Source organism: Microtetraspora sp. NBRC 16547 (assembly GCF_030268965.1).
Lineage (GTDB): Bacteria > Actinomycetota > Actinomycetes > Streptosporangiales > Streptosporangiaceae > Microtetraspora.
In genome coordinates this window covers 57,672-171,055 of sequence record NZ_BSSE01000002.1, presented here as the reverse complement: position 1 = coordinate 171,055, position 113,384 = coordinate 57,672, and the positions used below count along the sequence as shown (strand labels likewise).

At 70.3% G+C, this 113,384-nt stretch carries 106 protein-coding genes and 1 other RNA gene (2 of these 107 cut by a window edge); 48 read left to right on the top strand and 59 right to left on the bottom strand.

Annotation, left to right across the window (positions count from 1 at the left end; translation table 11 throughout):
* Both QSK17_RS03505 and QSK17_RS03500 read left to right on the top strand, forming a co-directional pair.
* Positions 1–454: the 3' portion of a neutral zinc metallopeptidase gene (locus tag QSK17_RS03505; protein ID WP_285702905.1), read on the top strand. Its footprint begins 233 nt before the window's first position; only the last 454 of its 687 coding nucleotides appear in the window; its start codon lies off the left edge, out of view; it ends in the stop codon at positions 452–454.
* A 125-nt stretch (positions 455–579) separates the two neighbouring features.
* Positions 580–1,377 carry a neutral zinc metallopeptidase gene (locus QSK17_RS03500; protein ID WP_285702904.1) on the top strand — a complete coding sequence of 266 codons (798 nt, stop codon included), beginning with the start codon at positions 580–582 and terminating at the stop codon, positions 1,375–1,377.
* 10 nt (positions 1,378–1,387) lie between these two features.
* Here QSK17_RS03500 and QSK17_RS03495 read toward each other — a convergent pair whose 3' ends face one another.
* The 5 genes from QSK17_RS03495 to QSK17_RS03475 form a co-directional block, all read right to left on the bottom strand.
* Positions 1,388–2,587, bottom strand: a complete 1,200-nt coding sequence (locus tag QSK17_RS03495) for an ROK family transcriptional regulator (RefSeq protein ID WP_285702903.1) — start codon at positions 2,585–2,587, stop codon at positions 1,388–1,390.
* A gap of 53 nt (positions 2,588–2,640) precedes the next feature.
* Positions 2,641–3,891: a sugar ABC transporter permease gene (locus QSK17_RS03490; RefSeq protein WP_285702902.1), complete on the bottom strand. Its 1,251-nt coding sequence runs from the start codon at positions 3,889–3,891 to the stop codon at positions 2,641–2,643.
* Entirely contained in the window at positions 3,888–4,664 is a 777-nt protein-coding gene (locus QSK17_RS03485) for an ATP-binding cassette domain-containing protein (RefSeq protein WP_285702901.1), read from the bottom strand. Before QSK17_RS03485 ends, QSK17_RS03490 begins: the two co-directional genes overlap by 4 nt.
* 122 nt (positions 4,665–4,786) lie before the next feature.
* Positions 4,787–5,905, bottom strand: coding sequence for a sugar ABC transporter substrate-binding protein (locus QSK17_RS03480; protein ID WP_285702900.1), 1,119 nt, complete (start codon positions 5,903–5,905; stop codon positions 4,787–4,789).
* Between the two features lie 198 nt (positions 5,906–6,103).
* On the bottom strand, positions 6,104–6,838 hold the full coding sequence (locus QSK17_RS03475; RefSeq protein ID WP_285702899.1) for a sulfite exporter TauE/SafE family protein: 735 nt from the start codon (positions 6,836–6,838) through the stop codon (positions 6,104–6,106).
* A 186-nt stretch (positions 6,839–7,024) separates the two neighbouring features.
* Here QSK17_RS03475 and QSK17_RS03470 point away from each other — a divergent pair, with 186 nt between their 5' ends.
* Both QSK17_RS03470 and QSK17_RS03465 read left to right on the top strand, forming a co-directional pair.
* Complete coding sequence (locus QSK17_RS03470) at positions 7,025–7,330, top strand: ribbon-helix-helix protein, CopG family (RefSeq protein ID WP_285702898.1); 306 nt, start codon at positions 7,025–7,027, stop codon at positions 7,328–7,330.
* Complete coding sequence (locus QSK17_RS03465) at positions 7,327–7,662, top strand: type II toxin-antitoxin system PemK/MazF family toxin (RefSeq protein WP_285702897.1); 336 nt, start codon at positions 7,327–7,329, stop codon at positions 7,660–7,662. The genes QSK17_RS03470 and QSK17_RS03465 overlap by 4 nt, the downstream gene beginning before the upstream one ends.
* Before the next feature lie 151 nt (positions 7,663–7,813).
* Here the strand turns inward: QSK17_RS03465 and QSK17_RS03460 are convergent, their stop codons facing one another.
* From QSK17_RS03460 to QSK17_RS03445, 4 genes are all read right to left on the bottom strand, one after another.
* Entirely contained in the window at positions 7,814–10,618 is a 2,805-nt protein-coding gene (locus QSK17_RS03460) for an aconitate hydratase (RefSeq protein ID WP_285702896.1), read from the bottom strand.
* 211 nt (positions 10,619–10,829) lie between these two features.
* Positions 10,830–11,966 carry a linear amide C-N hydrolase gene (locus tag QSK17_RS03455; RefSeq protein ID WP_285702895.1) on the bottom strand — a complete coding sequence of 379 codons (1,137 nt, stop codon included), beginning with the start codon at positions 11,964–11,966 and terminating at the stop codon, positions 10,830–10,832.
* 141 nt (positions 11,967–12,107) lie between these two features.
* On the bottom strand, positions 12,108–12,830 hold the full coding sequence (locus QSK17_RS03450) for a metal-dependent hydrolase (protein WP_285702894.1): 723 nt from the start codon (positions 12,828–12,830) through the stop codon (positions 12,108–12,110).
* A 323-nt stretch (positions 12,831–13,153) separates the two neighbouring features.
* On the bottom strand, positions 13,154–14,518 hold the full coding sequence (locus QSK17_RS03445) for an MFS transporter (RefSeq protein WP_285702893.1): 1,365 nt from the start codon (positions 14,516–14,518) through the stop codon (positions 13,154–13,156).
* 176 nt (positions 14,519–14,694) lie between these two features.
* Between QSK17_RS03445 and QSK17_RS03440 the strand changes: the two genes are divergently transcribed.
* The gene (locus QSK17_RS03440; RefSeq protein WP_285702892.1) at positions 14,695–15,444 is read left to right on the top strand and encodes a PadR family transcriptional regulator; all 750 of its coding nucleotides are present in this window, start codon (positions 14,695–14,697) and stop codon (positions 15,442–15,444) included.
* Between the two features lie 68 nt (positions 15,445–15,512).
* On the top strand, positions 15,513–16,229 hold the full coding sequence (locus tag QSK17_RS03435; RefSeq protein ID WP_285702891.1) for a DUF1707 SHOCT-like domain-containing protein: 717 nt from the start codon (positions 15,513–15,515) through the stop codon (positions 16,227–16,229).
* A gap of 30 nt (positions 16,230–16,259) precedes the next feature.
* Here the strand turns inward: QSK17_RS03435 and QSK17_RS03430 are convergent, their stop codons facing one another.
* From QSK17_RS03430 to QSK17_RS03420, 3 genes are read right to left on the bottom strand one after another with little or no spacing between them, the layout of a single operon-like run.
* Entirely contained in the window at positions 16,260–16,922 is a 663-nt protein-coding gene (locus QSK17_RS03430) for a response regulator (RefSeq protein ID WP_285702890.1), read from the bottom strand.
* Positions 16,919–17,950: a sensor histidine kinase gene (locus QSK17_RS03425; protein WP_285702889.1), complete on the bottom strand. Its 1,032-nt coding sequence runs from the start codon at positions 17,948–17,950 to the stop codon at positions 16,919–16,921. Before QSK17_RS03425 ends, QSK17_RS03430 begins: the two co-directional genes overlap by 4 nt.
* Complete coding sequence (locus tag QSK17_RS03420) at positions 17,947–19,464, bottom strand: serine hydrolase domain-containing protein (protein WP_285702888.1); 1,518 nt, start codon at positions 19,462–19,464, stop codon at positions 17,947–17,949. The genes QSK17_RS03425 and QSK17_RS03420 overlap by 4 nt, the downstream gene beginning before the upstream one ends.
* 354 nt (positions 19,465–19,818) lie before the next feature.
* Between QSK17_RS03420 and QSK17_RS03415 the strand changes: the two genes are divergently transcribed.
* Positions 19,819–20,781, top strand: coding sequence for a DUF5996 family protein (locus QSK17_RS03415; protein WP_285702887.1), 963 nt, complete (start codon positions 19,819–19,821; stop codon positions 20,779–20,781).
* 185 nt (positions 20,782–20,966) lie between these two features.
* Here the strand turns inward: QSK17_RS03415 and QSK17_RS03410 are convergent, their stop codons facing one another.
* On the bottom strand, positions 20,967–21,206 hold the full coding sequence (locus tag QSK17_RS03410) for a hypothetical protein (protein WP_285702886.1): 240 nt from the start codon (positions 21,204–21,206) through the stop codon (positions 20,967–20,969).
* Between the two features lie 150 nt (positions 21,207–21,356).
* Positions 21,357–21,905 (bottom strand): G/U mismatch-specific DNA glycosylase, encoded by a 549-nt coding sequence (gene mug, locus QSK17_RS03405; protein WP_285702885.1) that lies wholly within the window; start codon positions 21,903–21,905, stop codon positions 21,357–21,359.
* Between the two features lie 246 nt (positions 21,906–22,151).
* On the opposite strand from mug, the gene QSK17_RS03400 reads away from it, so the two are divergent.
* The 3 genes from QSK17_RS03400 (at position 22,152) to QSK17_RS03390 (ending at position 25,172) form a co-directional block, all read left to right on the top strand.
* A complete protein-coding gene (locus tag QSK17_RS03400) occupies positions 22,152–22,436 on the top strand; it encodes a hypothetical protein (protein WP_285702884.1) in 285 nt (94 codons plus the stop codon).
* Positions 22,433–23,617, top strand: coding sequence for a trans-sulfuration enzyme family protein (locus tag QSK17_RS03395; RefSeq protein ID WP_285702883.1), 1,185 nt, complete (start codon positions 22,433–22,435; stop codon positions 23,615–23,617). The genes QSK17_RS03400 and QSK17_RS03395 overlap by 4 nt, the downstream gene beginning before the upstream one ends.
* Positions 23,618–24,095: 478 nt before the next feature.
* Positions 24,096–25,172 carry a ParB/Srx family N-terminal domain-containing protein gene (locus tag QSK17_RS03390; protein WP_285702882.1) on the top strand — a complete coding sequence of 359 codons (1,077 nt, stop codon included), beginning with the start codon at positions 24,096–24,098 and terminating at the stop codon, positions 25,170–25,172.
* A 64-nt stretch (positions 25,173–25,236) separates the two neighbouring features.
* On the opposite strand, the gene QSK17_RS03385 is transcribed toward QSK17_RS03390, so the two are convergent.
* From QSK17_RS03385 to QSK17_RS03365, 5 genes are all read right to left on the bottom strand, one after another.
* Positions 25,237–25,995 carry a nucleotidyltransferase domain-containing protein gene (locus QSK17_RS03385; protein WP_285702881.1) on the bottom strand — a complete coding sequence of 253 codons (759 nt, stop codon included), beginning with the start codon at positions 25,993–25,995 and terminating at the stop codon, positions 25,237–25,239.
* Positions 25,992–26,702, bottom strand: a complete 711-nt coding sequence (locus tag QSK17_RS03380) for a nucleotidyltransferase domain-containing protein (protein WP_285702880.1) — start codon at positions 26,700–26,702, stop codon at positions 25,992–25,994. Before QSK17_RS03380 ends, QSK17_RS03385 begins: the two co-directional genes overlap by 4 nt.
* Positions 26,699–29,254: a polynucleotide kinase-phosphatase gene (locus tag QSK17_RS03375; protein WP_285702879.1), complete on the bottom strand. Its 2,556-nt coding sequence runs from the start codon at positions 29,252–29,254 to the stop codon at positions 26,699–26,701. Before QSK17_RS03375 ends, QSK17_RS03380 begins: the two co-directional genes overlap by 4 nt.
* Positions 29,247–30,788: a 3' terminal RNA ribose 2'-O-methyltransferase Hen1 gene (locus tag QSK17_RS03370; protein ID WP_285702878.1), complete on the bottom strand. Its 1,542-nt coding sequence runs from the start codon at positions 30,786–30,788 to the stop codon at positions 29,247–29,249. The genes QSK17_RS03375 and QSK17_RS03370 overlap by 8 nt, the downstream gene beginning before the upstream one ends.
* Positions 30,789–30,915: 127 nt before the next feature.
* Entirely contained in the window at positions 30,916–31,833 is a 918-nt protein-coding gene (locus tag QSK17_RS03365; RefSeq protein ID WP_285702877.1) for an LLM class F420-dependent oxidoreductase, read from the bottom strand.
* A 94-nt stretch (positions 31,834–31,927) separates the two neighbouring features.
* On the opposite strand from QSK17_RS03365, the gene QSK17_RS03360 reads away from it, so the two are divergent.
* Together QSK17_RS03360 and QSK17_RS03355 are read left to right on the top strand one after the other, a co-directional pair.
* Positions 31,928–33,013: a glycoside hydrolase family 18 protein gene (locus QSK17_RS03360; protein ID WP_285702876.1), complete on the top strand. Its 1,086-nt coding sequence runs from the start codon at positions 31,928–31,930 to the stop codon at positions 33,011–33,013.
* A gap of 27 nt (positions 33,014–33,040) precedes the next feature.
* Positions 33,041–33,442: a TIGR03668 family PPOX class F420-dependent oxidoreductase gene (locus tag QSK17_RS03355; protein ID WP_285702875.1), complete on the top strand. Its 402-nt coding sequence runs from the start codon at positions 33,041–33,043 to the stop codon at positions 33,440–33,442.
* A gap of 236 nt (positions 33,443–33,678) precedes the next feature.
* Here the strand turns inward: QSK17_RS03355 and QSK17_RS03350 are convergent, their stop codons facing one another.
* From QSK17_RS03350 to QSK17_RS03340, 3 genes are all read right to left on the bottom strand, one after another.
* Positions 33,679–34,038, bottom strand: a complete 360-nt coding sequence (locus QSK17_RS03350; protein WP_285702874.1) for a four-helix bundle copper-binding protein — start codon at positions 34,036–34,038, stop codon at positions 33,679–33,681.
* 181 nt (positions 34,039–34,219) lie between these two features.
* On the bottom strand, positions 34,220–35,488 hold the full coding sequence (locus QSK17_RS03345; protein ID WP_502889131.1) for a class I SAM-dependent RNA methyltransferase: 1,269 nt from the start codon (positions 35,486–35,488) through the stop codon (positions 34,220–34,222).
* Positions 35,488–37,524: an APC family permease gene (locus tag QSK17_RS03340; protein ID WP_285702872.1), complete on the bottom strand. Its 2,037-nt coding sequence runs from the start codon at positions 37,522–37,524 to the stop codon at positions 35,488–35,490. The genes QSK17_RS03345 and QSK17_RS03340 overlap by 1 nt, the downstream gene beginning before the upstream one ends.
* A 106-nt stretch (positions 37,525–37,630) precedes the next feature.
* Here QSK17_RS03340 and QSK17_RS03335 point away from each other — a divergent pair, with 106 nt between their 5' ends.
* Both QSK17_RS03335 and QSK17_RS03330 read left to right on the top strand, forming a co-directional pair.
* Entirely contained in the window at positions 37,631–38,296 is a 666-nt protein-coding gene (locus tag QSK17_RS03335; RefSeq protein ID WP_285702871.1) for a potassium channel family protein, read from the top strand.
* A complete protein-coding gene (locus tag QSK17_RS03330; protein WP_285702870.1) occupies positions 38,296–38,955 on the top strand; it encodes a potassium channel family protein in 660 nt (219 codons plus the stop codon). The genes QSK17_RS03335 and QSK17_RS03330 overlap by 1 nt, the downstream gene beginning before the upstream one ends.
* Before the next feature lie 108 nt (positions 38,956–39,063).
* Here QSK17_RS03330 and QSK17_RS03325 read toward each other — a convergent pair whose 3' ends face one another.
* The 6 genes from QSK17_RS03325 to valS all read right to left on the bottom strand — a co-directional run bounded on the left by QSK17_RS03325 (position 39,064) and on the right by valS (position 45,403).
* Positions 39,064–39,723 (bottom strand): DUF3159 domain-containing protein, encoded by a 660-nt coding sequence (locus QSK17_RS03325; RefSeq protein WP_285702869.1) that lies wholly within the window; start codon positions 39,721–39,723, stop codon positions 39,064–39,066.
* 96 nt (positions 39,724–39,819) lie between these two features.
* Positions 39,820–40,212 carry an OB-fold nucleic acid binding domain-containing protein gene (locus QSK17_RS03320; RefSeq protein WP_285702868.1) on the bottom strand — a complete coding sequence of 131 codons (393 nt, stop codon included), beginning with the start codon at positions 40,210–40,212 and terminating at the stop codon, positions 39,820–39,822.
* A gap of 161 nt (positions 40,213–40,373) precedes the next feature.
* Positions 40,374–41,051, bottom strand: a complete 678-nt coding sequence (locus tag QSK17_RS03315; RefSeq protein WP_285702867.1) for a DUF3710 domain-containing protein — start codon at positions 41,049–41,051, stop codon at positions 40,374–40,376.
* Positions 41,052–41,079: 28 nt separating this feature from the next.
* A complete protein-coding gene (gene dut / locus QSK17_RS03310; protein WP_285702866.1) occupies positions 41,080–41,517 on the bottom strand; it encodes a dUTP diphosphatase in 438 nt (145 codons plus the stop codon).
* 41 nt (positions 41,518–41,558) lie between these two features.
* Positions 41,559–42,698 (bottom strand): AI-2E family transporter, encoded by a 1,140-nt coding sequence (locus QSK17_RS03305; RefSeq protein WP_285702865.1) that lies wholly within the window; start codon positions 42,696–42,698, stop codon positions 41,559–41,561.
* A gap of 104 nt (positions 42,699–42,802) precedes the next feature.
* Positions 42,803–45,403, bottom strand: a complete 2,601-nt coding sequence (gene valS, locus QSK17_RS03300; protein WP_285702864.1) for a valine--tRNA ligase — start codon at positions 45,401–45,403, stop codon at positions 42,803–42,805.
* A gap of 69 nt (positions 45,404–45,472) precedes the next feature.
* Between valS and QSK17_RS03295 the strand changes: the two genes are divergently transcribed.
* Complete coding sequence (locus tag QSK17_RS03295; RefSeq protein ID WP_285702863.1) at positions 45,473–45,784, top strand: DUF4235 domain-containing protein; 312 nt, start codon at positions 45,473–45,475, stop codon at positions 45,782–45,784.
* A gap of 54 nt (positions 45,785–45,838) precedes the next feature.
* Here QSK17_RS03295 and QSK17_RS03290 read toward each other — a convergent pair whose 3' ends face one another.
* The 5 genes from QSK17_RS03290 to QSK17_RS03270 form a co-directional block, all read right to left on the bottom strand.
* The gene (locus QSK17_RS03290) at positions 45,839–47,215 is read right to left on the bottom strand and encodes an alpha,alpha-trehalose-phosphate synthase (UDP-forming) (RefSeq protein ID WP_285702862.1); all 1,377 of its coding nucleotides are present in this window, start codon (positions 47,213–47,215) and stop codon (positions 45,839–45,841) included.
* A 251-nt stretch (positions 47,216–47,466) separates the two neighbouring features.
* Positions 47,467–48,216 carry a hypothetical protein gene (locus QSK17_RS03285; protein WP_285702861.1) on the bottom strand — a complete coding sequence of 250 codons (750 nt, stop codon included), beginning with the start codon at positions 48,214–48,216 and terminating at the stop codon, positions 47,467–47,469.
* A gap of 20 nt (positions 48,217–48,236) precedes the next feature.
* Complete coding sequence (locus QSK17_RS03280; protein ID WP_030505490.1) at positions 48,237–48,536, bottom strand: DUF4193 domain-containing protein; 300 nt, start codon at positions 48,534–48,536, stop codon at positions 48,237–48,239.
* Positions 48,537–48,793: 257 nt separating this feature from the next.
* Entirely contained in the window at positions 48,794–50,086 is a 1,293-nt protein-coding gene (locus tag QSK17_RS03275; RefSeq protein WP_502889130.1) for a sensor histidine kinase, read from the bottom strand.
* 236 nt (positions 50,087–50,322) lie between these two features.
* Positions 50,323–50,976: a response regulator transcription factor gene (locus QSK17_RS03270; protein WP_285702860.1), complete on the bottom strand. Its 654-nt coding sequence runs from the start codon at positions 50,974–50,976 to the stop codon at positions 50,323–50,325.
* Positions 50,977–51,222: 246 nt separating this feature from the next.
* Here QSK17_RS03270 and QSK17_RS03265 point away from each other — a divergent pair, with 246 nt between their 5' ends.
* Complete coding sequence (locus tag QSK17_RS03265; protein ID WP_285702859.1) at positions 51,223–51,381, top strand: hypothetical protein; 159 nt, start codon at positions 51,223–51,225, stop codon at positions 51,379–51,381.
* Between the two features lie 193 nt (positions 51,382–51,574).
* Here the strand turns inward: QSK17_RS03265 and QSK17_RS03260 are convergent, their stop codons facing one another.
* Both QSK17_RS03260 and QSK17_RS03255 read right to left on the bottom strand, forming a co-directional pair.
* Positions 51,575–52,405, bottom strand: coding sequence for an inositol monophosphatase family protein (locus QSK17_RS03260; RefSeq protein ID WP_285703247.1), 831 nt, complete (start codon positions 52,403–52,405; stop codon positions 51,575–51,577).
* 178 nt (positions 52,406–52,583) lie between these two features.
* Positions 52,584–54,626 carry a S9 family peptidase gene (locus tag QSK17_RS03255; RefSeq protein WP_285702858.1) on the bottom strand — a complete coding sequence of 681 codons (2,043 nt, stop codon included), beginning with the start codon at positions 54,624–54,626 and terminating at the stop codon, positions 52,584–52,586.
* Positions 54,627–54,826: 200 nt separating this feature from the next.
* Between QSK17_RS03255 and QSK17_RS03250 the strand changes: the two genes are divergently transcribed.
* Positions 54,827–55,822 (top strand): ferrochelatase, encoded by a 996-nt coding sequence (locus QSK17_RS03250; RefSeq protein WP_285702857.1) that lies wholly within the window; start codon positions 54,827–54,829, stop codon positions 55,820–55,822.
* A gap of 127 nt (positions 55,823–55,949) precedes the next feature.
* Here the strand turns inward: QSK17_RS03250 and QSK17_RS03245 are convergent, their stop codons facing one another.
* Positions 55,950–57,281 (bottom strand): lytic transglycosylase domain-containing protein, encoded by a 1,332-nt coding sequence (locus QSK17_RS03245; RefSeq protein WP_285702856.1) that lies wholly within the window; start codon positions 57,279–57,281, stop codon positions 55,950–55,952.
* A 225-nt stretch (positions 57,282–57,506) separates the two neighbouring features.
* On the opposite strand from QSK17_RS03245, the gene QSK17_RS03240 reads away from it, so the two are divergent.
* The 3 genes from QSK17_RS03240 to sepH all read left to right on the top strand — a co-directional run bounded on the left by QSK17_RS03240 (position 57,507) and on the right by sepH (position 62,461).
* Entirely contained in the window at positions 57,507–58,709 is a 1,203-nt protein-coding gene (locus tag QSK17_RS03240; RefSeq protein ID WP_285702854.1) for an MFS transporter, read from the top strand.
* 149 nt (positions 58,710–58,858) lie between these two features.
* Complete coding sequence (locus tag QSK17_RS03235) at positions 58,859–60,136, top strand: D-arabinono-1,4-lactone oxidase (RefSeq protein WP_285702852.1); 1,278 nt, start codon at positions 58,859–58,861, stop codon at positions 60,134–60,136.
* Positions 60,137–60,421: 285 nt separating this feature from the next.
* The gene (sepH, locus tag QSK17_RS03230) at positions 60,422–62,461 is read left to right on the top strand and encodes a septation protein SepH (RefSeq protein ID WP_285702851.1); all 2,040 of its coding nucleotides are present in this window, start codon (positions 60,422–60,424) and stop codon (positions 62,459–62,461) included.
* Positions 62,462–62,712: 251 nt separating this feature from the next.
* On the opposite strand, the gene QSK17_RS03225 is transcribed toward sepH, so the two are convergent.
* The gene (locus tag QSK17_RS03225) at positions 62,713–63,246 is read right to left on the bottom strand and encodes a hypothetical protein (protein WP_285702849.1); all 534 of its coding nucleotides are present in this window, start codon (positions 63,244–63,246) and stop codon (positions 62,713–62,715) included.
* A 172-nt stretch (positions 63,247–63,418) separates the two neighbouring features.
* Positions 63,419–64,153: an AfsR/SARP family transcriptional regulator gene (locus tag QSK17_RS03220; protein WP_285702847.1), complete on the bottom strand. Its 735-nt coding sequence runs from the start codon at positions 64,151–64,153 to the stop codon at positions 63,419–63,421.
* Positions 64,154–64,432: 279 nt separating this feature from the next.
* Between QSK17_RS03220 and QSK17_RS03215 the strand changes: the two genes are divergently transcribed.
* A complete protein-coding gene (locus QSK17_RS03215) occupies positions 64,433–65,404 on the top strand; it encodes an ATP-binding cassette domain-containing protein (protein WP_285702845.1) in 972 nt (323 codons plus the stop codon).
* A gap of 102 nt (positions 65,405–65,506) precedes the next feature.
* Here the strand turns inward: QSK17_RS03215 and QSK17_RS03210 are convergent, their stop codons facing one another.
* Entirely contained in the window at positions 65,507–68,752 is a 3,246-nt protein-coding gene (locus tag QSK17_RS03210; RefSeq protein ID WP_285702844.1) for an AfsR/SARP family transcriptional regulator, read from the bottom strand.
* Positions 68,753–68,996: 244 nt separating this feature from the next.
* On the opposite strand from QSK17_RS03210, the gene QSK17_RS03205 reads away from it, so the two are divergent.
* From QSK17_RS03205 to QSK17_RS03175, 7 genes are all read left to right on the top strand, one after another.
* Positions 68,997–69,542 (top strand): YbhB/YbcL family Raf kinase inhibitor-like protein, encoded by a 546-nt coding sequence (locus QSK17_RS03205; protein WP_285702843.1) that lies wholly within the window; start codon positions 68,997–68,999, stop codon positions 69,540–69,542.
* Between the two features lies 1 nt (position 69,543).
* Complete coding sequence (locus QSK17_RS03200; protein WP_285702842.1) at positions 69,544–69,729, top strand: hypothetical protein; 186 nt, start codon at positions 69,544–69,546, stop codon at positions 69,727–69,729.
* On the top strand, positions 69,726–71,420 hold the full coding sequence (locus QSK17_RS03195; protein ID WP_285702840.1) for a hypothetical protein: 1,695 nt from the start codon (positions 69,726–69,728) through the stop codon (positions 71,418–71,420). Before QSK17_RS03200 ends, QSK17_RS03195 begins: the two co-directional genes overlap by 4 nt.
* A gap of 127 nt (positions 71,421–71,547) precedes the next feature.
* Positions 71,548–71,724, top strand: a complete 177-nt coding sequence (locus QSK17_RS03190) for a hypothetical protein (protein WP_285702839.1) — start codon at positions 71,548–71,550, stop codon at positions 71,722–71,724.
* Positions 71,725–71,747: 23 nt separating this feature from the next.
* Positions 71,748–72,722 (top strand): carbonic anhydrase, encoded by a 975-nt coding sequence (locus QSK17_RS03185; protein ID WP_285702838.1) that lies wholly within the window; start codon positions 71,748–71,750, stop codon positions 72,720–72,722.
* A 123-nt stretch (positions 72,723–72,845) separates the two neighbouring features.
* Positions 72,846–73,862, top strand: coding sequence for an NAD-dependent epimerase/dehydratase family protein (locus tag QSK17_RS03180; RefSeq protein WP_285702837.1), 1,017 nt, complete (start codon positions 72,846–72,848; stop codon positions 73,860–73,862).
* Positions 73,863–74,000: 138 nt separating this feature from the next.
* Positions 74,001–74,612, top strand: coding sequence for a type II toxin-antitoxin system PemK/MazF family toxin (locus tag QSK17_RS03175; RefSeq protein WP_285702836.1), 612 nt, complete (start codon positions 74,001–74,003; stop codon positions 74,610–74,612).
* A 208-nt stretch (positions 74,613–74,820) separates the two neighbouring features.
* Here QSK17_RS03175 and QSK17_RS03170 read toward each other — a convergent pair whose 3' ends face one another.
* The gene (locus QSK17_RS03170; RefSeq protein ID WP_285702835.1) at positions 74,821–75,858 is read right to left on the bottom strand and encodes a trypsin-like serine peptidase; all 1,038 of its coding nucleotides are present in this window, start codon (positions 75,856–75,858) and stop codon (positions 74,821–74,823) included.
* Between the two features lie 410 nt (positions 75,859–76,268).
* On the opposite strand from QSK17_RS03170, the gene QSK17_RS03165 reads away from it, so the two are divergent.
* Complete coding sequence (locus tag QSK17_RS03165; RefSeq protein ID WP_285702834.1) at positions 76,269–76,751, top strand: GNAT family N-acetyltransferase; 483 nt, start codon at positions 76,269–76,271, stop codon at positions 76,749–76,751.
* A gap of 294 nt (positions 76,752–77,045) precedes the next feature.
* Here QSK17_RS03165 and QSK17_RS36375 read toward each other — a convergent pair whose 3' ends face one another.
* Positions 77,046–77,693, bottom strand: a complete 648-nt coding sequence (locus QSK17_RS36375; protein ID WP_502889122.1) for a DUF8711 family protein — start codon at positions 77,691–77,693, stop codon at positions 77,046–77,048.
* Here QSK17_RS36375 and QSK17_RS03155 point away from each other — a divergent pair.
* From QSK17_RS03155 to QSK17_RS03140, 4 genes are all read left to right on the top strand, one after another.
* Positions 77,598–78,266 (top strand): YrhB domain-containing protein, encoded by a 669-nt coding sequence (locus QSK17_RS03155; RefSeq protein ID WP_285702832.1) that lies wholly within the window; start codon positions 77,598–77,600, stop codon positions 78,264–78,266. The two genes, QSK17_RS36375 and QSK17_RS03155, sit on opposite strands and share 96 nt — an antisense overlap.
* Before the next feature lie 394 nt (positions 78,267–78,660).
* Positions 78,661–79,287: an NTF2-like N-terminal transpeptidase domain-containing protein gene (locus QSK17_RS03150; protein WP_285702831.1), complete on the top strand. Its 627-nt coding sequence runs from the start codon at positions 78,661–78,663 to the stop codon at positions 79,285–79,287.
* A gap of 84 nt (positions 79,288–79,371) precedes the next feature.
* Positions 79,372–79,812, top strand: coding sequence for a tyrosine-type recombinase/integrase (locus QSK17_RS03145; protein WP_285702829.1), 441 nt, complete (start codon positions 79,372–79,374; stop codon positions 79,810–79,812).
* 266 nt (positions 79,813–80,078) lie between these two features.
* Positions 80,079–80,627 carry an NADPH-dependent F420 reductase gene (locus QSK17_RS03140; RefSeq protein WP_285702828.1) on the top strand — a complete coding sequence of 183 codons (549 nt, stop codon included), beginning with the start codon at positions 80,079–80,081 and terminating at the stop codon, positions 80,625–80,627.
* Positions 80,628–81,020: 393 nt separating this feature from the next.
* On the opposite strand, the gene QSK17_RS03135 is transcribed toward QSK17_RS03140, so the two are convergent.
* Positions 81,021–81,788, bottom strand: a complete 768-nt coding sequence (locus QSK17_RS03135) for a hypothetical protein (protein WP_285702827.1) — start codon at positions 81,786–81,788, stop codon at positions 81,021–81,023.
* Positions 81,740–82,615: an EF-Tu/IF-2/RF-3 family GTPase gene (locus QSK17_RS03130; RefSeq protein ID WP_352231764.1), complete on the bottom strand. Its 876-nt coding sequence runs from the start codon at positions 82,613–82,615 to the stop codon at positions 81,740–81,742. The genes QSK17_RS03135 and QSK17_RS03130 overlap by 49 nt, the downstream gene beginning before the upstream one ends.
* A gap of 411 nt (positions 82,616–83,026) precedes the next feature.
* Between QSK17_RS03130 and QSK17_RS03125 the strand changes: the two genes are divergently transcribed.
* Together QSK17_RS03125 and QSK17_RS03120 are read left to right on the top strand one after the other, a co-directional pair.
* Entirely contained in the window at positions 83,027–83,428 is a 402-nt protein-coding gene (locus tag QSK17_RS03125) for a hypothetical protein (RefSeq protein ID WP_285702824.1), read from the top strand.
* A 156-nt stretch (positions 83,429–83,584) separates the two neighbouring features.
* Positions 83,585–83,872 carry a hypothetical protein gene (locus tag QSK17_RS03120; RefSeq protein ID WP_285702823.1) on the top strand — a complete coding sequence of 96 codons (288 nt, stop codon included), beginning with the start codon at positions 83,585–83,587 and terminating at the stop codon, positions 83,870–83,872.
* A gap of 256 nt (positions 83,873–84,128) precedes the next feature.
* Here QSK17_RS03120 and QSK17_RS03115 read toward each other — a convergent pair whose 3' ends face one another.
* The 10 genes from QSK17_RS03115 to QSK17_RS03070 all read right to left on the bottom strand — a co-directional run bounded on the left by QSK17_RS03115 (position 84,129) and on the right by QSK17_RS03070 (position 91,060).
* Positions 84,129–84,692 carry a hypothetical protein gene (locus tag QSK17_RS03115; protein ID WP_285702822.1) on the bottom strand — a complete coding sequence of 188 codons (564 nt, stop codon included), beginning with the start codon at positions 84,690–84,692 and terminating at the stop codon, positions 84,129–84,131.
* Entirely contained in the window at positions 84,689–85,177 is a 489-nt protein-coding gene (locus tag QSK17_RS03110) for a hypothetical protein (protein WP_285702821.1), read from the bottom strand. Before QSK17_RS03110 ends, QSK17_RS03115 begins: the two co-directional genes overlap by 4 nt.
* 543 nt (positions 85,178–85,720) lie before the next feature.
* A complete protein-coding gene (locus QSK17_RS03105) occupies positions 85,721–86,305 on the bottom strand; it encodes a TlpA family protein disulfide reductase (protein ID WP_285702820.1) in 585 nt (194 codons plus the stop codon).
* Between the two features lie 30 nt (positions 86,306–86,335).
* Positions 86,336–86,869 (bottom strand): hypothetical protein, encoded by a 534-nt coding sequence (locus tag QSK17_RS03100; protein WP_285702819.1) that lies wholly within the window; start codon positions 86,867–86,869, stop codon positions 86,336–86,338.
* 7 nt (positions 86,870–86,876) lie between these two features.
* Entirely contained in the window at positions 86,877–87,308 is a 432-nt protein-coding gene (locus tag QSK17_RS03095) for a hypothetical protein (RefSeq protein WP_285702818.1), read from the bottom strand.
* A gap of 70 nt (positions 87,309–87,378) precedes the next feature.
* A complete protein-coding gene (locus QSK17_RS03090) occupies positions 87,379–87,600 on the bottom strand; it encodes a sigma-70 family RNA polymerase sigma factor family protein (protein WP_285702817.1) in 222 nt (73 codons plus the stop codon).
* 80 nt (positions 87,601–87,680) lie between these two features.
* Positions 87,681–88,082: RNase P RNA component class A (gene rnpB / locus QSK17_RS03085), an RNA gene on the bottom strand.
* Between the two features lie 123 nt (positions 88,083–88,205).
* Positions 88,206–89,477 (bottom strand): bifunctional RNase H/acid phosphatase, encoded by a 1,272-nt coding sequence (locus QSK17_RS03080; protein WP_285702816.1) that lies wholly within the window; start codon positions 89,475–89,477, stop codon positions 88,206–88,208.
* Positions 89,474–90,214, bottom strand: a complete 741-nt coding sequence (locus QSK17_RS03075) for a zinc ribbon domain-containing protein (RefSeq protein WP_285702815.1) — start codon at positions 90,212–90,214, stop codon at positions 89,474–89,476. Before QSK17_RS03075 ends, QSK17_RS03080 begins: the two co-directional genes overlap by 4 nt.
* A 30-nt stretch (positions 90,215–90,244) precedes the next feature.
* Positions 90,245–91,060, bottom strand: coding sequence for a Nif3-like dinuclear metal center hexameric protein (locus QSK17_RS03070; RefSeq protein WP_285702814.1), 816 nt, complete (start codon positions 91,058–91,060; stop codon positions 90,245–90,247).
* Positions 91,061–91,194: 134 nt separating this feature from the next.
* Between QSK17_RS03070 and QSK17_RS03065 the strand changes: the two genes are divergently transcribed.
* The 3 genes from QSK17_RS03065 to QSK17_RS03055 all read left to right on the top strand — a co-directional run bounded on the left by QSK17_RS03065 (position 91,195) and on the right by QSK17_RS03055 (position 94,783).
* A complete protein-coding gene (locus QSK17_RS03065; protein WP_285702812.1) occupies positions 91,195–92,235 on the top strand; it encodes a dipeptidase in 1,041 nt (346 codons plus the stop codon).
* A complete protein-coding gene (locus QSK17_RS03060) occupies positions 92,232–93,347 on the top strand; it encodes a M20/M25/M40 family metallo-hydrolase (RefSeq protein ID WP_285702811.1) in 1,116 nt (371 codons plus the stop codon). Before QSK17_RS03065 ends, QSK17_RS03060 begins: the two co-directional genes overlap by 4 nt.
* A 152-nt stretch (positions 93,348–93,499) precedes the next feature.
* The gene (locus tag QSK17_RS03055; RefSeq protein ID WP_285702810.1) at positions 93,500–94,783 is read left to right on the top strand and encodes a sensor histidine kinase; all 1,284 of its coding nucleotides are present in this window, start codon (positions 93,500–93,502) and stop codon (positions 94,781–94,783) included.
* 90 nt (positions 94,784–94,873) lie between these two features.
* Here the strand turns inward: QSK17_RS03055 and QSK17_RS03050 are convergent, their stop codons facing one another.
* Both QSK17_RS03050 and QSK17_RS03045 read right to left on the bottom strand, forming a co-directional pair.
* The gene (locus tag QSK17_RS03050) at positions 94,874–96,466 is read right to left on the bottom strand and encodes a thiamine pyrophosphate-binding protein (protein WP_285702808.1); all 1,593 of its coding nucleotides are present in this window, start codon (positions 96,464–96,466) and stop codon (positions 94,874–94,876) included.
* A gap of 127 nt (positions 96,467–96,593) precedes the next feature.
* Positions 96,594–97,631 (bottom strand): 2-hydroxyacid dehydrogenase, encoded by a 1,038-nt coding sequence (locus QSK17_RS03045; protein ID WP_285702807.1) that lies wholly within the window; start codon positions 97,629–97,631, stop codon positions 96,594–96,596.
* Between the two features lie 295 nt (positions 97,632–97,926).
* Between QSK17_RS03045 and QSK17_RS03040 the strand changes: the two genes are divergently transcribed.
* From QSK17_RS03040 to QSK17_RS03020, 5 genes are read left to right on the top strand one after another with little or no spacing between them, the layout of a single operon-like run.
* Positions 97,927–99,759: an SCO2524 family protein gene (locus tag QSK17_RS03040; protein WP_285702805.1), complete on the top strand. Its 1,833-nt coding sequence runs from the start codon at positions 97,927–97,929 to the stop codon at positions 99,757–99,759.
* Positions 99,760–99,761: 2 nt separating this feature from the next.
* Positions 99,762–100,676, top strand: a complete 915-nt coding sequence (locus tag QSK17_RS03035) for an SCO2523 family variant P-loop protein (RefSeq protein ID WP_285702804.1) — start codon at positions 99,762–99,764, stop codon at positions 100,674–100,676.
* Complete coding sequence (locus tag QSK17_RS03030) at positions 100,673–101,635, top strand: SCO2522 family protein (RefSeq protein ID WP_285702803.1); 963 nt, start codon at positions 100,673–100,675, stop codon at positions 101,633–101,635. The genes QSK17_RS03035 and QSK17_RS03030 overlap by 4 nt, the downstream gene beginning before the upstream one ends.
* Positions 101,636–101,662: 27 nt before the next feature.
* Positions 101,663–102,700 (top strand): SCO2521 family protein, encoded by a 1,038-nt coding sequence (locus QSK17_RS03025; RefSeq protein ID WP_285702802.1) that lies wholly within the window; start codon positions 101,663–101,665, stop codon positions 102,698–102,700.
* The gene (locus QSK17_RS03020) at positions 102,701–103,642 is read left to right on the top strand and encodes a hypothetical protein (RefSeq protein ID WP_285702801.1); all 942 of its coding nucleotides are present in this window, start codon (positions 102,701–102,703) and stop codon (positions 103,640–103,642) included.
* Here QSK17_RS03020 and QSK17_RS03015 read toward each other — a convergent pair.
* A complete protein-coding gene (locus tag QSK17_RS03015; RefSeq protein WP_285702800.1) occupies positions 103,605–104,801 on the bottom strand; it encodes an NAD(P)/FAD-dependent oxidoreductase in 1,197 nt (398 codons plus the stop codon). The two genes, QSK17_RS03020 and QSK17_RS03015, sit on opposite strands and share 38 nt — an antisense overlap.
* 511 nt (positions 104,802–105,312) lie before the next feature.
* Between QSK17_RS03015 and QSK17_RS03010 the strand changes: the two genes are divergently transcribed.
* Positions 105,313–107,166: an alpha/beta hydrolase gene (locus QSK17_RS03010; RefSeq protein WP_285702799.1), complete on the top strand. Its 1,854-nt coding sequence runs from the start codon at positions 105,313–105,315 to the stop codon at positions 107,164–107,166.
* A 408-nt stretch (positions 107,167–107,574) separates the two neighbouring features.
* Here QSK17_RS03010 and QSK17_RS03005 read toward each other — a convergent pair whose 3' ends face one another.
* A complete protein-coding gene (locus QSK17_RS03005; RefSeq protein ID WP_285702798.1) occupies positions 107,575–107,952 on the bottom strand; it encodes a BlaI/MecI/CopY family transcriptional regulator in 378 nt (125 codons plus the stop codon).
* A gap of 108 nt (positions 107,953–108,060) precedes the next feature.
* Here QSK17_RS03005 and QSK17_RS03000 point away from each other — a divergent pair, with 108 nt between their 5' ends.
* From QSK17_RS03000 to QSK17_RS02985, 4 genes are all read left to right on the top strand, one after another.
* Positions 108,061–108,471 carry a hypothetical protein gene (locus QSK17_RS03000; RefSeq protein ID WP_285702797.1) on the top strand — a complete coding sequence of 137 codons (411 nt, stop codon included), beginning with the start codon at positions 108,061–108,063 and terminating at the stop codon, positions 108,469–108,471.
* Positions 108,468–109,712, top strand: a complete 1,245-nt coding sequence (locus QSK17_RS02995; protein WP_285702796.1) for a glycosyltransferase family 4 protein — start codon at positions 108,468–108,470, stop codon at positions 109,710–109,712. The genes QSK17_RS03000 and QSK17_RS02995 overlap by 4 nt, the downstream gene beginning before the upstream one ends.
* A 202-nt stretch (positions 109,713–109,914) precedes the next feature.
* Positions 109,915–110,565: a copper resistance CopC family protein gene (locus QSK17_RS02990; protein WP_285702795.1), complete on the top strand. Its 651-nt coding sequence runs from the start codon at positions 109,915–109,917 to the stop codon at positions 110,563–110,565.
* On the top strand, positions 110,562–111,683 hold the full coding sequence (locus QSK17_RS02985; protein ID WP_285702794.1) for a CopD family protein: 1,122 nt from the start codon (positions 110,562–110,564) through the stop codon (positions 111,681–111,683). Before QSK17_RS02990 ends, QSK17_RS02985 begins: the two co-directional genes overlap by 4 nt.
* Here QSK17_RS02985 and QSK17_RS02980 read toward each other — a convergent pair.
* Both QSK17_RS02980 and QSK17_RS02975 read right to left on the bottom strand, forming a co-directional pair.
* Positions 111,641–112,843 carry a hypothetical protein gene (locus QSK17_RS02980; RefSeq protein ID WP_285702793.1) on the bottom strand — a complete coding sequence of 401 codons (1,203 nt, stop codon included), beginning with the start codon at positions 112,841–112,843 and terminating at the stop codon, positions 111,641–111,643. The two genes, QSK17_RS02985 and QSK17_RS02980, sit on opposite strands and share 43 nt — an antisense overlap.
* Before the next feature lie 72 nt (positions 112,844–112,915).
* Positions 112,916–113,384: the 3' portion of a TetR/AcrR family transcriptional regulator gene (locus QSK17_RS02975; RefSeq protein ID WP_285702792.1), read on the bottom strand. The gene runs 122 nt beyond the window's last position; the window shows 469 of its 591 coding nt (coding positions 123–591); its start codon lies off the right edge, out of view — the gene reads right to left on this strand; the stop codon is at positions 112,916–112,918.

Here is a 113,384-nt window from a genome sequence, read left to right as displayed (position 1 = left end):
CTGCGGCAAGTACCCCGCCCCGTACGCCGCGGGCGTCTACTGTCCGGTCGACAAGACCATGTGGATCCTCATCTACAAGAACCAGCTCGCCGACCCCTCCGAGTTCGAGCTGTTCCAGGTGATCGCGCACGAGTACGGCCACTTCGTCCAGGACCGGGTCGGCATTCTGCCCGCGGTGGACAAGATCACCCGTAAGGCGAGCAAGGCCACGTACTTCGCCTGGAGCCGGCGCATCGAGCTGCAGGCGGAGTGCTTCTCCGGCGCGTTCATCGGAAGCGTGTGGCACTCGCTCGGCCGCGACCAGTTCGACTGGGACGACCTGCTGGACATGAAGTACGGCGACGTGCTCCACGGGAAGGCCAAGAGCATCCGTTACTGGCTCAAGCGCGGCTGGAACGGCAACGGCCCGGGCGTGTGCAACACCTTCACCGCCCCGGCGTCGAAGGTCGCCTGACCTGCCGCGGCGTACGGCCGGCCCGCCCGGCCGGTCGTACCCATCGCGCCCATCGCGTCACGACATGTCGAAAAAAGCATGATCAATCACTTCGTTTCAGTCAGGTGCAATAAGCTCACTTGACCATGCGAATCCCCCTCATCGCAGTGGCCGCAGGAGTGGTCGCCGGCATCGTTCTCACCGGCGCCGCCCCCTCGTCGGCCACGATCGGTACGGCCGCCGGGAGCGCGCCGTCGGGGTCCGCGACCCTGACCCAGAACGAGATCTACCGCTCGAGCTCGGCGCAGAAGATCGCCTGCTCCCCCACGCAGCCCCGTAAGGGCAGCGCCGCCTCGATCAAGCAGTACCTGCGGCTCGTCGCGAGGTGCAACGACGTGCTGTGGACCCGGCAGTTCACGGCCGTCGGCTGGCGGTTCAGCCCGCCGCGGGTCGTCGTGATGACGACCGGCACGAAGTCGCCCTGCGGCAGGTTCACGAGGTGGTCCCCGGCCCACTACTGCCCGGCCTCGCGGACGATCTACTTCCGCCTGCTCCAGTCCCAGATCAAGGACCCGTTCCCGCTCGTCCTGGCCAAGACCATGGCGCACGAGTACGGTCACCACGTCCAGCAGCAGACCGGGATCTTCGGCACCTACTGGAGCGACTACAGCCGGTCGCGGAGCCGGACCGCGCGGAACCTGCTGAACCACCGTCTGGAGCTGCAGGCGGAGTGCTTCTCCGGCGTCTTCCTCCGCGCCACCGAGGACCATCTGCCGGTCGTTCCCCGCGAGTACGACTACATCGTGGACTGGACCGTGAAGAACGCCTCCGACGCGGTCCACGGCACGGGCCGCAACCAGGTCTGGTGGCTGGAGCGCGGCTTCAACTCGACGTCGCCCGCCGCCTGCAACACCTGGGCGGCGCCCAACGCGCGGGTCGCCTGAGCCGGTCGCCTCAGCCGAGGCGTGACAGCACCTCGATGGGGTCGGCGAGCACCTGGGCGAAGGCCAGCTCGGCGGCCCCCACCACCGTGGCGTCGTCACCGAGCGCCGAGATGCGCAGCCGCAGCCGCTCACGCGACGCCACCAGCGTCGAGGTGTTGATCCGGGTCCTGACCTGGGCGGCCGCGCCGAGATACAGCTCCCTCAGCACTCCCCCGAAGACGACCATCTCCGGGTTGAAGATGTTGATCAGATTCGCCACGCCGAGACCGAGCCAGTCGCCGACCCTGTGCAACGCGTCCTGCGCCCGTACGTCCCCCCGGTCGGCCGCGTCGACGACGGCGCGCACGGCCTCCCTGCCGGTGACCTCGGTGCTGCGGCCGGCCAGCTCGATGAGCGCGCGTTCCCCGACCTCGGCCTCCAGGCAGCCGCGGGATCCGCAGGCGCAGGGACGCCCACCGGGGTTGACGACCATGTGGCCGACCTCGCCGCCGTAACCGGCCAGGCCGCCGAGCAGCTGGCCGTTCACCACGATGCCGCCGCCGATGCCCACGTCACCGTGCAGGTAGACGAGGTCGCGGCAGCCGAGGCCGACACCGCGCGACTGCTCGGCGATCGCGCCCACGTTGCCGTCGTTGCCGACCGTGACCGGCAGGCCCAGGGCCAGCTTCTTGGACAGCTCCTCGCCGAACGGCGCGTCCTTGAACCCGATGTTGGGCCCGAACCTGACGACGCCGTCCGTCCGGCCGACCGAACCGCAGATCGCCGCCGCCACCCCGACGCAGACCGTGTCCGGGCGGGTCTTGCGGTGCATCTGCCGCGCGAAGCCCGCCAGCGCCGCGACGACCTCCGGCATCTCGAAGCCGCCGCGCGGGCGCACCGTCTCGCGGCGGTCGAGGATCACGCCGCCGAGGCCGACCCGGGCAGCGACCAGCCGGTCGACGCCAACGTCGAAGGCGAGGACGTAGACCCGGGCGGACTCGGGCCGGACGACCAGGGAGGGCCGTCCGGCCCGCCCGGTCTCGCGCGGCAGTTCCTCGCGCACCAGCCCCGCCGCCGTCAGGTCGGCGGTGAGCGCCATGATGGTGCTGCGGTTCAGCCCCATGCGGTTGGTCAGCTCGGCCCGGGACGTCGGCCCGCCGAGATGGACATGGCGGAGCAGGGTGCCCAGGTTGTGCCTGCGGATCTCCTCCTGTGAGGGACCTGCGCGCATCATTCGTCCGGGCTTCGTCGGGGGTTCATGGCTCGGGGACCACCTTAGCGGGGTCATCTCCTGCCGGTGGCCGCCGCCCTCTTGCGGGACAGGGCGTCCACACCCGCGGCGAGCAGCAGCACGCAGCCGGTGACCGCGAACTTGACGCCCGAGGTGTAGCCCATCAGGCCCATGCCGTTCTCGATCACCGCCACCACGGCGCCGCCCAGGAGCGCGTCCAGCGCCCGGCCCTTGCCGCCGAAGAGGCTGGTGCCGCCGATCACCGCGGCGCCCACGGCGAACAGCAGAACGTTACTGCCGCCCGTGTTCGGATCGACCGAGTTGGCCCGGGAGGCCGCGATGATGCCGCCGATCGACGCCATGAACGAGCAGATGACGAACGCCGAGATGCGGATCCGGTCCACGTCGATGCCGGCGCGGCGCGCCGCCTCCGCGTTGCCGCCCACCGCGTAGATGTGCCTGCCGTACGCGGTGCGATGCAGCACGAACGTCCACAGGAGCAGCAGGACGACGATCACGGGCACCACGATCGGCACGCCCTTGAGCGAGACGATGACGGCGTTGCGGCTGCGCTCCAGGTTGAGCACGAAGACGGCGGCGCCCGAGATCACCGCGAGCGAGCCCACGCGGAACGCGATCAGCGACATGGGACTGGCGGACAGGCCCCTGGCCGTCCGGCGGCGGGACTGCAGCACCTGGAGCACCGCGTAGACGAGCACGCCCGCCACGACGCACGCCCACCCCAGCACGGGAGGCATGTTCTTGTTGGCGATCGCCAGGATCGTCTGGTCCCGGATCGAGATGTTGGTTCCCTCCTTGAGCAGCAGCAGGACGACGCCCTGGAAGGCCAGGAACGCGGCCAGCGTGACCACGAAGGAGGGGATGCCGAGCTTGGCCACCAGTGTGCCGATCACCAGGCCGATGGCGGCGCCGGTCGCCATCGCGGCGAGGGCGGCCGCGTACCAGGGCCAGCCCTCGTTGGTGAGCAGCACTCCGAGGACCGCCGCGCAGACGCCGCTGGCGAAGCCGGCCGACAGGTCGATCTCGCCGAGCAGCAGCACGAAGATCAGGCCCATCGCGATGACCGCGACCGCCGCGCCCTGGGTGAACAGGTTGGCGAAGTTGATGGGCGAGAGGAACGCCGGGCGCAGGATGGAGAACACCGCGCAGAGCACGACCAGCCCGATCACCGCCGGCAGCGCGCCGAGGTCGCCGCCGCGGACGCGTTCCAGGTAGTCGCGGACGTGCCTGCCGATGGCCGGGGCGCCGGTGGTGCCCTTCTCCGGAACCGTGGTGGTCGTCATGACGTAGCTCCGTTGCCGTTCTGCAGGCCGAGCTCGCCGCTGCGTCCGGCCGTGATGAGTTCCACGACCTGCGAGTGCGTGACCTCGGAGGTCTTCACCTGGGCGGCCATCCGGCCAAGGTAGAGCGCCGCGATCCGGTCGGACACGGCGAACACGTCGTTCATGTTGTGCGAGATGAGCACCACGGCGAGCCCCTTGTCGGCCAGGCGGCGCACCAGGTCGAGGACCTGCGCGGTCTGCGCGACGCCGAGGGCCGCGGTCGGCTCGTCGAGGATGACGACCTTGCTGTTCCAGAGGACGGCCTTGGCGATGGCGACGGTCTGCCGCTGACCTCCGGAGAGGCTGGAGACCCGCTGGCGGAGCGACTTGACCGTGCGGACTGAGAGGCCCTCCAGGGTCTTGGCCGCCAGCTCCTCCATCGTGGCCTCGTCCAGGATCAGGCCGCTCCTGCGTTCCCGTCCGAGGAACATGTTCTGCACGATGTCGAGGTTGTCGCAGAGCGCGAGGTCCTGGTAGACGATCTCGACGCCCAGGGCGGCCGCGTCCCTGGGCCCGCCGACGTGGACCTTCGCGCCTTCGAAGAAGTACTCGCCGGAGTCGATCGGGTGGATGCCGCCGATGCACTTCACCAGCGTGGACTTCCCCGCTCCGTTGTCGCCGACGAGCGCGGTCACCTCTCCGGGGTACACCGAAAAGGCGACGTCGTGAAGGACCTGCACGGGACCGAAGCTCTTGTCGATGCCGCGCAGCTCCAGGACAGGTGCCTGGGACACGATGGACTACTCCGTTGCTCGGGGGCCGGCACCGCCCGCGGGCCGGGCGCGGGAGCGCCTCGCGGCGCGTCCCGCGCCCGGCCGCCGGAGCGCGAGCCGTACACGGCCGGGAGGGAAGGTGACTAGCTGATTCCGGCCTCGGTGCACTTGGCGGCGAAGTCACCGGTGCACAGCTCGTCCTTGCTGACGTATCCGTCGGCCACGACGTCCTTGACGCTGTCGAAGAAGATGGCCTTCGGGGTGAGCAGGACCGCGGCGACGTCCTTGCCGGTCTCGGTGTCCTTGACGCTGCCGTTCGCGGCCGGCTTCTGGCCCTGAGCGAGGGCGATCGCGAGCTGCGCGGTCGCGTCCGCCTCCTGCTTGACCGCCTTGTAGACCGTCATGCACTGGTCGCCGGCGAGGATGTTCTGCAGGCCCTGGACGGTGGCGTCCTGGCCGGTGACCGGCACCTTGCCGTTGAGCTTGTTCTTCTTCAGCACCGAGATGGCGGCGTTGCCGAGGCCGTCGTTGGCCGCGAGGACACCGGCGATCTTGGGCGTGCTGGTCAGCATCTGCTCGAAGATGGTGCCGGCCTGGGTGTTGTCCCAGTCGGGCACGGACTGGTCGGGACCCTTGACATAGTCACCGGCGTCGTACTTGGGCTTGAGGACGCCGTCGTAGCCCTCCTTGAACAGGGTGGCGTTGTTGTCCGTGGGCGAGCCGTTCAGCTCGGCGATGATCGGCTTGTCGGCCTTCTTCTCGGTCAGGCACTGGACCAGGCCCTCGCCCTGGAGCTTGCCGACAGCGGTGTTGTCGAAGCTCACGTAGTAGTCGGCGTTGCCGCCCAGGGTGAGCCGGTCGTAGTCGATGGTGGCGACGCCCTGCGACTTCGCCTTGTCGAGGACGGCCTTGCCGGTGCCGCTGTCGAGGTTGACGATCGCCAGGACGGTGACGTTGTTCGTGATCATCTGGTCGGCGATGGTCTGGAAGGCGTTCTTGTCGCCCTGCGCGTTCTGGATCTCGTAGGCGACGCCCGCGGCCTTGAACGCCTCTTCGAGGTACTTGCGGTCGGCGGTCTCCCACCGGGCCGAGGACTTGCTGTCGGGGAGGATGACGCCGATCTTTCCGGTCGTGGCCGTGGAGGCGGAGGGCGCGTCGCCGCCCTGCGCGGCGGTGGTGTCACCGCTATCGCCCCCGCAGGCGGTGAGACCGAGGGAAAGCGCCGCGGTCGCGGCGGCGATGCTGAGGATCCCTTTGCGCATACTGCCTGGGTCCTTTCTCTGACACTGGGGGTCTGGGCTGGGCCGAGCTCTGCGCCGAGCCGGTACGGCGACGCCGGGTCACGGCGGACACCGATCCGGGTGAATGTTGTTTGGCACAACGTAATTCAGACCCAATGCTGTTGAAAGACACAGGAATGTAACGTTTGTTGTTCGGAGTAACAATCACGAAACGCGCGGTCAATGAGCCTGACCGGCCAGGCTCTGCACGATCAGGGCGCACGCGGAGACGGCGGCCACGGCGAGGACGGCCGCGCGGGCCCGCCCTCCGTCGAGGTAGCGCCGCAGCGGCCCGGAGACGAGGAATCCGACGACCAGGAACGGGATGAGCGAGAGTCCGGCCACGACGGCCCTCTCGGGCAGCTTCCCGACCACCCGCAGGGCGACCAGGGACTGCAGGGCACTCAGGAAGAAGAACATGGCCAGCGTCGCCCGGATCTGCGGTCCCTTGGCGCTCTGGTAGACCAGCCCCATCGGCGGGCCGCCGATGCCCGTGGCCGTACCGGTCACGCCCGAGCAGAAGCCCGCGCCGGCCAGCGTGGCGGCATTGCGCGGCACGCTCACCGCCCGCGCGCTGAGCACGACCGCGATCACCACCATCACGCCGACCAGCACGCCCAGCGTCCCCGCGCTGACATGGACGACCACGAACGCCCCGGCGAACGTGCCGGGGAGACGGCCGAGAACGGCGAAGCCGAGCCCGCGCCAGTCAACCCTGCGCCACTCGACGGCCAGCGTGAACAGCGGAAGCGTCACGTTGACCACCTGGACGGCGCCCGGCATGACGGTCGGGTCGAGCAGTGTCAGCAACGGAGCGGCCACCAGACCCAGACCGAAACCCACGCCGCCCTGGACGATCGCGCCCGCGCACACCGCCAGGCCGGCGAGGAGCAGGAGATGAACATCATGATCCATGCCAGCAGAGGCTAACCACCGTCCGAAACCCGGCTCCGCCCGGCACGCCCCTCCGCCATAAGTGACATACCCAGACAATCACTGACAGTAATCGAATCCTCTTGCGAGAGTAATCGGACGGTCACTAAAATCGGCTTTAGACGGAGCGGTAGACCAGCATGTAGATATCGCCGTAGCCTCAACGGTATGAGCACCGAACCCAAGACGACGACGATCCGGGTCAGCTTCGTCACACGCGACGAGATCGCGAAACTCGCCGAACAGGAAGGAAAGTCCATGACGGCAGTGGTGGAACAGGCCATCCGGCAGTACGAGAGGAAGCAGTTCTGGACGAAGGTGCGGGCGCAGATCGAGCAGACCAAGCAAGAGGACCCGGAGGCATGGGAGGACTACCTGACGGAGGTTCAGCAGATCGATGGTGCGCGATCCACTTCCGTGAAGATCGCCCCCGAGTGGGAAGGGCTCGTCGAGCTGCCCGAAGGAGACCGGTGAAGAAGATTTCCCAGGGCGAGATCTGGTTCGCCGACTTCGGCTCGCCGGTCGGACGGGAGCAGGCGTACCCGCGTCCCGCTCTCGTGATCAGCAACGACGATTACAACACGGCGGGCTTCGAACTCGTCATCGTTGTTCCCCTCACGACCAGGGAGCGCGGATGGAACCACCATGTGGAGATCCCCCCAGGTGATTCCGGCCTGCGCAAGACGAGCTGGGCGATGGTCCAGCAGGTCAGGTCGCTCTCTCCCCTGCGTTTGTCGACGAGGCTCGGCGAGGTGCCCCCTGAGAAGGTCGAAGAGGTCCTCGGCGTACTGGGGCGGATGGTCTAGAAAACACCGGAGCCGTCCGGGGAGGGAGGTTGTCCCTGCCCGGACGGCTCCGGTGTGTTCGAGGTTGGATGCCCCCGGTCACGTGCCCAAGAGAGATGGTGGGGGCACGTCCCGGCCGCCGAGAAGGCGGCCGGGGTCCGCGTCCGGCCGCTCAGCTCTTGGCGAGCAGCGAACGCAGGACGTACTGCATGATCCCGCCGTGGCGGTAGTAGTCCGCCTCTCCGGGAGTGTCGATCCGCACGACGGCCTGGAACTCGACGTCCCCGGCGCGCACGGTCACGGTGGCGGGCGTGCCGCCCGTGTTGAGCTGCTCGACCCCGACGATGTCGAAGGTCTCCTCGCCGGTCAGGCCCAGGGAGGCCGCGCTCTGGCCCTCCGGGAACTGGAGCGGGAGGACGCCCATGCCGATGAGGTTGGAGCGGTGGATGCGCTCGTACGACTCGGCGATGACGGCGCGGACGCCGAGCAGCGCGGTGCCCTTGGCGGCCCAGTCACGGGACGAGCCGGAGCCGTACTCCTTGCCGGCCAGGACCACCAGCGGGATGCCCGCGGCCTGGTAGTTCTGCGACGCGTCGTAGATGAAGGACTGCTCGCCGCCCTTGGTGAAGTCGCGGGTGTAGCCGCCCTCCACACCGGTCAGCAGCAGGTTCTTCAGCCGGATGTTGGCGAACGTGCCGCGGATCATCACCTCGTGGTTGCCCCGGCGGGAGCCGTACGAGTTGAAGTCCTTGACCTCGACGCCGTTCTCGCGCAGGTACTGCCCGGCGGGCGAGTCAGCCTTGATCGAGCCGGCCGGCGAAATGTGGTCGGTGGTGACCGAGTCGCCGAGCAGGGCGAGCACCCGGGCGCCGGAGACGTCCGTCACCGGCTCGGGCGAGGCCGGCATCCCCTCGAAGTACGGCGCCTTGCGCACATAGGTCGAGGCCGGGTCCCACTCGAAGGTGTCACCCGTCGGGATCGGCAGCGACTGCCAGTTCTCGTCGCCCTTGAACACGTCGGCGTAGTCCTGCAGGAACATCTCCTGGTCGATGGCCCCGGCCACGACCGCGGAGACCTCCTCCGGCGAGGGCCAGATGTCCTTGAGGAACACCGGCTGCCCGTCGGCGCCGACGCCGAGCGGCTCGTTGTTGAGGTCGATGTCCATCGTGCCGGCCAGCGCGTACGCGACCACGAGCGGCGGGGACGCCAGGTAGTTCATCTTGACGTCGGGGTTGATCCGGCCCTCGAAGTTGCGGTTGCCGGAGAGCACCGCGGTCACCGCGAGGTCGGAGCTCTGCACCGCGGCCGAGATCTCCTCCGGCAGCGGGCCGGAGTTGCCGATGCAGGTGGTGCAGCCGTAGCCGACCAGGTTGAAGCCGAGCTTGTCGAGGTACGGCTGGAGGCCGGAGCGCTCGAAGTAGCCGGTGACGACCTGGGAGCCGGGCGCCAGGGACGTCTTCACCCAGGGCTTGCGGGACAGGCCCTTGTCCACGGCGTTCTTGGCGAGCAGCGCCGCGCCGAGCATGACGTACGGGTTCGAGGTGTTGGTGCACGACGTGATCGCCGCGATCACGACGGCGCCGTGGTCGACCTCGAACGAGGTGCCGTCGGAGAGCGTGACCGGGGTCGGACGGTTCGGACGGCCGCCGTTCAGCCGGGCGGCGTGCGGGACGTCACCCGCGCCGCCGTGGGAGATCGCCGGGGAGTCCGAGGCCGGGAACGACTCGTCGGAGGCCTCATCGGTGGGACCCTGGATGCTGTCGCCCGGGACGTAGTCGCGAACGGCGGCCCGCCAGGCATCCTTGGCCGTGGCCAGGGCGATGCGGTCCTGCGGGCGCTTCGGCCCGGCGATCGACGGGACGACGGTGGACAGGTCCAGCTCGATGTACTCGGAATACAGCGCTTCCTGCGCGGAGCTCCGCTCCGACCCAGGCTCCGGAGCGGACGGGTCCAGCCAGAGGCCCTGCTCCTTGGCGTACGCCTCGACGAGGGCGACCTGCTCGGCCGAGCGGCCGGTGAGCGTGAGGTAGCTGATCGTCTCGTTGTCGATCGGGAAGATCGCGCAGGTGGAGCCGAACTCGGGGCTCATGTTGCCGATGGTGGCGCGGTTGGCCAGCGGCACGCTGGAGACGCCCTCGCCGTAGAACTCGACGAACTTGCCGACGACGCCGTGCTTGCGCAGCATCTCGGTGATCGTGAGGACGAGGTCGGTGGCGGTGGCGCCGGCGGGCAGCTTGCCCGTCAGCTTGAAGCCGACCACGCGCGGGATCAGCATCGAGATCGGCTGGCCGAGCATCGCGGCCTCGGCCTCGATGCCGCCGACGCCCCAGCCGAGGACGCCGATGCCGTTCTCCATGGTCGTGTGCGAGTCGGTGCCGACGCAGGTGTCGGGGTAGGCCTTGCCGTCCCGGATCATGACGACGCGGGCCAGGTGCTCGATGTTCACCTGGTGGACGATGCCGGTGCCCGGCGGGACGACCTTGAACTCGTCGAACGCGGTCTGGCCCCAGCGCAGGAACTGGTAGCGCTCGTGGTTGCGCTCGTACTCGCGCTGCACGTTGCGCACGAAGGAGTCGGGTCCGCCGAAGAAGTCGACGATGACGGAGTGGTCGATGACCATCTCCGCCGGAGCGAGCGGGTTGATCCGCGCCGGGTCGCCGCCCAGGTCGCGCACGGCCTCGCGCATGGTGGCGAGGTCCACGACACACGGCACGCCGGTGAAGTCCTGCATGATCACACGCGCGGGCGTGAACTGGATCTCGACGCTCGGAGTGGCGTTCGGATCCCAGCTCGCGAGGGCGCGGATGTGCTCGGCGGTGATGTTCGCGCCGTCCTCCGTACGGAGCAGGTTCTCCAGGAGGATCTTCAGACTGTACGGGAGGCGCGCCGACCCTTCGACGGCGTCCAGCCGGTAGATCTCGTATGACGCGTCACCGACGCGCAACGTGCCACGGCTGCCGAAGCTGTTCTCGGACACGACGTTTCGCCTCCCCAGGTTCCGGGCTGTCACAATTCGCCTACGCATCCTCCCGCACCTCGGATCGCGTCCGACAGTTAGGTCTACCTAACCGGCCTCGGGAGTCTCTCGATATCAAGATATCTCGGTAGATATCTTGATATCAAATTAACTGCCCGGCGGGCACCGTCCGGGCCGGATGGAGTGCCACGGGACGCCCTCGGCGGCACGCTCAGTCCATCGCAAGGCGGAACTCGTGCACGGCGCCGTACCTCTGACCGGTGGCCAGCCGCACCTCCCCGCTCTTCTGGCCGTAGACGATCGACCACTGGGTGTGGCCCTGCTTGAGGCGGGCGAGCAGATCCATGGCCTGGACGGCCGAGAGCCCGCCCCCGGCGCCGCCCAAGGTTTCGGCCGCGGTGCGGTAGCGCCAGTCCGCCTGCCGGCTCTCCTCGGTGGAGCCCACGAAGGCGAAGTTCGTCATGGCCTGCCAGGGCCCCTGCCCGCGCCGCACCACAATCTCGCCGTCGTCGAACTCGACGATCGCCGACCGGCCCTCCGCGTCGGCGACCATGTAATGCAGCGGCGGGCTGTCGGTGAAGTCGACGTTGTACCGGCCGAACACCGCGATCGCCTCATCCACCGTCGATGCCTCGTCCAGCACCAGCCGCATGACGCGGACGCTTCCGACGGTGCGCTTCCGGGCGTCGAAGCTCGGTTTCGCCTCCGGCACGGTGGCCATGCCCACGACCAGTCCCTTGGAGTTCATCCCATCGAACGGCAGCAGCGGCGCCCGCAGCAGGGCCTTCCTCCCGGCGTCGGTGATGAAGTCGGCGCCCGACCGCAGTCCGAGGTACGACACGTCCACCATGGACACCGACGCGTGCCCGTCCGGCGGGGAGGTGAACAGCAGCAGCGCGGGCTGGTGGGCGAAGTCGAAGTTCCGGCCGAACACGGGGTGCGCCGGGTCGCCGTGCGCGGCGAACAACGAGCATCCGAAGGTGGCCGGCGTCAGTGCGGGTGCGATCGACATAAGGCGGTCGTATCCGCCCTTGTAGGTCATGGTCCACAGCGGGTGGTCGTCGACCTTGCGGAGGCTCGCCAGCGTTGCGTCCTGGTCGCGGGACAGGGACTCCCGACCGGCCGCGGGCCCGGAAGTGGACCCGGAAGTGGACCCGGAAGTGGACCCGGAAGTGGACGGGGACGCGGGTGGGGGCGCAGATAGGAACGGAGCCTGCGCCGCGTCGCCCGTCAGGGACGGCGCGACCCGCCCGGCGGGGGACGGCGCGGGAGCGGCTCCGGTCCCGCAACCGGCGAGCGTCGCGGCGGCGAGCAGGATCGTGGCCGCGGTCCTGGTGGCTTTGTCCATGCCGCCATGATCTCCCGCTGATGACCGGCTCGGCAGCCCCCAAAGCGTACGGGTGACCCTGCCGCCGCAGGGTCCCAGCCCCTCTGGGGCCGGGTGCCAGCGGCGGCGCCGCGCTGACGCACGGCCATGTGGTGGATGGAGTCAGACGGCGGGCATGAGCCGCAGGCAGAGCAGGGCGACGACGGCCAGGGAGAGCGCGGGAGCGAGGACCTTCTGCTCGAACGCCTTCCCGGTCTTGAAGCCGATCTTGTATGGCAGGACCCAGCGCCCCTTGATCGGCCACAGCACGGGACAGCCGTGCTCTGTCAGGCAGTCGCCGACGACGTGCGTCAGGCAACCGACGGCGATGGCGACCCCGAGCCAGGCGTACTGCACCCCCAGCAGGTGGAAGGTCGTGAAGACGCCGGCGGTGAGGAAGATGTTGACCACGGCGGACGTGAGCGTCTTCCCCGGCACGCCGATGCCGATCGCGCGCAGCGCCAGGCCGATCATGAGGACCACGACGATGTCGCGCCCGATCGGGTAGTTGTCGGCCAGGAAGTGCGTGCCCAGACCCATGGCGATGGCGAACAGCAGCGAGTGGGTGGCGTGCCGGTGGCCGCCGCTGACGACGTTGACGGCCTTGCTCAGCCAGTGGGTGACCGGTCCGAAGGTCTGGGCGATCGTGGCGCTGGGGTGGTCGAGGTCCGGCAACATGGCGGCACCCGCGCAGACCAGTGCCCCAGCGATCAGCTCCGTCGGGCTGAGCACGTTGGCGGTCACGGGCGCGAGCTCCGGCGCGATGGCGGCCGGGAGCGCGGCCAGGCCGGGAGCGACCCCGAGCCACACGACCGCCCCGCTCAGGGAGTGCGAGTGTCCCATCATGTCCAGATCACGCCTGGTAATGCTACGGGAAAGCACCGACAAAATCGATCTTTATCGCGCGTGGCGCGTTCCATGCGGCGGATCCGATGGGCCGGGAGCGCACCAGACCGGGACTTCTCGGGCCCGCACTCTCAGGAGCACGGGACAACGCCCGCCGGCCTCCCGAGCGAGCCCCTCAGAAGGAGCGGAAAATGAAGACGGGATCGTTCCGCTCCAAGAGCACCCCCCAGCCCTCTCAGAGCAGAACAATCCCGTCTATTGGTCGCAACGCTTCGGTCTCGGGTCGTGTTCCCGCGTTCCGCACTGATTTCTTGTGATCTAGGTCACGACCCTGATGACCTGGCCAGTTCCACCGTTGTAACGGTCCGCAGGAACGGGATCGGAAGCATCGCCACCGTCACGGCGAACAGCGCGAAGGCCGTCCGGAGCCCGAAGATCTCCGCGAGTAGCCCGCCGAGGCCTGCGCCCAGCGGGAGCGTTCCCCAGCCGAGCAACCGGGCCGCCGCGCCGTACCTGCCGAGGAGGCGGTCGGGCACGAGCGCCTGCGCGATCGTGCGGGAGTTGACCGTCCAGAGTGTGCCGCCCATCCCCCCGGCGAAGGCCCCGGCCGCCACCGCCCAGGCCGCCGGGAAGATCGCGGGCACGCCCATCATGAGGAACGTCCCGACGAGGTCGGCGAAGAGCGCCCACCGGACACCCAGCAGGCGGTTGATCACGGTGACCAGCCCCGCGCCCGCCAGCCCGCCCAGTCCAATCGCACTGATCAGGAATCCGTACCCGGCGGCGTCCGCCTCCAGCACCGAGGCGGCGTAGGACGGCAGCAGCGCCAGCCACGCGCTCCAGGACGCGGCGAGCACGGCGATCGTCAACGTGAGGGTGCGCAGCAGGCGATGCCCCCACACGAAAGCGAGCCCCTCCCGGATCTCCGCGACCACGCCACCGGCGCCGGACGGCGCGCCGCCCCCTTCCCCGGTACAGCCCGGCGAGGCGGGGACGGGGCGGAATCGGCCGACCAGCATGGCGATGAGCACGGCACCCATGGCGAACGCCGCCACCACGGAGCCCAGCGCAACCGCGGCTCCCAGACCCACGAGGAGCCCGCCCACCGCGGGACCGCAGAACTCGTTGGCCAGCGTCTCGGCCCCGGCGATCCAGGCGTTGGTCCGGCTCCGCCGTTCCGCCGGTACGGCCGCGGGCACCAGGGCTCCGCTCGCCGTGTTGGCGACGACCTCGGCGACCCCGACGACCAGCCCGCACGCGTACAGCACGGGCAGCGAGTTCGCGTCGGCCGCGACGGCGGCGAGCAGGCCCGCGGCGGCCGCGAGCCGGACGAGGTCGGCCCCGATGGCGAGTACGCGCCGGTCCGCGCGGTCGGCGAGCACGCCCACCGGCAGCGACACGACCAGCCACGGAAGCGTGAGCGTGAGGCCGACCAGCGCGACCTGGCCCGGCGAGCCGCCCAGCCGCACGGCGAGCAGCGGCAACACGATCTTCAGGACCCCGTCCGCCAGGTTGGTCATCGCGGTGAACGCGACGAGCACGACCTCGTTCCTGCGGGCCCGGGACGGTCCGCCCAGCCCGGCGACCGGCTCCCGCGCCTCTGAGTGCGTCCGGTTCGCACCGCCGTTCCCCGTGCCAGATGCCCCGACTTCGTCCGTACCGGTGGCAACCGCGCCATCCTCGATCATCAACACCACCAAAATCGTTTAGATGGTGTCAGCATAGCGACCTCGCCCCGCCGGGTCGATCCACTTCGCCCCCCCACCCGGGACCGGCCTGTCGCATTTAAGGGATTGCTCCAGTAATGTTCTCGATATATCGTTGAAGCATCGAAGAACAATCGAAAGAACGTCAGGAGACGAACGTGAACCACACGCATGCGATGAGGGGGCCATGGGCCCTCCACCACATCGGCCACGGGATGCGGGAAGCCCTCCGCGAGGCCGCGCGCCACGGCGCCGCGACCTGGAACCCCGGCCACCACGGCGGAGCGCCGCACGGCCACCACGGCCCGCACGACGAGGGAGGGGCGCACGAGCGCCGGCACCGCGGAGGACCGTGGGGGCGCGGCCCCTTCGGCGGCGGCTTCGGTCCCGGCGGCCCCTTCGGCGGCCCGGGCTTCCCGTTCGGCGGGCGCGGCTTCGGCCGGGGGCGCAAGGCCAAGCGCGGCGACGTCCGCGCCGCGATCCTCGCCCTGCTCGCGGAGGAGCCCCGCAACGGGTACCAGATCATCCAGGAGATCGCCCAGCGCAGCCAGGGCGGCTGGAAGCCCAGCCCCGGCGCGGTCTACCCCGCGCTCCAGCAGCTCACCGACGAGGGCCTGGTCCGCGCCGACGAGGCCGAAGGGCGCAAGACGTTCCGCCTGACCGAGGCCGGGCTGGCCTACATCGCCGAGCACCAGGACGAGGTCCGGGCTCCCTGGGAGGAGATGACGCCGGACATCGGGGAGGACGTGCACGAGCTGTTCGACCTGTCCCGCCAGGCCGCCTCGGCGCTGTTCCAGATCGCGCACAGCGGCAGCGAGAGCCAGGTCAGCAAGGCCAGGCAGGTGCTCGTCGAGACCCGCCGCAAGCTCTACCACATCCTGGCCGACGGCGACACCGAGGACGAGTGACGCGCGGTGTCCCCTTCCTCCCAGGACCGCACCGCGGGTTTCCCGCACGACGAGGTGAGGTGATCGACATGTCTTTCTCCGAGCAGCCGTCTTCTTCGCGGCCGGAAAGGCCTTCGACGTCCCAGCCGGAGCCGGCACCGCGTGACGGACTCCGCATCGGGGACCGCGAGCGCGACGAGGTGACCGGAGCGCTGCACGACGCGTTCGCCCAGGGCCGCATCACCCGCGAGGAGCTGGACGAGCGCCTCGACGCCACGCTCGCCGCGAAAACCGAGGGCGACCTGCGCCGGGTGACCGCCGACCTGCCCGGCGGGTACGGCCGGGAGCCGGGCGGCGGACAGGAGGGAGCCCGCTGGGCTCCCGGCCACCGGGGGCGCCCCGGCGGGGCGGGTCACCTTCCCTGGGCCGCCGACCAGCCGGAACACGGCCCGCGGGACGCCGGGACCGGCCACCGCCCGTGGACCCTGGGCGGCCCCGGCCTCGCCCCGTGGGCGGCCCGTGGACCGGGGCACAGGCCCGGCCCGTGGGGCCACGGCCCCTTCCTGTGGAGCCGCCACGCGGCCGAGGCACGACGCGGACCATACGGCAGGCGCCGCGGCGGCCCGCCGCCGGTCGCCTTCCTGATCGTCGCGGGCCTCGTCACCGCGGCGCTGGTGTCCGGGGTGACCTGGCCGCTGTTCGCCGCGCTCAAGCTGCTCTTCTTCGCCTGGATCGCGATGGCCGTGCTCGGCTTCGCCCACCACCGCCGCTATCCCCGGCAGCACCGGCACAGCGGCCGATCCTGAACCGATCAGGTCGCTTGATCGTCGCGGCGGTCAGCCCGGGTCGGCGTGTGCCAGGCCGGCCTCGTAGGCGACGATCGCGGCCTGGACGCGGTTGTTCAGACCGAGCCGGAGCAGGATCGCGCTGACGTGGGACTTGACGGTGCCCTCCGAGAGGAAGAGCTCGCGGCCGATGTCCTGGTTGGACAGGCCCCGGCCGACGAGGGCGAGCACCTCGCGCTCGCGCGGCGTCAGCGTCTCCGCGTGCCTGCGCGCGGTGTCCGCCCTGGAGAGCCGGCCGCCGCCCAGGCGTGCGATGACCTTCTGCGCGATCCTCGGCGACAGGTACGCCGCGCCGTCGGCGACCGCCCGCACCCCGATGATCAGCTCGCGCGGGTCGGCGGCCTTGAGCAGGAAACCGGCGGCGCCCTCGGCGAGCGCTCGGGAGACGTACTCGTCCTCGTCGAACGTGGTCAGCACGATGATCGCGACGTCGGGTACGGCGGCGCGCAGCTCGGCGACGGCGGACAGCCCGTCGAGCCGGGGCATGCGGATGTCGAGCATCGCGATGTCGGGCCGGTGCGCGCGCACCAGCTCGACCGCCTCGCGCCCGTCCGCGGCCTCGGCGACCACTTCGATCTCCGGGTCCGTGGTCAGGATCGACCGCACCCCCACCCGGATCATGGGCTCGTCGTCGGCCAGCACCACCCGGATCACCGGCTCACCTCGCTTTCTCCCTGGCCGCTTGGAAACCGTGCCGTCACGGCGAATCCGCCCTCGTGCGGTCCCGCGCGCAGCGTGCCGCCGAGCAGCCGTACCCGCTCGCGCAGACCCGCTAGGCCGCTGCCGCCGCCGGACGGCCCGGGCTCGTCGCGAGCCGCGGAGTTGCGCACCGTGACCGCGACCGCCTGGGCGGACCGCTCGACATGGACGAGCACGTCCGCGCCGGGCGCGTGCCGGGCGGCGTTGGTCAGCGACTCCTGCACCACCCGGTGGACGGCCCTGTCCACCAGGGGAGGCAGCGCCGCCGGCTCCCCGTCGTGCCGGAACTCGACCGCCATCCCGGCGTCTCGCGCGCGATCCACCAGTGCCTCGACGGTCTCGTCCGGCGGCTGAGTCGGCGTCCGGCTCGCCACGTCGCCCGCCCCTCCGGTCACGTCCGCGGGGGCGGCGCCGGTCTCCCGCAGCACTCCGACCGTACGGCGGAGCCGGTCGGTCGCGGTGACCGCGGACGCCCGCAGTCGTGCCACCGCCTCCCGGTTCGGCTCGGTCATGTCGGCGGCGAGTTCCAGCGCTCCGGCGCGCAGCGCGATCAGCGCCAGTTCGTGACCGAGCGAGTCGTGCATGTCGGCGGCGATGCGGGCGCGTTCCCGGAGCCGGGCGCGTTCGGCGATCAGCTCCTGCTCGCGTTCGAGCCGGGCCACCCGTTCCCGGCCCGCCAGCACCAGTTCGGCCTGCTGCCGCCGGAAGCGTCCGGCGAGCCACGGCAGCACCACGAAGAGGCCGAGGGCCATCAGTGCCGTGACGCCCTCCCAGAAGTCCAGCACGACGAAGACCGCCCCGGGCGTCGCGGCGACGGCAAGCAGCAGCCAGTCGCGCCGTTCGGGCAGGTGACGTCCATGGAGGTAGGCGGCGACGGCCAGCACGGCGAACAGAAGCTGCCGCCACGGCGGGACGTCGTCGAGGCGCAGCCCGTTGACGACGCTGATCTCGGCGATCACCGCCAGGATCACACGGTTTCTCACCGCGATGAGACTACCGATCGCGATTCGCGCAGTCTGAGCAGCCGCGTCACGACGGTGGCCGCGCCCGCCGCGGCCGCGACGGCGAAGGTGATCGTCATGGGCGCGGCGGAGTAGGTGAGCTGCTCCCACGTGACGGTCCGGCCGTTCATCAGGAACGAGATCAGATCCCGGTACAGCGCGAACAGCAGCACCGGCAGCAGCGCCGGGACCAGGCGGAGCCCGACCCGCCAGGCGGGACTCCCCATGCGCCGACTCGCCCAGCGGCGCGACCGCAGCACGCCGAGCACCCCCAGCCCCGCCGCGGCCAGCGCGATCAGCCCCAGGACCAGTTCGACCTGCTGCCGACTGCCGCCCGGCACCTCCGGAGTCCCGCCCCGGCTCATCGCCACGAGCCCGGTGAGCACGTCGTAGACGTCGTCGTAGAGGCCGGCGCCGTTGGTCATGACGGCGAAGCCGTACCCCGTGTCCGGGGCGATCGCCTCCACGGCGGTGTACGTGAACAGGTTGCCCGAGTGCACGAGCAGGTCGGCGCCGTCCACCGTCTCCCGGCCCCAGCCCATGCCGTAGTCGCGTACGCCGGAGGAGGTGTGCATGGTCTTCAGGCTGTCCGGCTGCACCAGTTGGGTGCCGTCGCCGGTCTGGCTGATCAGCCACTTGCCCATGTCGGCCGCGTCGGTGACGACGCCGCCCGCGCCGCCGCCGTAGAGGAAGTCGCGCAGCTCCGGCCGCGGCACCCACGCCCCGAACAACGAGTTGAACCCCTTGGACGGCGTGATCTCCTGATCGCCGACGGCGCTGCCGGTCATGCCGAGCGGCCCGAAGACCCGCTGCTTCATGTACTCGCCGAAGCTCATGCCGCCCGCGACCTCGACCAGCCGGGCGGCCACCTCGTAGTTGACGTTGCAGTACGCCCAGCGGGTGCCGGGGGCGGCGGCCAGGGTGCCGCCGCGCAGCGCGGCCACGTAGCCGGCGAGGGTCGTCGCGGACTCCGCCGCGCGGATGTCGACGGTGCCGTCGGAGAGGCCCGAGGTCTGGTTCAGCAGGTGCCGCAGCGTGATGCCGCGGGCGCGCGGGTCGGCCAGGCGGAACTCGGGCAGTTGCTCGGCTACCGGCTCGTCCAGCGAGAGCCTGCCGTCGTCGACCAGGGTCATGACGGCCATGGCGGTGAACGACTTGCTGACCGAGGCGACGCGCATCGGGGTGTTCTCGGTGACGGGCTCGCCCGCCGAATCGTGCCCGTACCCGGCGGCGTGCACGATCTTCCCGTTGTGGGTCACGACGACGGACATCCCGGGCAGAGCCATGGATTCCATGGCCTTGGCGAGGTAGGCGTCGATGGCGGCCGGGGACGGCTCACCGTCGGAGGGCACGGCCGCCGAGACCGGCCGAGATACGGCGGTGGCCGCGGTGGGGGCCACGGCGAGGGACAAGGTCAAGGGGGACACGGCGAGAGACACGGCGAGAGACACAGCCAGGCCGGTCCGCCGGGCAAAGGTGATGAGCTTCCGATTCACGGAAGGAGACACTAGAAATCGGCAGCCTCCGAAAGATCTGGCGATCCGCCACAACCACCCCTGACGAAAGTAGGATCCCGCGCCGCTGACGGCCCAGGGCTCCCGAAGCTCCGCCGTATCCAAGGCCACTCCTCCGGCTACGGCCGCACTGCCAAGCGCCCCGAAATGCAGCCCGTCAACAGCGCGAACATGCGATGAAGATCGGTCGTTTCGCACCAACTCCCCCCGCCCGGTCACCGGCACGAGGCGGAAACCCACAGCAGTAGAACATCGCGGTCCCCTGCGATGGCCTTGCCGTGGCACACTCCAGGGGATGCCCCGAGTGTGGTTTAACCGGGTGAAGGAGTGCGCCCCATGGAGATCTTCCCGGACATCCCGCTGGAGGCCTGGGCCGACAGCAAGGCGACGGTCCACAGGTTCGCCCAGATCGTGGGCAAGATACGGCTGGCCGCGGGCGTCCGCCGCAACCACTGGTGGAACGTCCCCTTCCACCTGACCGGGCGGGGCGTCACCACGCGCCCGATGGGCGGGCTGGGCGACTCCCCCGTGTTCGCCATCGACTTCGACTTCGTCGACCACAGACTCGTGGTGAACACGATCGACGGCCGCACCGCCTCGTTCTCGATGCCCGGCCATTCGGTCGCGTCGTTCTACCACGAGCTGTTCGGCGAGTTGGACCGGCTCGGCATCGACGTGTCCATCCGAGCGACGCCGTTCGATCTTGAGGACCACATCCCCTTCGCCGAGGACACCGTCCACCGGGCCTACGACACGACCATGGTCACCCGCTACTGGCAGGTCCTCAGCCAGGTCGCGCAGGTGCTCGAACGCTTCTCGGCGGACTTCTCCGGGAAGATCAGCCCGGTCCACCATTTCTGGCACACCTTCGACATCGCGGTCACCCGATTCTCCGAGCGCCGCGTGGACGAGGGGCCGGAGGTCGACGTGGTGACCCGTGAGGCGTACTCACGAGAGGTGATCAGCGCGGGATTCTGGTTCGGCGACCCGAACCTGCCCGAACCGGCCTTCTACTCCTACACCGCGCCGGAGCCGCCGGGCCTGGAGCAGGAGCCGCTCCGCCCGCCCGAGGCGCGGTGGATGCCGCTGCGGGGCAGCCACCTGGCGATCCTGACCTACGCGGACGCCCGCGCCGCCGCCGACCCGCGCGGGACCGTGCTCGACTTCCTCCGCAGCGCGTACGAGGCGGGCGCCCGGCGGGCCGGATGGGACGTCGCGACCACCTACTGCCCCGGAGGCGTCACCGATCCGGTCGCGCTGCGCGCTGAAGGTCAGGCCCCGCCGCAACGCCCGGCATGACGAAAGCCCCTGTCACCTCCCTGAGCAGAGGTGACAGGGGCATCGGACAGTGTCAGCCCAAGCCGCATGAGCCGTTCACACGGCCCCTCCCCGCCCGCGTCGCTCCGCATGTTTGAGTTCCCAGACAACCGGTCAGTGCCCCGGGCACCGGCCGCGGCGGGCACGCGTGCCTGCTGACGAGTGGTTCAGTCCCGGCGCGCGGGCAGTTCTGGGCGTTCGTCGGTCCAGTCGACCACCTGGTACGAGGTGGAGACACGAAGCTCCGCCTGCCGCCCGTTCGCGAGCGTGGTTGTGTTCGTCCTCACCTGGGCAAGAAGCAGGCCGGTGCTGGGATCGACCACGGTCCGAACCTGGGTGAACAGGCCCGGCTCTATTTCCTCCTGATAGCTGAGCGCCTGCCCGCGCCGACCCAGCGGATCTGTCATCTCCCCCTCAGCCTGTATGCCGGGCAGAGACGCGAGGATCCGGTACGGGATCAACATCGGAGGCCGGACGACAGGGGTGACCGCCGACGCAGGGGTGTTGGCCGGCGCAGCGTCAGAAAGGCCGGCGCAGGGGTGTTGGCCGGCGCAGGGTCAGGAAGGCCGGCGCAGCAGGCGCATCTGGGCCGCGATGCCGTCCAGAGTCCAGTGCGCGTTCAGCCCGCTCGGGTTGGGCAGCACCCACACCTCGCTGCCCGCGATCTCCTCGTCCTGCGGGCCGATCGCGGCCCTGCGCCGCCCGAACGCGAGCCGGTACGCGGAGACCCCGGCGACGGCCAGGACCCTCGGGCGGATCTCCGCGACCAGGCGGGCGAGCCGCTCGGCGCCCTGGCGCAGTTCCTCGGCCGTGAGCTCCTCGGCGCGTGCGGTCGCCCGGGGCGCCAGGTTGGTGATGCCAAGGCCGTAACCGGGGAGCAGGTGCTGCTCGTACGGCGCGAGCCTGCGCGGCACGAGACCGGACAGGTGGAGCGCGGGCCAGAACCGGTTTCCGGGCCGGGCGAAGTGGTGTCCCGTGGCCGCCGAGTAGAGGCTGGGGTTGATCCCGCAGAAGAGCACGTCGAGATCGGGCCCGAGCACGTCGTCGATCACGGCGTCCCTCGCCGCTTCGAGATCGGCGGGCGTGGGCGGCGGAACGGGAGGCACCCTCCGATGCTAGCTAGTGCCCCGCCCGTCAATCTTTGCCCCGTCGCGTCGCCCAGGGCGGCACCTCGCCGCGTTGTCGTCGTCGGCCGTAGGCTCCGCTACGACCTCCTCCTCCGCCTTGCGATGCACCACCCTGGACACCGCTCCTTCCGGGCAAACCTTGCCGGTTGGGGCACTAGTGCCGCACCAGCTTGGGTTTGCCCTGTTTCGTGGGGACATGCCGATCAAGGTCCCACTACGGACGGCGTGATCGCCACAGGTCACCGCGCCACCTACACCCGCACCCAGGGCGTACGGCACCTGTTCGCCGCTATGAACCTGGGTAAGAACAAGATGTACGGGCACATCAAGAAGCGCAAGCGACGCGGCGAGTTCCTGGAGCTCTGCCGCTATCTGCGCAGCTTCACCGCGCTGCGCGAGTTCGCCCTCAACGACACCGGCCGCGCTGATCAAGGCGGCAGCACGGATTCACGCGCCCGCCGTCCCGTAACTGCGTCCGCAAGAACCGACGAACAGTCAGGAGAGGCATGAGCGACACCTTCGCGCAGGGACTGTCCACCCGCAGCGTGCACGCCGGCGAGAGCCGAGATGCCGAGGGAGCGATCCACCCCCCGCTGTACGCCCATTCCACTTTCGCGTTCGCCTCCACCGCCGACCTGCTGGATGTCGTCGAAGGCCGCAAGCCGGGCAACCTCTACACCCGTTACGGCCTCAACCCCACCATCCGCTCCGTGGAGGCCAAGCTCGCCGACCTGGAAGGCGGCGAGCAGGCGCTCGCCTTCTCCTCCGGCATGGCCGCCGAAGCCGCCACCTTCCTGGCCCACACCCGCACCGGCGAGCACATCGTGTGCCTCGGCGACGTCTACGGCGGCACCTTCGAACTGCTCGGCGCCAACCTGCCGCAGGTCGGCATCACCACCACCTTCCTGCGCGCCGACGAAGCCGCCCGCCTGCCCGAGGCACTGACCGACCGTACCCGGATCGTGTTCTTCGAGACGCCGTCCAACCCGACGCTGGAAGTCTTCGACATCGCGGCGCTGTCCGAGAAGGCCCGCGCGGCCGGAGCCCTGACGGTGGTGGACAACACCTTCGCCACCCCGGTCAACCAGAACCCGCTCCAACACGGCGCGGACCTGGTCATCCACTCCGCTACCAAATACCTGGGCGGCCACTCCGACCTGACCGCCGGCGCCCTGATCGGCCGGGCCGACCTGCTGGCTCCTGTGGCGATGTGGCGCAAGAACCTCGGCCAGATGATCGCCCCGGAGACCGCCTCCCTGCTGGCCCGCTCCATCCGGTCCCTGCCTGTACGGGTGCGAGCGCAGAACGCCACCGCGGCCGCCGTCGCCTCCTTCCTGACCACGCATCCGCGCATCAGCCGCGTGCACTACCCGGGCCTGGCCACCGGGACAGCCAAGCAGATCGTGGACGCCCAGATGCGCGCAGGCGGCGGCATGCTCAGCGCCGTCCTGGACGCCACCGCCGAGCAGACCGCCGCGGTCGTGGACCGGCTACGCCTGTTCGCCATCGCCCCCAGCCTCGGCGGCGTGGAAAGCCTCATCACCCAGCCGATCACCACCACCCACCACGGCCTCCCCTCCGACGAGCGCGCCAAGCGCGGCATCGCCGACAGCATGATCCGCCTGTCCATCGGCCTGGAAGACGCCGACGACCTCATCGCCGACCTCGCCCAAGCCCTCGACCCCGCCTGACCCCAGACACCACCGCAGCGGCAGGCCGAGCATCGCGCTCCTTAGGGTAGGTACTTTGATCTCAAGGGCGGCGGTGGCGTCTGCTATCGCCGTCCGCAGGATCTGGTAGGTGATGAGCAGGGCGTAGATCTCTTGCTGGACGCCGAGCTTCCCGTCATTGGTTGCGACGAGGTCCGGGCGGCTGCCCCGGTGAACGGTACGCAGGCCGATGCTTCCGCCTCGTTGCGATATCCCGCGATTCCCGGGATCCGCTGCCCGCTCACTGCTCCTCCAGGAGCGCGGGCAGCTTGCGCATGTCGTCGCCGCCCGTCGAACCGGTGATACAGGCCGGTGCGACCGAGAGTGTGCCCACAAATCCCCCAGGATGAACGATGTTCGTCCCTGGTTCTCCTGGATGTCAGGATCATGATCTCGCGTGTTGGTCCGCTACCGGCACTCTCACCGTCGACATACGCATTGCCGACGAGGAGCACGTGTCATGCGCTTCAGATCTCCGTACCGCCGAGCCTCCGTGCTTGGGGCGGCCCTCGCCGTCTCCGTCGGGGCCGGTGCCGCCGTGGCGCCGGTCGCACTCGCCGCACCCGGTGCGCCGGGTACCCGGCCGTCGTTCTGCCACCACGACAATCGCAGCACGCCGTTCGCGCAGTACCTGTGTGCTGAGCCCGGTGACCTGCTCGATGTCCGCATCGGTGACGTGCACCCAACCCAGCCGTCACTGGGTTTTGACGAGGTGTACTACAAGCTCGGCCGCTACACCCTCGGCAAGGACGCGATCAACAAGAAGTTCGACGACTGGTGCGAGGCCGATGGCCGGGTAGCGGCGGCGTCGGTGTCGCCCGGCGCGCGGCTGGACGACCCGTCCTCGTTCACGTGTCAGCTCGCGGTCGGCGCGGAGACGGCGGACAGCATCGCCGCCATGAAGACCGTCGTCATCGGTCCCGGTGGCGAGCCGTTCCTCACCGATGGGCACCACACGCTCACCTCCTTCATCGAGACCCCCGATGGCGGTGCCGGCCTGCACGTGCGGCTGCGGGTACAGGCCAACCTGAGCACCCTCACCCGTCAGGACTTCTGGAACCAGATGCGGGCGCACAAGTGGGTGTGGCTGCGTGACCCCAACGGCAAGCCGGTCACCGTGAACAAGTTGCCGACCGGCGTGGGGCTGGCCAACTTCGCCGACGACAAGTACCGCAGCCTGCTCTACTTCGGCCGCGACATCGGCTACTCGCAGAACGGGCTGCCGTTCCAGGAGTTCTACTGGGGCAGCTGGGCCCGCGACGCCAAGCCGATCAACCTGGCCAACTGGAACCAGAACGACCACGGCAGCTACCTGGCCACCGTCAAGGCGCTGACGGAGACGATGACCGCGTTGCCCAAGAACACCACCGTCGACAACGGCTTCACCGCCGCCGAGCTCGGCGCGCTGGACCGGTGGAACGGCGGCAAGGCCGCCGACAAGGGCGAGTTCGACAAGCTGAGCAAGCCGTACTCCGACGCCAAGCCCGGCAAGCTGGCCTACACGCTGGAGTACAAGCGGGTCCACAACCTGCGCTGAGGCCTCCGGGACACGCCACGCGCCCTGGAGGAGATGGGCTGCCCCTCCCCACCCCTTCCCGCGGTCACCCCGCCCGGCCGAGCCGTACGCGGACCACGAGATCGTGTACGGCCGCGCCCGCGGTGGGGGCGTCCGGCAGCGCCGACGCCTCCCTCGCCTCCTCCAGGGCCGCCGTCAGCTCGAGCACGTCCCGGGCGAGCCGCTCACGGCCCGGGCCGTCCCCGGGCAGCGCGCCGTGCTCGGCCCCGCGCTTGGCCTCCACTAGCTCCGGCAGGTACGGCGGGCCGTACGGCAGCAGGCGGGTCAGATCGGCGACGACCCGGCCGGTGCGCATGAGATGCGCACCGGTCAGCAGCACCCGGAAGGTGTAGAGCAGGGGTTTGAGCTCGCCGGTGCGCTCGAAGAGCCGCCACTGGGTCCGGGCGAAGCCGAGGTAGTGGTGCGCGTGGTGCCGGGTCAGGCAGGCGGGCGCGAGCGCGACCAGCTCCTCGTGGACGGCTGACGACGCCACCACCAGCGGCGACAGGAGCTGCTCCAGCACGTAGCCGTTCCTGGTCAGCAGGAGGCGGCAGAACTTGAGCAGGTCGTGGGTGACGAGATCGACCTCGACGCCGTCGCGTTCCCACGACCGGGAGATCGTCTCCTCGCCGGTCCGCAGGCCGACCACCTCCTCGGCCGGGAGCGCGTGCATCCCGCGCAGGTCCACGTCCGAGTCACGCGAGGGGAAGCCGTACAGGTGGGCGCCGCTGACGGTCGCGAAGAGCAGCGGATAGGGCTCGTCGGCGCAGACGTCGGCGAGCCAGGCGGGAGGGACGGCGGTCACAGCGCGCTCCTCCGCACGTCGATCAGGAACGCCTCGACCGCGGCCCGGTCCGGCTCGGCGGGCAGCGCGGCGGGGCCGCCGCCTCCGGAGAGGCCCGCGACCAGGTCGGCGCGCCACCGCACCACCTCGGGCCAGGGCACCTCGCCGCGGCGGACGGCGAGCAGCCGGTCCCGGTGCTCGGACATGTCCAGCAGCGGTTCGCCCGCGCGCACCAGGTGGCGGCCGCTGATCAGCAGCCTGATCATGTGCATGACCTGCTTCCATTTCGGCCGTTCCGGGCTGAGCCGGCGGAACTGGGCGTCGGCGTACCGGAGGAAGGTCTCCTCGGCCCGGACCGAGAGAAACGCCTGCCTGATCGCGCGCAGCCGCGCGCCGGTTTCGGTGACGTGCTCGACGAGCGGCGACCAGAGGCACTCCAGGACCGTGGGATTGGCCCCGAGCGCGAGCACGCAGAACCGCTCGACCTCCCAGGAGAACTCCTCGGGGCGCGGCCCCTCCACGTGGGTGGGCGGCTTGTCCAGGCGCCAGAACATGGGCGTGGGCGGCACGAAGACGCCCCGCCGATCCACGTCGCTGTCCGCGGTGGCCAGGCCGTACGCGCGCGAACCGACGACCACGGACAGGACGATGTGCCGGGGCACCAGGTCCTCGACGCCCGTCGCGGCTCCCCCTGCCCCCGGCCCCGACCGCTCCCCCGAGGACGTCACAGGCGCGGGTCCACGGGCTCGGACTCCAGGGCCAGTACGGCGAAGACCGGCTCGTGGACGCGCCACAGCGGTTCGCCCTCGGCGAGACGGGTGAGCGCCTCCAGTCCGAGCGCGTGCTCCCGCAGCGCCAGCGAGCGCTTCCTGCCGAGGAACCGGCGCCGCAACACGTCCAGGGACTCGGTGTAGTCCGGCCCGTAGATGATCCGGAGGTACTCGCGGCCGCGGACCTTGATCCCTGGCTGGATCCGGCCGGGCGTGTGGTCCACCGGTTTCACCACCATGCCCTCGCCACCCGCGGCGGTCAGCTCCGACCACCACTCGATCGCGTTCGCCCGCTCCTGCTCGGAGTCCAGCGACACGAACGCGTGCCGGGTCGGCGCGATCAGCCCAGTCGCGCCGGACTCAGGCACGCGCAAAGACGCGCCGGACTCGGGCGCGCGCAAAGACGCGGAGGTCTCGGAGGACACCCGCGACAGCACGTCCAGATGCCAGGAGTGCGGCTCGCTCACGGCCGTCGCCCGCCCCTCGCACGCGAGGATCTGGAACGGCGCGAGCCGTACACCGTCGAGGCCGGACACCGGCCAGCAGTATCGCGCGTACGCGTCGCGGAAGCGGGCGGCGTTGTCCTGGCGGCGCCGGGTGCGCTCAAGCAGGTCGCCGACGTCCAGGCCGCGCCCCGCCGCCGCCGAGAGCGCCGCGACCGCGTCCGGCAGCGCGGCCCGCGCCGCCGCCCCGACCGAGGCGTACTGGCCGCGGATCAGCTCCTCCGCCTTCGCCGACCAGGGCAGCAGCTCGCAGTCGAGCACCACCCAGTCCGAGACCAGCTCGTCCCAGAGCGGACGCACCTCCTCGCGCAGCCGGTCGACCAGCTCGCCCATCCGGCCGTCGCCGAAGAACGGCCGACCGGTGCGCGTGTAGACCGCGCCCGCGCTCCCGTCGGTGACCCCGAACCGCTTGGCCGCTACCTCGGGGGTCCGGGCCAGTACGGCTATCGCCCGCGACCCCATGTGCTTCTCCTCGCACACGACGCGGGTGACACCCGCCTGGGCGAACTCCTCGAACGCCTCCGCCGGATGCTCCAGGAAGCCGTCGAGTGTGGACGTCTCCGGCGGCGCCATGGTCGGCGGCAGGTAGACCAGCCAGTGGGGGTCCACCGCGAACCGGCTCATGATCTCCAGAGCGGCGGCGGCGTTCTCCTCCCTGACCTTGATCCGGCCACCGAGCCGCGTGTCCACGTACCGGGTTCCGGTGACGTCGCCGATCCGCAGCGCGCCCGGGTCACGGCCGGCCGGCGCCCCGAGCGGCCGGACCGACTCGTACCAGACCCGCTCCGCCGGCACGGAGACCAGCTCGCGCTCGGGGTAGCGCAGGGCGGTCAGCTTCCCGCCGAAGACGACCCCGGTGTCCAGGCAGATCGTGTTGTTGATCCACTCCGGCTTGGGGACCGGCGTGTGGCCGTAGACCACCATCGCGTGGCCCCGGTACTCCTCCGCCCACGGGTAGCGGACGGGCAGGCCGTACTCGTCGGTCTCCCCCGTCGTGTCGCCGTACAGCGCGAACGCGCGCACGCGGCCGCTGGCCCGCCCGTGGTAGGCCTCCTTGAGTCCGGCGTGCGCGACGACGAGCCGTCCTCCGTCGAGCCGGTAGTGGCTGATGAGGCCGTCCATGAACGCCCTGGCCTCCCGCTGGAACTCCTCCGGCTCGGCGGCGAGCTGCTCCAGGGACTCCTTGAGGCCGTGCGCGACCCTGACCTTGCGCCCGTTGAGCGCGCGGACGAGCTTCTGCTCGTGGTTCCCGGACACGCAGAGGGCGGTCCCGGCCGCGACCATGCCCATGACGAGGCGCAGCACGCCCGGGGTGTCGGGGCCGCGGTCGACCAGGTCGCCGACGAACACGGCCGTACGTCCCTCGGGGTGGACCGCGCCCCCGGGGGTGACCTCCCAGCCGAGGGAGCGCAGCAGCGTCTCCAGCTCCGACCGGCATCCGTGCACGTCGCCGATGATGTCGAACGGACCGGTCAGCTCCGTCTTGTCGGTCCACGACTTCTCGTAAGAGATCACCGCCTCGTCGATCTCGTCCCCGCGCAGGACGTGGACGCGGCGGAAGCCGTCCTTGGACATCCGGCCAAGCGAGCGGCGCAGCTCCTTGCTCTGCCGGGTGATCACGCGCGGCCCGAAGTTCCGGTCCGGCCGTACGGCGTTGCGCTCGACGGCCACCCGCTCCGCGACGTCGAGCACGATGGCGTCGGCGAGCACGTCATGGCTCCTGGCCAGCTCGATCAGCTTCTTGCGGGCGTCCCACTGCACGTTGGTGGCGTCCACGACCGTGAGAAGGCCGCGCCGCAGACGGGTCCCGACGATGTAGTGCAGCACGTCGAACGCGTCCGGCGTGGCGGACTGGTCGTTCTCGTCGTCGGAGACCAGGCCCCGGCAGAAGTCCGACGAGATCACCTGCGTGGGCGCGAAGTGCCGGGACGCGAAGGTCGACTTCCCGCTCCCGGAGACGCCGACGAGCACCACCAGCCCGGCCTCCGGAACCTTGACCTCAACCATCGCCCTCGCTCCTCTCCGCCGTCACGCTGAACACCGCCATCTGGGTGGGCGGCCCGATCTCCGAGTCGTCCTCCCCCACCGGCCTGAGCGCGACGTGATATCCGTACCGGCCTGCCACCGCCGAGGCCCAGGCGGCGAACTCGGCCCGGGTCCACTCGAACCGGTGGTCCGGGTGGCGCATCGCCCGGCCCCTGCCATGGGCTTCGCCCAGGAAGTCGTAGCGCACGTTGTACTCCGAGTTGGGCGTGGTCACGACGACGTGCGCGGGCTTGGCCGTACCGAAGACGACCCGTTCCAGCGCGCGCAGCCGGGGCGGATCGACGTGCTCGATCACCTCCATGAGAACCGCGGCGTCGTACCCCGCGAACCGTGGGTCGGCGTAGGTCAGCGCGCCCTGGAACAGCTCCAGGCGGGCCCGTTTCGCGTCCGGCATCCGGTCCAGCTTGAGCTTGCGCGCGGCGATGGCGAGCGCCTGCGTGGACACGTCGGTGCCCGCGATCCTGGCGAAGGACGGCCGGACCAGCAGCGCGGAGAGCAGTTGGCCGGACCCGCACCCGAGGTCGATCACCGTACGCGCGCCGAGTTCCTCGAGAACGGCGACGACGGCGTCCCTCCGCAGCACGTTGAGGGGGACGCGACCGCCCTCCGGCCCAGTCGCGGGGTCGGACACAGGCGTGACCGCGGGCTCAGACCCGGACCCGGACCCGGACCCGGACCCGGACCCGGCAGGCTGGTCGGGAGTGAGCTCCTCCTCCACGGGCGGCTCCAGGGCCTCCTCGACGTCGTCACCCAGCTCGGCCAGCCGGGCGAAGGCCGTCCGCTCCAGCGCCCTGCGACGGCCGAGGTACCGCCGGGTGATCAGGCCCTTCTCGGGATGCACGGCCAGCCAGCCCTCACCCGCGCGGACGAGCTTGTCCACCTCGTCGCCCGCCAGCCAGTAGTGCTTGGCGTCGTCCAGCACCGGCAGCAGCACGTACAGCTGGTTGAGCGCGTCGGCGAGCCGCACCTCACCCCGCAGCGACAGCCGTACGTACCGGGAGTCGCCCCACTCGGGGAATCCCTCGTCGAGGGGGACGGCGGTCGCCTCCACCTCCCATCCGAGCGGCTCGAACAGCCGGTGGGCGAGCGCGGCGCCGCCGCGGCACGGCAGCGCGGGCAGGAGGATCTCCAGGGGCATCGGTCCCGCCGCCAGCTCGGGCCGGGCGTCGCAGCGCCCCGTCCTGGCCGTCCGGAAGACGTCCGCGAGCGCCACGGCGAGCAGCGACGACGCCGCGTAGGGTCGATCGTTGACGTACTGCCCCAGGCTGAAGTCCGGCGAGGTCTTGCCGCGCGAACGCGCGAGCCGGACCGGATCGACGTCCAGCAGCAGGGCCGCCGTGCAGCGCCGCTCCGTCGCCTCCGGGTAGAAGACGCGCGCCGTGCCGAACGACTGGGCGAACTCCTGCACCCGTTCGGGGTGCTTGTGCAGGAGGAAGCCGAGATCGGTCGCCGGACGGGACGTCACGGAGGAAACGGTAGAGATCGCGAGAAGCACGGATCAAGCATTCCGCACGGTCTCCCGACCTTCCACCCAATTCCCGGCGAACCGCGACGCCCACGCCCTCTGCCGACGCCGACCGGGGCCGACGGCGATCACACGCGAAGCACGACCTCGGTGACGCTCACACGTGCGGCATGACCTCTGCGGCGATCAGTTCGAGGTGGTCGAGGTCGGCCAGATCCATGACCTGGAGGTAGATCCGCTCCGCGCCGATCTCCGCGAACCTGCCGATCTTCTCCATGACCTCGGCGGGCGTTCCGGCGAGGCCGCCCGCACGCAACGACGCGACATCCTGGCCGATCGTCGCGGCGCGACGGGCGATCTCGGCCTCGTCCCTGCCCACGCACACGGTCTGCGCGGCGGAGTACACCATCGACTCCCGCCCGGCGGCCTCGCACGCCTCGCGCACCCGCCCGAATGCCTGCCGGGTCGCGTCCAGCGTCCCGAACGGCAGGTTGAACTCGTCCGCGAACCGCGCGGCCAGCCTGGGCGTACGGCGGGGGCCGCCACCGCCGATGATGATCGGCGGCCGGGGCCGCTGGACCGGCTTGGGAAGCGCCGGAGACTCCTGCACCCGGTAGTGCGCGCCCGCGAACGAGTACGGCTTGGCCGTTTCCCAGAGACCGGTGATGATCTCAAGCTGCTCCTCGAGCCGCTCGAACCGCTCGCCCACCGGCGGGAACGGGATGCCGTAGGCGCTGTGCTCGGCGTCGAACCAGCCCGTGCCCAGACCGAGCTCGACCCTGCCGCCGCTCATCTGGTCGACCTGCGCGACGCTGATGGCGAGCGGGCCCGGGAGCCGGAAGGTCACCGGCGTGACCAGAGTGCCCAGCCGGATGCGCGACGTCTCCCTGGCCAGGCCCGCGAGGGTCACCCAGGCGTCCGTCGAACCGGGGCCGGGGTCGCCGGCGCCGATCCGCAGGTAGTGGTCGGAGCGGAAGAACGCGTCGAATCCCAGCCTCTCCGTGGCCTGCGCCACCGCGAGCAGATCATCGTACGTGGCGCCCTCTTGCGGCTCGGTGAAGATCCTCAGCTTCATCCGGTCATTATCTCCCCGGCCATCCGGGTGCGGTTGATAAAGTCCATGCATCATGCGCGCAATGTAGCCACGGAATGACTCAGGGTGGTGAGTGGTGGATTCTGCACGGCGGGAGCGCGAGCCTGGAACACCTCCGCGGTCCCTGGTGGCCCTGGCCGCGACCGCCTTGATCGCCGCCACCGGATACGCCCTCTGCCTGCTGCCCGCGCAGGTGCGCCCGGACTGGTCCGCCACCACCTCCGCACCATCCCCGGAACCGAGCGCGACGTCCCCCAGGCCGGGTGTGATCGCCGGATCCCCGGTCGCGTTGCGCACGCCGGAGCCGTCCGGGCCGGTCCCGGTGGCAGTGCGGAGCGGCAGCCCCTCCGGTTACGTCGTCTTCGTGGACGCCGTGCGGGATCCCGAGTTCGACCTGGCCGGGACCGCCCGCCGCACCGGCGCCGGCTGGTACACCATCGGCCACCTCGCCGCCGGGCCGGACGGCTGCACCCCACGCTGGGGCGGGATCACCGAGCAGGGCAGGAACCCCATCGCCAACCGCATCGGTTCCCTCCGGGCGCGGGGCGGGGACGCCGGCCTCGCGTTCGGCGGGCCCTCGGCCCGCGAGCTGGCGGCCACCTGCCCGGACCTTGACCGTCTGCTGGCGGCCTACCGACGGGTGATCGGCTCCTTCGCCCCCGCCGTCATCGACTTCGAGATCCGCGACTCGACCGATCCGGCGGCGACCGGGCGACGCGCTGCCGCGCTCAGCGTGCTGCAGCGGGAGGCCGCGGCGAGCGGCCGCGCGCTCACCGTCACCTTCACCCTCCCCGCCTCGGAGTCCGGCCTCTCCGCATCCGACAGCGCCATGCTGCGCACCGTACGCGCCGCGGGCGTCGACATCCGCGCGGTCAACCTACTCGTCCCCTTCCAGCCGGGCGTGCCCGGCAACCTGCACCGGCTGGCGACCGCGGCCAGGGCCGCCCATGCCCAGTTCCCGTACGCGCTGGGCGTGGCCGACGGGCCGGCCTGGCAGCGGATGGGGCTCACGCCGGTGCTGGCCGCCCCGCAGGACCTCGGCCCCGGCCAGGCGCGGCGGCTGGCCGCCTTCCGCATGCGGAACGGCCTGGCCTGGGTGTCGGTCCGCGGCGCCCCGCCCAGCGACGAGGTCAGCCGGATCCTGGGCGCCACCCGGCCGTGATCGTTCCGCCGCTGCTTCAATGAGGATATGGACGCACGGCGGTTGCTGGGCGATGCGCGGGTGGCCAGGCTCGCCACGGTGAGCGGGGCCGGGATCCCCCATCTCGTGCCCGTCACGTTCGCCCTCTACGGCGACACCATCGCCACGGCCGTCGACCACAAGCCGAAGACCACCACGAACCTGCGCCGGATCCGCGACATCCGGGAGAACCCGAACGTGTGCGTGCTGGCCGACCACTACGCCGACGACTGGGACGAGCTGTGGTGGGTCCGGGCGGACGGGTACGCCACGATCGTCGAGAACGACGGGGAGCGCGCCCCCGCGCTGGCCGCGCTGGCCGGGAAGTACGCCCAGTATCGGGAGCGGCCGCCCACCGGCCCCGTCATCCTGATTCAGGTCACCGCCTGGCGTTCCTGGTCGTCCTCCTGACCCGCTCCTGACCCACGCGGCCCCCATCCCGGAACGAGCGACACCCCGCTCCGGACGGCGGAGCGGGGTGTCGTGGCTAGCCCCTCCCGTCAATCTTTGCCCCGTCGCGTCGCCCAGGACGGCACCTCCGCCCCCGGCGGGATCGGCTGCTCCGCTACGAGCTCCTCCTCCGCCTTGCGATGCACCGCCCTGGACACCGCTCCTTCCGGGCAAACCTTGCCGGTCACGGCGCTAGGTCAGGCGCGGGCCGGGGCCACCGCGCGGGCCGTCCGCGAGAACTCGCGGCACGCGTCCGCGCACTTCTTCATCATGGGGTCACCGCCGCCCACGCTCGTGGCCATCTCGGCACACCTGTCCGCGGCCTGGGCGCACATCGCGGCCAGGTCCATGGCCATCGGCGACTGGCGCATCATCATGTCGCCGCACATGCGGGTCATGTCGGAGCAGTCCATCAGGGCGCCCATCATCGCCATGTCGGCGTGCTTGCCGCCCTGCTGGAGACAGTGCGTCATGGTCTGCTCGCAGATGCTGTGGACCTCCATGCACCTGTCGATGCATTTCTGCATCTCAGGCGTGATCTTCTTCTCCTGCTTCATGCTTCCCCCCGTGGTCGTGACCGCCCGGTCGCCGGGCCGCGTCGGATGGCGTGCAGGAGATTGGATTCCCCGTCTCAGGTGCCGAGATGTCCCTATTTCACTACTTTGATCACTGTTTGCGGTTGGTTTATAAATTTCGCGATCTTTGCGGAATAGCGCGCGAAGATCATCGGCCGATCGATCAGTCCTTGATCAGGAGCGCGACGCACTCCACGTGGTGGGTCATGGGGTACTGGTCGAACGCCCTCAGGTCCGCCAGGCGGTAGCCGTACGGGGCGAACCACGCGATGTCCCGCGACATGGTGGCGGGATCGCAGGAGACGTAGACGATCCGAGGCGCGTCCAGCGTGGCCACCCGGTCCACCACAGAGCGTCCGAGTCCGGCCCTCGGCGGGTCGACCACGACAAGGTCGGCCCGCTCGATCTCCAGCCGGTCGAGCGCCTCCTCGACCTTGCCCCGCTCGACGCCGGCCTGCGGCAGGTCCCGCAGATTCCACCGCGCGTCCTGCACAGCCTGCGGATCCGACTCGATGCCCAGCACCGCACCATCGGGGCCCACCGCCTCGGCGAGACCCGCGGCGAACAGGCCGACACCGCAGTAAAGGTCGAGCGCCCACTCCCCCGCCTTCGGCCGCGCGAAGTCGAGCACCGTGTCGAGCAGGGTCGCGGCCGCGCCTGGATGCACCTGCCAGAAGCCGCTGGCGGTGACCCGGAAGTCCCGGTCGCCGACGCGTTCGGTCATCGACGCCTGGCCTCGCACGGCGCGCGTGCCGCGCTTGCCCTCGTCGATCAGGATCGAGGCGTCCACGTCGGGCAGGGACACCCTCCTGCCGGGCTTCGGGGTGACGATGACGACCCGGTCACCGCCCGAAGACGCCACGACCTCGACGGCGGCGGCCCCCGGCCAGGTGAGCGCCTCCACGCCGACCTCCTCGACCGCGGGATGGGCGATCGGGCACCAGTCGACGTGCTCGATGTCGTGCGAGCGGTGGCGGCGCAGGCCGATGGAGCCGTCCCGGTCCGCGGCGAACTGCACCCGCGTCCGCCAGCCGAGCCCGCCCCCGGCGGAGCCGGGCACCTCCTCGACGGTCACCTCGCGTTCGACGCCGGCGAGGCGGCGCAGCTGCTCCTCGACGACGGACGCCTTCAGCCGGCGCTGGGCCTCGGGCGACGCGTGCTGCCAGTCGCAGCCGCCGCACCGCCCCGGGCCGCTGAACGGGCAGGGCGGCGTCACCCGGTCCGGCGACGCCTCCAGAATCTCGACCGCGTCCGCGCGCAGGAACCGCGCGGTCTCCTCGGTGATCTTCGCGAGCACGCGCTCACCGGGAAGCGCGTGCCGTACGAACACGACGCGTCCCTCGTGCCTGGCCACGCACCAGCCGCCGTTCGCGACCGGCCCCACCGTCAACTCGATCGCCATCGTGTTCCCCTCGCGGCTCTCGTTCTGCATCATGCTTTGATCTCGTCGTTCTTGACCTCGGCGTGTGACCGCCGGACCGCGCCGGGCGCGAACGCCTCCGGACGGCCCTTGAGCCGGTCGGACGAGGCGAGCTGCCACGGCACGCTGGTGACCATGACCCCGGGCTTGAACAGCAGACGCCCCTTGAGCCGCAGCGCGCTCTGGTTGTGGAGCAGATGCTCCCACCAGCGGCCGACGACGTACTCGGGGATGTACACGGTCACGACGTCACGCGGCGACCTACGGCGCAGCGACTTGACGTAGTCGAGCACCGGCCCGGTGATCTCCCGGTAGGGCGAGTCGAGGATCTTCAACGGCACCGGGATGCCCCGTTGGTCCCACTCCTCCTGGAGCTTGGCCGCCTCGTCGGCGTCCACACTCACCGTGACGGCCTCCAGGGTGGACGGCCGGGTGGCCCTGGCGTACGCGAGGGCGCGCAGCGTCGGCTTGTGGATCTTGGACACCAGCACGATGGAGTGGTTGCGCGCGGGCAGCATCGTCTCGTCGATCTCGCCCTCGGGCGCGGCGAGTTCCTCGGCGACCCGGTCGTAGTGGTGCCGGATGGCCTTCATCATCAGGAAGAGCACCGGCATGGCGATGCAGACGATGTACGCGCCGTGGGTGAACTTCGTGATCAGGACGACGACGAGGACGACGCCCGTCATCACGCCGCCGAAGCCGTTGATGACGCGGGAGCGCATCATGCGGAAGCGCGTCTTGGGATCGGTCTCGGTCTTCAGGTGCCGCGTCCAGTGCCGCACCATGCCGATCTGGCTGAGCGTGAACGACACGAACACGCCGAGGATGTAGAGGTTGAGCAGCTTGCTCACGTCGGCCTGGAACGTCCAGATGAGCAGGCAGGCGCCCGTTGCGAGCAGGATGATGCCGTTGCTGAACGCCAGCCGGTCGCCGCGGGTGTGGAGCTGGCGCGGCAGGTAGCGGTCCTGGGCCAGGATCGAGGCGAGCACGGGGAAGCCGTTGAACGCCGTGTTCGCGGCCAGGAACAGGATGAGCGCGGTCACCGCGGCGATCGCGACGAAGAAGATCGACCCGTCGCCGAACACGGCCGACGCGACCTGCGCGATGATCGGCTGCTGGTAGTAGTCCGACCCGGCCGGCTGTCCGTTGATGAGGACGTGCGTGGCGACGTTCGAGGGCTCGGTCAGCTTCACCCCGGACTTGAGGCCGAGGAAGATGATGCCGCTGAACATGACGACCGCGATGACACCCATCATGAGCAGCGTCGTCGCGGCGTTCTTGCTCTTGGGCTTCCGGAACGCCGGCACGCCGTTGCTGATCGCCTCGACGCCGGTCAGCGCGGCGCAGCCGGAGGAGAACGCGCGCAGCACCAGGAAGGCCATCGCGAACCCGGCGATGTCGGCCTGTTCCGCCACGATCTGATAGTCGGCCGTCGGGGCACGCAGCGTGTCGCCCAGCACGAGCAGCCGGAAGAGGCCCCACAGGACCATGCCGATCACGGCGAACATGAACGCGTACGTCGGAACCGCGAAGGCCGTACCCGACTCACGGATGCCGCGCAGGTTCATGATCGTCAGCAGCACGACGATCGCGACCGCCACCAGCGGCCGGTTCTCCGCGACGAACGGCACCGTGGCACCCACGTAGTCGGCGCCGTTGGCGACAGACACGGCCACCGTCAGCACATAGTCCACCAGGAGCGCACTCGCCACGGTGAGCCCGGCGCTCGGTCCCAGGTTGGTGGTCGCCACCTCGTAGTCGCCGCCGCCGCTCGGATAGGCGTGCACGTTCTGCCGGTAGGACGCGACCACGGTCAGCATGACCATGACGACGCCCAGGGCGACCCACGGGCTGTAGCTGTAGAACGCGGCGCCGCCCAGCGAGAGGATCACCAGGATTTCCTGCGGCGCGTACGCCACGGAGGAGAGTGCGTCGCTGGCGAAAACCGGAAGTGCGATGCGTTTGGGCAGCAGCTGATCGTGGAGTTGCGTGCTGCGAAGCGCACGCCCCACGAGGAGCCGCTTGACGAGGTCCGTCACCTTTGACACGACTGTCGATGCTAGTCCTTCACCTTGCCTCCCCGCTCACCCGGCATCCACGACGAGCGACATACTGTGCTCAGAGGAGACCGCCTCAACCCAACGGCGGGAGAGCATGCATATCGTGATCATGGGATGCGGGCGGGTCGGCTCGACGCTCGCCCACATCCTCGAGGACAGCGGCCACTCGGTCGCGATCATCGACCGTGACCCGCAGGCCTTCCGCAGGCTGCGCGCGGGGTTCCGCGGCCGGCGGGTCACCGGGGTCGGCTTCGACCGCGACGTCCTGGAGGAGGCAGGACTGGCGACGGCATCCGCCTTCGTCGCGGTGAGCAGCGGAGACAACTCCAACATCATCTCCGCCCGCGTGGCCCGCGAGACCTTCGGCGTGGACAACGTGGTGGCCCGCATCTACGACCCCCGACGGGCCGAGGTCTACCAGCGCCTCGGCATCCCGACCGTGGCGACGGTCCGCTGGACCGCCGACCAGGTCCTGCGCCGGGTGCTCCCGGAGGGGACGGAACCACTGTGGCGCGACCCCACGGGAACCGTGACCCTCGCCGAGATGGCGTTCCACCCCGGCTGGATCGGGACCCGGACCCGCAAGGTCGAGGAGGTGACGGGCGGCAAGGTCGCCTTCGTCAACCGGATGGGCGAGGCCCTCGTGCCCAAGGACGACACCGTCATCCAGGACGGCGACATCCTGCACGTCATCGCCGCGGACAACGACATGGACCGGATCAACAAGGTGCTGTCCGGCGCACCTTCCGAGGAGCACTGATGCGCGTCACCATCGCGGGCGCGGGCGCCGTGGGGCGCTCCATCGCCGTCGAACTCCTGGAGAACGGCCACGAGGTCCTTCTCATCGACGTCGATCCCCGAGCCATCAAGATCGACAGCGTTCCCCGTGCGGAGTGGCTCCTCGCCGACGCCTGCGAGATCTCCTCACTCGACGAGGCCGGGCTGAACAGCTGCCAGGTCGTGATCGCCGCCTCCGGAGACGACAAGGTCAACCTGGTGGTCTCCCTCCTGGCGAAGACCGAGTACGGTGTGCCCCGCGTCGTCGCCCGCATCAACCACCCCAAGAACGAGTGGTTGTTCAACGAATCGTGGGGCGTCGACGTGGCGGTCTCGACGCCGCGCCTGCTCTCGGCGCTGGTCGAGGAGGCCGTCAGTGTGGGCGATCTCGTCCGGCTGATGACCTTCCGGCAAGGCCAGGCGAACCTCGTCGAGCTCACTCTGGCCGAGGACGCGCCGGTGGTGGGCCAGCGGGCCGGTGCGGTGCCGTGGCCGGTGGACGCGGCGCTGGTCGCGATCCTGCGCGAGGGCCGGGTCCTGGTGCCGTCGGCCGACGACCCGCTCGAGGCCGGAGACGAACTGCTCTTCGTGGCCAACCAGGACGTGGAGCACGAGCTCGCCGAGCTGCTGTCGGGCCGCTGAGCCCCGGCGACGCCGCGACGCGGTCGCCCCCGCCCGGAGCGGGGCGACCGCCGCTCAGCCGGTGCTCGGGATCGCCGCCGCTCAGCCGGTGTTCTGGATCGCCGCCGCTCAGCCGGCGTTCTGGATCGGGGTGCGGCCGCGGGCGAGCATCCAGACCATGGCACCGAGAGCCGCGACCTGGAGCGGCCAGCCCAGCGCGATCTTGGTGAGGCCGAGCGTGACCACCTGGTCGAACATGTAGAGAGGCAGCTGCACCAGCACGCGCACCAGGCACGGCAGCATCAGCAGCCACGTGAGCCGGGAGCAGAGCCGGACCACGCCGGCGTCCTTGTGCCAGGCAGTGGGATCCCCTGTCACCGAGCCGATGAGGAAGCCCATCACCGGCCAACGGGTCACGATCGACAGCAGCATGGCCGCGGCGTACGCCGCGTTGTAGAGGATGCCCGGCAGGAAATAGTCCTTCGCGTCGCCGCTGCGGGTGGCGAAGAACGCGCCGATGGCGATGCCGATGAGGCTGTTGATCACGAACTGTGGCGTGCTGCGCTGTACGAGCCGCACCAGCAGCAGCGCCACAGCGGTGGCGATGCTGACGATCAGCGAGAGCTTGAGCTCGCTGGTGCCCACCCACATGGCGGTGAAGGCGATCGTGGGCACCGCCGCCTCGACGATCCCCCGCGTGCCGCCCAGCGCCTTGCCGAGCTGGGCCCTGAGGGCGGCCTCGACGGTGTCGTGTGCGGCGTGCGTCGCCGTTACGTCCGCTGCACTCATGATTCCTCCTCGCGTCGCGACCGGCTCGCCCGGCCGCGTGGCGCGTCGCTCGCGCCGATCCGCCCGGCGAACGCACTCACGCGCGCTCCCCGACGATCACTGGCCACCGGCGGGGCGGAGCTCGTAACGTGGGTTGAACATGACCTTACGGCCGTCCTGGACGCTGACCAGGCCCTCGGCGCGGACCACGCGGCCCGGCTCGATGCCGACGATCTTTCGTCGGCCGAGCCACACCAGGTCGATCACATCGGAACCGTCGTAGAGCTCCGCCTCCAGGGCGGGCGCTCCGCCCCGAGGCCGGAGCGTCACGGTCCGTAGCGTGCCGGCCACGCAGGAGCGTTGCCGCTCCGCGCAGGAGGCGATGGGCGTGGCGCCGTGCCGCCCAAGGTCCTCGCGGAGTTCTTCGGCCTCCAACTCGGCCTGGGTGCTCGTCAGCCGCTGGAAGAAGCCGCGCAGACGGCCTTTCTTCACCGGCTCCGCCGTGCTCATCACTCGCTCACCGTCTCCTCGCGGGCCGTACGGGCCGCGTCGCCGCCGGCGACGCTCCCCGAGGAAGTGCCGGCCGACCACTCCGCGTGCTCACCGAGCCCGCTCCGTGTACATGCATCCCAAGCGTAGGCGATGGGGGGCGGCGGAGCGCAGGCCAGGCTTCACCGGATCTCGGAGATCTCCGGGCCCCGTTCGAACGGCTTGAACTCCTCGTGCTCGGGCTCCTGCTCCATCGCCTGCCTGGCCTCCGCGGGCAGGCGCAGCTCGATGGGCTCGCGCGGAGCCATCGGCTCGTCACCGCGGACGACGACGATGTCGCGGACGACCCCTTCGAGGGTCGCGGACGCGGCCGAGTCGAGCGCGGCCCGGCCGCTGAAGGCCGCCCGCAGGAGCCAGCGCGGGCCGTCCACCCCGATGTAGCGGACCGGCTGCGGCCCCTGCCCCTGCGCCGGGACCTTCGCGGCCAGCTCCGTCCCGAACGGGCCCTCCCGCTCCTCGGCGGTGCCGCCCAGGGCGGCCACCTCACGGGACAGCTCGGCACGGACCTCGTCCCAGATGCCGCCGCGTTTCGGCGCGGCGAACGCCTGCACCTGCAGGGCGCTTTCCTCGACGAGGACGACCGCGCCGACGATGCTGTCACCGGACATCGTCAGCTGGACCTCGAAACCGGGACCGACGGGCAGGAGCAGGCCTCCCAGATCCACCCGCTCGCCCTCGGGATAGCCCTCGTCCCCGTCCCATGGACCTGATTCGCGCGTAGGAGCGGCGGGCTCCCCCTCAGCAACGGCCTGCGGGGTCTCCTCATCCGCGCGCCGGCGGCGTCCGAACACGTCGTTCACACTCCTTAAGACCTGTGCTCGCCTATGATCATCGACCTGTGGAGCCGAACCCGTTCGCGCCGCGTACGGAGCCGGGCAGCCGGTCCACCTCGTGGAACGACGCCTTCTCCACTCGCTGGATGACCAGCTGGGCGATGCGGTCGCCACGCTTCAGCCGCGCGGCGTCCTTGGTGTCGGTGTTGAGGAGGGTCACCTTGATCTCGCCGCGGTAGCCCGCGTCGACCGTTCCCGGCGCGTTCACCAGGGTGACGCCGAACTTGGACGCGAGCCCCGACCGGGGGTGCACGAACGCGGCGTACCCGTCCGGAAGGGCGATGGCCACCCCGGTGCCGACCACGGCCCGCTCCCCCGGCAGCAACTCGACGTCCGTCACGGCGTACAGATCGGCCCCGGCGTCACCGGGATGCGCGTAGCCGGGGAGCGGAAGCCCCGTGTCGAGACGGTGGATCAGCACCTCAACATCCATGAGCCAAGACACTACCCGTTGCGCTGGGGAGATACCGCCTCTCAGGAGCCCGACGATGGCGGCGTGGACGAGTCCGCCGGCACCGCTTCCAGTTCGGGCGACGACGCCGGCGGAGGCGGAGGCTCCGGCGGCGGGGTGGAGGGCGGCGGCTCGACGGGCGGCGGGTTCCTCCGCAGCTCGGGCAGCGCGCGGTAGATGACCGCACTGATCGGCACCGCCACCGCGGCTCCGGCGATCCCCGCGATCACACCGCCCACGCCGAGCACGAGGATGATCGCCAGCGGGTGGAACTCCAGCGCCCTGCCGACGATGAGCGGCTGCAGGACGTGGTTCTCCAGCTGCTGCTCGACGATGAGGACACCGACGAAGATCACCGCGGGCAGCCAGCCCTGCGAGCCGAACGTCACGAGGGTCGCGACGGTTCCGGCGAAGAGGATGCCGACGATCGGGATGAAGCTCGCCATGAAGACCAGCACCGCGAGGGGCGCCCACAGCGGCACCTGCAGGACGGCGAGGGTGGCGCCGATCACCACACCGTGGATCGCGGCCACCGCGACGGTGCCCTGCACGTAGTGCGAGAGCGTCCGCCAGGCAGCGCGTCCCGCCCGGTCGACGCGGGGCGCCGCGCCGCCGAACGCGCGCAGGAACCAGGCCCAGATGCGGTCGCCGTCCTTGAGGAAGAAGAACGTCACGAAGAGCAGCAGCACGATGCCGGCGAGCACCTCGATGACCGCCGTCGCGCCGGTGAGGACCGTTCCAGTGATCTGCCCGCGCTGTTCGGAGAGCTGCTTCATCAGCTCGTCCATGGCACCGGTGATCTGGGACTCCTTCAGGTGGATCGGGCCGTTGATCAGCCAGTTCTGCACCTCGCGCGATGTCTTCTCGATCTGGTCGACGAGACGCGGGTACTCCGCGTTGGCCCTGACACCGATCAGGAATCCCATGCCGACGATGACCGCGAAGAAGAGCAGCATGGTGAGCCAGGTGGCGTAGATGGGCCGCATCCGTCTACGCAGCCTGCCGGTCACCGGATAGAGCAGGGCGGTCAGCAGGAACGCCACGGCGACCGGCAGCGCCACGATGGCGACGCGACCGATGATCTGCCAGAAGAAGTAGATCACCACACCGAGAACGATCAGACAGGCGCCCCACACGGCGAGTGTGAGCAGTGTGGGGGGCACGTTAAGCGTTCGACGTTGCTTTTCCGGGATCACAACGTCCAGCCTGGCACGTCGCCCCCCAACGTGCGCACCTGATTATTCATCCGGTGACGAACATCGCCCTATCACTCGGCGAGTGTGACGGACACCACCTGCTCATCGCCCGTGGGGTCGAGGACGAACTCCTCGACGTTGCCCGCCGCGCACAGGTCGTCCTGCGCCTGCCGTACGAGCCCGGTGTGGGGGCCGGACACGGTGAGCCGCGAGATCTCGGCCCGCATGGACAGCCTGGCCTCGGACTTGGCCTTGCGCACCTGGCGCAGAACCTCGGCCACCGCGCCGAGCACCGCCGGGTCGCCCTTATCGCCGCGCCGATCACCGCGACTGTCACCGGCGCCCGTACCGAGATCGGCGTCGAACTCGGCGGTGGACGGCCAGGCGGCGCGGTGCACCGAACCGGCGCGCCACCACGACCAGACCTCCTCGGTCACGAACGGCAGGAACGGCGCGAAGAGCCGCAGGAGCACGTCGAGCGCCCGGCGCAGCGCCGTGACGGCCGATGCGTTCCCGTCGTAGGCACGGGCCTTGACCAGCTCCAGGTAGTCGTCGCACAGCTCCCAGAAGAAGCGCTCCGTGCGTTCGAGCGCCCGGGTGTAGTCGTACTCCTCGAACGCCTCGGTGGCCTCGGCCACGACCGCGCGCAGCGCGGCCAGCATCGACAGGTCGAGGGCCTCGGTGACCCGCTCCTCGCCCGCCGGGACCTCGCCGAAGCCGAGCACGAAGCGGGAGGCGTTCAGGATCTTGATGGCCAGCCGGCGGCCGATCTTGATCTGCCCGGTGTCGAACGCCGTGTCCGTACCAGGCCGCCCGCTCGCCGCCCAGTAGCGCACGGCGTCGGAGCCGTACTGCTCCAGCAGGCCGAGGGGCGTGACCACGTTGCCCTTGGACTTGGACATCTTCTTGCGGTCCGGGTCGAGAATCCAACCGGAGATCGCGGCGTGCTTCCAGGGAAGGCCGCCGTGCTCCAGGTGCGCCCGGACGACCGTGGAGAACAGCCAGGTCCGGATGATCTCGTGGGCCTGCGGACGCAGGTCCATCGGGTAGACCCGGCGGAACAGGTCGTCGTCACGCTCCCAGCCGGCCGCGACCTGTGGCGTCAGGGACGACGTCGCCCAGGTGTCCATCACGTCGGGGTCACCGATGAAGCCCAGCGGCCTGCCGCGCATGTCCTCGGTGAAGCCCGGCGGCACGTCCGTGGACGGGTCGACCGGCAGGGACGACTCGTCGGCCGGGATCGGCGCGTCGTAGACCGGCCGGCCGTCGCTGTCCAGGGGGTACCAGACGGGGATCGGCACGCCGAAGAACCGCTGGCGGGAGATGAGCCAGTCGCCGGCCAGGCCCTCGACCCAGTTGTCGTACCTCACCCGCATGTGCGGCGGGTGCCAGCGCAGCTCGGTTCCCTGGTCGAGCAGGGCGAGGCGCAGCTCGACGTCACGGCCACCGTTGCGGATGTACCACTGGCGGGTGGTGACGATCTCCAGCGGCCGGTCGCCCTTCTCGTAGAACTTCACCGGTCGCTGGATCTTGCGCGGGTCGCCGTCCAGGTCGCCGGCCTCGGCGAGCATCTCCACGATCCGCTCGCGGGCGCCGTGCACGGTCTTGCCCGCCAGCTCCTTGTACGGCTCGGCGGGCACGCCGTCCGGCGGGTCGGTCAGCAGGCGGCCGTCCCAGCCGATCACCGGGCGGGTCGGCAGGTCCAGCTCGCGCCACCAGGTGACGTCGGTGACGTCGCCGAAGGTGCAGATCATGGCGATGCCCGAGCCCTTGTCCGGCTCGGCGAGGTGGTGGCCGAGGACCGGCACCTCAACGCCGAAGATCGGCGTGCGCACGGTCGTGCCGAACAGCGGGCGGTACCGCTCGTCGTCGGGATGGGCGACCAGGGCGACGCAGGCGGGGATCAGCTCGGGCCGGGTCGTCTCGATCCACACCCGGTCGCCGAAGCCCTGCTCGCGCTGCTCAGGGGACAGCTCGAACCCGATGCGGTGGAAGGCGCCGGGCCACTCCCGGTCCTCCAGCTCGGCCTGGGCCACGGCGGTGCGGAACGTCACGTCCCACAGCGTGGGCGCCTCGGACAGGTAGGCCTCGCCGCGGGCGAGGTTGCGCAGGAACGCCCGCTGGGAGGCGACCCGCGCCCGCTCGCCGATCGTGGCGTAGGTCAGGGACCAGTCCACGGACAGGCCGAGGCGGCGCCACAGCTCCTCGAACGCCTTCTCGTCCTCGGCGGTGAGCCGCTCGCACAGCTCGATGAAGTTCTTCCTGGACACCGGGACCTGTGCCTTGGCGGCCTTGCCCCCGCTCGCCGGCGGCTGGAAGTCCGGGTCGTACGGCAGCGAGGGGTCGCAGCGGACGCCGAAGTGGTTCTGCACGCGACGCTCGGTGGGGAGGCCGTTGTCGTCCCAGCCCATGGGGTAGAAGACCTCGCGCCCGCGCATCCGCTGGTAGCGGGCGACCGCGTCGGTGTGGGTGTAGGAGAAGACATGTCCGACGTGAAGCGAGCCGGAGACCGTGGGCGGCGGCGTGTCGATCGAGTAGATCTCGTCGCGGGTGCGGGACCGGTCGAAGCGGTAGGTGGCGTCCGACTCCCAGCGCGCTACCCATACCGCCTCAAGTCCATCCAGAGTGGGCTTCTCGGGCATGGCGGCGGTGCGCAGCGGCTGTTCGGTCATGCCGCCTAATGGTATGGCGTCGGCGGCTCTACCGTGCGAAGAGACTAGGGTCGTTACCGAGGAGGAATCATGGCGGAAATCACGCATGCCGGGCAGGAATCAGGCGCGGCGGACAAAACCGATATGACGTGGCGGATCGTTGGCGGCTTGGTGGGCCTCGGCGTGGGCTTCGCCTCGCGCAAGGTGCTCTCGTTCGCGTGGCAGAAGACGACCGGGAAGAAGCCCCCGGCCAGCGCGGACTCGCTGGAGATCAGCCTCGGCGAGGCCATCGCGTACGCCGTGGTGATGGGTTTGGGCATGGAGGTCGCCCGCATCGTCGCGGTCCGCGCGGCCGCCAAGAAGTGGCATTCGTGGAAGTCCGACGCCGAGGCCAAGCTCTGACTCTCAGCAGGCTCTGACTCTCAGCAGGCTCTGACTCTCGGCAGGCCCTGACCGTCAGCCGGCCTCAAGCGCGGTGAGGAAATCGCTGGCCCACTTGTCGACGTCGTGGGTGGCCACCCGGCGCCGCAGCGAGCGCATCCTCCGGGCGAGCTCGTGCGGCGTCGCGCGCATCGCGGCGAGCATGGCCCGCTTCATCCCGTCTATGTCGTACGGGTTGACCAGGTAGGACTGCCGCAGCTCGTCGGCGGCGCCGGCGAACTCGCTGAGCACGAGCGCCCCGCGCAGGTCATAGCGGCAGGCGACGTACTCCTTGGCCACCAGGTTCATGCCGTCGCGCAGCGGAGTGACCACCATGACGTCGGCGGCGCGGTAGAGCGCGGCCAGCTCGTTCTTGCCGTACGACTGGTGCAGGTAGCTGATGGGCTGTCGGCCGAGCATGCCGTACTCGCCGTTGATCCGGCCGACTCTCAGCTCGATGTCGTTGCGCAGCCGGATGTACTCCGCCACCCGCTCCCTGGTGGGGGTGGCGACCTGCACGAACGCCGCCTCCCCGGGCTGGATCGCGCCGTCGGCGAGCAGCTCGCCGAACGCCTTGAGCCGCTGGCCGATCCCCTTGGTGTAGTCGAGCCGGTCGACGCCGAGCAGGACGTGCTCGGGGTCGCCGAGCTCGGCCCGGATCTCCTTGGCCCGGGCGAGGATGTGCGGCTCGCGGACGAGCTGGTCCAGCTCGCCGAAGTCGACGGAGATCGGGAACGCCTCGGCCCGGACCGTCCTGCCCTCGACCTGGATCTCGTTCCTGTGGTACTGCAGGCCGAGGATTCGGCGGCAGAGCCGGATGAAGTTGGAGGCGCCGCCGGGGCGCTGGAATCCGACCAGGTCGGCGCCCAGGAGCCCCTCCAGGATCTCCTTGCGCCACGGGAGCTGCCAGAACAGCTCCCCCGGAGGGAACGGGATGTGCAGGAAGAAGCCGATCCGCAGGTCCGGGCGAAGCCGGCGCAGCATCGCGGGGACGAGCTGGAGCTGGTAGTCCTGCACCCAGACGACGGCGCCGGGAGCGGCGGCTTCGGCCGCGGCCCGGGCGAACCGGTCGTTGACCGCACGGTAGGCGTCCCACAGCACGCGCGAGTAGACGGGGGTCGCGACGACGTCGTGGTAGAGCGGCCAGAGGGTCGCGTTGGAGAAGCCCTCGTAGTAGAGCTCCACCTCCAGAGCGGAGAGCGGCACGGGGATCAGGTGCATCCCGTCGTTGTCGAACGGCTTGAGCTCCTCGCCCGCGGCGCCGGTCCAGCCGAGCCACGCTCCGTCGCGCCGCTGCATGACCGGCGCGATCGCCGTCACCAGTCCACCCGGACTGCGCCGCCACTCGGTCTCGCCGACGCGGTCGACGGGCAATCGGTTCGCGACGATCAAAAACGAACTGGTGCCATCCATGAGCCCCTCCGGAGATCGTCCCCACTACGCCGAGCCCCCGTAGGACAACCATACGGACGGGCAGTCATACCGCCCATACCCGCCATGAAGTGCACAATTCATTTGGGCAGGTGTGAGAATGATCTCGCCAGCTCACGGGCGGTGGCCAAGAGGTTTAGACCAATCGGTTACATTTCCGTACCGCCCGGTCACGCACCGCGCGCCGCGTCTCACACAGCGCGTCTCACACAGCGCGTCTCACACAGCGCGTCTCACGCAGGGGGAAGCGCGCGCGTGCGGAGGTCGGCGCGTACGGCGTCGGCGAGCTTCTTGGTGGCCACGCGGTTGAGCGTGCCGCCGGCGACGGCTCCCGTGAAGAAGGGGCCCATAGTGGTGAAATGCCGCCCGAGCGTCCTCATCAGGCGGTTGCGCAGCGCGGTCTTGGCCGCGACACCGAGCGCGATCGTGGCCGAGCCGGGGGCCAGTGGGTTGACCCCGCGCTGTCGGGCCCAGGCCGCCGCGTATACGGCGGCGCGCTGGGTGCCGGTCCCGGGAACCTCCACGCCGTACACCTCGTGCAGCTCGGCGAGGAGTTTGACCTCGATGGTCGCGACGACGAGCGTCTCCGCGACCAGCTGGGCGGGAGCGGAGAGCAGCAACGGAGGAGCGGCGAACTGGGCCGCGGCCAGGGCACCGCCCACCGCGCCGACCGCCATCGTGCCTTTCGCGGCGGTGCGGACCAGGTCATCGGCCAGCTGCTCGCCGGTCAGCCCGTAGTGATGCTCCTGAAGCGTCGCCACGTCCCTGATCGGGATCCGCGGCGCGATGTTCATGAAGACATCCGTGAGCCAGCGGCCACGATCGTGGCCGGAGGCCCTCGCCTTCTTGGCGGATTCGACGAGCACCCCGCTGAGGCGGCCGAGCAGGCGGCGCCGCTCGGCCCCGTCCGTTTCCTCAGGGGTCACGAGCTTGCCGACCAGCTCGGCGACCTCGTCTTGTGATCGATCCGCTTCCGAAGCCAACGGACTACTCCTAGCGTCTCCTAGGCGGCGCACTCGCGGCAGACCTGCTGGCCGTTCTTCTCAGAGGCCAACTGGCTGCGGTGATGCACCAGGAAGCAACGCGAGCAGGTGAACTCGTCGGCCTGGCGCGGGATCACGCGGAGCGAGAGCTCCTCGTTGGACAGGTCCGCCCCCGGCAGCTCCAGCGACTCGGCAAGATCGGTCTCGTCGATGTCGATGCTGCCCGACGACTTGTCGCTACGCCGCGCCTGGAGTTCCTGAAGGCTGTCCTCGTTCAGGTCGTCGTCGGTCTTGCGCGGGCTGTCGTAGTCGGTAGCCATGTGCGTACTCCATCCCCCTCATCTATCTTTCGCGCTCGTCGCGCGTCTTTAACGCTTGGAAGGCCGTTCTTGTGCCCGTTTCGCCCGGGAGATTTTGCAATCGGTACCCCGGTTCGCGGACCGCTGAACCTTCCGGCACGCGTGGGAATGCCGTGCAAGGCTCCAGTTAGCCAAATATGGCGAAAACCAGAGTATTGCTGGTATGACCCACCGCGTTCGACGGCACATCCAACCACATGTGCGGGGCGGTCGCTCTATCAGCGCGCCGACAGTGTGGTCCCGGCCGGGGCGCCGGGCCCCGTGAGGCGCACTGTCACCACGAGACCGCCTCCGTCCCGGGGGACGGCGTGCACCGTCCCTCCGTGCGCGCGGACGATCGCCCGCACGATGGACAGGCCGAGCCCCGCGCCCTTGGCGGACTCCACCCGGTCGGCGTTCAGCCTGCGGAACGGCTCGAAGATGGCGTCCACCTCGTACGCGGGAACGTGTTGTCCCGTGTTGGCGACCTGAACAACGGCACACCCGTCCACCATTCCCGTCCGTACCCAGACTTTTCCGGAGGGGCCGGTGTTGTGCTTGATGCCGTTCTCGACGAGGTTGGAAACGCAGCGTTCGAGCAGGACGGGATCGCCCGTGGCGGGCGCGGGATGGAGGTCGTGCTCCACCGTGACGTCGTGTTCGGCGGCGAAGGGGGCGAGCTGCTCCACGGCGGTGGTGGCGACCTCCTGGACGTCGACCGGCTTGCGCACGGACAGCTCCCGCTCGCTGCGGGCCAGCAGGAGGAGTCCCTCGATGAGACGTTCGTTACGCGCGTTGGTGCCGAGGAGGGTACGGCCGAGCACCTTGAGGTCCTCGGACGCGTCGGGGTCGGACAGCGCGACCTCCAGGACCGTCCGGTTGATCGCGAGCGGCGTGCGGAGCTCGTGGGAGGCGTTGTCCACGAACCGCCGCTGGGCGTCGAAGGCGGTGTTGAGCCGGGTGAGCATGTCGTCGAAGGTGTCCGCCAGCTCCTTGAGCTCGTCGTCCGGGCCCCGGAGGTCGATCCGCTCGTGGGCGAGGGATGTGCCGGAGAGCTTCCTGGCCGTTGCCGTCATCTTCTTCACCGGCCGCAGCGCCCGGTCCGCGACGAAGTAGCCGAGGACGAGGGCGAGGATCCCCACCCCGAGCAACGCCAGCAACGACCGCGTCAGCAGCTCGCCTCGCGCGGCGGCGATCATTTCCGCCTGCTGCTGCGCGACGTAGTCCTGCACCGCGCTGTAGTACTCCAGCGGCAGACCGTTCGGAACAAGGATCTTGTTCGGCCACCCGGCGGCGATGGCCTGTCCCACCAGCACGTACATGACCATGAGGAGCAGCGCCCCCGCGACGAAGACCAGGCCGCCGTACGTGAGGGTCAGCCGCCAGCGGATGCTCATCCGGCCGGGCAGCGCCCGTATCTGGTCGATCAGCCCGGGCTCCATCGGGTTGGCCTCCACAGGCGGGGGGCCGTCCCAGGCCGGCGGGCCGCTCGGCGGCGGCGGGACCTGGGCGCGGTAGGGCCCCGTCCCCATCGCCGACGTCATCCGCCCCAGGCGCGTACGCGGAGCGGGCTGGTCGGGGCGGCCCCACGCCCCCTGATCGCCAGGTCTCACCGAGGATCCCTGGGCGGCGGCGTTCCCTTGGGCGCCCTGGGCGGCGTGGTTCCCCTGGGGGCCCTGGGGGGCGGGCGCTCCGGCGGTGCCGTCCGAGCCCGCGGAGGACTCCCTGGGAACGTCCGCGTCGTTCTTCGCGGGCTCGTACGGCTCAGTCACAGTCGGTACCCAACTCCGGGAACGGTCTCGATGATCTGGGGCTCACCCAGCTTCTTGCGCAGCGTCATCATGGTCACGCGGACCACGTTGGTGAACGGGTCGATGTGCTCGTCCCACGCCTTGTCCAGCAGGTCCTCCTGGCTGACGACGGCGCCCTCGGCGCGCATCAGCTCCTCCAGGACGGCGAACTCCTTCTTGGTGAGCGCGATCTCCCTGCCGTCCCTGGTCACCAGGCGCTTGCCCGGGTCCAGCCGTACGCCGGCGCGTTCGAGCACGGGCGGCAGCGCCGGGGCCGAGCGGCGGCCGAGCGCGCGCACCCGCGCCACCAGCTCGACGAACACGAACGGCTTGGCGAGGTAGTCGTCGGCCCCCAGCTCCAGGCCCTCGACCTTGTCGTCGACCTCGCCCGAGGCGGTCAGCATGATGATCCTGGATGCGGACCGCTCGGCGACCAGGCGGCGGGCGACCTCGTCGCCGTGGACCTTGGGCAGGTCGCGGTCGAGCACGATGACGTCGTAGTCGATGTAGCTGGTCTTCTCCAGTGCGGCGGCGCCGTCGTACGCCACATCGACGGCCATCGCCTCGCGGCGGAGCCCGGTGGCGATCGCGTCCGCCATGACGCGTTCGTCCTCCACCACAAGCACGCGCATCAAGGTCCTCCTCAAAAGGTCTCAGACATCCATTCTGGCCCCGTTGGACGTAAGTCGACGGTAAGCGGTTCCCGCAGCTCTACGTGACGCAGAGCACAGGAATTCGCTGGTTTGAAAGTTCCGTCTGCGTGGGTACAGGCAGGTCTACACCCCGCTGCCGTGTGCCGGGGAAGGGCCATGCTCTCCCCAGGATCCGGTCACCGGGGTCAACCGGCACCTTTTCGCCCCCTGAGAAAGAAGGTGAGTATGGGCGAGTTCACGACCACGATCGAAACCCGGCTCAACCAGGCCTACAAAGGTCTCCAGGAAGCCACGGCGAACGGGGACGACTTCCTCGCCGACACCCTCACCGCCGAGATCGAGGACCTGCGCCGCCTGGCCGACGATCACGGCATCGCGATCTAGCGATAACCCCTCAACGACACGGGGACCCACCGCCTGCGGTGGGTCCCCGTGTCGCGTTCCGGGAGCACGGCGGATTCCGGAATCACGGCGGATTCGGGAATCACGGCGGATCGGAATCACGGCGGATCGGGATCACACGGCAGATCGCTCCCGGGCGATCGCTCCCCTCCCTGGGTGGTCACGCCCTGGGCGGTCACTCCTGGGCGGCGGGCGCGTCGCGTTCGGGGTCGAGCGGCACGAGCAGATCGTGCAGGTCCTCGAACAGACCAGGGGCCGCGCACACCAGCATCTCCGTGCCGTGCGGCCTGCCGCGCAGCCCACCGATCCGCGCGCCGGCCTCGGTGGCGATCAGCCCGGCGGCGGCGTGGTCCCAGTAGTTGGTGCCGCGCTCGTAGTAGGCGTCCACCCGCCCGGAGGCGACCGAGCAGAGATCGACGGCGCAGGAGCCGCCCCTGCGGATGTCGCGCACCCGGGGCAGCACGTGCGCCAGCACCTCGGCCTGGACGGCGCGGCGCCCGGAGTCGTAGCCGAATCCGGTCGCGACCAGCGCCAGGTCCAGCGCGACCCCGGTGTTGCAGCGCAGCCGCTCCCCGCCCAGCCAGGCGCCCTCGCCCGTCGACGCGGAGTAGAGCTCGCCGCGCTGCGGGACGCTGACCGCCCCCGCCACGATCTCGCCGTCCACCTCGACACCGATGCTGACCGCCCAGTCGGGCAGTCCGTACAGGAAGTTGACGGTGCCGTCGATGGGATCGACGACCCAGCGGGCCCCGCCTGTGCCGGGCGTGTCACCGCCCTCCTCGCCGAGCACCGCGTCGTACGGCCTGGCCTCGGCGATGCGGGCGCGGATCAGTTCCTCGGCGGCGCGGTCCAGCGCGGTGACGACGTCGGTGGGGCTGGACTTGGTCTCCACCACCTCGGGCCGGGCCGGGCGCTTGGCGACGAGCATCCTCCCGGCCTCCTCGGCGATGCTCACCGCCAGCGCCAGCAACTCCGCCCGGTCCGGCGACACCCGCACCTCGTCCATCCTGACCCGCCCCCTCTTCGGTCTGATCACATGATGTCCTGATATTTCGTGACTATCGGGTCACGTCAGGCATCCTCCCAGATCGGGGCGGGGGCGCCTGGCCCGGCCGCGCGGGCTCGCGGTCGACTGCGCGGTCGACTGCGTGGTCGACTGCGAGCGGCCGGGCCGGCCGGAGGGATCAGGCCAGCGCGGCCGGGTGGGTCCACTCCTCTTCGTGGACGTGCTGGGAGAGGAACGCCAGCACGGTCTGGTACCAGGCGACGGCGTTCCCCGGCTTGAGCACCCAGTGGTTCTCGTCCGGGAAGTAGAGGAACTTGGACTCGACGCCGGACCGCTGCAGGTCCCACCAGAGGCGCAGCCCCTCCCCGATCGGGACGCGGTAGTCCTTGTCGCCGTGGATGACCAGCATCGGCGTTCTGATCTCGGCGAGCGAATTGTGCGGCGACAGACGCGCGTACCGCTCGTTGCCCGGCCGGCCGAACTCGCGCTCCCAGTACATCGAGGCGTCCGTCGTGCCGGAGAACTGCTCCAGGTTCCACAGGGACGCGTGGGTGACGATCGCCCTGAACCGGTCGGTGTGCCCGGCGACCCAGTTGGCCATGTAGCCGCCGAACGAGCCGCCCATCGCCGCGATCCGCTGATCGTCGATCTCGGGCAGCTTGAGGCACTCGTCGGTGATCGCCATGAGGTCGGCGTGGGTGACCGGGCCCCACTTGGCCCAGCCCCGGTCGATCATGGCCTGGCCATAGCCGGTGGACAGGCACGGGTCCGGCAGCAGCACGGCATAGCCGTGCGCGGCCATGATCCACGGGTTCCAGCGCCAGGACCAGTCGTTCCAGCTCGACACCGGGCCGCCGTGGATCCACAGGAGGAACGGCGCGGGGTTCTCGGCGCTCGCCCCGGCCGGCAGGACCAGCCAGCCGCGGACCTCCGTGCCGTCGTCGGCCACGGCGCTCACTTCGGTCAGCGTGCCGGGCAGGTCCAGCGCGGGAACCGGCGACGGCAACGCGGTCACGGCACCGTCGGGGGCGACCCGCACCGGGGTGGGCGCCGCGTCCACGGCGCTCCGCAGCGCGTAGACCGACCCGTCGGCCGCGGGGCACAGCTCCAGGTAGGCACCGTCGTCCGGGGTGATCCGGACGGGCTCGCCGTCCTCCGCACCGGTCACCGGCACGCGGAAGATCGGGCGGCGGCCCTGGTGGTCGGCGGCAATGAAGATCACGTCAGATGTGGGCGCCCAGGCGATGTCCATCGGGAACAGCTCGCCGCCGAGCGCCCGTCCCTCGCCGGTCTCCAGGTCGATGACCCACAGGCCGTACGCGCTCGACAGCTCCTCGCTCGCGTGCCGCTCCCGTGTGCAGGCGACGAACCGGCCGTCGGGCGATACCGCGACCGGCCCGCCGAAGTCGTGGCTCTCGGAGGTGGCCAGCACCCGGTGGCCGGGCCCCGTCTGGCCCGTCCCCGCGAGTTCCGTCCCCTCGCCGTCTCCGCTCGCCGCGGCTCCTTCGCCCGCGGCCGGGCCCAGGTCGACGGCGACGAGCTCGGAACGCAGCGTGCCGCCCGGGAGAGGCACGTTCCAGGTGGTGATGACCGTGGCGCCGTCGGGCGTCACCGTGAACGACGCCTGGTCGAGCGCCCGGCCGGGCTGGGGCGTCAGGTCGCGCCCGTCGAGCCGGTCGGGCACGGCTCCCGCCACCGCCGCGAAGAGCCGGGTCTGCGCGGGACCGAGATCGTGGTCCCAGTAGCGGATGGGGTACGCCTCGTGGAGGATGGCGCTGACCCCGGCCTCCTTACGGGCCTTGCGCCGCTCCCCCTCGGTGGCGGCGTCGCCCGGCAGCACGTCCGCGGCGTACACGATCGTGCCGCCGGCCGCGCGGACGCCGGACACGCCCCCGGGACGCTCGGCGATCCGCCTCGGCTCGCCCCGCTCGGGCAGCAGCCACAGCGCCGGGACCTCCTCGGCTTCGTCCTTGACCGTCTCGTCCGGACGCCGCGAGACGAACAGCACCTCGCCGTCGGAGGTGAACTCGGCACCCGCCTCGCCCTTGGCCGACCGGGTCAGCCGCTGCGGGCGGCCCTCGGGGTCCAGAGGGATCTCCCAGAGCGCGGTGCCGTACGATTTCCTGTCGGGATTGAGGGACTGGACCACGGACACCAGCCGGGTCCCGTCCGGGGAAAGCCGCAGCGAGAGCACGCGCGGCAGGGCGATGTATTCACTCATGTCCCGGAAATGATTCACCGATCGAACCTACCTCGATCTTCAGATGTCACCAAGGCATATATCGCCCATCCAGCGCTTATGCCCCTGTCTCCACACGGGACCGGCGGGTGGGCCGAATAGGCTGTGAGACCGGGCCGGCGAACGGCCGAGGTACGGCCGGGGTACGACCGGGGCACGGCGAGCTGATCGGGCGGGGAGCGATGGGCGATCTGACACGCGAGGTCGAGGAGGCGCCGCGTTACGACGCGCTGCTCGTGGTGTCCTTCGGCGGGCCGGAGAAGCCCGACGACGTCATGCCGTTCCTGGAGAACGTCGTACGCGGGCGCGGGGTGCCGCGCGAGCGGCTGCTGGAAGTCGAGGCGCACTACCAGCGCTTCGGCGGGGTCAGCCCGATCAACCAGCAGTGCCGTGACCTGATCGCGGCGCTCGACGTGGACGTCCCCGTCTACTGGGGCAACCGCAACTGGCACCCGTTCCTGGAGGACACGGTCCGCCGGATGGCGGCCGACGGGGTGCGCCGGGCGGCCGCCTTCGCCACCTCCGCGTACAGCTCCTATTCGAGCTGCCGGCAGTACATCGAGGACATCGCGCGGGCGCGGGCGGCGGTGCCGGGGGCTCCGGAGATCGTGAAGCTGCGGCACTACTTCGACCACCCCGGCTTCGTCGCCGCGATGGCGGACCACACCCGCGAGGCCCTGGAGCGGCTGCCCGAGCGGCACCGGGAGGGCGCGCGGCTGGTGTTCACCGCGCACAGCATCCCGATCTCGATGGCGAAGACGGCCGGGCCGGCCGGAGGGGCCTACGAGGCGGAGCTGCGCAGGGCGGCATCGCTCGTCACGGCCGAGATCCCCGGAGACCTGCCCTGGGACCTCGCCTGGCAGAGCCGCAGCGGCCCTCCCCAGGTCCCGTGGCTGGAGCCCGACGTCTGCGACCACCTGGAGGAGCTGCACGCCGCCGGCGCGGAGGCGGTCGTCCTGGTGCCGATCGGCTTCGTCTCCGACCACATGGAGGTCGTCTACGACCTCGATGTGGAGGCAAAGGCGCTCGCGGAGCGGCTCGGCCTGCCTCTCTCCCGCGCGGCCACGGCGGGGACGCATCCCCGGTTCGTCTCGATGATCTCCGAGCTGATGGCCGAGCCGGAGCCGGCCGCGTGCCCGGCGACCTGCTGCCCGGCGCCGGCGCGCCGGCCTCACTGAGGTCCCGTCACCGCATCTCAGCGGGTCCACCGCGTCTTGGCGAGCCTCACCGCGTCTTAACTCTCACCGCGTCTTAGCCCTCACCGCGTCTTGGCGAGCCTCACACCGGACCCGCCCGGTCCGGCGGTCAGCGGTAGGCCTGCGCGTACGCCTCGGCGAGGCCGAGGACCCTGTTCACGTAGTCCCACGAGTGGTTGTAGAACCAGACGGCCTTCCTGAGCTTCTCCCCGCCACGGCCGGCGCCGTTGGCGCAGAGGTACTTCGCGGCCGACGGCACGGCATCGTAGGCGCTCCAGATGTCCGCCTTGCCGTCGCCGTCGCCGTCCACCCCGTAGGCCTTCCAGGTGGCGGGCATGAACTGCATCGGGCCGAGCGCGCCCGCGGAGGAGGGGCCGTTGTTGCGCCCGTGGCCGCTCTCCACCTGCCCGATCGCCGCCAGCACGGTCCAGGACAGACCGGGGCACACCTCGGCCGACCGCCGGTAAAGCTCCAGATAGCTCTCGGGCCGCCCCACCAGGCCCTGACCGGCCTTCGTGACAGTGCGGCCGTCACCGCCACCGGACCGCTGCCCGTCCCCACCGCTCCTGCCGCTCCCGCCGTTCCCGGCGCCCTTCGCGTCCTTGCCGTTCGTGCCGCTCTTGCCGCTCTTCCCGGTGGTCGTGGCGGCCGAGACGGTGAGGACGTGCGCCTTGGCACCGAGTACGCGCTTGACACCGCGCGCGTCGGGCGAGTCTCCGTGGATGAGGACGACCACGCCGGGAGAGAATCCCAGCCTCCGTCCGAGGTCCATGCCGATCAGCCCGTCCACGGCGGGCAGCCCGAGGGACGCGGAGGCGGCGAGGCGCAGCCGGGGGCCGCCGTCGACCTGGTATTGCGCGCCGAGGGTCATGCCGAGCCGCCGGACCGCCGCCGAGTCCGCCACCAGCTCGCCCCGGCTGAGCGCGCTCCACACCTCGGGGTGCTCCGCCACCGGCTGGGGAGTCCAGGAGCGGAACGCGGCCGGATCGACCGCGAGCAGTTGCAGGGGGTTGCCCGCGATATGGAGCGTCCCCCCGTCCGCCGCGGCGACCTTCCGTACGCGTTTGAGACCGGCGAGCCTCCGCAGCGTCTCGTCCGGCACCGTCGAGGTCGTGATCGCCATCAGCTCGGGCGGGGTCGCCCGGACCTCCGCCTCGGCCAGGACCGGCGCACCGGAGGGAAGCGTGGGATCGGGCCGCGCGGCCGTCCCGGCGCCGGTCGCGTCTCCCCCGGCGGTGCCTCCACCGCCCGGGCCTCCACCGGCCGGGTCTCCACCGGCCGGGTCTCCACCGGCCGGGTCTCCTCCTGTCTGCGAGCCCGCCGCGCGCCCGCCGCCCGCACCGCCGCTCACCGCGGCGTGCCGGCCGTTCCCGGCGTCCGCCCGACCGTCCGTGTACAGCAGCGCGCCGCCCACGGCACCGCCGACAGCCACCAATGCCACCAGTCCCACCACAAGCACGCGAAGTGATGCAAACCACGGAACAGGGGACACCTGGGTCAGGTTAGACCCTTTGGCGCGCCGATCGAGAAATCACTTGCCAAGCGAAGATCAGTACGCCATGGTCTGTGAGGTTAAGTGCACGTCCGCGTGCCACGAGCGGGGGAGCCGTGGCCGCATCCGATCACATCGCGGTGCCCGGACGCACAAGGTGCGAGGGGAATCGACATGGTTGGGCCGTACCGCGGGCTGTTCGGCATGCCTGGCGTCAAGGGCTTCGTCATCGCGGGATTCGTCGGGCGGATCCCGATGTCCATGCTCGGCATCGGCATCATCCTGCTGGTCTCCAAGTTGACCGGGTCCTACGCCACGGCGGGCGCCGTGTCCGCGGTCGAGTCGGTGGCCTTCGCGGTCGCCGCCCCGCTGTCGGGCCGGCTCGTGGACCGGTTCGGCCAGGCCAAGGTGCTCGTCCCGCTCGTCTTCCTGCACGGTGTGGCGCTCGTCGCCCTGATACTGTGCGCCCACGCCAAGCTGCCCCTCTGGACCCTGTACGCCACCGCCGCCGTCGTGGGCGGCGCCGCCACCTCGCTGGGGTCGATGGTCCGGGCCCGCTGGTCATACGTGCTCGACAACCCGGCGAAGCTGCACACGGCGTTCTCGTTCGAGTCCGTGGCCGACGAGGCGATCTTCGTGGCCGGCCCCGCCTTCGTCACTGTGTTGGCCACCGCCGTCAGCGTCTACGCGGGGCTCATCGTCGCCGCCGTGCTCGCCGTCGGCGGCACCCTCGCGTTCGCCGCGCTCCGCAGCACCGAGCCGCCCCCCGTACGGCACCGCGAGCACTCGGGGTCGCCGATCGCGATCCCGGGGATCGCGTTGCTGGCGTTGGTGTTCCTCGCCGTGGGCTCGGTCTTCGGATCTGTCGACCTCGTGACCGTGGCGTTCGCCGAACAGCATGGCTCCAAGGGCATGGCGGGCCTGATGCTCGCCGCGGTCGCGAGCGGCAGCATGATCTCCGGCCTCTGGTACGGCTCACGCCACTGGAAGATCACCCTGCGCGGCCGGCTCGTACGCGGGCTGGGCGTGTTCGCCGTGGGGCTGACGCCGCTCGTCCTGATGGGCAACATCCCGACGATGACGGTCGCGCTGTTCTTCGCCGGCCTGGCGATCTCCCCCACGCTGATCACCGGGTTCTCCCTCGTCGAGCGCCTGGTTCCCGCGTCGCAGCTCACCGAGGGCATGGCGTGGCTCTCGACGTCGCTCGGGCTCGGCGTGGCGATCGGCGCCTGGGCGGGCGGCCGGCTCACCGACCTCTACGGCGCGTCCAACGCCTACGGTTTCCCGCTCATCTGCGCGCTGCTGGCCGTCACCGTGGGGATCTCCGGGTCGGCCTTGCTGCGCACGCCGGAGGCCGCCGGGCCCGACGCAGCCTGACAGCGTGCCGTCGGCGGCGCCTTGCGTCCGTCAGGTCCGCGGACGTCCGGCTGGCCGGTTTTCCCAATTCGTTCCCGGTCTGCGCTCTATCCCGAGCCCACATTTCATGAGTATTGTTCATATTCTCCGAAACGTGGGCTTGGATGGTCATGAACGAGTTCCGCAACTGGGCTGGGAACCAGTCCGTCACCCCCGGCGAGATCAGGACGCCGGCGTCCGCGGCCGAGGTGGCGAAAGCCGTACAGGACGCCGCGGAGAGCGGCCGGCGGGTGCGCATGGTGGGCACCGGGCACTCCTTCACCGGCGTCGCGCTGGTCGACGGCATCATGCTGCGACCTCACGCGCTCACGGGCGTCATCGCGACCGGTGACGACTGGGCCAAGGTCGCCGCCGGCACACCGCTCCACGTGGTCAACGACGAGCTGCACCGGCGCGGCCTCGCCCTCGGCAACATGGGCGACATCACCGCGCAGACCATCGCGGGCGCGATCCAGACCGGCACCCACGGGACCGGCCGGGACATCGGGGGCCTCGCCGACCAGGTCATCGAGCTGGAGATCGTGCTCGCCGACGGCACCATCACCACCGTGAGCGAGGGCCCGCTGTTCGACGCCGCCCGCGTGGGTCTCGGCGCGCTCGGCATCCTCACCGCGATCACCTTCCGGGTGGAGCCGTCCTTCCTGCTGCGCAGCCGCCGCGAGCCGCTGGCGTTCAGCGGCATCCTGGAGACGCTGGACGAGCTGACCGCCGAGAACGAGCACCTCGACTTCTTCTGGCTGCCCCACACCGACACCTGCCTGGCCAAGCGGAACAACCGCTCCCCCGGCCCGGCCAGGCCCATCGGCCCGTTCAAGCACTGGCTGGACAACGTCTTCCTGGAGAACACGCTCTTCGGCGCCGCCTGCGCGGCGGGCGCGAAGATCCCCGGCGTGATCCCGCGCATCAACGGCATCTCCGCGAGCCTGCTCAGCGCGTCCGAGTCCGTCGACACCTCCTACAAGATCTTCAACTCGGTGCGGGAGGTGCGCTTCCTGGAGATGGAGTACGCGATTCCGCGCGAGAACCTCGCCCAGGCCCTCCGCGAGACGCGCGACCTCATCGAGCGGATGGACTGGAAGATCACCTTCCCGGTGGAGGTCCGGGTGACCCCGCCCTCGGACGCGTGGCTGTCCACGGCGTACGGGCGGCCCAGCGCGTACATCGCCTGCCACATCTACCGGCCGACACCGAATCCGGCGTACTTCGAGGGCGTCGAGGAGGTCATGACGAGGTTCGGCGGCCGCCCCCACTGGGGCAAGCTGCACACCCGGGACGCCGCCTACCTCGCGACCGTCTATCCGAAGTTCGCCGACTTCGTGGCACTGCGGGACGAGCTGGACCCGAAACGCGTGTTCACCAACGACTACCTTGACGTCGTCCTGGGCTGACGCTTCGACTACCTCGACGTCGTTTCGCCCCATTCCCCCGCTCTGTTCCCCCATCATGGCGGGGGCGCGACTCGCCGATGCCGCCAAGGACGAAGAACCGCTTGCTCAACCCCGCCGCCCTGTAGAAAGGTGAATGCGACAAATGTGACTGGCGTCACGTCGCCTGCCACGCCCCTCGGGAAGGCGATGTTCGGACATGCCGGGTACGGTGCTGGAAGGCAACCGGCTCACGCGAGAGACTCAAGGGTCCGGGGGAAGATTGAGCACGACGACGAAGGGACTCGCATGCAGGAGCTCCGTCTCGTCGCGGTAAGTGAGGACGGCACCTACCTCGTTCTGGCGACAGCCGGGCGTGGTACGCGGTTCACGCTTCCCGTCGACGACCGGCTCCGCGCTGCCGTCCGCGGCAACTTCTCCCGTCTCGGCCAGTACGAGATCGAAGTGGAGAGTCCGTTGCGTCCCAAGGAGATCCAGGCTCGCATCCGCGCCGGAGAGTCGGCGGAGGAGATCGCGGCCACCGCCGGCATCCCGGTGGAACGAGTCCGCTGGTTCGAGGGGCCTGTGCTCCAGGAGCGCGAGTACATGGCCCAGCAGGCGCAGCGCGTCGCCGTACGCCTTCCGGGCGAGACCACGCCCGGGCCCACGCTGGGCGATCTGGTCGCGGAGCGGCTGACCCGGCGCGGCGTTCCCGCCGACGAGATCGACTGGGACTCCTGCAAGCGTGACGACAACCTCTGGCGGGTGAAGCTCGGCTTCGTCTGGAACGGCCACACGCGGCACGCGGAGTGGCTGTTCGACCCGCGCCGCCGCCACATCACGCCCAACGACGACGAGGCGATGCGCCTTTCCGTCGCCGAGTACGTCGAGCCCGTCCCCCGCGAGGACACGACGGTGCGGCCGTTCCTGCCCCGCCTCGCGTCCAAGCTCGCGCCCGTGCCGCCGTTGCCTGACGACTCACTCTCGATCCGCGCCGGTCGCATCGAGCCCGACTTCCCGCCCGTACGGCCCGAGCCCGTGCGACGCGACGAGCCCGTGTACGACGAGCCCGCGGCACAGGCGGCGGCCGAGACGGCATACCAGCCCGAGCCCCCCATCGTCGCGGGCACGACCGTCTTCCGCCCTGAACCGGGCCGTGAGACGGCATTCCACCTGCGGGAGCCGGCTCAGGAGCAGGTCACCGCACGACCCGACGCCCAGGCACCGGCCCCGGCACCGGCCCCGGCGCGCGCGGCCGGGCCCGGACCGGTCCACGGGGCCGCTCCACCATGGGGCGCCACCCCTGAGGGCGCTGCCGCCGACGCGGCCTCCAGGCACGTCTCCGACGCGGGGATGGCCGCCTCTCCAGCCTTGACCGCCGATTCCGCGCACCAGTCCGCGATAGAAGCGACGCCGCGCGCCGAGGAGCGGCTCTCCGCCGTTCCGGAGAGCGTGGCTCCGGCGGCCGACACGCCACAGGTGGAGACGTCGCCCGTGGCCGAGGCGCCTCCGGCGCTTCAGGTGCCGCAGGACACTCCGCGGCCGCAAGCGGAGATCGCGCCTCAGGCGGCGGTCGCCGCCGATGTCGCGGAGACCGCGGCGCCGGACGGTGCCAAGAGCGCGGACATCGCCGCGGACAGAGCTGCAGACACGGCTCCGGACACGGCTCCGGACAGGGCCGCGGACACGCCTGGCGCGACGGCGCGGGAGCCGGTCCCCGCCACCGCACCGGACGCCGCGACGGGCAGCGCGCGGGAGGACACAGAGGCTGCTCTGACCGGCGAGACCCGCACGGACGCACCGGTCTCGGAGCCGGAGGCCCCGGCCTCTCCGGAGCCTGCCGTCGTGGCTCAGGACGAGGCGGCCGCCCCGGCCTCTGAGCTCACCAGCGCGCCCGCCGCCGGGTCCACCACTGGGCCCACTACTGGCTCGGCCACCGCGCCCACACCTGAGCCCCCCACTGGCCCGGCCACGAAGTCCACCACTGGGCCCGTCGCCGACCCGGCCACGAAGTCCACCGCTGAGCCCGCCCCTTCCACGCCCGTGGAGGCCGACCCCGAGAAAACCAAGGAGCCGGTCGCCGTACCCGCCGCGAGGATCAGCGAAGAGCGGGCCGCGCGACCGGCCGCTCCCGCTCCCGCTCCCGCATCCACGCCGGCACCCGCCGCGGCCGCCGCAGGCGGCAAGAGCACGGGCAAGGAGGGCGCGGCCGCGAAGGAGACCAAGCCTGAGCCACCGGCTCCGCCCACTCCCAAGCCCACCCCGGCCCGTCCCCGCAAGTCCCGCGGCCGCCGCGCCTCGGTGCCGACGTGGGACGAGATCATGTTCGGCGCCCGCAAGCAGGAATGATCCGCTCCGTACGCGAGCCCGCACCCACTGTCCGCGCATCCCGCGCGACGACCCGCTTCTGACAAGTTCCGACGAACCGCCAGCGCGGGAAAGGGGCGCGGTGCGCGACCGCGCCCCTTCCTCGGTCACCGATCGGGCCGATCCCGCCGGTTCCGCCGATCCAGCCGGTCCGGTCGGCACGGCCGACACGACTGCGGCGATCGGGCCCGCGCCGGCTCAGCCGGAGGCGTCAGGAACGTGAGGACGACCGATCAGCTCGTCGTGTGCATCCTCCCCCCGGGGGTCCGCTCTACGTGCATCCGCTCCTTGTGCATCCTGTCCCCGGAGATCTGCTCCTTGTGCATCCTCTCCCCGGGGGTCCGCTCCTTGTGCATCCGCTCCTTGTGCATCCGCTCCTTGTGCATCCGCGCGTAGCTGCGCATGCCCTCTTGGTACCCGTGGGTGAATCCGCGCTCGTAGTCGCTCTTGGCGCTGCGCATGGTCTTGTGCGTGTACTTCCTGTGCATGTACTTCTCGCGCATGTACTCCTCGCGCATGCGCCTCTCGCGCATGTGCCTCTCGCGCATCGACCGCTTGGCCTTGCAGTCCGCGAGCCCTTCCTTGTAGCCGTCGCGGAAGCCCTTCTTGTAGTCGTCCTGGTCGAACGCCGAGCTGTGCGACATGCTCATTGTCGCCAGGGTCGCCTCCGCGGGGGTGGCCGAAGCGTGGGAGACCCCGGCCGGACTGAGTGCGAGTGTGGTGAGGAGGGCCGAGCCAAGCAGCATCACACGTCCCGTGCGTCGCATGGCCGTCTCCTTTCTCCATCGGGCCACCCTGCCGATCGCTCGGCGAAAGGGTGGGCGCGATTTATGGTCACATCGCATCATCACCGCGACGGCGCGACGGCGCCGCGACGCTCGCGTGACGCCGCCGTGACCGCCGGAACGACCGGGCCGCTGATGGCCGCCTGCGGGGGCCTCACCACGACGTCACGGGGCGCAGCCCGGCGACCAGCTTGCTCAGCCTGGGCGAGGGCGGGATCCCCAGCTCGGCGCGCAGGAGCCCCGCACAGCGCTCGTAGTCGCGCAACGCCTCGGCCTGGTTGCCCTCCGCCAGATGGGCGCGGATCAGCGCGGCGTGGGCGCTCTCCCGCAACGGCTCGGCCCGTACGGCGAGGCAGGCGGTGGAGACCGCGTCGGCGAAGCGCCCGACGGTGACGAACTCGTCGACCAGCGCCTCCAGCGCGTGCACGCGGAGGCGATGCCATTCCTCCGCCTCGGGGATCACCCAGTCGTCGTACCAGCCCGGGAGCAGGTCGGCCGAGAGCGTCCCGACGGCCGCCGCGCTCAGGTCCCGCTCGCCGGTCGGCGTGGCCGGATCGAGGATGCGTCGGGCGAGAGCCCGGGCCTCGTCGATGTCCACGCGGGCGGCCGGGCTCAGGCGCACGTCGGTCGCGCCGATGTCGAGGATCCGCCGGCCGACGCCGTCCAGACGGGCCAGCGCCGACCGCAGGCTCGCGTACGCCCTCCGATCCGGCGCGTCAGGCCACAGGGTGCCCGCCATCAGCGTCCGGGGGACGGAGTGGCCGCAGAGGGCGATGAACGACAGGAGGCGCTCGGCTCCGCCGGACACGGCCACCTGATCGTCCCCGGCGAGGAGCCGGAAGCCGCCGAGAAGCGTGATCCTCATAGCGGGCCAGTCGTAGCTCTCCATAGTCCTCCCGCCTCACGTGGGAATCAGATGGAATCAGGATCCGACCGACGGTTCGCCGCGCTTTCCTCCCGTAGGTACCCGATATGCGGTAAATCGCTCTGATTCTCCAGCGAATGGGTGGCTAACGAGCTTCCAATCGGACGTTCCCCCAGGTCACGCGCCGACCCGCCGACGGCGCTCAGCGCGGCGTCAGCGATATGTCAGCACCGGGCCTGAACGATCAGCGAAATGTCAGCGCCGTCCTCCAGAGTGGAGCCGACACCGAAGAGAAGAGAGATCATGACATACGCGATTCAGGCCGAGGGACTGGCCAAGCGCTATGGCGAGACCAGGGCCCTCGACGGGGTGGATCTCGAGGTGCCGCGCGGCCGGCTGCTCGGCGTCCTGGGGCCGAACGGCGCGGGAAAGACCACGGCGGTGCGCGTCCTCGCCACACTGCTCCGGCCCGACGCGGGCCGCGCCGAGGTGGCGGGGTTCGACGTCGTCAGGCAGGCCCACCAGGTGCGGTCGCTGATCGGCCTGACCGGGCAGTACGCCGCGGTCGACGAGACGCTGACCGGCGTGGAGAACCTCGTGATGATCGGCCGCCTGCTCGACATGCCGCGGGCCGAGGCCAGGCGGCGCGCCGCCGAGCTGCTCGACCGGTTCAACCTGACCGAGGCGGGCGGCCGGGCCGCGAAGACGTACTCGGGCGGCATGCGCCGCCGGCTGGACCTCGCCGCGAGCCTGGTGGGCCGTCCCCAGCTGCTGTTCCTGGACGAGCCCACGACCGGCCTCGACCCGCGCAGCCGGGCGGACCTGTGGGCGGTCGTGCGCGGCCTGCGGAACGACGGCGTGACGGTTCTGCTCATCCTCGGCCTCGGCATGGTCCTCGGGTTCCGGGTCCACACCGGCGTGCTCGGCGTCGTGGGCGCGCTGGCGCTGCTGCTCGCGTTCGCCCTGGCCATGTCCTGGGCGGCGGTGCTCATCGGGCTGACCGCGGAGAACCAGGAGAAGGTGCAGATCATGGCGTTCTCCCTGATGATGCCGATCACCTTCACCAGCAACGCCTTCGTGCCGACCGACACCATGCCGAGCTGGCTGCAGAAGTGGGTGGAGATCAACCCCGTCACGCACCTGGCCGACGCGGTCCGCGGGCTCCTCAGCGGCGGCCCGGTCGCCTCCAGCGCGACCGTGTCCCTGCTCTGGGCGGCCGGTCTCGCGGCGGTGTTCGCCCCGCTGTCCATCCGCGCCTTCCGCAACCGCACCTGAGAAGCACCCGGCCGCAGTGCCCGGGAGACGTCCGGCGGGAAACCGGTCCCGGAACCCATGGGGAAAGAGCCGATGATCGGCATACCCGCCTCCGGCCGAGTCTCAGCCGGAGGCGGCGGCGACCATCTCCGCGAACGGCATCGCCCGGCCGCGCTCGTACGCCCGCGAGAACTCCTCGGGGCCGAGCGCGGCCTGCGCGTTCGCGGTGATGCGCGCGTGGTCGAAGGCGGCCACCTCCTCCATGCCGCGCATCGCGGCGGCGGCTCCGAGGAGGCGGGCGGCCAGCTCCGGTTCGCCGTCGAGCACCGCCAGCCCGGCCCGGGCGATCAGGACATGTCCGATGATCGGTCCGTCCTCCGAGGCGACGGCGGCCTCCAGGGCCTCGGCGTTCATGCGCCGGGAGCGGACCGCGTCGCCCTCCTGTTCGGCGAGCAGGCCGAGCGCGGCGCTCACGATCGCGCGGAACTGGGGTGGGTAGGCCCCCGGGCCGTCGATCAACCGGACGGCCTCCGCGTAGTTCCTCCGGGCGAGCTCCAGGTCACCGTCCTCCCTGGCGAACTCGCCCCTGACGACATGCACGCCCGCCACGCCGACCGGGTCGTCGCCCTCGGTGCAGATGCGCTCCGCCTCGCCGAGCACCGCGAGCGCCCCCGCGCGGTCGCCGGCCGCGTTGAGGGCCTGCGCCAGCCGGCTCCGCATGTACGGAGTGTCGTCGGAGGCGTCGATCTCCTCCGCGAACGCGATGGCCTCACGCATGACCGGAATCGCGGCGGCGTTGTTCCCGCGCATGGCGCTGACCTCCGCCAGCGCGGCCAGCGAGTTGGCGATGCCCCACCGGTCCCCCGTCACGCGGAAGCCGTCCAGCGCGGCCAGCGTGTCGGCCTCCCCATTGGCGACCCTGCCGCTGTTGAAGTGCAGGTTGCCGCGGAACAGGTGCGCTGAGGCGACGACCCACGGATCCGCGTCGGCGAACAGTTCGGCCAGGAGCTCGTCCATGGTGTCGGCCTGGCGGAGGAAGAGGCTCAGCACCGGCCGCGCGAGCGCGACGATCGGGTGCCGCGGACCCGGCACGAGGAACCCGGCCAGCGTGCCGACCTCTTCGAGCGCCTCTCGTGCCCGTTCCACGTCGGCGGACCCGCCCAAGGCGGTCATGCCGTAGACCGCGAAGAGGAGGGCCCGCTTGGCCGGGTCGGTGTCCTCGGGGACGATCCGGATCACCTCGACGGCCCGCGCCTCGCCCTCCGCGCGACGGCCGGCCAGCCACCAGTACCAGCCCAGCGCGCCGACCAGCCGGATCGCCAGGTCCGCGTGCCCGCCGTCGACCGCCCAGCGCAGCGCGGCTGACAGGTTGTCCTGCTCGGCCGACAGCCGCTCCAGCCACTCGACCTGGTCCCGGCCGCGCAGCCGGGCGTCGGCGGTCTCCGCCAGGTCGGTGAAGAACGTGGCGTGCGCCAGCCGTACGCGCTGCTCCTCGCCCGACTCGGCGAGCCGTTCGGCGGCGTACGCCCTGATCGTCTCCAGCATGAGGTAGCGGCCGTCGTCGTAGACGACGAGGGACTTGTCCACCAGGTGGCCGAGCAGATCGACGGCCCAGCCCGACATGCCCGTGGCCGCGCAGACCCGCTCGGCACCCTCCAGCGTCGCCCCGCCGGCGAACACCGACAGTCGCGCGGCGAGGCGCCGCTCGTCGTCGTCCAGCAACTCCCAGCTCCACTCCACCACGGCGCGGAGCGTCTGGTGCCTCGGCAGTGCGGTACGGCTCCCGCTGGTGAGCAGGCGGAACCGGTCGTCGAGCCGGTCGGCGATCTGCATGGCCGAGAGGGTCCGCAGCCGGGCGGCGGCCAGCTCGATCGCCAGGGGCATGCCGTCGAGCTCGCGGCAGATGCGCTCGACGGCGGGGCGCTCGCCGTCCACCGCGTAGCCGGACCGCGCGGCGGCGGCACGGTCGGCGAACAGCCGTACGGCGTGGTCGAGGCCGAGCGGGCGGACCGGCCACAGCATCTCGCCGGTGATGCCCAGCGGCTCGCGGCTGGTGGCGAGGACGCGGACGTCCGGGCAGTCGGCCAGCAGCCGGTCCACCAGGACCGCGGCGGGCTCGATCAGGTGCTCGCAGTTGTCCAGGACGATCAGCATGCGGCGGCCCGCGAGGAGGCCGGTCAGCCGCTCCACGGGATCTGTCTCGGCGTGCGGCGCCGTGCCCGGGCGCCTGGTCATCAGGCTCGCGTCCCGGAGACCGAGCGAGGTGAGCATGGTCTGCGCGATCTCCGCCGGGTCGCGCAGCGACGCGAGCTCGACCAGCCACGCGCCGTCCGGCACGCGGGCGGAGAGGACCTCGGCGGTCTCGACGGCGAGCCTCGTCTTGCCGGCCCCACCGGATCCGAGGAGGGTCACCAGCCGGTGGGTGTCCAGCAGGTCGCCCGCGCGTTCGACATCCGTCTCGCGCCCGACGAAGCTCGTCAGCCGGGCTCGCAGGTTGCCCTTGCGCGCGCCGGGCACGGGCCCAGGCGCGGACAGGGACGGGGACTGGGACGGGGACGGGGACGGGGACTCGGGCGACGGCCTCTCGGAGGAGGCGGGCGCGGTGGCACCGTCGAACGGGAGCGGGCCACGGCGGAGCATGGCGAGGTGCAACTCGGCGAGCCGGGGCGACGGATCGGCCCCAAGCAGGTCGGCGAAGGCGGAACGTGCCTCCTCGTAGGCGGCGAGCGCCTCGACCTGCCGCCCGGAGGAGTAGAGGGCGCGCATGAACTGGCCGCGCAGCCGCTCGCGTAGCGGGTGGTCCGCGATCAGGGCGCGGAGCTCCGGCAGCACCTCGGCGTGCCGTTCGAGCATGAGGTCGGCGTCGATCCGGTCCTCGGTCGCGGCGATCCGCAGGTCCTCCAGCCGGGCGACCTCGGGAGCGCCGTCCGGCAGATCGGGAAGCGCGGGTCCGCGCCAGAGAGCGAGGGCGTCCCGCAGGGTGCGCGCGGCGCCTGCGGCGTCCCGCTCGGCCAGCGCCCGACCGCCGTCCCGGCAGAGCCGGGTGAACAGGTGGACGTCCACCAGATCGGGCGAGACGGCCAATCGGTATCCGGACGGGTGGGCGACCACCACCTCGCGGTCGATCGCGGCGCGGAGCCGGGAGACCAGGGCCTGGAGCGCGTTTCCGACCCCGCTCGGCGGGTTGTTCTCCCACACTCCTGCGACGAGGGCGTCGACCGGGACGACACCGCCGGCGCTGAGCAGCAGCGTCGTCAGCAACGCGCGCAGCCGCTGCCCGCCGATCTCGATCTGCCGCCCGTCCTGGCGGACTTCAAGGGGACCGAGGACGGCGAATCGCAGGCCCGCGTCCCGTTCCGTCCCCTCCATGCCTCGATTATCCGGGTACGCGGGAGCCGGCGAGCCATCCGTCTGGAAGCGATCCCAGGCCGCTCCCGGGTACGGCGTGCGCGTCACTCCCGAACCACCCGTGACCACGGCGTCCGTCTCGCTGAGGTATCAGCGATGAGCGTGCGCACCACGCCATGTCGGAACCGTCCACGGAGGCAGCCGGGGGAACGGATCGGCGCGATCCGGTCAGCGCACCGTCCAGATCCGCGTAGCATCATCGGGCATGGGGTCGCCGAACAAGTCAGGACGCGCGCGGCGTGCCGCCGCCATCGTGGCGGTCGCGCTCACCGCATCGGGCTGCGGGATCCTGGGCGGTGGCTCGCCCAGGAACCTCGACGTGATCAGTGTGTCCAGCCCACGCTTCCGCGACGGCGCCCCCCTGCCGCACGGCTACTCCTGCAAGGGAGGGATGGGCAACCCTCCCCTTCGCTGGTCGGGTACGTCGGGCGCCAAGTCGGTGGCCCTGGTCGTCGACGACAACGGCCCTCGAAGCGAAGCGGAGGTGCACTGGGTGGTGTTCAACATCGACCCCAACACCACCGAGCTGGCCGAGAACGGCGTCCCCCGAGGCGCCAGGGAGGGCCAGACGACGACCGGGAAGGTCGGATACGCGCCGCCGTGCTCCACCGGCGGGAACTACCGTTTCACCGTTTACGCCTTGGACGCGAAGCTCGATCTCCAGCAGGGTGCCCCCCTCGCGGAGAGCCTGGCGCTCATCGCTGAGCACACCATCGCCCGCGGGCGTCTCACGGCCTCGAACATCGAGTGACATGCTGAACACCTCAGGTAGCGGTGCTTCGCCAATCTTCGCCAAGAGTGTGACAACGGTCATCGAGGTCGAGCAGAATCGGATCCAATTGCTGAGCGCAGGTGAAAAAAGGGGGCAGATCGCGTCGATGGCCGCGCGATCTCACCGGCGCCGCTGGAAGGCCATGGCCTTGAGGGTGGTGCTATGATCGCGGTCATTTCTGGTCTCGTCGCCGTCGTGCTCTTGGTGCTGGTGGTCGTGACCATGGGCATGCGGTCGATGAACCGCAGGGAGAGCGCGCTCTCTCCCGAGCGGATCAAGGCGATGGCCGAGAACAAGGGCCCCAAGCCCCGCCGCCCGGCTGAAGACACGTTCTTCGAGAGCTTTCCGAAGGATTTCGACGCGTTCGAGGAGCCCACGGACCGGGCCACGGCCAAGCAGCAGCGCGCGGCCGGCCCCCGTCCGGCACCCCGTCCCGGCGGCCGGCAGGCCTCCCGCCCGGCGCAGCGCGGCAGACAGCCCGCCGCGGCTCGTGGCCGGCGCGGCGTGAACGAGTGGGGCGAGCAGGACGACTACGACGACGACTACTGGACCCGCGTCCGCGCCGACGAGGGCGGTTTCGATGGCGCGGCCACGGGACAGCCGGGCGCGCCCCGCCCCGCCGCCTCGCCCGGACCCGACGCTGTCACGCTCCACCCCTCGTCCCCGCAGCACTCCGGCGCCCCCGGCCTGGCCGACCTGGTCGAGCCCCTACGCGCCACCCCCTCCTCGGCGCTCGCCGAGCAGAAGACCATGACCTTCTCCGCCCCGGCCGCCGACGCGCTGAGCGCGCTCGGTGTCCCGGCCCCCGCCTCACGACCCGACCCGCTCCTCGACCGCGGCACCCCGATGTCCACCGGCCCGTTCGCGTCCACTCCGCCGAGCGGCCCCTTCTCCGCCCCACCGCCGGGCGACCCGCTGGGCACCTCACGCGGCAGCGGCTCCTTCGAGGCCGTACGCGGAGCGACGCCGTCGGGCGCCCCGTCCACCGGCCCCTTCGACGGCGTGATCCCGGAGACCGGGATGTTCGAGGCCATCCGCGACACCGACCCCGCGCCGACCGCGGGGCTTTCCACCGGCCCCTTCGCGGACGTGATCCCGGAGACCGGGATGTTCGAGGCCATCCGCGACACCGGCCCCGCACCGACCGCATCCCCCGGCCCCTTCGAAGGCGCCGTCCCCGCCACCGGGATGTTCGAGCGGCCCGCGTCCTACGACATTCCCCCGGTCGATCCGTACGGGCCGACGGGGCGGTTCACCTCCGACACCGGCCCCTCCTACGCGGTTCCCCCGTCGCCGTCCGTGTCTCCGTCCGCGTCTCCGTCTGTGCCCCCGTCCGTGGATGAGCCCGTCTGGGGCCAGGCACCGCAGACGCCGGCCCCGCCCGCCACGCCGTCCTGGCCGGGCGTGCGGGACGTGCTCGACGACCCCGAGCCGCCGCACGGCTACCAGCCCGCCTCCTACGGCGGTTACGACTCGTACTCCCCCGACCAGACGACCTATCCGTCCTCTTCCTCCTCGTCCTCCTACGAGGTGAGCACCGGGTGGGCGACCATCGACGACTCCGACACGGTGACCGGGGCCAGCCCCGCCGCCGGGCTCCCCACCGGCCCCTCTCACGCGATCCCCCCCACCTCCCCCACCTCCCCTGCCACGCCGTACGACCAGGGCGACTATTACGGGCAGGACCAGCAGCAGGGATACCCCGCCACTCCCGAGCCGTCCGCGTGGCCGGAGCAGAAGCCCGCCAGCGGCAGCTGGCCCTCCTACGACGAGATGTACGGCAACACTCCCGAGCCGAGCGGGCGCCGAGGCAGCCACCGCACCCCCGAGAGCGACTATCCCGACTATTACCGCTGACTTTCCACCCACTGGCGTGACCTGCACGTGATCTCTGCCGTAAGGTCACGCCATGACGGAGAGTGTCTATTCGAATACAAATCGTGATTGGCGTTCCGTATTCCGGCACGACGTACCCGCCTCGCTGATGGTCTTCCTCGTCGCGGTCCCCCTCTCCCTCGGGATAGCCGTCGCGTCGGACGCGCCGATCGCCGCCGGACTGGTCGCGGCGGTCGTCGGCGGCGTGGTCGCCTCGCGCTCCGCCGCCTCACCTGGCTCTCGGTGCAGGTACGGCCCGACGCCGGCTGCTGGCGCGTCGTCGTAACCGGGTCGCTCACCTTTCTCGGCGTGCCCCGGCTGACCGAGTCGCTGCGGGCCATCCCCGCGGGGGCGGCGGTCGAGCTCGACCTGCACGTCGACTTCATGGACAACGCCGCCTTCGAGGCGCTGCACGCCTGGCGGCTGGAGCACGAACGGACCGGCGGCACGATCGACATCGACGAATTGCACGAGTGGTACTCGGCCGCCGTGAGCGGCACCCGGATGTTCCCGGCCACGAGCCCGTTCCGGAACGACCGCTGGTGGCTTCCCTGGGCGTACCGGCGCTCCGGAGCTCCGGCCGGCGACCTCTCCCCGGATCCGGTCCTTCCCGTGCCCTCCGCCGAGGCCGACGCCGTACCGGACCTGCTGAAGGGGACGCGGGAGTTCCAGCGGCGGACGGCCCCGCTGGTGCGGCCGCTGCTCACCCGGCTGGCGCGCGGGCAGGCGCCCTCGCATCTGTTCATCACGTGCGCGGACTCACGGATCGTGCCGAACATCATCACCGCGAGCGGGCCCGGTGACCTGTTCACCGTGCGCAACATCGGAAACCTGGTCCCCCGCCACCGCACCGCCCCGCACGACGACTCCGTCATGGCCGCGATCGAGTACGCCGTGGGAGTCCTGGAGGTGGGGACGATCACCGTGTGCGGGCATTCCGGCTGCGGCGCGATGGCGGCGTTGCTGGGCGAGGTCCCGGCGGCGCCTGCGGAGTTCGAGGCCGAGTTCCCGTCCCTGCGGGGCTGGCTCCGCCACGGACGGCACACGATGGCGCGGTTCGCGGCGACGGAGAGCACGGATGACGACGCGGGCCCGCTGGATCGGCTCTGCCGAGTGAACGTGATCCAGCAGCTGGACAACCTGCGTTCCCATCCCCGCGTGGACGCCCTGGTCCGGTTGGGGAAGCTGGAGCTCGCCGGCCTCTACTTCGACATCGGCTCGGCCAGCGTCCACGTGCTGCACCGGGAGCGCTTCACGCCCGTACCGGCGCTGTGCACCGGCTGAGGCCGTGGCCTGGGGGCCACGCCGCGGCTCCCGGCCGGATCGCGCCGTTCACTCTGAGCGCATGTCGTCCGCTCACCGTGAAATGACGGAGACACCCGCCGCGATCGGGCGAAGGATGGCGCCATGAGAATCTTGGTTATCGGCGGTTCCGTGTTCCTCGGACGGGCGATCGTGGCGGAGGCGCTCCGCCAGGGACACGAGGTCACGACGTTCAACCGCGGCAAGAGCGGGCCTGACGCGCCCGGAGTCGAGACGGTGCACGGCGACCGCGAGGTGTCCGCCGACCTGGACCGTCTCGTCGAGGGACGCCACTGGGATCTCGTGATCGACGTGTGCGGCTTCACCCCGCGGGTCGTCCTCGACTCGGTGCGCAGGCTGTCCGGGCACGCCGGGCACTACACGTTCATCTCCAGCATCTCCGCGTTCCCCGGCTTTCCGGCCGTGCCGGGTCTCGACGAGGACTCGCCCCGGCACGAGTGCCCGCCGGACGCGGACCGCGACTTCGGGGACTACGGCGTGCTCAAGGCGGGCTGCGAGCGTGCGGTCGAGGAGTACTTCGACGGGCAGACCCTGATCATCGAGCCGGGCCTCATCCTCGGGCCGTACGAGAACGTCGGGCGGCTGCCGTGGTGGCTCACCCGGATCGCCAAGGGAGGCCGAGTGCTCGCGCCGGGCGACCCGTCACGGCCCATGCAAGTGATCGACGCCCGGGACATCGCGGCCTTCACCGTGGACCAGGCGACCAAGCGCACGACGGGCCGGTTCCTCACCTCGGGCGTGCGAGGGAACACCACGTACGGCGACTGGCTGCGGGACTGCGTCGAGGTCACCGGCTCCGACGCCGAGCTGGTCTGGGTGGATGACGCCGTCCTACAGGAGCACGCTGTCCGGATGTGGACGGAGCTGCCGCTGTGGATGGCGGAGAGCCCCGAGACGGCGGGGACCTGGCTGCCGTCCTCGGCCAAGGCGCTCGCCGCCGGGCTCACCTGCCGTCCCGTCGCCGAGACGGTCCGGGACACCTGGGAGTGGCTGAAGGACATTCCGGAAGACCAGCGCAGCTTCGGGACCTCCATGCTCAGCCACGGCATCGCCCCAGAAAAGGAGGCCCGCATCCTCGCGGCGTGGGACGCCCACTCCTGATCTCCGTACGGCTTGCGCCCATGTTGCGGGCGAACTCCACGGCTTCCGCACCAGAAGGGCATGATCTGCTCCGGGATCCGCTTGCGGGTCAGGTCAGGGCGTTCCGCGCCCGGCGAGCGGGCCCCTAGGCTGGCGGCCATGCGGGATCTCCCTCCGACCTTCGTCGCCCTCGCCGCGCTGCTGGCCGCCGCCCTCGCCGTAGCGCGCGCCACCATCACGAAGCGGCGGGGCCGGGAGCGACCCTCGGCCAGGCCGGGCACCGGCCGAGGCGCCGCCGCGCCACCCCGACGGCCGGGAGCACGCCCCACGACCCGCCGGACCGGCGTACCCGCTCCGGAGCGCCGGTCCGGTCAGCCGTCCGGTGAGCGACGGCCGGGCGGGCAGCGGCCGAGCGGGCTGCCTCCGAGACAGGACGCGGGAGCGGCCGGCGCGGCGCAGCGCCCCGGGGAGATCTGGTGGGCGGACGTGCCGTTCGAGGACGGGCCCGGTTCCAAGATCCGGCCCTGTGTGGTGCTGCGGACGCACCGGGACGGCGCCGACGTCCTGAAGATCACGAGCCAGGACCAGCGCCATCGCAGCGACCACATCGAGATCCCGACGCGTACGTGGGATCACAACGCCGACCACAACAGCTTCCTCGATCTGAGCGATCCGATCCGGGTCGCCACCGCTGCCTTCCAGGACCGCGCCGGCGACCTGGACCCCGCCATCTGGCGGCACGTGTGCTCCCTGCACGGGATCGCCCGCTGACCTCGGCGCGCACCCCACTCCTCGCCGACCCGGCGAGGAGTGGGCACGAGCCCCAGGTGTTGGTGTCAGCGCGCCCGGAGTCCGTCCTGATCTCGCCGTACGAGGAAATCCGCTGGTCAGGTAGGTGCGGGCGGACGAGGAAGACGATTGAGGGGTCCCGCCGCACCCGCCCGGGTGGGCGGGTGCGGCGGAGATGTACGGCGGCCGTCTATGCGATGGAGCCGGTCCAGAGGTTCTTGGCCGCGCTGTAGACACCGTAGAGCTCGCCGTCGAAGTACGGGGAGACGCTGGTGTCGTAGCGCTTGTCGCCGTCGGTGTCGGAGACGCTGATCGTGATGCCGTTGAGGTAGCCGGAGCGGTTGCCATTGCCGTAGTTGAGCAGCCAGGAGGAGCCGAGGGAGCCTTCACCGGTGAATGGGGAGTCGGTGCCGATGAGATCGTCGCCCTTGATGGCCGGAGCCGCGGCGTTGAAGGTCTTGCCGTGGCTCCGTTCGAGGGTTTGGCCTGCGTAGGGCTGGGTTCCGTCCGGGTTTGGGCCGGCTGGGTAGCCGAACACGTCGATGGATGGGTTCGTCGGCTGGTTGTAGGTGAGGCCCTGCCCGCCGATGTTGTCGACCAGCCTCCCGCTGTCGGTCAGCACGCCGGAGGAAGACGGGACGACGCCGTTGTACACGTTCACGAAGGCGTAGTCGCGGTCGGAGTCCCTGTACACGGCGAAGTCGTGATGGGCGAAGGCCTGCTTTCCGACGTAGAGGCCCCACGGGGTGGTTCCCTCGGAGTAGCCGGGAACGAAGACCCACTTGTCGAGCGTGATGCTGTAGCCCTCGGTGTCGTACAGGCAGTGACCGGCAGTGGCCACGACGTTGCGGTAGACCGACTGCACGGCGGTGCCCGTACACCAGTGCGCTTGACCGTCGGCGCCGACGAAGAACACCTTGCCCGAGGTCGTGGGCAGTTTCCCGTTCGGCGAGGACGGGCCCGGCGCCGGCTCGACATAGCCGGGCTTGCCGCGCTGGGCGCCGCTGGGCACCCGTATCACGCGGACCGCGGTGTCCACGGCGTAGGGCGTGGCGTTCTTCAGGTTGGCGGCGCCGTCGGCGAGCCAGAACGCCGCGACCTGCTGAGCAGTCGCCACAGTGGAGGCCAGAGGGGCCGTCACGTCGTCCGCGGCCTGAGCCGGCGCGGAGACGGCAGTGGAGCCCAGCAGACCTAAGCCGGTGCCTAACGCGATCAGTGTGCGCCTCATAATCGATCTTCCCGTCCAGTCATGGGGGCGTGCTTGACGGTCCCCGTCAGCATGCGGAAATCGGCCCGGCTGATCAGCACGGCCGAGCAGAAAGATGATCTTACTGTTTGTGGAATATCTTGTGAAGACGCGGCTCTCACGGACGCGAATCTGCACGCAATGCCGCTCTACGGCGATGAGAACCCCACCGCGCGCAGCACCGAAGACGTACTCCTTTCAGGGACGGGTGCGATCGTCGAGGCGGAGAAAGTTCCCACGTCTCCCGCCCGCGCTGTCGCAGGTGCACGACAGAGGGACTGCCTGCCTGCAAACGGGAGGGTTGCCACGTAGACGGCTCCGGGCCCTGGCCAGATGGTGGATACCGATCGGTGGCGTGTATGGTCTCCACCCTCACATGAGGGGGTTGTGCTGTGCATCCGCTGAAAGTTCGCCGAGCAACTCGTGATGATGTAGCCCTGCTTGCAGAGTTGAACCGCTTTGTGCAAAACGTCCACGCGGCGCACCGACCGGACCTCTTCAAGGAACAGCCGCCGATCGACGAGCTCATTTCGGGGTTCGAAGACCAGCTCAACCGTGAATCCGTAAGGATCTTCATCGCCGAGCTCGCCGAGGGTCAGGCTGTTGGATATGCCATGGCAACACTCCATCAGCGTCTCGCCGGCGCTCTCATGCACGCGGGATCGTTTGTAGTTCTGGAACACGTGGCTGTGGACCCCGATGTGGCCCGTCGCGGGATCGGAACCGCCTTGCTGGATGCTGTTCGCGAGGCAGGCCGAGAGGCGGGGTGTACGCGCTTCATGACAGAGGTCTGGGACTTCAACTCCAGGGCGTTGGCCTTCTTTGAGGCGTCCGGGTTCGCTCCGGCATGGCGCCGTCTTGATCAACCGTTGTGAGCGGGGAGCGCTATGGGCGTCCTGGCGTGAAGCGCACCCCTCCTCCGGACTGATGTCACGTCGGGTAGCCGGAGCACATTGCGGCGCCCCGGCCCCCCCAGAACCGGACGTGCCCGTTTCCGAGCATCCGGCTCAAGCGTCTGCCTCGACCCACCGGGTAGCGGCAGCGGGACGGCGACGGCGCGACAAGTTCGGCCTTGAGATTGCGCCGTTCTCCTCCCTGCTCGCGGTAGCTGCCAGCTCCGGCACTGTCGCCCGAGGCCGCACGACTGGGGGCTGGAGTATTGAAGGGGCTCAGGAGCAGGCGGCCATGAGCTTCTTGGTAGCCGCGTCGACCTCCCTGCTGACGTCGGCCGCCGTGACGGAGTCGACGTCGAGCTGGGAGAACGCGTCGACCATCTCGGACAGGACCGCCTCGAGATCGCCGTCAGCCCGCTCGGAGATCTTCTTGAGTGTGCTGGCGTGGTCCGAGATCGCCTTGTTGATGCCCTTGTGGTCGGAGGCCGCCGCCATCACCTTGGTCATGAAGTCGCCCGACGCGGCGAGCGCCTCCGCGCAGAGCGCCGCGTTGTCCGCACCACCCGCGACACCTCCCGCGCCGCCGTCGGCACCACCACCGGCGACCTCGGTGACGCCGGCTGCCTTGTCGTCTCCGCTCCTGCCGCTGCCGCTGCCGCAGGCCGCTGCGAGTCCGTGTGCCCTGAATGTGCCCTGATCTTGGCCTCGCTGAGAAAGCTGCTGGTCAGAGGGGCGAGGGCGGACGAGTCGGTCTGTAGGCCGGGTTCTTATCGCAGCATTTCCCTGGCCTGCGGCTACTCCTCGAAATCGGGCCTGAGCTGCGATTTCATGTTCCAGCAGTTGCCAAAGGTTCTGGGCATCGCTGGCGCTCCGGCGGAACGGAGACGGAACAGAGTCGATCTGGGCGGTGTGCGCCTGGTCCAAGTTGCGGTGAATGATGAGGGCGTGGTCACCAAGGAACGCGCCGTCGAACTGGTTGAGGCCCTGCTGTCGCGTGAGCGGCAAGAGTCGCCGTGGATGGCACGACTGCCCGAACTCGCTGTCCTTGACGTGGAGGAACATTCTCTCGGCTGGCTGGTCTTCTGGCAGTTGGTGGATTACATCCGCAGCTGTGCACATGAGCAGATGCTGGTGGGCCACGGCCCTTACCTGGTGAACCGGCAGGACGAGAGCATCCACCACATCCCCGTCACCACATACGTACGCGAGGACTGGGAGGAGCTGTACCTCCGACAGGTCAAGGGCATCCGACCTCCCGATCCGCTGGTCGCGACCGTCCGAGAGCTCCTGCGCTCCGAGGGAACGATGGCCGCGATACGCCACCTACGCAAGCAGGCTCCGCAGCCAGGACTGCGGGAGGCAAAGGCCTATGTCATGGCCATACGGGACGGTGCTGAGCCTCCGGAGGAACTCGCGGACCTCACCCAGAAGCAGGAGACATGCCCGCCGCTGTCCATCGAGACGCTGGCCGGACCGACTCGTCAATGGTCCGGCTGAGCGTATAGCGTGCCGGATTGGCCGGCAGGCGTGGAGGTGGGAAGGTGAAACGCAGTCCCGAGGTGCGCCCTATCGGCCCCGGGGCCGGCGTAGCGAGGGCCCGCCTGCCGGTCACGGGTACACCAGGCCCAACCAGAGCATCGTCTTCGGCGAAGATCGCCTGGCGGTTGCCTTTGACAAGCGGAGTTCTTCGCCAGTCTCGCGGCGCCGGCGACGGGCACCCCATTGACAGCGTTGACGCGACGCGCGTTTGCACAGGCCCCCACGCATTTCTCGGGGATCTAGTGGCCCGTCTCTGAACGTTGGCCCGGTATTTGATCTCAGGCGGGTACGGTGAGCAATTGTCAAATCCTGTGGATCACGTGTTGTGGTCCAGCCGATAGGGTCGCCCGATATGCCCGTATTTCCTCCCCGCTGGCGACGGACAGGGATCACCACCGCCGTAGCCCTGGCTGCCATCCTCGGTCTAGGCACTGCCGTCTACCTGTCGGTGCGCACCAAAGGCTCGCCCCAGCAGACGGCGACCGCGTTCCTGATGGCCTGGCAACGCGGCGACCTGCCCGCCATGAAAGCCCAGGTGCTGGAACCGCCCCGAGACTTCGACGGCATCTATGACGCCTTCACCAAGGGCTCCCAGGCCAAGAAGATCACCATCCAGAGGATCCGCGTCCACCCCAAGGACAACCGGAATTTCGGGGAGACCGCCACCTACTACGCCACGTTCTCCGTCACCCTCGACGGCCCGGTCCCCTATACCTATGACGGACACCTGAAGATCATCGATTTTGACCGCGCCTGGAAAGTTCACTGGTCACCGACCGTGATCCACCCCGAGTTGCAGGAGATCGGCTCCAGCGAGGTACGGCAGATCCGAGTCGTACCCCAACGCGACGGCTCCTCCCGGCTGGTCTTCCTGGAAACGCGAGCCAAAGGAGAGCAGGCAGGACGACTCTTCGCCGACGAAGGCCTCAAACTGGCGGCAATCCTGGCCGACTCGGCCCAACCTGGGGTCACCGGTTAGGGCGGCGCTCTGCCGAGCTTGCCGCCGATGATGGGCCGCCCACGTCGCCCGCCAATGTGGCGCCATGTCCACATCCATGAGCAGATGCAGGCAACCAAGCTGGTGCCATTGAAGACCAGGGCTTCGAGGCGGACCGTCCCGGCGGATGACTCGGTGCTCGAACAGATCACAGCTCACATGCAGCATTACGCCCCAGGCGTGAACGAGGTGCTCGTGGCCAATCGCTCCGGCCGGCCCGTGCAGCGGTCGACATTCGGGACGTGTTGGCGTGCAGCTGTCGCCGCGGCAGACCTGCCTAAGGGGACGCGCTTGTTGAGCGACCTGAGGCACTTCTACGCGTCGAGTCTCATCAGGGCGAACTTGAACCCGAAGGTCATTCAAGCGCGCCTGGGGCATGCCACGATCGCCGAGACGATGGACACATACGGCCACCTGTTCCCGGACGATGAAGACCTCGGCAGAGGTGCGGTCGAAGTCATGATCGCTGCGGCACTGGCGGAACAGCACCGGAACAGCGGTACCTGACCCAGACATAAACCCAGGTCAGAGATGCAGGGGCGGACGAGTCGGCCTGTAGGCCGGGTTCAATTTCCGCATGCTCGCTACCTGCACGGATTCGCTCTCGACCGCAAGCGACATGCGAAAACGCTTCCGTTCGTTGTCATCGCTTGCCAGCGTTTTCCGAAGCCATGTGCCCCCAAAGCGCCCCCGGTCCGCCATTCGCGGGGACCATGGATGGATCTGAACTCCGGCCCAAGGAGTCGTGGTCAGACAACCAGACAGGGGCGCACATGAAGATCGTCACGGTGGGTCGGGGCCGAATCGGCGGCGGACTGGCCGAGATCTGGTCGAAGGCCGGGCACGAGGTCATCACGTTGGGCCGTGACGGCGGTGACGGATCGGCGGCCGACGTGGTCCTGGTCGCCGTGCCCGGGCCGGCAATCGCGGCGGCGTTGGCGAACGTGACCGGCATTGCTGGCAAGGTGACCATCGACGCGACCAACGCCTACGGGCAACGCTCCGCCCAGTTCACGTCGCAGGCGCACGAGATCAAGTCCATCATCGGTGGGCCGACCGCCAAGAGCTTCAACACCAACTGGGCGGTGATCTACGACCAGATCGGACAGCAGCGGGTCCGCCCGAGCAACCTATTCGCTGCCGACCCGGACGCTCGGCAGGTCGCCGAGCAACTAATCGTCGACGCCGGCTTTGACCCCGTCTATATCGGGGACTTGGAGCACGCCAGCATGTTGGAGGACCACCTTCCGCTCATCCAAGCCGTCGCCTCCGCCGGGCTCGGACCCTTCTTCTATCGCATGGCCAGCCCCGGACAACTCTGATCAAAGGGATGGGGCAAAACTCCGGGATCATATGCCCAGTTCGGGCGGGGGTGGGGCGGACGAGTCGGCCTGTAGGCCGGGTTCTGATTCCCCATGCCCGTAACCTGCGGCGGAATCAGAGGCATCGCTTCTGAGCTGCCAGGAACGCTGCCGTCAATTGACAGTGTTCGCCGCTGTCTTCCGACGCCATGTGCCCCCGATGTGCCCCCCTGCGCTTCCGCGGCGCGAACGCCTTCTCCGGACGAGCGAGCGCGACCCGTTCCGAAGCCACCGGATTCCGAAACCAATCAGCCACATCTGGACGGCCAGCACCGGAACCGCCAGCAGCGTCCCCTTGGTGAAAGCCTCCTCCATCGTGGGCGAGCCATCACAGTCCAGGCCCTCCCTGTCAAACTAGACAGAGGTAGCAAACAGGTACATAACTCTGTGTCGAGGGTGGGGAAGGAGATATCCCTTCGTGGGAGCACGACAGCCAGACCCGGAGACCCCTGACCCGCAGGTACGTGAGCGGGCAACAGCCCGCCGGTACTCCGCGGCGTACAAGGCCCGGATCCTGCAGGAGTACGAACAGCTCGACAAGGCCGGCAAAGGCGCGCTGCTACGCCGGGAAGGCCTGTACTCCTCGCTGATCTCCAGTTGGAAGACCGCCCGAGACCATGGCGCAGCCGAGGCGCCGGGCAGAAGGACGACGTTCTTCCCGATCGACGTCACCGCGCCTGAGCGAAGCGCGGCCGCCAACGCTTTGCCCGTCAGACCGAGCTCGTCCAGGCGCTCGGCGGTGGGGGCGTGGAAGGGACGCGCGGCGAGGTCGGCGACCAGCTCCGCGACCGCCTTGGCGATCGAGGGAAGCAGTGACCTGGCGGCGGGAAGGATCCGTCCGGCCTCGACCATCAGAGGCGGTGCGAGGAGCGCCTCGGCGAGTCGCCGATCGGGCAGGCCCAGCAGCTGGGCGGCGGCATCCACGGTGATCCCCAGATCGAGCGGGGGTCGTCGCGAGACGTGCTCTGTGAGACGACGTCCCAGCGACGACCAGTGCGAGGGGTCGGTGTACCAGTCGCCGACCACAGGCGAACCGCTGGGCAGGCATCCCATCGCGGTGAGCTCCCCTCCCGTCAGCAGGCCGTGCCAGCGCAGCAGGGTCGCGGAATCGGGCAGGTCCACCTCGTCAAGCGCGGCCGCCCTGGCGGCCGCGGCACCCCGGCGCCGCAGTGAGGCGGGACGGACGTCCAGCACTCGGAGTCCGGCGACGATCTCGTGCCGGCCAGGGTCGCGGAGCAGGCCCCGTCACCCGTCCTGAGCGGCAGAGGGCGGCTGAGGGTGAGCCTGGCGGTGCCGGCGCCTAGGGAGCGGAGCCCGACGGGAACGGCGGCCGACCCGAGATGGAGGACCGCATCCCCTCGATGGTTCATGCCCGAATCCAGCCGTACGTCGATGACCCGAGTCGCCATCCAGGCATCTGGTGTCACCAGCGCCATGCCGCGGGACAGGTCGTCACGGTCGACGCCCCGAAGGTTGACGGCGACGCGGGGGGTCGCGGAGACCCGCTCCACTTTCTCGCCGAGTGTCTGGAGAGCGCGGACCCTGACTCGATGCCCGCCCGTGTTCAGCTCGTCGCCGACGCGGAGAGTTCCCCTGGTCAGCGTTCCGGTGACGACGGTCCCGGCCCCGGTGATGGTGAACACCCGGTCGATCCGCAACCGGACCGCGTCCTCCGTGTCCGCCTCGGGAAGCGCGGCGACGAGCCGGGCCAGTGCGGCCTCCAGCTCAGGGAATCCCTGCCGGGTCCGCCCGCTGACGACGACGCTGTCGATCCCCGCCAGGCCGGTTTTTTCGAGGTGGCCGTGAGCCTGCCTCAGGGCATGCTCCGGATTCGCGAGGTCGGCCCGGGTGATGACCGCGAGGCCGTGCCGTACGCCCAGGGCGTCGAGTGCGGCCAGGTGTTCGGCCGACTGAGCTTGCCAGCCTTCGTCTGCGGCGACGACGATCATCACCGCCGGACACGGCCCCACGCTCCTGGCCCACGGCGATTCCCGCGCTAGGCAGCTCCACCCCTGGTGCGCCCCCGCCACCAACCCTCGCGATCGTCGGCACCGCCTCCGCGCGGCCGCTGAGCCGCCGCGCGAGGCGTTCCGCGCGTTCCCTGAGCTCGCCGGCATCCGATCCACCTCGCGCGGCCCACCTTTCGGCCATCCTCAAACCGGGCTACATACGCACAGCACAACCATAATTCAGATTATGTACGCGCCTTATAACTTCAGGCCAAGGGAATGCCCGAATAGTCCGATTCACAGAACCTTGATCCTCTTGACCTTTACGAAGCGCGCAGTGATCCTTAACCCGATATCAGTCAACCGACCGGACCAACTGAGAAAAAGGACGGTATGAGCTTACGATCGATAGTGACCACGATCTCGCTGGTCATGGTCGCACTGGTGGCGCCCGGTGCGTCCCCCGCGCAAGCCGCTGACTGCTCCGGCTCGCTCATCGAGCACATCGCGATTAAGACATACGGCCATCTGGACGTCTATTACGACTCCGCGACCAAGCGCAACTGCGTGAAAACGGTTTCGTCCAGTTCCACCTGGGGTGTCTCCAAACCCATGGCGGTTTACCTGATCGTCTGTGAGGAAACCAAGCCGGCCAGCTCCTGCCGGCAGCGCGCCATGGACTATGACGACGGCCGGTACCAGTACTACGCGGGACCTCGTTCGCTACCCGGCGGGGGCCGGTGCATCTACGCGATCGGCAGAATCTATTCGTGGGAAGTTTCCACATCTCCCACGGCTTCTCACTGCGGATAATTACCGAGAGGGTCTCTCATCATGACTGCTTTCCGTGCCTACGTTCGCGCTGCCGTGGTGACCGCGCTCGCCGCGGCCCTTGTGACACCTGCCCTACCCGCCAGTGCGGCAACGCCTGAGAGCATCTGCGGGTCTGGCTATCGGATCATCGACCGGATGACGAGCTCACCGTGGGGCACGTACTACCTGCTCTACAACAACAGCAACGGTCACAACTGCGTCGTTGCGATAAAGGACCGAGGGGCGGGCACTGCGACGTTCACCGAGGCACGCATCCAGGTGCAAGGCTCGTCCACCATCTACCGTGACGGCAACCAATACAAGATCTACGCCGGACCGGTGCGGGTGTACGCCAACAACAAGTGCGTCCAGTGGGGTGGCAGGTTCTCCGACTCGGCTGGCCAGACCTTCCAGACGTTGAGCGGCTGGGAGCACTGCGCCTGATCTGCCGGCAAGGGTGGGAGGGTCGCTCCTCCCACCCGGTGGAGCCTTTCGGCGGTCCGGCTCGCAGACCGTTCCACGCCTCGCGCGAGATGTTCCTGGCCTCGTGCCGCCACTCGACGAGATCCGGTTGGTCAGCGGTACACGGCGACGGCGGCCTCGTCGACCAGCGTGTCGACAGAACCCACTAGCTCCTTGACCAGGCCGGATTACTCATTGGCGACCAGGCGGGATTGCTCTGTCAGGGAACGAACAGTGCTCACGAGACGACGGGTCCTGTGGCTCGGAAGACGATGACGTGTGTGGCGTCGGCGGTGTCCGTCTGGAACGCGTAACAGCCGGGCTGCTTCAGGCGGACGTAACTCGGGCGGTCGCGCCAGTCCTTGGCCGACGGGTCGGGCGCAATGACGATCTCGTCGAGTAGGGGCTGGCCGTCCGTGCCGTCGAACTTGACCGGACCGTCGCCGTCCAGCTGCTTCCCCTTGATCACGAGGGGCATCTTCAGACCGGGGTCGGTCAGCCACAACACCTTCTCTCCGCCCCACCCACTGCCCGCGAACAGGGTGCCCGGATCATCGCCGATGTAGGGCAGCGTCGACTCGATGGCCGGTCTCGCCGGGCCGTCGCCCAGAAGGTCGCCGGCCAGCGAGGTGGGATGCGTCATGATCTTGGTGACCGGGCATTCGCCGCCCGGCGGGATCTGGGGAACCTTCAGCGGGCGTGCCAGCAGGTCGGCGGCCGTGGGCTCGACCTCGCTCGACGCGCAGGCGGCGGTGACCGCGATCAGCACAATCGCGGTCACCGCGTTCATCAGTCTCTTCACAGCACCATCCAGACGAATGTGGCCGTCAACGCCGCGGCGGACACAATCCGTGCGCCGCCGAAAAGCACGGCACGGCCGCCGATCGTGAAGTCGCCAATCGAGGACGCGTTACGCCCGATAGGCGCGATCAGATAAGGAACCGCGCGGGCCACAACGAATGCGATGACCACGACGAGACTTACGCCGACCTGGCCAAAGATAACAGGGACGACCAGCGCCACGTGGAAAACCGCATAGGGAGCGTCGGTCAGGAACCCGAAGCCGAGCGAGCGACCCCACCGAATCGCGGCCGTGGCATCGTTGCCGTTGACCAATGTCGTCGGTACCAGCCAGCGCAGCGACATTCTGCGATGTCCGACTCCGCCCAGAATCTCGCTCACCATGAAGGCTCCGACCACAATCGCGGCCACCGCCTGCCGTGCCTCCTGCCGCACTGGCAGCGACCACGAAAGAGCAGCGAGCACGAGGACGACGACCGCCAGCATGCCTGCTCCGCGGACGAGTCCGCGCGCGAAACTACGAGCCCAACCCGGAGGCGACGCATACAGCGTGCCGGCAGCGTTGAGGCCTCAAGAGGTGCCGAAGGAGAGCACTCCGGCTATCGCCGCCAGAACCACTGATACGTACGTCATGAGCAGCCTTCTCAGTAGTGGGTCGTGGACTTGCAGCCGCAGTGCCAGGTGGCACTACACCCGATGGGGCCGTAAATCGAAGAGATGCAGTCACGGCACTTGTGCCGGTTGGGGGACGTCCCCGTGTACCACCAGCCGCTGCTGTACGGGCATAGGCCACAGCCACGGTTGTAGCTGGGGGTGCAGGTGACGAAGCCAGTCGGGCACTCCGAGCTCGCGGCACACCCTCGGCAGTATGCGCCGTGGGGCGGGGAGCACGTGCCGTGCGCGAAGGCGGGGCCCGCGTCGACCCCGACGACGAACCCAGCGATGGCCGCCGCCACCGCACCCGACCTGCCCAGGAACTTACGCCGTCCGATGCGCCGGGTCAGCCGGGCGGCGCCCAGCTGGAATTTCTCATCGCGCGATAATTTCGATGTCATTCAAGGTCTCCTCAGGAAAGTCCACCTGCCGGATCGGAGCCAGCATCTCGATGAGTCGGCCGCGGTTGTTGAGCAGTCCCTTGGCCACGACGATTCCGCGGTCGTCCACGACGAACGCGAATGGGCTCACCTCGACGTCGTAGGCCTGCGCGATGTCCTCGGTCGCGAAGACGGTCGCCCCCTTGAGGTCGAGTTTCTCGACGTACTGCGACAGGTCGGCCACGTCCGAGCCGAAGAGGATGTTCACCACGGGAATGTCGTAACGACGCTCCACGTCCAGGATCTCCGGGTAGATCTGCGCGCATTCGCCACAGGTGGTCGACCCGAAGAACAGCAGCTTCCCCCGCCCGTCGTGCAGGTTCACCGGCTGGCCCGTGCGGATGTCGGGTAGCTCGGTCTTGGGCACTCTGCGGCCGATCGAGATGCCGCTGTCGTTGGCACCGCGCGAGGTCCCCAGAACGAACAGGCCCAGCTGCCGGAAGAGCACCGCTGTCATGATCATGTTAAGGATCGTGAACACGAGACAGACGGCGACAATCACCACGATGGCGATCGGCATTCTCGCGATCTCCTCTCTAAGGTCAGGCGATCAGGATCGAAGATGAGGGAACCCGGCGGCCCACAGCCGATACCTGTCGGCCAGTTCTCGATAACGCTTGATCAGCGGCCGGTAGGCGGGAACGATCACCATGAGGAAGAACAGGATGATCGCGACGGTGGCCAGCACGAAGAGCCGTAGTGCGAATTCCGGATTCACCGCTTCCAGCATCGTGACCGCCGCGGCCGCCGCCGCGAGGGCGAGGTTCGTGGCCGCGAGCCGGAAACTCAGCCGGCCCGGCCGGGAGCGCCCCCTGCAGCCGCAGTCCGCGGGCCCTCTGTGCACCCGAAGCCACAGGACCGCGATTCCCATCGTCGCGTAGAGAGCGGCTACGGCGAAAAGCGCCCAGGCTGCCGGAGCTAGGACGGACCAGGCGCAGAGCAGACCTTGGACGACGGTGAGCGAACGGTCCAGAGAGGTCGGCAGGATGGAGCGGGACTTGGCGTTCCAGGCCCAGTCCCACGCCTTCGCGATCGTGGAGGCCATCAGTGGCGTACACGCCAGTACACCGAGCACGTACTGCATCTGGTCCCTAGACGATGACGAGAGAGGTGGTGAGCTGCACGGTCAGCAGTTCGTTGGAGACCGGTTGCTTCGCGACGGCGTCGACCAGCCTCTGGATGGCGCCGAGGTTCTCGATCCTGCCGACGACCGCGTCCCTCGGCTGGATGCCGCTGACGTCGGCGAGGAACACCGCGAGCTGGAGCTTGGTGGGCACGCTGCCGTCGGGCTGCGAACACACGACGACGTCACCGGCCCGGTAGGAAGCGCTCGGCTGCGGTGGGTAGAGGCTCCGTTCGGGGGATCGCGTCGACTCTGAGGACAGGCCGGTCTTCACGGGCGCACCGGCCCGCGACTTGTCCGACGTCGCCTCCCCGTACGCTCGCAGGCTGTCCGCGAGAGGTGACGAGCCCACTTCGACCTGCAACACGAAACCCGGGGAGTACCGAGTGACGGCGCACACACTAGCCTCCGGGGAGGCCGCGAAGCCGGTTAACGCTTGTTCCTTGCGTATGCGCAACTCGCCAACGGGGTCAGAAGTCATGTGTTGTGAGGTGGGAGAGCTTGTCGAGATTGGTGACGGCGTAAATCTCCGCCATTTGATCTCCTTCTGCGTTGAGGTCGATGACCATGACGGCGAAGGGTGCGTCGCCGGCGAACAGCAGCGCGGACGGGTCGCCGTTGACGGTCCGGTAGCGGACGTCGAGGTTCCGGGGCGCGCGGGAGGCCACACCGGCGAGGAACCGCTGCGTCACCTGTTGCCGGACGTGGGGATCGGCCCGGTAGCGGGGGCGGCGGGCCTGAACGTGTTCGCGGGCGCGGTGGCGAGCGCGGGCGGACGAGTCGGCCTGTAGGCCGGGTTCTGTGGCCGGCTTTCACCGGCCGGCGGCCATCCATCTAGGACCGCCGTTGCCGGCGGCCTCAAGCGGTCTACCCGCGCGGCTCGGGCGGGCAGCCCTCGAACGTCGCGCGCGGGACGCTCCTCGCGAAGCGTCCCTTCTTGACCTTGCTCCAGGTGGGGTTTACCGAGCCGCCCACGTCACCGTGGGCGCTGGTGGTCTCTTACACCACCGTTTCACCCTTACCCCCGCGAAGGGGGCGGTCTGTTTTCTGTGGCACTGTCCCGCGGGTCGCCCCGGGTCGGCGTTACCGACCACCTCGCCCTGTGGAGCCCGGACCTTCCTCGGCGGGGTCCATGCAGAACACGAGACCCCGACGCGGCCGCCCGGCCGGCTCGTCCGCCGTGCGTCCCAGCCTAACGGCCTCCCAAGCACTGTCCAACCTGGCGGCGAGCGCCCGGACGCCGCGGATCGCCGGCATCACACGACGGCGAACGCGCCCTGTGAACGCCCGGTGCTGATCAGCCCAGGTGGGAGGTGTCGTTGAGCGCCCGCACGACGGCGGGGCCGTCGGCGTAGTAGTCGATCACCGAGAGGCAGGCCACATCGAGATGCATCCGGTAGAGGGCCTCCGGCGGCGCCATGAGCGCGAAGCGGAGCAGCAGCTTGATCGGGGTCACGTGCGAGACGACGAGCACGGTCTTGCCCTCGTGCTCGGCGATGATCCGGTCCCTGGCCAGCTCCACCCGCCGTCCCGCGGCGGCGAAGCTCTCGCCACCGGGCGGGGCGGCCGAGGGGTCACTGAGCCAGGCCGCCAGCTCAGCCGCCCAGCTCCGCTGAATCTCGGCGAACGTGTGCCCCTCCCAGGCGCCAAAGTCGGCCTCCCTGAGGTCCTGCTCGATCCGCACCGGCACGCCGGTACGCGAGGCGACCGCCTCAGCCGTCTGCCTGGCCCGCGCCAGCGGGGAGGTGACGATCACGTCGATCGCGTACGGCTCGCGCGAGAGCCGTAGCGCGGCGGCCTCGGCCTGGGCCAGCCCCCTGGGAGTGAGCGAGGGATCTCCCGTTCCAGAGAAGCGCTTCTCCACGGAGAGCGGCGTCTCCCCGTGCCGGAGCAGCAGGAACGACGTGGCAACGCGCGTGGGGCGCGCCATCCAACCGGTGCCCTCTCCTCGCTCCCGCCGGACGGCGGTAGAGGGGGCGGCCGGCGCGGGCGCGGCAAGAGAGGCGGCCGGCTCGGGGACGAGAGCGGGTGCGGTGGGCCCGGGCGCGAGGTCGGAGATCGGCGCGTGCTCACGCGCGGGCGCGGCGGGCCCGGCCGCAGGCGCAGTCCCGGAGGCGGGTGCGGACACGAAGTCGGCGACGCCCGTGGACTCCCACTTCAGGCCCTTGGCCGCGGCGTCCATGGCCTCGTTGGCGAGGCGGTCGGCGTGGCTGTTCTGCTCGCGCGGGATCCACTTCCAGGTGACCTGGAGCCGCCGGGCGAGCGCGCCCGCTTCGAGCGCGAGCGGCCGCAGGCCCTCGTTCTTGATCTTCCAGCGGCCGGCCATCTGCTCGATGACGAGCTTGGAGTCCATCCGCACCTCGGCGGACACCCCCTCGCCGCCGACGGTCAGCAGGGACTCCAGGCCCGCGATGAGGCCGCGGTATTCGGCGACGTTGTTGGTCGCGGTGCCGATCGCCTCGGCGGCCTCGACGAGCACTCGGCCGTCGATGTCCTTGACCACGGCGCCGTATCCCGCGGGGCCGGGATTGCCCCGGGATCCGCCGTCGGCCTCGACGACGAACCTCACAGGCCGGACTCCGCGGTGCGGACCAGGATCCGGCGGCACTCCTCACAGCGCACGACCTCGTCGTGCGCTGCCGCGCGGATGCGGTTGAGGTCGGCGATGGAGAGGCTGGTCCGGCAGCCGAGGCAGCGACCGCCGTGCAGCATGGCGGCGCCGACGCCGGACTGCTCCCGCAGCTTGCCGTACAGCGCCAGCAGGTCGTCGGGGATGTCGGCGGTGATCGCAGGGCGCCGGTCCTGCAGCTCGGCCGCCTCCTTGTCGATCTCCGTGAAGGCCGCGTCGCGCCGGTCCTCGGCGGCCGCCAGCGTCGCGGCCGCCTCCTCGCGCCGGCTCGTGAAGGTCGCGACCTGCGCGTCGGCCGCCTCACGACGCTCCATGATCTCCAGCACGACCTCTTCGAGGTCGCCCTGGCGGCGGTGCAGGGAGGTGAGCTCCGATTGCAGGCTCGCCAGGTCCTTCGGGGAGCTCACCTGACCGGAGTCGAGGCGCTTCTGGTCGCGGTCGACCCGGACGCGGACGGCCTCCACGTCCGCCTCGGCCTTGGACTGCTCTCTGGCGAGGTCACCGGCCTCGGTCTCGGCGGAGATGGCCTGCGTGGCGGCGCGAGCGAGGCTCTTGGACAGCTCATCGATCTCGGCGAGTTCGGGATGGGTGCGGCGGCGGTGCCGCAGCCGGTCGAGACCCGCGTCGAGCTCCGCCAGATCGAGCAGACGCTTCTGTGCTTCGGGTGCGGCCTTCATCGCAGATCCTCAAGGTGCTCGCGGGGGCGATTACGGTGTCGTCGACGTCCACGCGTCGGTGACGATGTGGGAGACGCGCGCCTCAACATTAATGCCCTTCACGGCAAGCGAGGACGTCAGACGCTCGGCGGCGTCGGCCAGCCAGGGCCACTCTGTCGCCCAGTGCGAGGCGTCGATCAGTGCCGGGCCTCCCTCGGCCTCCATGAACTCGCTCGCCGGGTGGTGGCGCAGGTCGGCGGTCAGGAACACGTCGGCTCCGGAGGCGCGTGCCGTACCGAGGAGGGAGTCGCCCGCTCCCCCGCTGACCGCCACGGTGACGATCGGCCGCTCGGGGTCACCGGCCACACGCAACGGCCCGGCCGTGGCCGGCAGGCCGGACGCGGCGCGCGCGGCGAACTCGCGCAGCGGCATGGGGGACGGCAGCGTCCCGATCCGGCCGAGGCCGCGGCGCGGATCCTCGGCGGAGGGCAGCAGCGGGCGCAGCTCTCCGAACAGGCCGACGGCCCGGGCCAGCGCGTCGGACACCCCGGGATCGGCGACGTCGGCGTTGGTGTGCGCGGCGTAGAGCGCGACGTCGTTCCTGATCAACCGGTGAATCACACGGCCCTTGAAGGTGGTGGCCGCGACGCTGGTCGTGCCCCGCAGATAGAGCGGATGGTGCGTTATGATCATGTCCGCACCCCACTCGATCGCTTCGTCCACGACGGCCGCGACGGGATCGACGGCGAAGAGGATCTTCCGCACCTCCTGCGCGGGATCACCGCAGACCAGCCCGACCGCGTCCCAGGACTCCGCCCAGGCGGGGTCGTACAGCGTCTCCATCTCGGCAACGACGTCCGCAAGCACAGGCGCAGACTACCGCCGGCGGGGACTTTCCGTGATCGAGGACTCCTCCGTGCCTCTCCTGGCGTGCCTCGCCGAGCGCCGAAGGTCAAGTGGGGGTAACGTCCGATAAGCGCCTTTCTAGAAGGGATTCCGGCATGCCCTTTCACGATCTGCACAACGACGCCGTCGTCGCAGACACCCACAACGATCTGCTCATGGCGGTCTCGGCCCGGCCGCCCCGGCAGTGGGCCTCGTTCTTCCAGCGCCAGTGGCTGCCGCAGCTTGTCGAGGGCGGGGTGGACGTTCAGGTCCTCCCGGTGTTCATCGACGACGAGTTCCGCCCGGAAGGGTCCCTCCGCCAGACCCTGCGCATGATCGAGTGCGCGCATGTGATCGCCGAGGGCAACCCCGAGGCCGTACGGCTGTGCCGGAGCGGGGACGAGATCGACGAGGCGCTCGCCCTCGGCAGGATCGCGCTGGTCCTGGCCATGGAGAGCATGCCCGGCATCGACGACAGCGTCGAGCTGATCCCGACCATTCATCGGCTCGGCGTGCGGGTGGCCTCGATCGCCCACTGGGGTCGTACGCCCCTCGCCGACGGCAGCGGCGAGGACGCCACCGGCTCCCGGCTGACCGGCGCCGGCGTCGAGGCCGTCCAGGAGATGGAACGGCTGGGCATGATCTTCGACGTGTCGCACCTCGGGGCGACCGGCGTGGAGCACGTCCTGGAAATCGCCACCCGGCCGGTCATGGCCACGCACTCCTCCGCCCGCGCGCTGCGCGACCACCACCGCAACCTCACCGACGAACAGCTCCGCGGCGTCGCCGCGACCGGCGGCGTGATCTGCGTGAACTTCCTCGCCGCCTTCCTCACCGAGGACGCGCGCTCGGCGACCATGGACCATCTGGTGGACCACATCGAGCACATCGCGAACGTGGCGGGGATCGACCACGTGGGCCTCGGCCCGGACTTCATCAAGGAGGTCTACGCCGACCTCACCCCGCCGTGCTGCGAGGACGTCAGCTTCAGCGGGCTCGACACCAACGCGGCCATCCCCGGTCTGGACGGTCCTCGCGGGATGCCGCTGGTCACCGAGGGGCTGCTCAAGCGCGGCCTCTCCGAGGACGAGATCACCAAGATCCTCGGCGGCAATGTGATGCGCCTGTTCCGCGCGGAGCTCGGGCACCCCCGGTGAACCTCGACGCGATGCTGGCGGACCTGGAGGAGCTCGTCTCGTGCGAGTCGTACTCCACCGACCACGCGGCGGTCGAGCGCAGCGCGAAGGCGGTCGCGGACCAGGGGCTCCGCCTCCTGGGCGCGGAGCCGGAGACGATCGTGATCGACGGCGTCACCCACCTGCGGTGGTCGTTCGGCACGCCGCGGGTGCTGCTGCTCGGCCACCACGACACCGTGTGGCCGATCGGTTCGCTGCTCGCGCATCCGTGGTCCGTGACCGACGGGGTGGCTCGCGGGCCGGGCGTCTTCGACATGAAGGCGGGGCTCGTGCAGCTGTTCCACGCGCTCGCCTCGCTGCCCTCGCCCGACGGGATCTGCGTGCTGGTCGTGGGTGACGAGGAGCTGGGGTCGCCGACGTCCCGGCCGCTCATCGAGTCGACCGCGGCGGGCTGCGCGGCCACGTTCGTGCTGGAGGCGAGCGCCGGCGGAGGCGCGCTCAAGACGGCGCGCAAGGGCGTCTCCCGCTACGAGCTGCTCGTGTACGGCAGGGCCGCGCACGCGGGTCTCGAACCCGAGCTCGGCGCCAACGCGGGCGTGGAGCTGGCACACCAGATCCTGGCGATCACGGAGATCGCGCACCGGGTGGACTCCTCGTCCGACGCGGGCATGGTGTCGGTGACCCCCACCGTGCTCTCGTCGGGGACCAGCACGAACACCGTCCCGGCGACGGGCCGGGTGGCCGTCGACGTCCGGGTGCCCGACCTCGCGTCGCAACGCCGGGTGGACGAGCTCATGCGCGGGCTCGCTCCGCGGCTCCCGGGCACGCGGCTGGAGCTCCGGGGCGGCCCCAACCGGCCTCCCCTCGATCCCGCCTCGTCGGCCGCGCTGTTCGCCCGTGCCGTACGCCTCGCGGACGATCTCGGGATGGGGCCGCTGGACGGTGTGGCCGTCGGGGGCGCCTCCGACGGCAACTTCACGGCCGGGGTGGGCTGCCCCACCCTGGACGGCCTGGGCGCGGTCGGCGGAGGGGCGCACGCCGCGGACGAGCATGTGATCGTCGGCGAGATGCCGGTCCGCGCGCGGCTCGTCGCGGCGCTGGTCGACTCGGTGCTCGCGGACACCGCCCCGTGACCGGGCACGACGTTTGCCCAGTTTTGATGTGGTATCTCCCTCTAACCCCCGCATGCTGACCTACTGTGATCATCTGATCGCGGGGGGATCGGGTGAGAGTTTGGCACGGATGGTCCGTCAGGACGCGCCTGACAGTGGTAGCGGGCGCGGTCATGGCGCTGCTCTGCGCCGTCGCGTCGGTCTTCATCCTGCTCGCCATCCACGGCAACGCCACGGACTACCGCCAGCAGCAGCTCGTCTCCGACGCCGTGCGGATCGTGCAGCAGGTGCGGCGCAAGGGCATCCCCACTGCCATACGCGATTCCGATGACTTCTCGGCCCAGCTGTACAACCCGGTCGGGACGCTGGTCGCCGCGACCCCGGACGTCAAGAACGCGCCGCCGCTCGGCGACTTCGGCACGCCGGACATCGACACCTACGCCATCAGGCACCTGTGCGACATGCCCTCGTTCCCCGGCGAGTGCCAGATCGTGCTCGCCTTCCCGATCGATCTGGCCAACGGGGTCTGGTGGCTCTACGCCGCCAGCCCCGGCGTGCCGTGGTACGTCAGCTCGCCGTTGCTGGGCACTATCGCCGGGGGCTCGCTCCTGCTGGTGCTGCTGACGATGCTCGGCGCCTACCGGACCGTCAACAGGACGCTCGAACCCGTGGACGCCATCACCGACAAACTCGCGAAGATCACCACAAGCGATTTGAGCCAGCGAGTGCCGGTCCCGCACTTCCAGGACGAGCTGAGACGGCTGGCCGAGACGGCGAACCAGACGCTGGACCGGGCGGAAGCGGCGGTGGAACACCAACGCCGGTTCGCCTCGGACGCCTCGCACGACCTGCGCAGCCCGCTGACCGCCATGCGCGCGGAGGTCGAGGAGGCGCTGCTCCACCCCGACGAAACCGACTGGCAGGAAACGGGCAAGGCACTGCTGGAAAGCCTGGAGCGGCTCCAGTACCTGGTCACCGACCTGCTGCAGATCGCCCGGCTCGACGCCGGCGCCCCTGGACGGCACGACCCGATCGACCTGGCCGAGTTGGTGGAGTCCGAGCTCGACCGGCGGCCGCGCGACGTCGCGGTCACCCGGCGCCTCACGCCCAGTGCGGTGATCAACGGGGATCGGTTCCGACTGGCCCGGCTACTGACCAACCTCCTCGACAACGCCGAACGCCACGCCGACTCCAACGTGACGGTCATCGTCGAGCGCCAAGGAAACACGGCCGTGCTCGAAGTGGTGGACGACGGTGGCGGGATCCCGCCCGACCAGCGCGAGATCGTGTTCCAGCGGTTCGCCCGGCTGGACGCGGCCCGCAGCCGGGACGCAGGGGGCACCGGTCTCGGCCTGTCGATCGCCCGGCAGATCGCGGAGACTCACGGCGGCTCGCTGACCCTCGAGGACTCTCCGAGAGGTGCGCGGTTCGTGCTGCGGATCCCCGCGGCCGGCTGACTCAGCGGGGTCCGGTGGCCGCTCAGCCTGGCGCCGCGGCCGGTCAGCGGGGTCCGGCGGCCGGACAGCGTGGCTCGGTGGCCGGCTGAGTCACCGTGGCTCGCGGAAGGCGATCACCGTGGGCAGCGGCGTCTTCAGCGCCTCCTCCACGGCCTCCCTCAGGTCCTCCGGGCGGTCGGCCTCCCGCCCGCGCGCGCCGTACGCCGAGGCCAGGGTCATGAGATCCGGCGCGTGGAGATCGACCCCCACCGGTGGCATGCCGCGCCGCTTCATCTCCTCCCTGATCTCACCGAAGCCGCCGTTGACCGCGACCACGATCGGCAGGCTGAGCCGCAGCTCGACGGCGGTCGCCAGCTCCTGGACGCTGAACTGCAGCGCGCCGTCGCCGGCCAGCACCACGACCGGCCGGTCCGGCCTGCCGACCTTCGCGCCGATGGCCGCCGGCAGCGCGAACCCGAGCGTGCCGTACCCGGCGGGGAACAGGAACCGCCCGGGCGGGTCCATGGGCATACCGACGATCGCGCCGTGGTAGCTGATCATCGAGTTGTCGCCGACCACGACCGTGTCCTTCGGCATGGCCTCGCGCAGCGCCGCCAGTTGCGGAGCCCACCTGCGGGTCATGTCGCGCAGCTCCTCGTCGCGCTCGCGCTCCACCGGGTCCTCCGGCGCGGGCACGTGCCGCTCCCCCGGCACGCGTACGGCGAGGCCCGCGAGGGCCAGGGCGGCGTCCGCGACGACCGGCACGTCGGCCAGGTGGTCGCCGTACATCTGCCCGGGATCGACGTCGACCCGGATGAGGGTGCCGGTCAGGACGAGGTCGTCCCACAAATCGGCGGGGCCCAGCTCGGTGCCGACCGCGAGGACGACGTCGCATGAGGCGAGCCACCGGCGGACGCCGGCGAGGTGGAGCGTGGCCCCCAGGCACAGGGGGTGGCTCTCCGGGACGGTGCCCTTGCCGTTCACCGTCGTGACCACGCGCGCGCCCGTGCGTTCGGCCAGCTCCATGGCGAGCCGCCCGGTGACCGGCTCATCGTCGCCGGGCCGCCGCGCCCCACCGCCGAGGACGATCGCCGGCCGCCGTGCCGCGCGCAGGAGTCCGGCGGCCTCGTCGAGCGCGTCCGGGTCGGGGACCCGCGGCGTCGACCGGAAGGGCGTGGCGAGATCGGCGGTCCCCTTGCGTTCCAAGAGGTCGGCGGGCACCTCGACGTGGACCGGGCGCGGGCGGCCCTCGGTGAACGAGACGAACGCGCGGGCGACCGCCGCCGGGATCTCCCGTATCGAGGTGACCCGGTGGCTCCACGCGCAGAGGGCGTCCAGGGCGCCCGACTGGTCCTTGCTCTCGTGCAGGTAGCCGCGTCCCAGCCGGGGGTGGTCACTCGGCACCCCCGGCGACACCAGCAGGACGGGCGAGGAGTCGGAGTACGCCTGGGCGAGCGCGGTCGCCGCGTTGACCACGCCGGGGCCCGTGGTGGTGACCGCGACGCCGGGCCGTCCGGTGACCCGGGCGTACCCGTCCGCGGCGTATCCGGCGCCCTGCTCGTGGCGCGGGGTCACGCAGGTGACGCCGGATCGGGCCAGCTCCGCGTAAACGGCCAGATTGTGCGTGCCGGGTATCCCGAAGATCGTGTCCACACCGTGTCCGCGCAACGCGGCGACGAGCACACCTGCCCCCGTGGCTTCCATATCCACCCCCACCGGAATTCGACCCTAGGGCTGGTACGTGCGCATCGTATCTTCGCGTCACCACAATGTGACAGAGGACCTCATTTCCGGCCCATCCGGATATAAAGGTATTAGAGGGGCTGAATTCTCAGCGAACCACGACGTTGGGGTCGGGAAGGCCGCTCAGCACGTTGACCACGGATCGGACCGCCTGACCAGCCATTCGCTCCATCGACTGTTTCGTGTGGGACGCGATGTGCCCGGTGACGTACATCCGGTCGCCGAAGTCGTTCAGCAGGTCCTTGGCGACGCTCGAATCCTGGTAATAGCCGTCGAACACGGCCATGCCCAGCCGTCCGGCGGCGAGCGCGTCACGCAGCGCCTCCGGATCGACGACGGACGGCCTGGCGGTGTTGACCAGGATCGTTCCAGGGCGGACCCTTCCCAGGATCCGGCGGTCGATCATGCCCGCGGTCTCGGCGTTGCCGCTGACCATGACGACGAGGATGTCGCTCCACTCGGCGAGCTCGGACAGCTGCCTGAACCGCACCCCGAGCGCCTGCTCCTGGTCCTCTCTCCGCGTGCGGTTGTAGTAGGAGACCCGGCAGCCGAAACCGCACCGCAGGATCTTGGCGATCTGGGTGCCGGTCCGGCCGAGACCGACGATGCCGATCTTCTTGCTGACGAGTTCGCCGGGCAGCTCCTCCGCGCCGGCCCAGTGGGGGTGGAGAGTGCCGAGATGCCGTGGGATCCGCCTGTTGGCGTTGATGATCTGGCCGACCGTGAACTCCGCCACCGCGTCCATGGCCGCCGCCGGCGTGTTCGTCACGAGGATCCCGCGCCTGCGCACCGCGGCCACGTCGACGAAGGTCTCGTAACCCACCCCGAGGAAGGCGATGACCTTGAGGTCGTCGGCGAGTTCGAGCGCCTCCTCGGACACGTGCTCATCACCGCCGTGGAGGTAGGCCACCGCGCCCGCGAGCTCGCGCCTCAGCGCCTGCGCCGTCAACGGCTCCTCGCGGCCGATCGGGACCACCTGGAAGCCCAGGTCGTACAGCGGGCGGAGCAGTCTCTCGTCGATGCCGGCACCGCTCACCAGAATCCTCGCCGCATCGACGACCGCCTCCATGCGCGCCGTCCCGTCACCAGCGACATCCACGGCAGATATGTACCCGGTCGTCCGCATTTGAGGCATGATCAGGTCTTTCGGAACTCAAAAGCAGGCATTTCGGATTCTCGATACGACTTCCCTTCTCGTCGAAGGGGTTCGGCACGGCCGGCAGCCGCTTACGCCGCGTCGGGAAACCCGAAATACCAGAACGGTGTTGGCGTTCCCAAGTGTAGGTCCGGCCGGGCAGGTGAGCCGCCGGCCGCAGCGGAATTTCTCCTTGACTTATTGTTGAAATCCAATTCAGCGGTAAGAATGACAGCAATCCGTGCCGACGACGCAGTCGGCCGGGTCACCGTGGCGAGGGGGATCCATGAAACTTCAGCCGCGCCAGCAGCTCCTGGAGCTCTGGGAAGCCACCGCCCGCACCTCCTATCAGGAGAAATCGTGGGTCTGGGGCGGGCGGGAAGGCTCGAACTCGATCTCGGACGCCGAGCAGCTGCTGTGCCTGATGTACCCCGCCGCGGAGCTTCCCGGCTTCCGGCTCGACACCCCGGACGAGACCGCGGACGACGTGCTGGACGCGCTGGCCACGCTGGGCGACAGCGTCGAGATCCCCCGGCTGCTGCTGCGCCTCTTCTCGCACTACCTGCGCACCTACACGGACGACGACGCCAGGGCGAACTTCTCCGGCGGCAGTTACTTCCAGCCCTCCATCGCCGGGGACGAGATCACCGCGGACCAGCGCGAGATCGACATCGTCGACTCGTACTCGATGTCGATCACCCTCATGCTCAGCATGCTCGGCTTCCTGAAAGTCTTCCGGCAGAGCGTGCGGCGCGAGAACGTCCGCAAGGAGATACGCGAGCTGGAAACCCTCGCCGGCGATCGGCTCTCGGCCGCCATGGTCGGCATGCTGCGCAGCTTCTCCGTCAACGCGTTCGAGCCCTCGTCGCCCCAGGGTGAGGCGCTGCTGCGCACCGCGAACCAGACGGGCGCCCCCCGGCGGCGGGTCCTCGACGACTTCCAGAAGCGGCTCGAGTCGGTCCGGGCCGGGCTGCGCGAGCTCACGATCGGATCCGGCGTCGTCGACCTCGACAACCCGAACCTCCTGTTCGAGTGCGGCTGGTCGTGGGGTGTCGTCAAGGACGCCCCGACCGTCGAGACCGAGCGCGAGGTGGGCCCGCAGCCCAAGGGCATCGCGGCCGACGCGCCCTACCTCTACTTCACGGTGAACGCCCTGGTCGGCCTCGTCGACCTGTGGTCCGAACGCACCAGAGTCCTCGGCCTGCTCGACGACTCCCAGCAGCAGCTCGCCTCCGCGCTCCAGCGCCGCTGGGACCTCACGCAGGCCTACTGGCGCACCGTGGCCACGTACGGCAAGGGCCGCTGGCCACTGGAGGACATCCCGTGGCGGACCACCGACGGCAAAGAGTCCGACTACTACAGCCTCGGCGTCACCGCCATGGTCGTGCAGTACCTCTCCCGCAGCAGAGCGGGCGACGTGGACCTCAACCGGGTCGCCGGCGTCCTGGAGGAGCTGGCGATGCGCGCGCGCATCACCCGCCGGGCGATCGCGGGCGACCCGCCGGTGACGCTGCACGCGCCGGGCGTCCGGGTGAACCTCTCCGGCACGGAGGAGCTCGGCCCTCCGATGATCTGGGTCGTCTCCGACTTCGCCATCACCCTGCTCAAACGGACGATCTGGGTGGCCAACGTCGCGCAGAGCTCGCGTACCAGGGAGCGGCTGCACAACCTGGCCGACCTCATCTGGCAGCACATCGTGAGCCGCCAGTTCACCGGGGGCGAGCACAAGGGGCTGTGGGACCAGCCCGTGAACGCCTTCCCCGACACCGGGATACGGCACGAGCAGCCCTCGTGGTACTTCACCGAGCGGGTCGTGGAGTTCCTCGTGTCCCTGGCCAATGCGTGGGACGAGGCGCCGCTGCGCAGCCCCCAGCTCTTCGAACTCGCCAGCGAGATGATGAGCGAGGCCGAGCACCTCCTCAGCAGGGAGCAGGTCCGCCGCCCTGTCCTTCCCGGGCAGAACATCAGGTCCAGCGTCAGCGGCGTCCAGGCGGGACTGCAGCGTGCCCGCTCCATCATGGGCGAACGGCCGGCCAGCGCGATCGCGCTGATCACCGACGCCCTGCTGGAGCTGGAACGCCAGGCGACCGCTCGCGAGAACGCCTCGGAGGCGATGTAGCGATGCTCGTGTTCGCCATATCCGACAAAGGCGGCACCGGCCGCTCGGTCACGAGTAGCAACATCGTGTACCGCCGCGCGCTCCAGGGCAGCGACGTGTGCTACCTCGACTTCGACTTCGGCTCTCCCACGGCGGGGGCCATCTTCAGCGTCAGCTCGGTGGCGCGGGGCACCACCCAGGGCGGCATGCACGGCTACCTGGAGGGAAGGCTCGCCGACCCGCACCGGATCGACATCTGGGCCGAGTCCGACCGCGAGGGCCTGCGCGCCAAGCCTCCTGGCGCCGGCCAGATGGTGCTCTTCCCCGGCGACGAGGGCGGCGGCGAGTTCTCCACGGTGAGCGAGGAGATGCTGCAGCGCTGCGTGCGGCTCTTCGCCCGGCTCGAGGAGGAGTTCGACCTGTGCCTGGTCGATCTGAGCGCCGGGCGCTCGTTCGCCGCGCAGATGGCGCTCGCGGCGACCGCGCGGTTGCCGGGCGTGCCCTTTCGCTGGCTCGTCTTCCACCGGTGGACCCGCCAGCACATCATCGCGGCCGACGGGCTCGTCAGAGGCAGGCAGGGCCTGCTCGCGGTGGGCGTGGAGCACGGGCACGACAAGGAGACCCTCGGGGACCGCATCCGTTTCGTCCGCACCGCCGTTCTCGAACCGGACGCCGCCGAACTGGAGGGGCTGCGCGAGACGCAGAAGGCGTGGCTGAACGAGTGCGACCGCGAGCTGCGCGAGCTGGCCGGGCGGCACCGGGTGGGGCGGACGTCGATGCTCGGCAAGATCCCGCTCGATCCGGTGCTCCAGTGGCGCGAGCAGCTCATCTCCGACGAGGACGTGCTGTCCAGCCAGATCGCGAACGCCGAGACCGTCGCGGCCTTCGACGACCTGGCCAAGAAGATCGTCGACGACAGCGCGTGGGAGGCTCTGTGACGCCCGCGTACGCCACGTTCGGTGAGGTCGCGGCGGAGCGCCGAATCGCCTCCGCCCCGCTGTCCCACGTGTCCATCGAGCTGGGACACCTCTACATGGAGGACTTCCAGGCCGGGCCGGACCGGCTCAGGGAGCAGTTCCGGCAGGTGGCGCCGTGGGCGGAGACCATGCGCAGGAGCTGGCAGTCCCGGGTGCCCGGCGGCCGGGCCCGGGTCAGCACCTGCTTCCTGATCGACGACTACTTCAGCAGGTTCAGCACCCCGGCCGAGCTGGTGCCGATGGTGCTGGAGGCGGCCGCCGAGTGCGACCTGACCATCGACTACCTCGCCCGCGAGTCCGCCTGCGCCGAGGCGGACGGGGTGATGCTGGCCCGGCTGGTGGAGGACCGGCTGGTCACCGACCCGCCCGCCGGTAGCGACGGCTCGCGCCCGCCGGTGACCGAGACCGGCTGGCTCTGCAACGGCACCAGGTCCCCGTACAGCGGTGCCGTACAGGCGATGGGGTCGGCGCGGAGGTGGGAGCCGCCCGCGCAGAACGCCAAGCGACGTCACTCGATCTTCGTCGACGTCGAGCTGTGGGACACCGACAGCCGTGGCCGCACCTGGTCGTGCCCGTTCCTCGCGGCGGTCTGGCAACTGCTCCGGCTGGGACTGATCCGCAACGAGGGCGAGCTGCCGGTACGGCCGAAGCCGCGCGGCGCGTCGTTCCCCTCGGAGTGGGACGACCTCCCGGCAATCGTCCAGCTCAACCCGGCCGCGGCCCCGTTCAGCGCGTACTCCACGCTGTCGGTGCTCTCCTCGCGCTTCCTGCCCGTCGAGCTGGCGGTACGGACGATCCTCAGCCAGGTATTCGTGGACGCCCAGGTCCTGGGGCAGGTGGCCGACCGGAGCGGCGGAGAGGGCATCCGCCTGCCGGATGAGCTCGTCGACCGAATCTCCTACGTCTTCCTGGGAGCGTGACCCGCCGGATCCGTGATCGGAGCGCACATGCTGGTGATGGGGGAAGTCCGTACCGGACTCCTGCAGAACTCGGGGGAAATCCCCGAGTCTCTGTGCCAGAGCGTTCTCGGGCTGCTCTCCGGTGAGCGGGTGCGGGTCTCGCGCCGCCCCATCGTGTACGCGGTGTCGCCGGACCAGCTGACGGGGGTGGACTGCCGGCTGGCGTCCGCCTCGCAGGCCAGGGTCAGGGGCGTCGGGACGGTGCTGTCCCGGGCCTCGGTGACCGGCGGACGGGTCCTGCAGGGGTCCTCGCACATCCAGGTGGTGCGCAGCGAGTCCGACCACCGGCTGTCGTGGTCGCACTACCTGGCCCGGCCGGGCGTCGTCGAGGTGTTCGGCAAGATACGCGTCCCCGATCTCTCCGAGGGCTTCGCCGAGAGCGCGCGGAACGACTGCCTGGACCTGGGCAGCGTGAGCGAACGGTTCATGGACGCCGTGCAGGCATCCCCGTTCCTGGACAGGAAGGCGCCGTTCAGGAGCGCGCGGACGCGGCTGCGTTGGGTCGCGGAGAGCGGACCCACGGGGAGTGGAGGCGCGGAGAGCGGACCCACGGGGAGTGGAGGCGCGGAGAGCGGACCCACGGGGAGTGGAGGCGCGGAAAGCGGACGCGCGGGGGGCGGCGCGAGAACGCCGGAGGGCACGGGCATCCGGTTCACGCTGGGCCGCGACCAGGTGCGGACGCTTCGTCTGGTCCTGCCGGGCGGGTTCAGCCCCGGCATCGTGGACTTCTGCGAGGACCTGGCGCTGCACGACTGGCTGCTGACCACCCTGCTTGTGATCGTCGAGAAGGCCCGCGTCGGCACCGCCTCGCGGGCTGAGGTCACGGCGAAGCTGGCTCCGGCGGTGGACCACCTGCTGCATCTGTGGATGCCGGCGGCCCGGCTGGACGACGCGTTCGCGCCGTTCTGGGAGACCCTGGAGCGCCGCCCGGGGTTCAGCCGTCAGTGGCACTCACTGGTGGAACGCGTACGCGACCAGGTCGCGATCAACACACTGGCTCTACTCAGAGAAACGGGTGGTTGGTAGATGTCGGTGCCAGGCAAGACGAGGGTCAGTTCGGAGATTCTCCCCCGCACTCTCCGGAAGATCCTCATCACCGCGGCGGTCGGCATCCCCACATTCTTCCTGACCAACAACACGAAGCTGCTCTCCGACGACACGTCGGAGATCCTCATCACCGCCTTCATCAGCGCCGTGGTCTTCCTGACGCAATACCTCATCGAGGTCGACAGGCAACTGGAGACGACCCGCCAGGAGATGGTGACCGGTCTTTCGCGGATCACCAAGGCGACCGAGCTGTTCAACCGGGTGGAGGCGTCGGCGGTGCAGACCGACGTGATCACACAGCTCGTGAGCAACGCGACCCGGGTGGACAAGGAGATGCCGGCGCTGGTCCAAGCGTTCGCGCAGTCGGAGATCGCGCGGATCTCCACGCTGCTGCGGGAGCTCAGCGAGGGCAACGTGATCTACGAGGGCGAGGACCGCGACTGGCTGCTCGGCCTGACCCGCAACACCCAGTGCAGCCTCGACGCTCTCAGCCTCAACGTGGTGGACCAGGGCCCGAGCGAGTTCGACGGCGGGTTCTGGACGACGGACGCGGGCCAGCGCTATCTGGAGGCCCAGCGGGACCGCCTCAGGGCCGGGGTGCGGATCCGCCGGATCTTCTTCGTTGACCGCACAGAACGCCTGGAAGCGGATCTGTTCCGGCAGATCTGCAACATGCACACCGAGATCGGGATCGAGGTGCGGATCCTGACAGCCGCCGATCTGTCCAGCCCGCTGGGGCTGCTCGACTTCATCGTCTTCGACGACAACGTGAGCTATGAGATAACGCCGTCCGCCCCGCAGGTGGGCCAGATCACCACGCACACGTTCGTCCAGACCCTGCTGGTGCTGGAACCGCCCCGGGTCAGGCAGCGGATCGAGCGGTTCAAGGAGCTGTGGGAGCTGGCGTCGGATCCGTCGTGACCGAGGTGAAGGACCGGTCGGGGCGGCAGAGCTCCAGCCTTTCCCGGGTGTGCTCGTCGGCGTGGCCGTTCAGCACAGCCGAGACGAGCTCGGCGGTGGCCGGGGCGAGGGTGATGCCGAGGCCGGCGTGCCCGGTCGCGGCCAGCAGGCTGCGGTGGTCGTCGACGTATCCGATGATCGGGATGTGGTCGGCGCTCGCCGGGCGAAGCCCCGCCCAGTGCCGCTCGACCGGCCAGTCCGCCACCGCCGGCATCAGGGCGGCCGCCCATCTGCTGATCTCGGCGCGGCCTTCGGCGGTCGGGGTCGGGTCGCCCACGCCCACCTCGTAGGTCACGCCGACGGCCAGCCTGCCATCGTGCCGCGGCACGAGGTACGGGTAGCCGGTGTGGCCATCCGAAGTGATCTCGGCGAAGACATGGTGGCGCAGCGGGTACGTCGTGAAGCCCGGGCGGCGCACGTTGAACGCCTCGCCCTTGATCGGCAGCATGACGGCGTCGAGAGCGGGCAGCAGCAGCCCGCTGAGGTGCCCGGCGGCCACGACGACCGTGCCGGCGTGGATCACGCCGCCGTCGCGCAGTTCGACGATGGCGCCCTCGGGGCCGGACTCCACGCGCAGGGCACGTGTTCCCACCCGGACGCCGACGCCCGCGCGCTCCATCGTCGCTCGCAGGACGGCCATCAGCTCGCGCGGGTCGAGGGCCAGCTCCTCGGGCAGCAGGAAACCGCCGACCACGGCCTCGCTGAGAAGGGGTTCGAGCGACCTGGCCTCGGCGGCGGTGAGCTGCTCGACCGCGAACGGCGAGGCCTCCCACTTCGGCAGGACCTCGGTCCGCAGCCGCGTCATCTCGTCGTCATCCAGGGCCACCTGGATGTCGCCGCCGTCCAGCACCGGGACCTCGACCCCGGTGAGCTCCGCCAGCTCGGCCAGCCAGTCGGGGTAGAGATCGCGGCTGTACTTGATCACCGGGCTCAGCCGGCCGAGGCAGGAACTCTCCGTCTGGGTGAGGATGCCGCCCATCGCGGCGTCCGAGGCCCCGAGGCCGAGCTGCGACGCGGCCTCGACGACGACGACGCTCCTGCCCTCCGACCTGAGCCTGTGCGCGATCGCGCATCCGATGACTCCGCCGCCGACGATCGCGACATCACAGGTCTCACGCACGCAAGCTCCCCATGCTTCGCCGTTTCCCGGCTTCCACAGTAGGTGAGATCAGGTCATTCCAGAAGGTCACACACGCGTGGCCCGTAGGAACTTTATCGCGAAAGAATCTTGAGAGTAGGGCGAACGCGCGAGATTGCTGGAGTGCCCTGTTTGCGTGCACCAGGTGCCGGGCGCGTCGTGGTGAGGGAACCATGGTCGGGGAGGTGGCCAGGGCTCGCACGCTGCGGAAGACGAGACCCCGGCCGTCTCCATTGGAACATGCCAATCCGCGAAGTTCACGGCGTTATCGCCGTATTCATGCACTGGTTACAGAGACAGGTTCTCGGAGAGGAGGTCGAGCAGGGGCTCCCGCCGTACGCACTGAGACAGGGCGAAGGAGCCGCGCGTGTCCTGACCCACCGGCCGCGTACGCGCTGACCTCTCCAAGGTCTACACGGGCCGCCCGGCGCGCTAGGGTTTCTCGCGATATGTCCGGGTGGGCATGTCCGGGTGGGCGAGACGGAGCGGACGGTTGCGGGGTTGGCGTAGAGCGGCCGTCACGGCGCTCATGGCGGCGATCGTTACGACTCTCATCGGGAGCCCCGCAGCGGCGCACGCCTCCGGGCGCGCGGCCACGGCGGAGACGCGGTCGGCGACGACCGAGACGCGGCCATGTCCGGCCGGCGTTCCCTCAGACACGACCTGCGGCTATCTGCTCGTCCCCGAACGGCGTGACGTGCCCCACAGCAGGACGATCCGGGTGGGCTACGCGGTGCGCACCTCCACCTCGCCGAACCGCCGGCCCGATCCGGTGGTGTACTCCAGCGGCGGCCCCGGATCCCCGTCACTTCAGCTCATCGGCTTCCTCTCGCGGATGCTGCCGGACCGGGACGTGGTCGTTGTCGAGCAGCGCGGAGGCCGCTATTCACAGCCTTCGCTGAACTGCCCCGAGGTGGTCCAGGGCCTGGTCGAGACGCTCAAGCAGCCCAAGACGTCCAGGGCGTCCAAGGCGCCCCAGACGCCCAAGGCGGACGAGACCGATCCGATCATCAAGGGCGCGCTGACCTGCCAGAGCCGCTTCCAGGCCGAGAAGATCGACCTGCGCGGATACCGCACGGACGAGATCGCCGCCGACGTGGTGGACCTGCGTGTGGCACTCGGCTACGAGAACTGGAACCTGATGGGGGTCAGCTACTCGACCCGCTCGATGCTCCAGGCCGCCGCCAGGGACCCGCGGGGCACTCGCGCCGTGGTGCTCGACTCGTTCCTCCCCGCCCAGGTCAACTGGTACGACGACGCGGCGCCGAACCTGCGGGCGACGCTGGCCAAGCTCGGGGCGGCCGCCCGCTTCGACGAGGTGCTCACCCGGTTCGACGCCCACCCCGCCGCGTACACGACGAAGGACCCGCTGACCGGTGAGCGGATCGTGGTGCGGCTCACCGGCGACGACATGGCGACGATCCTCGGGGAGGCGATGCGGGAGACGGAGTTCGTCCCGATCGTGCCGGCTCTCGTGGACGCGCTGGCCGATGGCCGGCAGGAGCTGCTCCAGCCGGTCGTCGACGCGGCCGGTGACGCGCTGGCCTCGCACGACTGGGGTCTGTACTACGCGGTCCAGTGCCAGGACGAGGTGCCGTTCAACGCGTACGGCGGCAAAGGCGCGCCACGGCTGTTCACCGGTGTCGCGGACGCCGCCGTCTGCGCGGCCTGGAACCTGCCCCGCAGCTCGGGCGAGTCCGCGACCACTGACGCGCCGACTCTGATCCTCGGCGGGCATTACGACCCGACCACTCCGCCCGAGAGCGCGAGCAAGGCCGCGAGCGCCTTCCGGAACGCCCGGTTCGCCGAGTTCGCCGGGGTGGGGCACGGGGTGTTCCTGTCCAGCGAGTGCGGACGCCGCACGATCGCCGCGTTCCTCGACGACCGGGCCACGACCGGCGCGGCGCCGTGCGACCCGGGCACGGGTGCCCCGACGCCGGTCCGGCCGGGCGACGTGCGTCTGACGGCGGCGCCGTACCGGATCTCGAAGTCGCCCGTGCTGCTCGCGCCGCTCGGGATCTTCGTGCTCACGGCGGCCGTGCAGTTCCTGGCCGGGCTCGTCTCCCTGGTCCGCCGCCGGGGCGGTGGCGCGGTGCGGACTCTGGCCGGTCTCGCCGGTCTCGCCTTCACCGGCCTGACCGCGCTCAGCCTCACCGGCGTGTCCGACGACATCGTCTTCGCCATCGGCCTTCCTCCGGCGATCGCCTGGTACGGCCTGCTCGCCGTGGCCTCGACGGTGCTGTCCATCGTCGCCGCCTTCCGGCTGCGCGCCGCCTCGGCCGACATCGTCCCCGTCATGACCGGCCTCGTCTTCGTCACCTGGCTGTACGGCTCGGTGCTCCCCTGATCTCCCGCCGCGGGCCGGGCCGGACGACGCCCTCTCTCACTTCGCTGGGCTTTCACGCCGAGGACCGGTGGGTCGGTCGCTGCGCCGGGACGGAAGCTCCGGTCCTCGTTCCGTCCCGCTCCGCTCCCTCGCCCCAAACGGAGAATCCGGGACTTATCCGGTGATTCTCGGACTGTAATCAATCGGCCGCGCGCGGTGCACGTCCACACGCGCGGCCCTGGGCCCTGCTCCTTCGGGCAAACGTGGGGCGTCGGCCGATCACGTCGGTGCACACTGTGCCGGTGAACGTCGACACGTCCGGAGCACGGGTGAGCCCGCGCCCCACAGGATGGTCAGGTCCTGACCGCGGCCGAGGCGGGCCCCGCCTTCTCGAACAGCGACTCCGTGTCGGCGCGGGCCTCGTTCGCCTCAGCCGTCGACCTCCCGCAGGAGCCGCTGCAGGACCTGCTCCTCGTCCGGTGACAGGCGGGAGACGAACTCGGCCAGCACGGCGGCGCGGTCGCTTCGCCGTACGAGCAGGTCCCGCATGGCGTCGGCCGTGTGCGAGGCCTCGTCCACGGTTGGGGCGTAGACGAAGCCGCGGCCCGCCCGCTCCCTCGTCGCGAGGCCCTTGCGGTGCAGGCGGGCGAGCGTCGTCATCACGGTCGTGTAGGCGAGCGATCCGCCCAGCTCGGCCTGCACGTCGGCCGGACTCATCGGGCCGGAGGCGGCCCACAGGGTGGCCAGCACCTCGTCTTCCAGCATCCCGGGAGATCGCCTGTCGGGCTGTCCCCGATCCCCGGCCATGTGCACGGCAGCTCCTCTTATCCCGTTCCTACTATCAGGAACGTACTATTGGAGTAGTAGTGACTATTGGGGTAGTAGGTCGAGCGTACAGCGTGAAGGGAGACCCGGGTGGAGCCGGCGCACGCGGAGATCGAACATGTGTGGCCGAGGGACGGCCGCATCCGCATCGTGGGAGCGGTCGTGGGCATGCCTCCGGCGGCCGCGACGCTGGCGCTCAGGAACCGCGACCGGTCGCGGACCGTCCTGCGCTGCCCGGCGACGGTGAACGGCCGGAGGTTCGATGGCTCCTTCGACATCGAGATCGTCACCGCCGCGACCACGAGCGCTCGGGACGTCTGGGACCTGCACCCGGATCTGCCCGGCCAGGCGGAGCTGCGGGTGGGTCGCCACCTCGACGACACCGCCGACAAGAAGAGAATCATGACCTTCCCGGCCCAGTCCCACGGGTTCTCCCGCATCCGGCCGTACTCCACCGTGAAGCGGAACCTCTCCCTGATCTGCGAGAGAGCCACCACATGAAGATCCGCTACCTCATCATGAACGCCTTCGGTGTCGGCGGCACCATCCGAACCGTGATCAACCAGGCGAACGCGATGGCCGCCGGGCACGACGTCGAGTTGATCAGCGTTTTCCGCACCCGGCGGATTCCCGCGTTCCCCATCGACCCGCGCGTCCGGGTGCGCGTACTGGCCGACCGGCGCGGGCCTCGGTGGCGCCACCCCTTCCGCGCCTGGCTGCTCCGTCAGCCGAGCCGCCTCATCCCGCAGGCCGAGGTACGGTACGCGACCTTCAACCGGTACAGCGACGCGCGAATCGCGAACTATCTGCGCTCTCTCCATGGCGGCGTACTGGTGACCACGCGGCCGGCGCTCAACCTGCTGGCCGCGCGCTTCGCCCCGGACAGTGTCGTACGGGTGGCCCAGGAGCACATGCACCTCGACTCGCACAAGCCCGCGCTCGCCGCCGAGATCGCCCGCTGGTATCCCCGGTTGGACGCCGTCGTCACGCTCACCTTGGCGGACACCGCCCGGTACGCGGCCGTCCTGGACGGGACGGGCACCGTGCTGACCACCATCCCGAACGCGCTCACCCCCGCGGAGCGGCGGCCCGCCGACCTGGCCGGCCGGATCGTGGTCGCGGCGGGCCGGCTGACCCGGCAGAAGGGATTCGACCTGCTCATCGAGGCGTTCGCCGTCGTCGCCGACGCGCACCCCGACTGGCAGCTGCGCATCTACGGCGACGGCAGGGAGCGGGCGCGGCTCGAACGCCTGATCCACCGGCTGCACCTGTACAACCACGTCTTCCTGATGGGTGGCACCACAGCGCTGGAGGAGGAGTTCGCCAAGGGAGCCGCCTTCGTGCTCAGCTCCCGGTACGAGGGATTCGGCATGGTCCTCATCGAGGCGATGGCCCACGGCCTGCCGGTCGTCAGCTTCGACTGCCCCCACGGCCCCGGCGAGATCGTCACCCACGGGACGGACGGCCTGCTCGTGCCGCCGCGCGACGTCTCCGAACTGGCCGCGGCGATCGGCCGCCTCGTCGCGGACGAGCCGCTCCGGCACCGGCTCGGCTCCGCCGCCCGCATCGCGGCGGCCCGCTACGAGATGGGCGAGATCCGCCTCCAGTGGGAGCGGCTCTTCACCCGGCTGGAGGCGGCGCGGAGCGGACGGAACGAGCGGAACGGGCGGAACGAGCGGAACGGCGGGCACCGGCGCTGCGGCAGGGCGTCGCCGAGCTCGGCTGATCGGCTGATCGGCTGATCACCAGGTGATCTTGACTCGGATCGCTCTTTCCTGACGGCAGGGGAAAGCCGGACGCGTGAACCGGTTCCACGGCGAGACCCTCCCCTGCCGATCTCCCTGCCGATCTCCCTGCCGATCACGCGTGGGCGGCAGCCGTACCGGTGCCGAACAGGTGGCACCATGTCTGGGTCAGGAAGCATCCAACGGAAGGTCATCATCGGTGAGGCGGCTACTCACGGTCCTGCTGCTCGCCTGCGCTCCGCTACTGGGCGTCGCGGCACCCGCACAGGCGCACAACGTGCTGGTCGGCAGCGACCCCGAGAACGGCGCCCAGGTGTCCACGGCACCGAAACGGATCACGCTGAACTTCGACCAGCCCGTACGCAAGGACTTCGCCCGGATCGCCGTCACCGGCCCCGACGGAGCCACCTACGAGCAGGGCGAGATCACGGCCAAGGGCGACAGCGTCTCGATCGGCCTGGCCCCGCTCGGACCGGCCGGCGCGTACGTGATCGGCTACCGCATCGTCTCGAACGACGGCCATCCGGTCACCGGAACGATCACCTTCACCCTGACCACCGCCGGGCAGGCGGCCGGGCAGCCCTCCCCCTCGGCGACCACGCCCGCGGACCCGTCGGCGTCCTCCTCCCCCACCACCTCGCCGACCTCCTCCGCGCAGGCGCCGAACGGCGGGGCGGAGCCTCCGGCCGCCGACGGGCAGCCGGGCCGCACCACGTCCGCCGTCGACCTCAGCGCGCAGAGCTCGTCCGGCGGCTGGGTGTGGGGCTTGCTCGTCGTGGCCGTCGCGCTGCTCGCCCTGTCCGCCTTCGTGCTCGTACGGCACGACCGTCGCGTGCGGGGCACGGCATGACCGCGACCGGCGTCACGAAGAAGGCGGACACGACGGGTCCCGGGGCGGACTCGGAGAACGCCCAGACGGAGAACATCCAGACGGGGAACGCCCAGACGAAGAACGCCCAGACGGAGAGCGTGCCCGCGGTGGCCCGTCCGCGGCTCGCGCTCGCCGCGATCGTCCTCGCCGGACTGCTCGCCGTGCTGGTCTCGACCTGGCTCACGCTGCCCACGGCCGCACAGGGCATCGTGATGCCCGGCCCGCTGGTGGAGTACGGCCTGCCCGTCATGCGGCTGGTCCTGGACGTGGCGGCGACGGCGACGGTCGGGCTCAGCCTGCTGCCCAAGCTGCTCGGCTTCGACGATCCGGAGCGGACCGAGCCGGTGGCGGCGCGGGCCAGGCACTGGGCGGTGCTGTCCGCGCTGGTGTGGGCGGCCTCGGCGCTCATCTCCACCGTGCTGAGCGCCGCTGAGCTCACCCCGGGCCAGGCGCCCGATGTGGCGGGGTACGTCGAGCGGATCGGCTCCGGCCAGGGCCTCATCGTCAGCGCCTCATGCGCGACGGTAAGCGCCGCCGTGGGCATGTTCGCGGTCAGGTTCGGCGAGAAGGTGCCAGCCGAGTTCCGCGTGCTGGTGGCGGCGTTCGGCCTGCTTCCGCTGCCGGTGACCGGTCACGCCTCCAACTGGTACTGGCACGACATGAGCATGGTCTCGATGGAGCTGCACGTCATCGGGTCGGCCGCCTGGGTCGGGGGCCTGCTCGCGCTGGCCGTGCTGCTCGCCGGGAACCGCGACCTGCTGGCGCTGACGCTGCCGCGGTTCTCCCGGCTGGCCACGGTGGCCCTGCTCGTCGTCGGGCTCACCGGCCTGTTCAACGGCGTGGTGGAGCTGCTGCTGACCCCTGGCGAGGAGTTCCCGCTCTCGCTGGTGACCACCGGCTACGGGCGGCTCGTCATCGCGAAGATCGTGTTCGTCGGTGCGGTGGCGCTGCTCGGAGGCAACATCCGCTGGCGGCTGCTGCCCGCGATCAGCCGGCAGGCCCCGACGGCGTTCGCCGCCTGGGTGGCGTTCGAACTGGCCGTCATGGGCCTCGCCTACGGCGTGGCGGTGGCGCTGACCCGCGCGCCCGTCTCCTGATCGCGGTCGCCGTCGCGCAGGCGGTACATCCGGGTGAGGATCTCCGCGCCGATCCAGACGGCCGCGAGCAGCCCAGCCGCCATCGGCCACGAGTCCTCCGGGTAGGGCGGCGCGGAGAGGAACTTGCTCTGCAGCGCGAGGCCGCCGTAGATCCCGGCGGTCACCAGGGCCGCGCCCAGCACGGGCCGTACCAGACGGGCGAGCGTCGAATCGCCGAGCAGCAGGCAGCCCATGAAAGCCAGGTCGACGCCGACGGCGCCGAGCACGAAGAAGAACGGGACGGCCGAGGCCGGGAAACCCATCCCGACGAAGAGCGGCCAGACCAGCGCGCGGTAACCGACGTACGCGGCGGCGACGGCCGTCGCCGTCCAGGCGCGGCCGACCATGAGGCGGGCGATGACCAGGACGAGCATGCCCGCCACACCGGCCCACAGCGGGTAGAGCAGGTCGGGCACCGGGAGCGAGAACTTGACGATCATCTCGCGGTCCACCGCCCGGCCGAGCTGGTTGGCCGCGAACTCCAGCAGGCTCGGCTCGGCGTACGGGTCGCCGCGGTCCCACGAGGCGATCTCCAGCACGCCGTACTCCTGCTGCTGGGCGGGGAAGTGCAGGTTCTCCAGGAAGAAGACGAACAGCGCGCCGAGGACGAGGGTGCGCCGCCGCTCGGCCCGCGCGTCGCCGCGCGGCGCGCCGAGCCACCAGCCCCGGGTCACCCCGGCGATCATCAGCCCGCTGCCGATGAACAGCAGCGCGTGCGAGGGGCTCCAGGCGGTGATGTCGAGACCGTTGACCCGGTGGTTGATCAGGTCGAGCGGGATGGCGATGAGGAAGACGCCCGTACCCCACACGATCAACCGGGAGGCCAGGCGGTCCACGCCGTAACCGGTGTACCAGTGGACGATGGTCAGGCCCACGGCGATGACCGTGCCGACGGTGTTGAGCAGGTGGGGCGGGGCCAGGTCGTCGCGCAGCCACCGGAAGTGCCAGGACACGTCCCAGGACGCCCCCAGCATCTTGAGTACGAACGCCGCCAGCCAGCCGAGGTAGAGCACCCGGAACAGTTCCGCCGGCGTCTCCCGGCCCGCCTCCCCCCGCGTCCAGTACGGGAGGGCCCAATCGAGGATTCGATGAGGTGTTTGCCTGAGCGTTCCAATCGTCACGCGACGCAATGATGCCGGTCACGTTGGGCGCAACGCAATCGGGGACAACCCCGATATAAACCAAATATCCAGCTAAGAAGCGGCAACCCCTGCCTTGAGGAGGGACACGAAAGCCCGGAAGAGAGCAGGCATGTCGATCTCGTCCGGCGCGAGCAACCACTGGAGCTGCAACCCGTCCATCACCGCGAAGATCAGCGGGGCGGCCTGCTCCGGCGTCACGCCCCCGGGAAGCTCGTCGCCGATCTCCGCCCGGACGACCTCGGCCATCCAGGCTCGCGCGCTTCCGTACCGCTCCTGGAAGAAGTCCTTGGCCGGATGGTCCTCGATGACGCTCTCCGCGGACAGCACCGTGAAGGATTGGACGATGCCGCGACGCTGGGCGTTGTACTCCACCAGGGCGGCGACGGTGTCCAGCGTCACGGCGCCCTCGTTCCCGGGCAGCATGATCACGTCGAGGTTGCGCTGGTCGCGCAGCATGAGGACCTCGGCCAGCAGCCGGTCCTTGCTCGGGAAATAGTGCAGGACACCCTGCTGGGTGAGC

Excerpts from the sequence above, each read along its gene's own strand:
- QSK17_RS03175 (WP_285702836.1), top strand. The coding sequence starts at position 74,001 with ATGCGGGATCTCCCTCCGACCTTCGTCGCCCTCGCCGCGCTGCTGGCC.
- QSK17_RS03265 (WP_285702859.1), top strand. The coding sequence starts at position 51,223 with ATGGGCGAGTTCACGACCACGATCGAAACCCGGCTCAACCAGGCCTAC.
- QSK17_RS03150 (WP_285702831.1), top strand. The coding sequence starts at position 78,661 with ATGCCCGTATTTCCTCCCCGCTGGCGACGGACAGGGATCACCACCGCC.
- QSK17_RS03195 (WP_285702840.1), top strand. The coding sequence starts at position 69,726 with ATGATCGCGGTCATTTCTGGTCTCGTCGCCGTCGTGCTCTTGGTGCTG.
- QSK17_RS03025 (WP_285702802.1), top strand. The coding sequence starts at position 101,663 with ATGCTGGTGATGGGGGAAGTCCGTACCGGACTCCTGCAGAACTCGGGG.
- QSK17_RS03270 (WP_285702860.1), bottom strand. The coding sequence starts at position 50,976 with ATGCGCGTGCTTGTGGTGGAGGACGAACGCGTCATGGCGGACGCGATC.
- QSK17_RS03375 (WP_285702879.1), bottom strand. The coding sequence starts at position 29,254 with ATGGTTGAGGTCAAGGTTCCGGAGGCCGGGCTGGTGGTGCTCGTCGGC.
- QSK17_RS03210 (WP_285702844.1), bottom strand. The coding sequence starts at position 68,752 with ATGGAGGGGACGGAACGGGACGCGGGCCTGCGATTCGCCGTCCTCGGT.
- QSK17_RS03155 (WP_285702832.1), top strand. The coding sequence starts at position 77,598 with ATGTTCCAGCAGTTGCCAAAGGTTCTGGGCATCGCTGGCGCTCCGGCG.
- QSK17_RS03415 (WP_285702887.1), top strand. The coding sequence starts at position 19,819 with ATGGAGATCTTCCCGGACATCCCGCTGGAGGCCTGGGCCGACAGCAAG.
- QSK17_RS03365 (WP_285702877.1), bottom strand. The coding sequence starts at position 31,833 with ATGAAGCTGAGGATCTTCACCGAGCCGCAAGAGGGCGCCACGTACGAT.
- QSK17_RS02995 (WP_285702796.1), top strand. The coding sequence starts at position 108,468 with ATGAAGATCCGCTACCTCATCATGAACGCCTTCGGTGTCGGCGGCACC.
- QSK17_RS03035 (WP_285702804.1), top strand. The coding sequence starts at position 99,762 with ATGCTCGTGTTCGCCATATCCGACAAAGGCGGCACCGGCCGCTCGGTC.
- QSK17_RS03260 (WP_285703247.1), bottom strand. The coding sequence starts at position 52,405 with ATGGACGAGGTGCGGGTGTCGCCGGACCGGGCGGAGTTGCTGGCGCTG.
- QSK17_RS03325 (WP_285702869.1), bottom strand. The coding sequence starts at position 39,723 with ATGAGTGCAGCGGACGTAACGGCGACGCACGCCGCACACGACACCGTC.
- QSK17_RS03450 (WP_285702894.1), bottom strand. The coding sequence starts at position 12,830 with ATGATGGGACACTCGCACTCCCTGAGCGGGGCGGTCGTGTGGCTCGGG.
- sepH (WP_285702851.1), top strand. The coding sequence starts at position 60,422 with ATGCAGGAGCTCCGTCTCGTCGCGGTAAGTGAGGACGGCACCTACCTC.
- QSK17_RS03255 (WP_285702858.1), bottom strand. The coding sequence starts at position 54,626 with ATGAGTGAATACATCGCCCTGCCGCGCGTGCTCTCGCTGCGGCTTTCC.
- QSK17_RS03240 (WP_285702854.1), top strand. The coding sequence starts at position 57,507 with ATGGTTGGGCCGTACCGCGGGCTGTTCGGCATGCCTGGCGTCAAGGGC.
- QSK17_RS03275 (WP_502889130.1), bottom strand. The coding sequence starts at position 50,086 with ATGGGGACGGGGCCCTACCGCGCCCAGGTCCCGCCGCCGCCGAGCGGC.
- QSK17_RS02985 (WP_285702794.1), top strand. The coding sequence starts at position 110,562 with ATGACCGCGACCGGCGTCACGAAGAAGGCGGACACGACGGGTCCCGGG.
- QSK17_RS03020 (WP_285702801.1), top strand. The coding sequence starts at position 102,701 with ATGTCGGTGCCAGGCAAGACGAGGGTCAGTTCGGAGATTCTCCCCCGC.
- QSK17_RS03205 (WP_285702843.1), top strand. The coding sequence starts at position 68,997 with ATGGGGTCGCCGAACAAGTCAGGACGCGCGCGGCGTGCCGCCGCCATC.
- valS (WP_285702864.1), bottom strand. The coding sequence starts at position 45,403 with ATGACCGAACAGCCGCTGCGCACCGCCGCCATGCCCGAGAAGCCCACT.
- QSK17_RS03065 (WP_285702812.1), top strand. The coding sequence starts at position 91,195 with ATGCCCTTTCACGATCTGCACAACGACGCCGTCGTCGCAGACACCCAC.
- QSK17_RS03040 (WP_285702805.1), top strand. The coding sequence starts at position 97,927 with ATGAAACTTCAGCCGCGCCAGCAGCTCCTGGAGCTCTGGGAAGCCACC.
- QSK17_RS03330 (WP_285702870.1), top strand. The coding sequence starts at position 38,296 with ATGCGCGTCACCATCGCGGGCGCGGGCGCCGTGGGGCGCTCCATCGCC.
- QSK17_RS03280 (WP_030505490.1), bottom strand. The coding sequence starts at position 48,536 with ATGGCTACCGACTACGACAGCCCGCGCAAGACCGACGACGACCTGAAC.
- QSK17_RS03140 (WP_285702828.1), top strand. The coding sequence starts at position 80,079 with ATGAAGATCGTCACGGTGGGTCGGGGCCGAATCGGCGGCGGACTGGCC.
- QSK17_RS03050 (WP_285702808.1), bottom strand. The coding sequence starts at position 96,466 with ATGGAAGCCACGGGGGCAGGTGTGCTCGTCGCCGCGTTGCGCGGACAC.
- QSK17_RS03475 (WP_285702899.1), bottom strand. The coding sequence starts at position 6,838 with ATGGATCATGATGTTCATCTCCTGCTCCTCGCCGGCCTGGCGGTGTGC.
- QSK17_RS03055 (WP_285702810.1), top strand. The coding sequence starts at position 93,500 with ATGGCGCTGCTCTGCGCCGTCGCGTCGGTCTTCATCCTGCTCGCCATC.
- QSK17_RS03145 (WP_285702829.1), top strand. The coding sequence starts at position 79,372 with ATGCAGGCAACCAAGCTGGTGCCATTGAAGACCAGGGCTTCGAGGCGG.
- QSK17_RS03345 (WP_502889131.1), bottom strand. The coding sequence starts at position 35,488 with ATGCAGAACGAGAGCCGCGAGGGGAACACGATGGCGATCGAGTTGACG.
- QSK17_RS03100 (WP_285702819.1), bottom strand. The coding sequence starts at position 86,869 with ATGCAGTACGTGCTCGGTGTACTGGCGTGTACGCCACTGATGGCCTCC.
- QSK17_RS03190 (WP_285702839.1), top strand. The coding sequence starts at position 71,548 with ATGGTCTTCCTCGTCGCGGTCCCCCTCTCCCTCGGGATAGCCGTCGCG.
- QSK17_RS03410 (WP_285702886.1), bottom strand. The coding sequence starts at position 21,206 with ATGACAGATCCGCTGGGTCGGCGCGGGCAGGCGCTCAGCTATCAGGAG.
- QSK17_RS03335 (WP_285702871.1), top strand. The coding sequence starts at position 37,631 with ATGCATATCGTGATCATGGGATGCGGGCGGGTCGGCTCGACGCTCGCC.
- QSK17_RS03180 (WP_285702837.1), top strand. The coding sequence starts at position 72,846 with ATGAGAATCTTGGTTATCGGCGGTTCCGTGTTCCTCGGACGGGCGATC.
- QSK17_RS03495 (WP_285702903.1), bottom strand. The coding sequence starts at position 2,587 with ATGCGCGCAGGTCCCTCACAGGAGGAGATCCGCAGGCACAACCTGGGC.
- QSK17_RS03170 (WP_285702835.1), bottom strand. The coding sequence starts at position 75,858 with ATGAGGCGCACACTGATCGCGTTAGGCACCGGCTTAGGTCTGCTGGGC.
- QSK17_RS03120 (WP_285702823.1), top strand. The coding sequence starts at position 83,585 with ATGACGAGCTCACCGTGGGGCACGTACTACCTGCTCTACAACAACAGC.
- QSK17_RS03220 (WP_285702847.1), bottom strand. The coding sequence starts at position 64,153 with ATGGAGAGCTACGACTGGCCCGCTATGAGGATCACGCTTCTCGGCGGC.
- QSK17_RS03045 (WP_285702807.1), bottom strand. The coding sequence starts at position 97,631 with ATGCGGACGACCGGGTACATATCTGCCGTGGATGTCGCTGGTGACGGG.
- QSK17_RS03250 (WP_285702857.1), top strand. The coding sequence starts at position 54,827 with ATGGGCGATCTGACACGCGAGGTCGAGGAGGCGCCGCGTTACGACGCG.
- QSK17_RS03105 (WP_285702820.1), bottom strand. The coding sequence starts at position 86,305 with ATGCCGATCGCCATCGTGGTGATTGTCGCCGTCTGTCTCGTGTTCACG.
- QSK17_RS03435 (WP_285702891.1), top strand. The coding sequence starts at position 15,513 with ATGTCTTTCTCCGAGCAGCCGTCTTCTTCGCGGCCGGAAAGGCCTTCG.
- QSK17_RS03215 (WP_285702845.1), top strand. The coding sequence starts at position 64,433 with ATGACATACGCGATTCAGGCCGAGGGACTGGCCAAGCGCTATGGCGAG.
- QSK17_RS03470 (WP_285702898.1), top strand. The coding sequence starts at position 7,025 with ATGAGCACCGAACCCAAGACGACGACGATCCGGGTCAGCTTCGTCACA.
- QSK17_RS03295 (WP_285702863.1), top strand. The coding sequence starts at position 45,473 with ATGGCGGAAATCACGCATGCCGGGCAGGAATCAGGCGCGGCGGACAAA.
- QSK17_RS03445 (WP_285702893.1), bottom strand. The coding sequence starts at position 14,518 with ATGATCGAGGATGGCGCGGTTGCCACCGGTACGGACGAAGTCGGGGCA.
- QSK17_RS03490 (WP_285702902.1), bottom strand. The coding sequence starts at position 3,891 with ATGACGACCACCACGGTTCCGGAGAAGGGCACCACCGGCGCCCCGGCC.
- QSK17_RS03225 (WP_285702849.1), bottom strand. The coding sequence starts at position 63,246 with ATGCGACGCACGGGACGTGTGATGCTGCTTGGCTCGGCCCTCCTCACC.
- QSK17_RS03355 (WP_285702875.1), top strand. The coding sequence starts at position 33,041 with ATGGACGCACGGCGGTTGCTGGGCGATGCGCGGGTGGCCAGGCTCGCC.
- QSK17_RS03455 (WP_285702895.1), bottom strand. The coding sequence starts at position 11,966 with ATGGACAAAGCCACCAGGACCGCGGCCACGATCCTGCTCGCCGCCGCG.
- QSK17_RS03500 (WP_285702904.1), top strand. The coding sequence starts at position 580 with ATGCGAATCCCCCTCATCGCAGTGGCCGCAGGAGTGGTCGCCGGCATC.
- QSK17_RS03395 (WP_285702883.1), top strand. The coding sequence starts at position 22,433 with ATGAGCGACACCTTCGCGCAGGGACTGTCCACCCGCAGCGTGCACGCC.
- QSK17_RS03235 (WP_285702852.1), top strand. The coding sequence starts at position 58,859 with ATGAACGAGTTCCGCAACTGGGCTGGGAACCAGTCCGTCACCCCCGGC.
- QSK17_RS03130 (WP_352231764.1), bottom strand. The coding sequence starts at position 82,615 with ATGATCGTCGTCGCCGCAGACGAAGGCTGGCAAGCTCAGTCGGCCGAA.
- QSK17_RS03320 (WP_285702868.1), bottom strand. The coding sequence starts at position 40,212 with ATGAGCACGGCGGAGCCGGTGAAGAAAGGCCGTCTGCGCGGCTTCTTC.
- QSK17_RS03110 (WP_285702821.1), bottom strand. The coding sequence starts at position 85,177 with ATGCTGGCGGTCGTCGTCCTCGTGCTCGCTGCTCTTTCGTGGTCGCTG.
- QSK17_RS03390 (WP_285702882.1), top strand. The coding sequence starts at position 24,096 with ATGCGCTTCAGATCTCCGTACCGCCGAGCCTCCGTGCTTGGGGCGGCC.
- QSK17_RS03290 (WP_285702862.1), bottom strand. The coding sequence starts at position 47,215 with ATGGATGGCACCAGTTCGTTTTTGATCGTCGCGAACCGATTGCCCGTC.
- QSK17_RS03005 (WP_285702798.1), bottom strand. The coding sequence starts at position 107,952 with ATGGCCGGGGATCGGGGACAGCCCGACAGGCGATCTCCCGGGATGCTG.
- QSK17_RS03350 (WP_285702874.1), bottom strand. The coding sequence starts at position 34,038 with ATGAAGCAGGAGAAGAAGATCACGCCTGAGATGCAGAAATGCATCGAC.
- QSK17_RS03075 (WP_285702815.1), bottom strand. The coding sequence starts at position 90,214 with ATGAAGGCCGCACCCGAAGCACAGAAGCGTCTGCTCGATCTGGCGGAG.
- QSK17_RS03480 (WP_285702900.1), bottom strand. The coding sequence starts at position 5,905 with ATGCGCAAAGGGATCCTCAGCATCGCCGCCGCGACCGCGGCGCTTTCC.
- dut (WP_285702866.1), bottom strand. The coding sequence starts at position 41,517 with ATGGATGTTGAGGTGCTGATCCACCGTCTCGACACGGGGCTTCCGCTC.
- QSK17_RS03200 (WP_285702842.1), top strand. The coding sequence starts at position 69,544 with ATGCTGAACACCTCAGGTAGCGGTGCTTCGCCAATCTTCGCCAAGAGT.